Below are 113,210 nucleotides of genomic sequence, written 5' to 3' on the forward strand. Positions count from 1 at the left end.
ATCGCTTCTTTTACCGCTGCGGCGGATTCAAGATGTTCGACGCTGATACCAGCCGCACGTCGCCGACGCGAGACGATTGACCGCTAGACTCAAACAACTGCGTCCAGTGCTGCTGAAGCGGTGGGGTGAACTTTCTTCGCTTTACTTTTGCGATGCTGGCCTCTATACGAGGCATCGATCGACTCGACCACGATTGTTTAGGTCGTCCGCCGTGCCCTATCGATAGCAGACTTACCGCAATAGAACCGTCGCGGCGACATCCATCGCTTACACCACAAGTATTTCCTGCGAACCGCCGCGAACGGTGACGGCCTCAGCGATCCGCCTTGAAATGCTCGAGCATTGCGGGTCTATCGTGTCTGAGCTGGAGATTTTTGAAAGTGCGTTGCCCAGAAAAAAGAGGCAAGGCAATAGCGCCGCGTAAAATACTAAGGCACAGACAGAGGCAACAATGGCGAAGGAATGCATGTCCCGAGGGAGGACACGAATAAAGGCCACGCGTTTGGTCACGAGTGTAGCTCTCGTTATGCTATGCGAGCCGCCATCGCAGGCGCGATTACCCAGGGCCATCAAGGTATAGTGAAGACTTCGGCCATACTGCGGACGGCGGCAAACTCTTTTCGATCAACAATTACACGAGGCTATTTCTTGGCAAAAAGGCGCCGTCGAGGTCGGAACGGGCGGGATGATCAGCGACGTCAACAAACACAACGCGCTCGGTGACACAACCTTGATCCATCGTGGCGACGCTAAAGAACAGATTCAAGGCGGTCATGGCCTATAGGCCTCAACCCGCGTTGGACGTGACCGAGGTCGAAACCTTCGTCGATAAACCGACAAAGCCGTTCACATTGGAGTCAGGCACGCGCGTTATGGCAAGCCTATGTACCGCGATGTAAGCATCCCGCGACTGGATCACGCACATGGAGTGAGGTCACGAAGTGTAGAATGACGTTTCGATCTTCAGTAAAGTTTCCGACCGGACGTCCGTTAACATAGCATCATCTCATCAAGTTTCGCGCTTTCCGACGCGAGCTGGTCCATAACTAACAAAGAAAATGCTGGCTGATGGCTTCAATCGAATACAGTCTCTTTCGAGTCAAATTTATAGCAAGTCTTCAACCGGACCTGTTTAAAACAGAAATAGATCGCGCGGATTTGTTTGCAGAGGCTCTACAAGAAAAGCCGTCTGCGGAGTTGCGCAAGGGTTACGTTTGGCACATTGCAAATTTGCACGAATTCTCTAAGGGGAAAGGATACTTTGCGGTAGGACGAACAACGCGCTCTATGATTGAAAAGTTTGACGAGGTCCTTGGAAACTTCGTACATGAAGAACTCGAGGAAAGTCCGTTTACGCATTGCGTCTACGATGCGCTTTTGGGAATCGTCGCCATCGCAAAGAAGCCGAGTCTGGCTTCAGACGCGCGAGGAATCGCAGCTAGGGTCGAGGAACTGCTACAGAGCACTGGTGTAGTCCAAACGAGCGGAATGAGAGTGGAGATTCTACCGATTCCGGATCCTGCTGGGTTCCTCCGAATGCTCACGGATGCGCACAGGGTGATTCGGTTCAGTGCGACGTTTCATGGCCCAAATCCGTTTGACGCAGATGAGCACTTCCAACGTCCGCTATCGGTATTCCTGCAGTCGACTCGGGGAGCTGTGGGCAAAGCGCAAGTTCAAGGAGATGATCTCGATAGGGAGGTGCTGACGGAAGTTACGCGCAGCACCGCTGCCACCGGCAACGAAGCTTCAGCTCGAATAATCAAAAATCGCTCGGAGCGTCCAGTGACAATCAACTTAAAAGGTGATCCCGTCAAGCAGGTTTTCGCCGAGCAAAATCACGTGCCCCAAGCAATTCTTCAACGGTTCGTGGACATCTACAGGCGAGTGCGGTCAAATGCGAGAGATACGCGCTGAATCAACAATCGAACTGATTGAAATGATCAGTGACTATCCCAACAACTTCATTTATCGAGGTCAAGCGAATGCGTCGTGGAGACTGCGGTCATCGATAGAGCGAATCGTTGGTGATAGCTGGACACCAAAGGTGGCGCGCGAATTCGAAGACTATTCGCTCATCGAATTCAAATCTAAGTTTCACTTATACGACAAAGAGAATGTCCTACCTTCGTCAAAACTAGCATGGCTCGCAACGATGCAGCATTACGGTGTTCCAACGAGATTGCTGGATTTTACCGAGAGCCCATTTGTTGCGCTGTACTTCGCCCTGGAAGGCTATAGCCATCTTTCAGACAACGACTTGGCCATCTATGCGTTCGACTACAGCGAAATCATGAGGCGCTCGATTGAACATGTTGAAGAAAGGAACGAAACGTTTAAGGAGAACCGACGCTCTGCCTTCGAAAAGGCCGACGCAATCTTCGACGAGACAGTGGATCCTCATTCATACCCCATCGCATGGATTGCGGAGCCACGGCAGCTCAACGCGCGCTTGGATCGCCAAGCAGGAACTTTTTTGATCTGCGGAGACCGAGGTGCTCACATCGAAGATGTCCTCGCGAGTTCCGTCTACGCCGGAGTTAGAATGGACAAGATTAGTTTCCCCAAGTCAATTTACGCCTCTTGCTTTGCTGCGTTACGAAAAATGAACCTCACCAGCAAGAGTTTGTACGGGGACCTAGACGGGCTTGCGCGCTCGATTCGGATGTCCATGCAAGTCTACGCGTCACAAAAGGCTATTGACGAGCTTCCCGGGGCCTCATCTTCACAGTACCGGTGATAAGGGGTCCGAGGACTGAGTCGCGGCAGGCTTTGTAGGCCACGATGCGGGCGGGCCGTGGCATAGGTTGACAGGCTGCATATCGGCGCTCGACATGGTCGAGGTGACTTGTCTACGGATCATCCGAGCATGCTGCTCGTCGGGATGCACGACGAGTAACTGCTTACAGTCGCGGCCGCGTCGGCGCTACAATGCCTTTGAAAAACCTAGTTGATAAAAGAAATTTTCGTATGACTCATAGAATCTTTAATTGGCTCGATATTGAGAGAGACTTCTCTGAGACGTTACTGGTGGGAAACGGGGCGAGCGTGGCGGTACACGGCGAGTTCGGGTACACCGGACTTTATGAAGCTGCGCAAGTGCATCACTTTATTGACGCTTGTGTTCAAGAGGTGTTCACTAAATTCGAAACGAACGATTTCGAATTGGTTCTTCGCCGCCTCTGGCAGACTAAGCAGGTTAATACAGCTTTGGGTATCGCAGTCAAGGAGGTCGACGAGGCATATGCTGTGGTACGTAGTGCTCTAATCCAGACCGTCCAGAAGGTGCATGTGTCGTATGAAGACGCCAAGACGCACCTATCTCCCATCTACAAGTTCATGCGGCGATTTCGAACTGTTATATCGCTGAATTACGATCTCATCGTCTACTGGGCCGCACAGTTCGGAACCGATGACCTAGGTAGCAGATATCATTTCAAAGACGGGTTTAATAGAACCGTTTTCGCTGACGATTGGGCAATGTATCGGGAGGCTTATGGTGGCATCGAGAATCCGACCATCTTTTGCTATCCGCATGGCAACATCGCGCTTGGTCTAACGAAGTCTCTCGACGAGCAGAAGCTGGTGGCAGGCTCGCAGGATTTGTTAAATTCAATTATTGATGCCTGGAACTCCGGAAGTCGTGCGCCGATTTTTGTTTGCGACGGCACGTCCAAGCAAAAATTCGACGCGATCTCGAAGTCGAACTACCTGCGAAGCGTGTACAACGGTCCTTTAAGCGAAATCGGCAAGTCACTGGTCATTTATGGTTGGGGCCTCGCGAAACAAGAGGAGCATATTCTTAACCAGATAGGAGAAGTTGCCCCAGAACGAATCGCCGTTTCAGTCTATAACAGCATGCAGGCTTACTGTGACCGTGCATATGCAGCCCTCTCGGCTATCGGTGTCAAGGACATACGGTTTTTTCACTCCAATAGCGACGGAGCATGGAATAATCCGGTTAGCCCGACTGCCTCGCCATGACTTGGAATCGGCGTGCGCAGAGGTAGATCGGGACAGAGTGTAAGGAATAGAAGAGTCGGCATGGTCTCGACTGAGGCCTCACATTTCCACGACTTACAACCGCGCATAGCATCGTTGGTATATCCTCCTCACCCGCGTCGTTGACCGTCGTCGAACGCGCGTATCGAAAGCCCTGCCTTAGTCGGAAACAATATGGTATATCTCGATTGGTCCAATATTGCGTACACCACTCTGCCGTTCGTTATGCTATGGCTCGTCAAGTTGTTGCTCGACTTGCGCCTAGCTCCTTTATTGGTGAAGAACCTCTATTGGCTACCGGTCCGGAACTACTTTCGTGAAAAGCCAATCAGCCTTTCTGGCAACTGGGAACACCTTTGGGGGGATGGCGGAAGTGCAGCGTATGCGAAAGACGTCGATCGACACGGTCACTCGGCCCTTCGTCAGTTAGGCTCGTACTGCTATGCGGAATTCTACTCGCGCGGTGATAGATACGCTTTCTTCGGGCAGGTAAGGGACGGGTTTATCGTGGGAGATTGGTTTGACGTAAAGGACAGAGGCGGATATTTCGGCGTTTTCCAGTTAGAAATTGTTAACTCATCGCTTCTTCGTGGGCTTTGGCTTGGTCATTCTAAACAGGTGAGAGAAATCAGGAGCGACTTGACGGAGTGGCGGCGCGTTAATAAGTGAGCGCCGTTACGGCAGGCGTTATGGCGTTACTTCGAGAATGTATCTGACGGGGAATATGCTGAGAGGGCGACCGGCGCCGATGACGTGGTGAAGCCGGAAGGTGTCGAAAACTCTTACGAGCTATGCGCTCGCTGTGCCGAACCTCTCAGTGCCACGTAGTGTCCGGACAGGGCGACCGGGCTCGCTAAACAGCGGGCAGGCGACGCGTCAGACCTGCAGATTCCCGTTCCTAACCCCGCTTGCGATTTCCACAGTTACCGCAATAGGCTCGCTCACGTATCGGCCGGCTTATATCTCTCGCACTGCTTTAGGTGCAGCGGCGATGGGGGCAACGCGCGCAGTTCCGAGGAGCGCTTTGGCTGCTTGCAAGTCGGGACAGTAGTCGACAATAAAACGGACGGCAGACGCTTGCTTGTGCCCCGGCCGACGGACGAACTACGGTGCAACACATGCGTTACTATGTAGGAGTCGACGTTGGAATTGGCATTGCAAGGGACGCGACTGCCTGAACTCCATGCCATCGAATGGGGCCCAGTCAAAATGGCACATAACGATGAACTTTTGAGCATCAAGGGAGTTGCTCAGCGACTCGACGTGAGTCGGCCATACGTCTCCAGGCTCGTGGAGGCCGACCGTCTTGGAGTGGTCGTTTTACGGAACGACGTTCGATATGTTTACGCGTCTGCGGTCGCCGAGTACCTCGCAAACCGGATAAAGCACGAGGGCGCTTCATCTCCTCGTGAGGCTGGCATCGAAGCCGGCTTGTACGATTGGTCCGAAGGTCATTTTCCGGACCGCATCCAGGGCGAAAAGTGACTTCCGCCGAACGGGATGAATTTGGCGCTGAACACGAGTCGAGCAATGCTGACGAAAGCGCCAGACGTAATCACTTAAGGGGGTAGTTTGCCGCCGCCGGGCGTCCTTGACGATGGGGTCTGCAAGCGAAGCGCGCACTCAACCGGAAGCGTTTCGGCAACAGGGGGACGCTGCTTTCGCGCAAACCTTTGGGTGCTTTCAGCGGCGCATGGCGTCCCCATGAACCGCCGGTATATCACGCCGACCCGGAACGGGCTGGTTCAAGTAACGGCTGCACGTTTGCTTCTTAACGTCGCCGCGTCAAGGCGTCGCATGAGCCCAGCGGGCTGCTGCGGGTGCCCTTTGACATCGGCTTCGGCGGGAGCGAGGCAATGACTTCTGTCAAGGACTGGACAGCAATTGTCCCAGCGGCGCAATACCATGAGCGCTTCTTACCAGTACCTCGGGTCGTAAACGTCATGCGGAGTCGCGCGCTCATCACCGGATCAACTCAAAACGGTATCAAATCTTCCCATGGGCGCTTATTTTGGGGGAGCAGGCGCAGGCCCAGGACCCAACGGCATGGGGAGAATGTTATCAATCAAAACGGTGTCGGCGCGCCATGACGGCTCCCATGCCTCGTCCATCTCCGCATGAGCCTGAGCGAGGTGGCGACGACCAGATGCGATGGGGTTCCATTCATACTCGACAAGGACGATTTCGCCATCGAGCAAATAGACGACCGGAAGGAAACCTCGAAAGAGCAGCAGGCTGTGCTCATGTTGGATAAGCGGTATTGCAAGTCCCTGTCCCGACAATGATAGGCAGAGTTCGGTATGACCAGAAGAAGTTCTGAAACGGTCGACTGGCGGAACTTGCGATTTGCGAATGAGCGATTGCGCTGCGGTGCCGGGCGGCGGGTTGATGACAAGCGCATAGTTCTCGTTGGTGCGCCAGGCAAGCTTGGATGGGAAGTGCCGACGCTGAAGTAAGAACGCGACTCCCTTGGCTGCCTCCTTGACCTGAGCGACGTCGCACCATTCCCAACCTGTCGAGTCTAGACGGGAGTGCGAGCGATAGCCGTTGTTGTCATGCCATCGGAAGTCGCCGATACGAGAGAATCGATCAAAGAGTAAAGCAACCATACCTGGAAGATTCTCGCGACTTCGAATTTCGCCACACTGAACTTGCTCCAAAAGGCCCGGGAAGAACCGCTCCCATTCAAAGTGCCTGAATTCACCTTGGTCATAGTCAAGCGATTCACCGAGAAAGGCATTGGCAATGCAACCTGCGGCTGATAATCTGCGGCAATACGCATCAAGGTGGCGCGCAAACGCATCGTAGGAGTCTTGACCTGTCAGCCGTTCGACGAGTTCGGGGCAGTCTTCCGCCAACCAACTCTCGAGCACTGACGAGTCGAGATTGGCGTAGATGTGCGGGCCGCATTGGTGCAGGTCAATTAAATGCCCGACGTAGTCCATTGCCTGCTGCTCTAATGAGTCGTCCGACCCGTGCCAGCGGTTGTTTGGGAAATACCGAACGTCCACCTCTCCCAGTTTTCGGAAGAGGTGTTGATGTTGGGGCTTCTGCTCGAATTCCATGTCTTTGTGGCGCAGTTGTAATTGACAGTATGGGATCGTGTTTTATCTGGTGGAGATGAAAGTTCGAGTCCTTCTGAGCAACACGACCGGCCGTGATGCTTGACGCCGGCTACCTTCGTTCCTTGAGCAGAACGGTATGTCCGGCCTGCCCTAGCGCGACTGTCTTTCCCTGCGAAGAGCTCGCACTCAGAGCTCTCATTCTTTGTGGGCGCCAGAATGTGATGTTCCAAAGGCTCGCGAACGTGCGAGCATCGACGGGAGCAGGGACCCGCCAGCGTCGCACGGAGGTCTTTTCCGTTTAAGTATCGTTCCTTCACTGGTTTCGTCACCGTGACATTCGAGGTGATATTTTGGAAACGATAACGGAGCATCTGTGAAAAACTATTTGCGTATCAAATCGGGCATTGAGCAACTCGTGAACTCAATGACCGCAACGGGGAGAATTCAGAGCATCGGTTCCTGCAATGGTCAGTGGCACATTCTGGGCGGTTCACCTCCCTAAGTACATTTCAAAAGCTCGACGGAAGTAGCCTCACGCTTGGCGAAAGCACTTGCCGGCGATAGGCCCGGCACGAAATTGCTGCACTACGACTGGGACGTGGTAGGCTTTTTCCATGACGGACATGGTCTGTGTTTCCATCTGACGTTCACAAGACGATGGTTTAGTCGCTCAACGGTAGAGCGCGATATTGGCTTGTTGAACGACATGTGCACTCGGGCGGTCTGAAAACACTGTCCGAAGCTGCGCAGCTCACCTGCGTAAATCGGCGCAGCCCCGAATCGGCTTGAGACCGGCTGGCGGTAGAGCTGCCGCGCAAAACTTGCACGGGGCAGCGCCACGGCGAGCCTCGATTGATTTTCAGCGTGCATATTTTGTTTTCAAAGAAAATTCTCATATTTACGTCTAAATTCGACGCTATTTAGACCCAAGACGCGTATGCGTCGGATTTGATAACGAATAAAGATATGCCTAGGGCTCTTTTCAAATCACGAAACGAAAATATAACCTTGAGGGCGGGTTGTTATCAATTATCGAACGCGTTATTTAGTCGAATAAAGATTAAAGTTTTAATCCGATTTGCCGTGCGTTGCATTTTGATTTCGTGATCCATATACTTCGCCGCGTTCAAACCAAATTAAGCGCGACAGGTCGCGAACCGGACTATGAAGCATAACTTTCCAAGGAACGGGCATAATGTAACCGGCGTCCCCGTCGTTTTCGGGGCTCTGCAGCAGGCTGGCGATCTCGCCGGCGATTTTAACGAGGCGGAAAGGTTGAACGTCACCGCGCCGGTGTTCACATCTCCTCTCACGACCAAGCGCATCAGCAAGTTGAAAGGCCGGTCAGTCTTTCGAATCGGTGCCGCTCCATTCGATGATTGCCTCGTTATGACGGTCAGATATCAGAAGGGGACGACAATGGCGATATGGTTGGCCGATGCGTCGGATCCGGACCTCTGGTCGGCCATCGACAACCTGCGTGCGACCGGCGAGGCGGGGTTTTCATTTGTATCCGGAGATATGATGTGGTTCTCTCCCTACCGCACCTACGACATGGGAGCAAACCTGGATGTTTGCAGGCTGGCTCTGGGTCGCAGCCCAAACGGGTTCATGCCAAGAGTGGCTGCCCTCATGGCTTCAGGAGCGATAGCCTCATATACATCAAGTATGTTGCCAGGTGTAGACGTTACGTACGCACAGGCGTGCGTCCTCAGCACGCCCCAGGTGCGAGCTGCCGCCCAAGCAATGGGGGCAACAGTGCTAGAGCTCTAAATCCTAAGCAGCTTTGAGCGCAACTCTTAAGCATTCGGTGTCCAACACGAGTTGCGTCGCGTTGTATGGCCGGTGCTGTCTTGAACCGACCAGTGCGATACCGACTCCGTCGGGACGCTAGGGAAAGAGGGGCGGAGATTGCGGCTTGCGAACCTACCCAAGCGGCGAGGGTGCCGTGAACGCTCGAACGCAATGTTGCCCGCACCAGGAACGATTCCGAGGACGTTAATCACCGACAATCATTGGCGAGAACATTATCGGCAGTCTTCAACGGATTCGCTTTGACGTCAGCGCTTATTCGACATCGTGGCTCCACGAGTGGATAACTTTGGCTGCACACGGCATAGCGCTCTGTACAGCCGCTGAGGGCGAGGTCGCCGTATTGCGAGGTCGCCCGTCATCGGCTGGCTGCTCACGAACTTTCCCATCCGTCTCCATGGTTCCTCAACTGGTCCGAGAAGAGTTCCGTGAGGTGACTGTACCTATCTTGCTCAAACAGAACGGAGGCTTTCCAATAGTCTTCCATAGCCGGGTTATGGCGGTTGTGTCCCATCATATATGCTATTTGGGTCCAGCGATCCGAGCAATCGGAGCGCGCAAGGCTTGCAATCATCCATACGGCGAAAGTGCGGCGAAGATCAATGAACCTGAATAACGGCGCACCTTTGGCCTTACCTTTCTGAAACGTCGTTCGAACGTGCCCTGTTGTGATGCACGCCCGTTGCATTGCAGTTTCAAGCGCAAGCGCAGATACGGGTCGTCCTGCGAACTCGGCCCCAGCGTCCTTGAGGTTCAAGATGAGCATACCTTGTGAACGGTCTTCACCGAACTCGGCCGTAAGCTCCCTTCTTTCGCCGTTAGCGTAGTCGAGAACCTCATGTATAAAGAAGCCGGGAATAACGACCGGGCGCATCCTGGGCCAACCTAAGTGATTTACGACGTAGGTTGCGCATTTATCGATAGGCTTGTCTTGATACTCGAGGAAAGGCGCAACCTTCTGATTTGTGACCTCAGACTGTCTCAGACCACAGAAGAGCGCAAGTCCAGCCGCCAGCCTCATTCCGGAGGACCGTGAGCTCGATCTGTCGGTGACATGGGCTTGCTTGTCCGACGTAGATACAGCGTGCCTCCAAGGAACCGGGCCCAACGCGTTGAGGATCTGATGTGCCTGCGATCGTGTCATTGAGGAAAAAGGGTGCCTCGATGCTTTGATATTCATTTTGTGCTCTCCTTAGGCTGTCGGTAAACGAGGCGGCCAGATAATTCCGGCATATCGCCTCGCAAAAAATCTTCATTCTTTAGGCTGCGGACGCAATTGCTCATCGAGTGCATTGAGGTGTAACGTTAAGAATTCGACCCGGTGAAGATTTTCGACTTCTCGTGTGAGCGCGTCGGCTGGATGTACCATACCGGTGCTTGCCTTTTTGACTAGCCCTTCGTCATTGTCAACATTGGACCTTCGCGCACACTTCAAGAGGGCGAGTAGCGTTCGCCAAAATTCATCCGTGGAATGCTTCCGTTCGTAGTTTGTAACCCTTTGTTGCTTGCCATCGGAGTAGGTGCTCCTAAGCTCAATCACTTCGTTGGATCGGATGCCTGTCACCGCCATGATCCACATGGCACAGGCTACTTGCTGCGCGGAGGAAGGGGCTGATCGGGCTGATCGGGCTGCGTCGAAACAGGACCCGACGAAGCCACTACCACACTTTGATGTTTTTAAAAGAATGTCCATTTCCGCTCCTTGACGACCGGACAACTAACGAAATGACCGAATGTTGACGACGACCGTACAACGTCACGATCCGGCATGTTCGATACTGGTCCCTCAAGCGACAACAGTCCAATTGGATGATCGAAATGGATTTCCCGAACAATTGCTGTCTACGCTGTTAGCAGCTGTATCGGTTGTGGGTCAAATGGTTGGCACGAAATTTTGTTCATAAATCATACGAGTTCATGGATCTTTAAATTTGTTCTTTTATTTTAGAACGTCCTTGAGAAATTCTTTATGGATTGAATCGCTAGGAAACCTGGCGAGATTGGAGAAGTCTTCCGTCGGCAAAGGACGCCAGTAGATTTATTGAGCAAGATTACGCGTAGTAGAGTGATGATCTTCGAGAACGCCGACAGCATGCCGGGTTCGATATCTTCCATACTTGCAAGCGCTGTTTTAATGATGCTGGCGTCTTCGATTTCGGCTGGAGTGTCCGTGAGGGCCGACATGTAGAGTCTGGGTTGGCTCGAAAGTCGGCGATTAGTAATCTTTTGCGTCGACGACAAGCGTTCACAAACTTGTTAGCCAGCAATACGTCACTGCTTGAACTAGTTGGACTGCTTAGCTGCGGCTTGTCCTGCGCAGCGCGTTATCACCGCCGATGAAGCCACTGGGGCTTGTCTTCAGCAGCTCGCACACGACTGACTCTGGGCAGTAGCACCGATCGTGCTCGATAGACGATGACTTCAGATCCCTCTTTTTTCGGAAGTACGCTACGCACTTGGTGCATATCACCGTCCATCCGCAAGTCAGTCATTTGCACGCGCAGTCGCACCGACTCCATTTGTTGCGGGCTTACGGGCTTCCTACCTGCTCTGGCAGAGTGCCGTCCCGGTCGGCCTTCACTCTGTAACACATCGCTTGGTCAGCTACTCCCAGTGTCGCCACCACCGCCGCAATGCTTTGTCTAGTGATCAGCCGCGACGTCTCCAGCTTGAACTCGAGCTTGTAGTGCGCCCGGTTTCGGTTGCTTGTCTCCATCTTCGCATGCTTGTTTGTTCAAAGGCTCAACAAGGAATTCGCTTCTCGAGGTCAAGCCGAGCGGTCGTTTTTCGGGTTGCCTTCACAAAACCAATGCTGCGAGAGTGTGGCATGTAGAGCAGAAGGCGCGCCGATATCCTTCGGAGGGGACCTCCAGAAAGGCGACAGAGCGACTCAGAAGCGACAGGCTTGCTGGACTCCTGTGATGCATTCTGTCCTTGGACCGCAGGGACTCCCGGCGTGTTCGATGCAATCTCACTGGCGCATTCTGGAAGTCGGGAGACCGTTCCGGAACGATGGCGAATCCATCGCGGTTGACTCAACCAGCAGTAGTTGCCCCTCGGATTGGCGAGCGCGCTTTTGGAGTCTGGACTTGTAGGGAACGGAATTCCGCGAATGTCTAAGTCGAATTTGACGACGCGAGCGTCGACCAATTTATTTGACCTCCTATCGACTTCGAGCGTTCTGGAGGTTGGGTACGGACGCCGGCCGGCAGCGGGTTAGAGGTGTACCGTATTCAATGAGGGGTACTTGCTGCCGATCTTCGCCCTCCAGTTATGACGCATCGCCTCCGGAGTTCTGTGCTTGCGAAGCAACTTTGGCGGCTTCATCCGATCTCTGTATCATCTGGGATATCGATGGATTGTTATTCGCCGAATCGCTTCGCCATTGTCGTTTGTTTGAGGTCGGAATCTCCATCCCAGAGCAGGTCGGCAATAACGTTCTCGATAAGCAGCGTCGTGCCATTCCTTTCGCCCGCAATTCTTAGAATCAGCGCTGTGGCGCTTTCTGCGCGCACAGTGCGTTCATACGGCCGAGTGAGCGGCGGCTCGCTTGATTTCCTGATGCGCCTGCGCCACACCTCACTCCGGAGACGAAACATCGAAGCGTCGATTCCAGTTTGCCAAATATGCATTCGTGATGGAAACGTCTCCACGGATAAGGATTCCATTCTCCGCGTTTCGGTTTTGGGCAGCCTTAGTGAAATTGAACGAACCGGTAAAAACGGCCGAATCGTCGAAAATCATCACTTTATTGTGGGCAATCGCGGGTTTCCTATCAACGACCACAGAAATTCCAGCATTCCGAAGAAACGTTAGGACTGTATACTTCTGTGAAACTTGACTTTTGTCCAAAATCACTCTCACGTCGACGCCCCGATCTTTGGCGCGTTTGACAGCCGCTGCAATAGGCGCGCTTGTGAAGGAATACGCTTGGATCCGAAGTGAGTGCTTCGTTTTGTCCAGTTCTTGGATTAGCAACTGCTGGCAGCTCGCAGCATCGGGAACGAAGCAGAGCTTATAGCTTGCTCCTGGAGCGAAATTCGTGGAGCGGGCAGTGGAATCTCCGATCGCTGCTGAGAATCGTTCAAAGATCGGCTCCTTGGCGTTGGTGGTTTGATAGATCGTGAAACTGAGAAGCGTTAGAATGCTGGCAACTTTCGAAGATAAGTTCACTGTACTGATTTTTCTAAGAATATGAGCCGAGTCGGAGCGGGGCATTGTCGCCGTTGCTATCGGTGATGGCGACAATTCAGATTATACTGCCTGACGCATTGGGCGCGGTGCCGGCTCGTCACTCTAATTTTTGGTCAAAATGTGGCCTGCGCTTTCGCCCTGTCCCTGGTCTTAGTGGGACGACGGTATTCACGATGGGGCGTGAAGGTTCGCTCCCTACTACGTGTTCGAGCATTGCTGCGCTTGCGTTGGCCTCAGCTAGCCTCTTGCTTTCTTTAATCGTTCTGTTGCATTGCTTTTCGAGTTCTCCCATGCGCAAGATCATCGCAGCCACACGCGACATCGCGACCTTGATGTCCATAGTGAGTTGCCTGTTTTCAGTGCGCAGCTTGCGATTGATATCTTCAAAGGAAGTAGGTGGAATTGTCGGGACTTTTTTTAGTGACTCAATCTTATCTCTTACACGAGGGTAAGCGCATTCTTCAAAGCCGATGAGCGTTCGAGCCCTCCCGGCTTCTCGCGCGACGGTGCTGGGATTTATCCTTAATTTTCCGAGGCGAGCCTTTTTTCTGAGGTCGGCATTTTTCGGTTCGTTACGTTCCAGCCGTCCTATCGCTTCCATGAACTCCTTCTCGATTCCGGTGTACACCGGGTCAGGTCGTTTCTTGGGCATTGTTACTCCACGTCAGGTAGAGGAAGGCCGAAAATATTTAGTAGTGTGCTAGCGACTTCGGCTCGGTTTTGAATCACTCGGAACCCGGCAGAGAGGCCGCACTGTTTTGCGGCCAGGTAGGATCTTTGGTTCTCTATGTAGCGATTCACCCAGAAATCAATGTGGTCGTCGTCCACACCGAAGCATGCACATCCTGCGCAAAGATCAGGCTTGCGGGTCTCGTAGTTCGGCTCATTGTTGCTCCAATGAGCATTTCCAGCGACTTTCTGACACTCTGCTTCAACTGGGTTCAGCCGAATGAAGCATTTGCCGTGCGGTGCGCTGAAGACTCTGATTCCACGTTCGAAACACCACTCCTGAAGATTTCTGAATCCGTCAGGCCCGCTCTCGTGACCTATAATGTTCCGTATAATTGGAGAATATTCGTCGATGAGCTTCGCAACTCTTCCGGCTACTGGCTCTTTTCCTACAATCCTTCGATACATGAACGCTGCTGCCGCCCTCGACTGTTGGCCGTGAATGTCACGAATAAGTTTTGCAACGCGTCCGATGTACTTCTGTTCAGTTACTACCACGGACAGATGGTGGAAGTGAGCCGAGATTTCGGGGAGCATTCTTCGATCTGTTCGAATTGTAAACATCGCATATGTTTTCCTCCATTGACCGGTACGCAGGCACCGACCTTTAGATTTTCGAAATGTCACAAGGTCTTCGCCTAATGAGCTGCGATCTGGAAGATGTTGGAGGTCCACCTGCTTCTCGATGAAGGTACGTTGAACCGACAGTATCCTGTCGCGTTTGCTTCGGACCACGGCCGAAGCCTTGATTGGGAGCGACGGACCGCCTCTTTTGTTGACAAAGAGCCAATCGCTTACTTCGACGCGATTTGATAATTGGCGCCACGATGAAAGAAGTTTCTCTAGGATCTCGATCGCTCGAATCGGTCCCGGCTTAAACAAGGTGCCGGCTGGACGCGACCCGGCAAGCCAATGTTCTGGCTTAGGTACTCGCTTCCCCTTTTGCAAGAGTGAGTTTAGAAAAAAAAGCTCATTCAGTCCGGAAAGCGACGGTTCGATGGAGAATGCTTTGTAGTTGCCGTCTGCAAGGAAGCCGGCGGGCAACCAGCGAAGCTCACCCGATCGCATGCCAGTTTCGGCCTGCAGAACGATGACGCATGCGCCGAGTAAAGTGTCTACCAAATCGCGTGTTGCAAGCGCGGGAAGACTACGGATTGACTGACCCTCCTGAATCTTGGTCAAGATCCCCAATGGTTCGTGCCATGGAACCGACGCCTCGGGTTCTACGGAGAAAAAAAAGGGAGGAAATTGTTTTGCTGCCTTTTCGTTCATGCTGGCATTTTCCCTTCCAGACGCGGCGAGGCTACACATGACCCTATCGTGGAGCTTGATGATGTCGTCGGCGCGTACACCCAGCCATCGATGAGCTTCGTTCATAATCAGAAGGGCGACTTCATCGGGAAGGGGAGGGGTGTTTCTTACCACATAGGCGACGATCTCTTCCGTCACGCTAAGGGCTGATCGATGACGAAGAGGGTCGGCGTACATGGTGGGAACGGCAGCTACGGCCAAGACCGGACTCTGAAACCAAATTCGCTGCCACACAATTACTGCCCTATACAGAGCGGTGGGACTGATCTCTGGACCAGTTTGCTGCTCGTCATCATCCTCGTCATGTGTTTCGGAATCGAACGGGCGATCTCCGGAGTCGTCTTCGCTATCGTCTGACGCCATGTCGGAGTCTTCGAAATCGTCGACGCGAAGGGCAGCTTGAACCCAATCATCCAAAAACTCATCAAACTCGTCGGGGCCGAGCGTTTTGAAGCTTAGGTGATGCTTTGAGACCATCCATCCAAGTAATTGCCATAGCGAAGATATGATGGTCGGGCCGGTTGTAAGCTTGACGGGGGGCAGGCCTCGCGGGTCGACAAAAAGAGACCAAACGAATCGCCTCGCAAAGTCGAGCAACGATGCATGTACCGGATCCAGAAGGGTTGTCCCATCGGGAAACCTACAATCCCATCGCAGCACAACGTCGTCATCCAAATACCATCGAGCGTCCTTCCAGAGGGATCTCCTAGAGACGTGCATGTTGTTCGGGTCCGGAAGCAAATGCAACATCGTATCGGGATCGGCGATGATTTCTGCGGTAGGCCGAGCGATGGGGGGCGAATGGGGAAAGGTCATTCCGGTTGGGGCATGGAAGGGATGTGGAGCGCTTTCGCGCCTTCTACGGCTCGCGAAGCGAAGTTGGGAAGCCACTTGTTCATCAGCTTCCCTTTCACGGGCGCGTATCTCGCGAACCAAGCTGCAGGAACCATTGATGTCTGAGCGCGATCGATCGCGTGCAGCAGCGAGACGCTATATGCATAAGATAGCGGCGAATTAAGGTCGGTTGCGCCCAAAGGGCAGGCAGGGCATCGACCGTACCCGTCGCACAGCTTTCCTTTCATTGAGTAAGGGCTGTCGTACGGGTCAGCACAGCTCCAACCCGGCGTCGCGCAATTCCGATCGATCTCGGTGGGATGATCTCGGGGATCGATCACCCCTTCCGAGTGCCTCCAACGATCCCTCTGTTCCGACACAGAAGCTAGCCGCTCACTGCCACGCTGCTTCTCGGCACCGCTTTTATAGAATGCTTCCGTGGTATCAATGCTTGCATGGTTAGCTTGCAAAGCTATCTTTCGAATATCTCCGCCAAAAATCTGGCGCGCCGTATCCAAAGTTGTTGGCCGGATATTCTCCAGTGAGAAAACTTCAAGGCCATGCTCTTCTCGAAATTGTTTAAGTACACGTCCCCAGGTGGATGCACCCGTGTATCCCTGCAAACCGGAAAACGCGGACACGTCGAACCCGTCGCGAGCGGTACCAAATATGAACAGTCGGTCTTTCAAATCTGGATGACAGTGGCTCCGAAGATCATTTGTCCAAGCGACTATAAAGTTCAAGATTACTGACGGGTTGTCGATATAGTCGTCAACAGGAATATAAACTCGTTGCCTGTTGTTAGAGCGACCCTTGTAAGCGCTAAATTCAATTTCGCCGTTGATCCACTGACGTTCCCACTCGATTTCATCAAAATCAAGGGCGGCATCCTCGTAAAGCACTAGCCAATTGCCGAGGACGTTCGTGTATCGGAAATCCGTTGTCTTGATATTTCTCGCCACGTCAGCATTGTAAGAGCACGCAAGGGCAATTAATATCACGAATGGTACCAAGGATCGCGCCGTCGGATGAAATACTGATGCCGCCTCAGCTCTCGATATATGTTTTTTATTAAGAATTTCTTGCACTCCTGGGTGCAACGCTTCTTTCTTCGGGAGAACCCCGTTCCGGAGTTCCCGAGACACAAAGTACATTGCTAACTCATAGGTAATCAGTTTGTACAAGTATTCAGGAAAATCGGCCACGTCCAAATCGAGCGTTGGATTTCTTGTCAAGAAGCTACGTATATCGCTGACCTTCGACATCGTCTTGTCGATTTCACTGATGCACGATAAACGAATTCTCGTCATTAAGTCATCGTTGATGACCTTCTTATGCTCAACGCCGTCCGATTGATTTGTCCACGGGGAGTAAGGAAAGATTAGATCAGGAGGGATTTCGGGTTTCCAACGTGCATCGTCTCGCAAGGCGTCAATGCAAGACTTGAAGGCATTAAATAATCTAGCTCGTGACATTTCTCGCAATGGATGTCCAGAGCTTGTGCGGAAAGAATCGAGCCACCCACGAAAATCATTGAGGACACTGTTGTTGAACTGTGGGAGAGCGATCTGAAAAAGCTTCTTGCTTTCGAGATATCGGAGAATTCCGAGCCGGATATTCTTCTGAACGGATCGTGCAGTCCCAGGTTTAGGAGTCTCGCCAGAAAGTTCGAGAATCGCATCAGCAAAAAAATGTATTAGATTAGGAAATGCATAGAAGGAGGTTAAGTCCAGCGCGAAGGGTTTGTCACGAACCAGTACGCGCGGATAAACGAGTCTCAATGAAGGGTGCCCCTCATTTCCAGAGGCCTGTTCGACACGCGGCTTTCCCGTCGTCAAGGTGTGGATTGGAGATTCAGTGACGCTTCCCTTGTTTGGCCCATCGGGGGGGCTATTCCGAGGGAATCGCGTTTGCGACCGGCGCTTTTTGATTCCCACCGTATCTCCTCCTGTTGGCGGAAAATACCCGTGAATTGGTTACTCGCCTTTCTATATGAGTAAAGCGAAGATAGGTTCCTATGGTTGTCGAGAGAGATTTATGCCCGAGGTACGCCTGAATAAGTTTCCACGGTTCAGGGTTTCCAGCTGACGTCTCTGCCCAGTAGGTCCAAACTGCGAAGGTATGTCGGAGGGAGTGAAAGACAATGGCGGCTTCTTGGGTTTCATATTCTTCACGAGTCGTAGGATCGATCTTTTCAGCCCGTCGAACGATGCCGCTTCGAAGCGCTGCTTCGTGAAAGCGCGACGATAGGGTGTCAGCTGTAACTGGCTTACCCGCGTCCCTATGTGCGTCCACTCCATTTAAGAAAAGGATCTGACTCGATTTTTTACTCTTACGAAGCGAGTATTTTCTAGCTTCCGCGATGCAATCTTTTCGTTCGGTATCAATATACGCCTGCAATTCGCGAGCTAGATATACAGGCACGAATACGTCTCGCGGCTCCAAGCGTTTCGTTTTGGTCACACGCATTGGCAGTGTGAGGTCCTCAGCCATTGAGTCATCGACTCGAAGGTCGACTATTTGATATGTCGTCAGTTTGGCGACTTCGTCTACGCGAAGCCCCGTCTGAAGTGATAATTCTGCAGCTAATCGATCTCGACTCGGACGGGAGTTAGAAATGGAGCGTTCGCTGGGCTTTGGGCCCAACTCCGCCTGCAGAGTGATCCACTGCGTTTCATTCAAGATCTGTGCGGCCTCACTATTAAGGCCTCTACCTTTGAATGAAAGTGGTTGTTTCCCTGGTTTTCCGCCCGCCAATTTAGATCTGTACCAAGCGAAGTCAAAGTGCTGAATAGCGATCGGTAAGTTTTTTTCTTGTCGCCATTCGCTATAGTCGAGCGCTCTTTGAATTCGGCGAGTTATTGCTCCGTCACTTAACGGCTCATGGGTTTGGGGGCTAATGAAGTCGAGTAACGTACGTCCATAAACGAGAATGCATTCGTCATCGACGTCCTCCCACGTTTTATTTTGACCGCAGATCTCTCGATGGAAGTGAGCGAGATCGTAGGCGGCCGCCTCGCAGGTGTGATCGGAACGACCTCGTAGGCTCGACTTTCGTCGCAAGGTGTTCATTTGAATAGGGAAGCGCTCACCAAAGTAGAGGAGAGGCGCTTCGAGAACGGTTAGAGAGTCGTCGTCGACAAGCATCGGCCGGCCAGCAGGGAGGGCGAATGTGCTCTCTGGTACTTCGACGGGGATTCGAACAGTTCTGTAGACCTGGATGTTCATATGCGCCCCGAGCTCCCTCTAGTCACGTCGACAAGTTCTCGATCTAACAGGTTGAAGATAGGCGAAATTCCGAAAAAGTGAACATTTTTTTTGAACGTCAGATATGCTTATCCCGGCGCGGAACGAATGGTCTGATGTGACCGCTCAAGTTCTTCCGGTTTCCCGAGACATGGCGTCGCGTTTGGCTCCCGCCCAACTCAGATATCGGAAGCCGTAGCGTGCTTCGTGAACAGTTTTTGGTCTGTATAAGATGTTCGCCAGCGAGAACGAGTCGGCCATGCCCTCTTTGCTCGCGCGATCGCCCGCGGGGCTCATGTGGCCGCGGTCGTAACCGCTCTTTTTGTAGTCGGCGAGCTGCGCGCTCTCGCCGGGCGGCAGCCGCTTGTCGACGAAGAAGCGATTCGTGCGCGTGTTGTTCTTCGCCTGATCGACACTGTTCGCGGTCAGATGTTCCGCCGACCAGAGCGGACCGTGCGTGATGCCGGAATGAAGGAGCGCGAAGTCGGAGTAGCAGATTGCCTGCGTGGCCGTGCGCATCTTCGAATTGACGACGACCGGTTCGCGGCCGTTCGGGCTGAACTGCGGGCAGTCACTCGCCGCTGCGGCGGCACACACCAGGCTGAGGAGCGCGGCGGCGAATGCCTTGATGCGAAATTGCATGCGTGAAGTCCGGGCTGAATGCGATGCATGAGACTTGAACGCCGCGTTGCATCTTTGCGCGGCGTTCGGGGCCGCAAGTATAAGCGTTGACGACAGCGCGCGGAACACGCGAACGCCCGGGCGCGCGTGAAAGTCAGCCGCGCTAGAATGCGTCGGGCCGACGTCATCTCAAAATCGAAAATGAATCCAGTGCGCAGCAAGCCGTCCTTCGTTCGATCCCTGATGGTGAGTCTCGCGATGTCCTGCGCCTTTCACGCATACGCCGATGAACCCGCGCAGCCGGCGAGCAACGACGGTCCAGCCTACGGTCCTGAATTGCAGGGCTTCGACTATCCGTATCCGGTGGCGCGCTTTGCCGTTTCTTCGCAGCGGCAGGTGGTGAGCATGGCCTATATGGACGTGCATCCGCCGCATCCGAACGGCCGCACGGCGGTGCTTCTGCACGGCAAGAACTTCTGCTCGGCGACGTGGAAGCAGACCATCGAGACTCTCAGCGATGCGGGATATCGCGTGATCGCGCCGGATCAGATCGGCTTTTGCAAATCGACCAAGCCGGCGCGCTATCAGTACAGCTTCCAGCAGCTCGCGCGCAATACGCACGCATTGCTCTCGGCGCTCGGCGTGTCGCGCGCGACGCTCATCGCGCATTCGACGGGCGGCATGCTGGCCGTGCGCTATGCGCTCATGTATCCGCGCGAGACGGATCAGATCGTGCTCGTGAACCCGATCGGACTCGAGGACTGGAAGGCGAAGGGCGTGCCGTCGATTTCGATCGACGACTGGTACGCGCGCGAGCTGAAGACGAGCGCGGACGGCATTCGCCGCTATGAAACGAGCACGTATTACGCAGGCCAATGGCGCGCCGATTACGAGCCGTGGGTGCAGATGCTCGCGGGCATGTATCGCGGGCCGGGCAAGGACGTCGTCGCGTGGAACTCGGCGCTCATCTACGACATGATCTACACGCAGCCCGTCGTCTACGAGTTCGATGAGTTGCGAACGCCCACGTTGCTACTGATTGGCGACAAGGACACCACCGCGATCGGCAAGGATTTCGCGCCGCCGGAGATTCGTCCGAAGCTCGGGCGCTATCCCGATCTCGCGAAGCTGGCGGCAGAGCGGATCGAGGGCGCGAAGCTCGTCGAGTTTCCGGAGTTGGGGCATGCGCCGCAGATGCAGGATCCGGCGGCGTTTCACAAGGCGCTGTTGGACGGGCTGGCGGCGGAGCGGACGGGGCGATGAGCGCCCAAACGGCATTTTGTCCCGGCTCCGTACTCCTGGGGGTTCACTGCTAGGCGAAACTGCGAACGGCTGCTTTTGGTTTCTCGTGGTTCTCAGGGGAAACTGCTGATGGAGAGACTGTAGTCGGCCGCAAAGCCGTTGAGGCGAAGCACTTCGGTGCAGACGAAGGTATGCATAGAGTAGTATGCTGTCGCTGATTTTGCTGCGCTCTATGCATCGCGACACTCCCGATTCTAGGTGAACCGTGACTAAGATAGTCTCTCTCTACAACAACAAAGGTGGAGTTGCGAAAACTACTACCATCTTCAATCTCGCTGTCTTTCTATCGAGGAACAAAAAGGTTTTGCTGGTTGACTGTGATCCACAATGCAATTGCACTGAACTGTTTTTTTGTTCTGGCGATAACTTTGATGACCCGGATGTTCAACTTCCGGGCACGACGATCTATGAAGCATTGAAACCGCGCTTCGACGGCGACACGGCAAGAATTGACGCAAAAAAGGTGGAGCTTGCGCAGTCGACAATCTACAACCAGCTCTTCCTTCTTCGAGGGGACATAAATTTCTCGCGTGCAGAGCAAAATTTTTCTGTTGCGATAGCGCAAGCGGTTACCGAGGCTGTTCACGAAAAGAACACTTACGCTGTTTTGACTAGGCTGTTTCGGGATCTTGCGAGTTTGCACGGTTTTGACTACGTGCTTTGTGATGTTGGTCCGAGTGCCGGCTCTATAACCCGTATGGTCATACTCGCGTGTGATGGTGTCTTTATTCCTGCTACACCGGATCGTTTTTCGTTTCAAACGGTTCAAGGCATGGGGGCAATAATAAGCGACTGGCTTACTCGGCATGATGCTGTAGTTGCTTCATTTGAACCTTTTGGGTTGAATGCATTTTTTCCGAAAACAAAGTTTTACGGGGCAATCTTGAATAATTACAAGATTCATCGTGCAGGGAAGAAAAAGGCTTCATACCAGAAGTGGGAAGAACGAGTGAAGGACGCACTTTCCAACATGCTTCAGAACTCTGCACTTAAGCGCTTCGAGCCGGTTAATCCGCAGTTGCTCTCAGATCCTTTCGTGGCATCTATCCGAGATGTGGGCCCAATGGCCCCTGTTGCGCAGCTTGTCGGAAAGGCCATTTTCGATATTGATCAGAAGGATACGGAGCTTGCTTCGTCTGATGGGGACTACTATCGTGGCGCGGTATGGGCAGAATGGGTGAAGCGCAAGGATGAGTACCAAGCGGAGATCGCAAAACTAGCAGCCGTCATGGGCTAGAAGATTATGGCAAAACCGTATACCCTTGTTGCGTTATTGGATGTCTTGGCGTATCGAAATCATCTTAAAGCTGATCGCTCCTCCGGAAGCGAGGCATTCAAAACAAAACTTGAATCAGCGCTTTCGGTCCTCAGTTCGATCAATGAGACAGAGATTGCGTATCAAGCGATCAGTGACACAATTATTATTGCAGCGAATCCTTCGACTTCGATCTCGGACTTTATTTCCACCATCGCGGAGGTTCAACGAGCTTTTCTACAAAGCGGTCTCTTGATTCGAGGTGGAGTTGCCTTTGAGCAGCATTTTAAATCAGGAAATTTAACGTATAGCCATGCTTTAGCCGTGGCATACGAGCTTGAGCAGAAGCAGGCAATCTACCCGCGCGTCGTCATAGATAAGGGGGTGATTGAGATGTTGCGTTCAGGAAGCCGATTTGCCGAAGGCGATGTCCAGCGTTTGCAATATGAATGCATGATCTGTGTGCAGAATGGCGTTCATTTTATTAACTTTGCCGCAGGTCACATTGATTGGTGTTATGAGAAAGCCAAGGCGATATTTGATGGCGAGCATTCAGATCTAGAGGGTCGAGAGGCTGAGCTAGCAAAGCATCGCTGGTTGCAAGACTATTTAGTCATTGTTTCCGAACGACGTCTTTCGAGCTATATGGGCGAAATCTCAGTGCTCACTTTCCATACAGAGGACCCACTATCTCAAGCAGCTGAAACTGATGCATAGCTCCTGGTTGCACGTCTGTCACTGAATGGCGGCGTCTGTCACCCAAATAGATCCGTGAGCAACCATCTTATTGCTCTCGGTTCACCCGTACTTCGCTAAAAGCCTTATAGGGTAAGGGTTAGGGTAGCACCGGCGAAGGGTTTGTACCGTAGTATCCTACCCCCAGCCCGTCGTCTACGAGTTCGATGAGTTGCGAACGCCCACGTTGCTCCTGATCGGCGACAAGGACACCACCGCGATCGGCAAGGATTTCGCGCCGCCGGAGATTCGTCCGAAGCTCGGGCGCTATCCCGATCTCGCGAAGCTGGCGGCAGAGCGGATCGAGGGCGCGAAGCTCGTCGAGTTTCCGGAGTTGGGGCATGCGCCGCAGATGCAGGATCCGGCGGCGTTTCACAAGGCCCTCCTCGATGGCCGCGCCGCGCTGAAACCGCGCTCGCCGTGATTCAGCGCACGCCGGGCGCGCACGCCGCGCGCTCGATCGCGGGCACCTGAACCGCCAGCGTGATGCCGCGCGCCACCATGAAGAGGGTGAGCGCGAGCCACAGTCCGTGATTGCCGAGCGATCCGGCGAGCGCCCACGCGGCGAGCAGGAACACGGCGAGCGACACGGCCATCGCTTTCATCAGTTCATGCGTGCGGGTCGCGCCGATGAACACGCCGTCGAGCTGAAAGCCCGCGACAGACGCGAGCGGCAGAATAGCTGCCCACGGCAGATAGCGCACCGCCGCCGCATGCACGACGGCCTGATCCGTCAGCCTGCCAATGATCCATTCGCCGCTCACCCAGTAGACGATCGAAAACCCCGCCGCGCCGATCGCGGACCAGAGCATCGTGACTTTCACGGCTTGGCGGAACGCGTGACGGTCCCGCGCGCCGGCCGCCGCGCCCACGAGCGCTTCGGCCGCGTGCGCGAAGCCGTCGAGCCCGAAGGACATGAAGGTCTGGAAGTTCAGCAGAACGGCGTTGGCGGCGAGGATCGCATCGCCCTGGCGCGCGCCGAGATGCGCGAACCAGCCGTACGAGCCGAGCAGGCAGATCGTGCGGATGAAAATGTCGCGGTTGATCGCGACGAGCCGCCTGAGCGCGTGCGCATCGAAGAGCGAACGCGGCGCGAGCGGAGGAAGGCCGCGCGGACGCAGATGCCAGAGTATCGCGAGGCCGAGCCCGAAGCCGCAGAAATCCGCGAACGCCGTCGCCGCGCCGATGCCCGCGACGCCCCAGCCGAAGCGGTACACGAAGAGCAGCACCGCGACGATATTCACCAGATTGATGAAGATCTGCGTGACGAGCGCGAGCCGCACGCGCTGACAGCCGAGCAGATACCCCAGCACGACATAGTTGCCGAGCGCGAACGGCGCGGCCCAGATGCGCGCGTGACAATACGCGCCCGCGGTGTCCTGCACGGCGGCGCTGCCGCCCAGCGCGGCGAGCGCATAGCGGATGACCGGCACCTGCAGCGCCAGCACGGCCGCGCCGATCGCGAGCGCGAGCAGCATCGCGCGCAGCACGCTCGCGCGCAACGCGTCGTGATCATGAGCGCCGAACGCTTGCGCGACGAGTCCCGTCGTGCCCATGCGCAGAAAGCCGAAGCCCCAGAACACGAAGCTGAACACGAGCCCGCCGAGCGCGACGCCGCCGAGATACTGCGGCCCGTCGAGATGACCGGCAACAGCCGTATCGACCGCGCCGAGAATCGGCTGCGTGAGGTTCGCGAGGACGATCGGGAACGCGAGCATCAGCACGCGCTTGTGCCAGTGCGCGGGCAGCGCGGTGTCTTCGGTCGAGTCGTCTTGTGGAGAAGTCTGCAAGGTGTCCGGCTGGCGTTTCGTGGCAAGGGCGTCATTGTCCGGAGCGCGCGCGGACCGCGCAACTTCGCGCGAACCTCGATAATGCGCGTCATGAAAACATTCGCGCTCTATGTCGTCACGGCCATCGCCGAGATCGCCGGCTGCTATTTCCCTTATCGATGGCTCAAGGAGGGCGGCTCGCCGTGGCTGATCCTGCCCGGCGCGCTGTCGCTCGCGCTGTTCGCGTGGCTGCTCACGCTGCACGACACGGCGGCGGGGCGCATCTATGCAGCGTACGGCGGCGTGTATATCGGCGTGGCGATCGCGTGGCTATGGGCCGTCGACCGCATCCGGCCGACGGCGTGGGATCTCGCGGGCGCGGCGATCGCGCTCGTCGGGATGAGCGTCATCGCGTTTCAGCCGCGTGTCTGAGACCCATCACGCTTCGAGCGCGAGCAGCGCGAACGTCGCGAGCCAGTGCTCGCCCATGTAATCGCCCGCGACGTGCGCGATTCCCGACGCCAGATGCTCGTTCGCGGCCGCTTCCAGCACCGCGATGCGCGCATCGCCGGCCGGCAGCGCCCGCGCGATGCTGCGCTGGCACCACGCGCGGCTCAGGTTCAGGCCGTCGAGGTGCGCGAGCTTGCCGTCGCTGCGGTCGGTGACGGTCGCGGGCGTGAAGAGCGTCGCGGGCTCGCGTGCGGCAATGCGCGGCAGAAAGCGGTCGAACCAGCCGACGAAGCGCTCGCCCGGCAGCACATGGCGCATCAGCACCGCTTCCATCAGCGAAGGCGAGAGGAATTCGTCGCCGGCCGGCTCCCACGCCTGACAGCCTTCGTCCTGCTCGAACCAGCGCAATGCCGTCTCTTTCAGCAGGCGCTCGAAGCCCTCGTTTCGCGCGATGCGCGCATAGCCGATCGCGAGCGTCAGCGCGAAGGCCATGTTGAAGTGCGTGCCGACGCGAAGCGGATACGTCGACTTCGGCAGGAATTCCTCGAAGCGCGCGACGAACGCGTCCGCGAGCGGCTGGAGCGTGCGTGCCCAGCGCGCGCCGTCATCGGACTGCATCGAGCGCAACTGGCCCGCGAGCGCGAGCAGCCACGCCCAGCCATAGGGCCGCTCGAAGCCGCGCGCGGCGGGACGCTGCAGGTAAGCGACCTCGGCGGCGACGTTCGCCTCGGTGAAATGCTCGTCGATCGCCGCGCGGACCCGCGGCGCTTCCGGCAGCCCGGGAAAGCGCTCGTAAAGGCGCGCGATCAGCCAGTAGCCGTGCACGCAGGAATGCCAGTCGAAGCTGCCGTAGAAGATCGGATGCAGCGCGCGCGGGCTCTGTACATCGGCCTCGGCCGCCATCACGTGATCGAGCTTGTTCGGATATTCGCGCGTCAGGTGGCCGAGCGCGACTTGCGCGAACTTCGACGCGAGCGCGGCGTCCAGGGTGATCGGTTGATGCGGGTTCATGCGAGCCTCGTCGATGCCAGTCGTGATCCCGAGACTTTATCGATAAATAGTCGTCAAAATCTGCGATCAGGGTAATTACCTACTTCATGCGCGCGCGGTATCGCAGGCTCGATTTGAAAGCGCGGCATCGATCTTTTGCAAGGGCGGCGAATGCTTTCACGACAAGCCTCTACGGGCTCCGGACCCGACCGGCGCACCCGGCACGGCGGCGCCGTCACGCGATTTTCCTCGCCCCGATGGGCCGTCTTCCGCGCGCCACGATCGCGCGCCTTCGTCCGAACCCTCGTATAAACTGGCGCCCGAACGCCGCCAAGAGCGCTCGGACCGGGGACGAGAGCTCCGGCGAATACCATCCAGTCAGTGACCAAGAGCCCAGAAACAATATGACCGACCTGCACGCTTACACCCCAGAGGACACCCGGCGCCGCGTTTTCGCGATCGTCGGCGCCTCGTCGGGCAACCTCGTCGAGTGGTTCGACTTCTATATCTACTCGTTCCTCGCGCTGTACTTCTCGGCGGCGTTTTTCCCGGGCGGCAATCCGACCGTGCAGCTGCTCAACACCGCGGGCGTGTTCGCGGCGGGCTTCCTGATGCGTCCGATCGGCGGCTGGCTCTTCGGCCGCATCGCCGACAAGCACGGCCGCCGCAACGCGATGATGATCTCCGTGCTGATGATGTGCGGCGGCTCGCTCGTCATTACGTTTCTGCCGACTTACGCGTCGATCGGCGCGTGGGCGCCGTTCCTGCTCTTGATCGCGCGCCTGTTCCAGGGCTTGTCGGTGGGCGGCGAGTACGGCACGAGCGCGACCTACATGAGTGAAGTGGCGTTGCGCGGCCGGCGCGGCTTCTTCGCCTCGTTCCAGTATGTGACGCTGATCGGCGGGCAGCTCGCCGCGCTTCTCGTGCTCGTGGTCCTGCAACTGTTTCTGTCGACGGAAGAGCTGAAGGCGTGGGGCTGGCGCGTGCCGTTTTTCATCGGCGCGTGCGCGGCGCTGGTTTCGCTGTATCTGCGACGCTCGCTCGACGAAACCTCGACCGCCGAAACGCGCCATCGCAAGGAAGCAGGCACGCTCGCCGGCCTGATGCAGCACAAGGGCGCGTTCATGACCGTGGTCGGCTTCACGGCGGGCGGCTCGCTGATTTTCTACACGTTCACGACCTACATGCAGAAGTATCTGGTCAACACCGCCGGCATGAACGCAAAGACCGCCAGCAACGTGATGACCGCCGCGCTCTTCGTCTACATGCTGCTGCAGCCGCTGTTCGGCGCGCTGTCGGACCGTATCGGCCGCCGCGCATCGATGCTCTGGTTCGGCGCACTCGCGACGATCTGCACGGTGCCGCTCCTGCACGCGCTCTCCGGCGTGACGAGCCCGGTCATGGCCTTCGTGCTGGTCGTGGCCGCGCTCGCGATCGTGAGCTTCTATACGTCGATCAGCGGCCTCATCAAGGCGGAAATGTTCCCGCCGGAAGTGCGCGCCCTGGGCGTCGGCCTGTCGTACGCGGTCGCCAACGCGGTGTTCGGCGGCTCGGCGGAGTTCGTCGCCCTGAAGCTGAAGTCGCTGGGCAGCGAATCCGCGTTCTTCTGGTACGTCACCGTGATGTGCGCGATCTCGCTGATCGTTTCCTGGCGCATGCTCGACCCGAGCAAGGAAGGGTATCTGCGCAACGAGCCGTAAGCCTTATGACGCGCGCGCGGCGCGGCGGCCCGTCCGTTCCGCCGCGCGCCCGCCATCCGCGCGGACGCTGTTGTCCGCCAGGCTTGCCGATGAAGGTACTATGGTGTTTTATGCGGTATGAGTATGTAGATGGCGCACCGGTCACGGTGCGCGGCGGTAATCGGGAACCGGATATGCATGCGCGCGGCAGCGCCACGCGCAACGCCGATGCGCACATTCGGGCGCGCCGGTCTGCCTGGAGCCTGTTCATGGAAGATTTCGACGAAACGCTGTTCGTTGTCTGGCGGGCCAACCTGAACGTTCTGGTCGGCTCGCCCGGAGGCGCCGGACGCCTCGCGCGCATGATGAATTTCTCGCCGACGTTCATGAAGCTGATCGTCGCCGGTCAGCGCGACTTCAATGAGGAGTTCGTACGCGGCATCGAGCTCGTGACGGGCCTGCCGTCGCACTGGCTGGACGAGCGCCGCACCCTGGCCGAGGTCCCGCCCGAAGTCCTGCGCGCGATCGACGAGGAAACGCCGATGGCGGTGTTCCGCGGCACGGCGCATCCCGCGCCGAAGCGCTCGGTGCTGCGCGGCCCGGAGCCGCTGCTTTCCCAGACCGAGGCGACGCGCCGTGTCGCCGATCTCGCCCAGCAGCAGGCCGAAGCGAACCGCCGCGATCTGCTCTTTCGCAAGAATCGGGAACTGCTTTCACAGGATTTGCGCCGGCTGGAGCGTCAGCTCGGGCTGCTGCAGGTCGACGGGATGCAGCCGAAGGTCGATGAACTGATCGCCTCGGATCGCATGAGCGAGGCGGCGAAGGCCGACCTGACAGGGCGTCTCGAGCAGATCGACAAGCACGTAAAGCTTTTACATCAGCATGTCGAGAAGCTCGTGGCGCTCTTGTCGACCCCCGACGAGCCGGACGGAAGCGAGTAACGCCCGGTCACTTCTTCTTGCGGTCGTCCCGGGGTTCCGGCTCGGGATGCACGGCGATCGGATCGCTCGCGGGGAAGGTTTCCTCCAGCGCTTCATCGAGCAGATCCTCTTCGTTCTCCGCCTTCTGATTCTTCTTTTCCTTCGAACGATCATCTCGGCTGGCTTTGGTCATGGTGCGCTCCGTGATGCGAAGTCGTGATGGATTCAATATAGCAGCGTCGATGATTCGTCGCAGTCAGCCTTCCCGCCGATAGTCCGCCGGGCGCACGCCCGTCCACTTCCGGAATGCGCGCCTGAATGCGCTCGGTTCCGCGAAGCCGAGCGCGTCCGCGATCTGCGGAATCGTCTCCCGTGTGTGCGCGAGGCGCGCGATCGCGAGATCGCGTCTCAACGCATCTTTGATCGTCTGATAGGTCAGCCCTTCCTGCTTCAGGCGGCGCCTGAGCGTCGCCTCCGCCATGTTGAGCGCGGCCGCGATGCTTTCCGCCTCGGGCCAGTCGGTCGGCGCGGTCTGCTTGAGGCGCGCCCGGATGCGCGCCGCGAGCGAATCCGGATTGCGATACTTCACGATGAAATTGGCCGGCGCGTCGCGCAGAAAGCGCTTGAGCGTGGCGGGCGTCTGCACGACCGGCAGCGCCGCGCAGTCAGCCGATAAATCGACGAACGAGCGCGGCTCGCCGAAACGCATGTCGTCGCAGAACATGAGGCGGTATTCATCGCTCGCGTCGGGCTCGGCGCAGCGCAGATGCGCGGCGAGCACCGGAATGCGCCGCCCGACCAGCCAGCACAGCAGCCCGTACACGAGGATGAAACCCGTCGCGTAGGCGAACATGGTCTTCGGCGCGCCCTTGTCGTCGAGCCAGATGCGCACGCGTTGTCCGTCGATGTCGGGCTCGAACGTCAGCTCGTCGAGCACGAGCCGCATGAAACCCGCGATGCGCAAGAGCGCCTGCGCGCCGTCGCGCGACGAAAGCGCCGCCTGACACAGCAGCACGAAGCTGCCGCGCCGCATCGGATGCCGGTCCTGGCCGAAGAACTCGTCGTCGAGGGCATCGGCGGTGGCGTTCCAGAGCTTGCCGTACTGCACCGGCGAGACGCGCGCGCGCGGCGAATCGAGCGTGGCCGGCGCGATGCCCGCGGCGGCCAGCAGGGTCTCGCGCGCGACGCCGCGCGCCTCGGCGCAACGCAACGCCGCTTCGACGAGACTCACGGAAATCGAGTCGCGCTCGATCTTCTTCTTGGGACTTGGGGTTGTCACTAGGTGGCCAAAGCGCTCAGTTAGCGTGATCGTTTTGGGCATCGGCTAACGTCCGGCGATTGCCTAGACTCGTGCTCAGACGGCCCATCCGCCGCTCATCGAACCGGCTGGCGGCGGTCAGAAAGTTTAAACGATCGATGCCGCGCGGCTCGCCGCTCCAGCCCCATTCACCGAATCGAGAACATGATCGACGCATTCCTCACCGAAGAGCAGCGGATGATCCGCGACGCGGCTCGCCAGTTCGCCACCGAAGTCCTCGCGCCGAACGCGGGCCAGTGGGACAAGGACGCCGCGATTCCCGACGCCGTCGTGCGGCAACTGGGCGAACTCGGCCTGCTCGGCATGATCGTGCCCGCCGAGCTCGGCGGCACTTTCAGCGACTACACCGCCTACGCGCTCGCGATGGAAGAGATCGCCGCGGGCTGCGCGTCGTGCGCGACGATGATGAGCGTGCACAACTCCGTTGGCTGCGGGCCGATCCTCGCGTACGGCACCGATGCGCAAAAGGCCGAATGGCTGCCGAAGCTCGCGAGCGGCGAGATCATCGGCGCGTTCTGTCTGACGGAGCCGCAGGCCGGCTCGGAGGCGAACAACCTGCGCGTGCGCGCCGTCGAAAGGGACGGCAAGTGGGTCATCTCCGGCAGCAAGCAGTTCGTGACGAACGGCAGGCGCGCGGGCGTGGCTATCGTCTTCGCCGTCACCGATCCGGATCTCGGCAAGCGCGGCCTCTCCGCGTTCATCGTGCCGACGGACACGCCCGGCTTCAACGTCGGCGCGCCGGAGCACAAGCTCGGCATCCGCGCGTCGGATACGTGTCCGATCACCTTCGACGATTGCGCGATTCCCGCCGCGAATCTGCTCGGCAAGCGCGGCGAGGGCCTGAAGATCGCGCTGTCGAATCTGGAGGGCGGGCGCATCGGCATCGCGGCGCAGGCGCTCGGCATCGCGCGCGCGGCCTTCGATGCGGCGCGCGCCTATGCGAAGGAGCGCGTGCAGTTCGGCAAGCCGATCCAGGAGCATCAGTCGGTGGCGAACATGCTCGCCGACATGCAGACGCACATCAACGCGGCGCGCCTCCTGATCCATCACGCGGCGCGCATGCGCACGGAAGGCATTCCGTGCCTGTCGGAGGCGTCGCAGGCGAAGCTCTATGCCTCCGAGATGGCCGAGCGCGTGTGTTCCGATGCGATCCAGATCCACGGCGGCTATGGCTATCTGCAGGATTATCCGGTGGAGCGTCATTATCGCGATGCGCGCATCACGCAGATCTACGAAGGCACGAGCGAAGTGCAGCGGATGGTGATCGCGCGCAACGTGTGACCGGTGCATAAAAAATATACGGAGACGCAATGAACGACGCCAGAGGCTTCATCGCAGCGCGAGACTTTCTGTTTGCGCATCGCACCGATTACGACACCGCGTATCGCGAGTTCAAGTGGCCATCCCTCGACCGCTTCAACTGGGCGCTCGATTACTTCGACCCGATGGCGCGCGGCAACGATGCGCCCGCGCTGCATATCGTGAACGAGGGCGGCGGCGAGACGCGTCTTACTTTCGCGCAGATGAGCGAGCGCTCGGCGCGCGTCGCGAATCACTTGCGCGGCCTGAACGTGAGGCGCGGCGAGCGCATCCTGCTGATGCTGCCGAACCGCGTCGAACTATGGGAAACGATGCTCGCGGCGATGAAGCTCGGCGCGATCGTCCTGCCCGCGACGACGCAGCTCGCGAGCGCCGACCTGCGCGACCGCATCGCGCTCGGGCGCGTGCAGCACGTGATCGTCGACGCGGCGGAGACGCAGAAGTTCGATGGCATCGACGTGCCGGGATTGCGTATCGCGGTGGGCGGCGCAAAGAGTGACTGGCTCGCTTACGAAGCCGCGTATGACGCATCGCCCGAATTCGTCAAGGATGCCGAAACCAACGCGAACGATCCCTATCTGCTGTATTTCACGTCGGGCACGACCTCGAAGCCGAAGCTCGTCGCGCATACGCATCAGAGCTATCCGGTCGGCCATCTGTCGACGATGTACTGGATCGGCCTGCAACCCGGCGACGTGCACTGGAACATCAGCTCGCCCGGCTGGGCCAAGCACGCGTGGAGCTGCTTCTTCGCACCGTGGAACGCGCAGGCGTGCGTGTTCATCTACAACTTCAGCCGCTTCGATGCGGCGCGCGCGCTCGATGTGCTCGTGAAGCACGAAGTCACCACGCTCTGCGCACCGCCTACCGTGTGGCGCATGCTCGTGCAGGAGCCGCTCGCATCGTACGAGGTGAAGCTGCGCGAGATCGTCGGCGCGGGCGAGCCGCTCAATCCGGAGGTGGTCGAGCGCGTGCAGGCCGCGTGGGGCGTGCCGATCCGCGACGGCTACGGCCAGACCGAAACCACCGCGCAGATAGCCAACACGCCGGGCCAGCGGCTCGTGCCGGGCTCGATGGGCCGTCCGCTGCCGGGCTATCGCGTCGCATTGCTCGATCCCGACGGCAATCCGGCGGATGAAGGCGAAATCGCGCTCGCGCTCGATCCGCCGCCGCTCGGCCTCATGACCGGTTACGCCGACAACCCCAAGGCCACCGAGAGCGCGATGCGCGGCGGCTTCTATCGCACGTCGGATGTCGCGGCGCGCGGCGCCGATGGCTATTTCGTCTACGTCGGCCGCGCGGACGACGTGTTCAAGTCGTCGGATTACCGGCTGAGCCCGTTCGAGCTGGAGAGCGTGTTGATCGAGCACGAGGCGATCGCGGAAGCGGCTGTCGTGCCGAGCCCGGATCCCTTGCGTCTTTCGGTGCCCAAGGCGTTCGTCACGCTGCGTCATGGCTACTCCATCGGACCGGAGCTCGCGAAGAGCGTGTTCGCGTTCTCGCGCGAGCGGCTCGCGCCGTACAAGCGCATTCGCCGCCTCGAATTCGCGGAATTGCCGAAGACGATCTCCGGCAAGATCCGCCGCGTCGATCTGCGCCGTCAGGAAGCCGCGCGCACCGAAGGCGGCGCGCGCGGCGAGTTCGAGTTCTGGGAAGAGGATTTTCCGGAACTGCGCCAGACCAGCAAGGCTGACTAGAAAGGAATCCGCACGATGATCGAAGTCACGCGCGACGGCGCCACCGTCACGATTCGCCTGAACCGGCCGCCCGCGAATGCGTTCACCGCCGAGGGACTGGCCGCACTGAAGGAAACCATCGATGGCCTGAATCGCGATGCTCAGGTTCGCGCGATCGTCGTGACGGGCACGGGCCCGAAGTTCTTCAGCGCGGGCGCCGACCTCAACCAGTTCGCGGACGGCGACAAGGCGCACGCACGCGTGGCCGCGCAGCGCTTCGGCGCCGCGTTCGAGGCGTTGCAGAACGCGCGCGCGGTCACGATCGCCGCGATCAACGGCTACGCGATGGGCGGCGGCCTCGAATGCGCGCTCGCGTGCGATATGCGCATCGCCGAGGAGCATGCGCAGATGGCGCTGCCGGAAGCATCGGTCGGACTGCTGCCGTGCGGATGCGGCACGCAGACGCTGCCGTGGCTCGTCGGCGAGGGCTGGGCGAAGCGCATCATTCTGACCGGCGAGCGCGTGAATGCGCAGACCGCGTTGCGCATCGGGCTGGTCGAGGAAATGGTCGCGACCGGCGGCGCGTATGAAGCCGCATTGAAGATCGCGGAGCGCGTCGCGTCGGTGAGCCCGGATGCCGTCGCGTACTCGAAGCCGCTGATCCACGCCGCGCGCGAAGGCATGCCGCGACGCGCGGCTCTGGCGCTCGAGCGCGAACGCTTCGTCGATCTCTTCGACGGCGCGAATCAGCGCGAAGGCGTTGCCGCGTTTCTCGACAAGCGCAAGCCGCGATGGAGCGCGTCATGAGCACGCAAGAACTGCTGCGCGAGACACCGGAAGTCACCTTCGATGTCGTGAATCGCGTGGCGCTCGTCACGCTCGACCGGCCGCACGCATTGAATGCGTTGTCGCACGGCATGATCGCGCTGCTCGCCGATATCTTCGCGCAATGCGCCGACGACGATTCGATTGCCGCGGTAGTGCTGCGCGGCGCGGGCGACAAGGCGTTCTGCGCGGGTGGCGACATCCGCAAGCTCTATCACGCCGCGCGCAACGATCCGCATCACGAGACGCCGTGGCTGAAATTCTTCATCGACGAATATCGGCTCGATCACGCGATTCATCGTTTCAAAAAGCCGGTCGTTGCGCTGATGGACGGCATCGTGATGGGCGGCGGCATGGGGCTCGCGCAAGGCGCCGCGCTGCGCATCGCGACCGAGCGCACGCGCATGGCGATGCCCGAGACGCGCATCGGCCTGTTGCCCGATGTCGGCGCGACGCACTTCCTGCGCGTGCTGCCGCGCGATCTCGCGCTCTATGTCGGCCTGACGGGCGCGCGTCTGTCGGGCGCCGATGCGAAGCGCGTCGGGCTCGCGGACGAATGCGTGCCGTCGACGTGGCTGCGCGGCTTCGTCGAGCGCCTCGAAAGAATGCGCTGGGACGATGTGCAGAATGCAATGGCGCAGCTCAAGCGCGTGTTCGTGCCGAGCGCGAACATCGAGCGCCATGCGCCGCTCGACGATATCCGCGCGCAGATCAGGCGTCATTTCTCCGTGTGTCCGACGGGCGGCGTGGAGCGCATCGTCGCGTCGCTCGCAGCGGACGAATCGAACTGGGCGCGCGCGACGCTCGCCACGCTCGAAAGCCATTCGCCGACGATGCTCGAAGTGACGTATCACGCGTTGATGCGTGGCCGGCAGATGTCGCTTGCGGATTGCTTTCGCATGGAGCTGGGCGTCGTGTACCGCGCGATCGACGATGGCGATTTCGTCGAAGGCGTGCGCGCGCTCATCATCGACAAGGACGAACGGCCGCGTTTCGCCCCGACGACGCTCGCGCAGGTGCGCGCCGAGCGCGTGCAGCACTTTCTCTCATCTCCGTGGCGTAAAGAGATGCATCCGCTCGCGGACCTGTGCGCATAATCTCCTGACGGAATTCGCAAGCAAATGTTTCTGCGGCGAACCGTCGAAATGGCCGATGGTCGAATGGGGCTTAACCGATCGGACAATTCAAGAGGAGGAACCGACCATGCCGAACCGTAAGTCACGGATCGCGCTTCTGTCGGCCGGCATCGCATTCGTGCTGATCGCACCGGCGGCATCGTACGCACAACTCAACCTTCAGCAATTCGGCTTCGGCAGCGGCAAGTCGGAGCCGGCCGCCGGCGCGAACGGCGCGGCGCAGCCTTCGGCGCTGAGCTCGCTCGTGCAGACCTATCTCGGCGCGAACCAGCAGGTGCTCTCGGGACAGTCGAGCCTCGCCTCGGCAATGGGCATGTCGAGCGTCGCGAGCCAGGCGCAGTCGGCGGCGGGCCTGCTGTCGGGCGCATCGGGCGGCAGCGGTGTGCCGAGCACGAGTGTGCTGTCGCAACTCGGCGGCACGCAGCAGAGCGTGTCGCAATCGTTGATGAAGGCGTTCACGAGCGGCTCCACAACGCCGCCGACCGCCGCGAGCAAACAGACTTTCAGCGATGGCCTCGCATCGCTCGGGCAGGGCGTGAAGCAGTACGCCGGCCTGCAAAACGATCTCGGCGCGGTGTCGAATTCGATGAACATGTCCTCGCTGCTGCAGGCCGGCTCGAACCCGGCGACGGCGCAGGCGGCGACCTATATCGCGCAATCGGCGCCGGGACAATTGCAGTCGCTCGTGCAGACGCTCACCCAAGCGGTGCAGTACGCGAAGACCAACGGCATCTCGGTGCCGTCGATCGCGGCATCGGCGTTGAGCGGCGCGAAATGATGTGACGCGTCGATCACGCGCACAAAAGAAAAGCGGCGAGGCTCGGATGAGCTTCGCCGTTTTTCTGTGGCGGGACGTTCGCTTCAGTGACCGGCCGCCTGGCGCATCGCAAGACGCCTGAGCACCGGCAACGTCTGCGGGCGGCGCGACTCGGGTCTCAGCGGCGGGAGGTACGAGATATCGGCGACGTCGGCGAGGCGCGTGTACGGGTCCGCTTCGAGCACTTCGAGCGCGGGCGGCTCGACCGGCTCCGCCACGACATGCTCGGGTTTATCGACGGCGATGCCGAGCGAATGACGCACATCCACGCCGCGAATATGCACCTTGTAACCGGCACCTTCGATCATGCGTTCGCGCGATTTCCAGAACTCGAGCGCAGAGGGTGTCATCGGGTGCATCGACACATATTCAAGCACGATCTCATAGCCGCGAACCTTGGGGTAATTCAGCAGCAATTGACCTGAGCGGATATAACGGATGTACCGGTCGATCTTTTTCGTGAGCAAATCCTGATGAACGCCTGCATCGCGCCAGTCGAGATCATCGAAGAGCCCGACATATACACGTTTGAAGAGAATGTTCACTCCGATGTAATCGATGGCGTCCACGTCGCGCAGAGACATGGTCAATCCCCTACGCCCTCAACGGGCAAATAACAAAGGATTGCATTGTAACGGATAGAAATCGTCAATTAACCGTGAAACTTACCGTTAACCGGGCTGGAATCTCATTTTCGTAAGACTCCGAATTCTCGATTTAAGTGAAGTCCGATTGTCGAGAACAAATACAACAAAACTCAAAGATATTCATCATTCAGGTCTGTCTTCTCGATGCATCGGCGAGATCCCGTGTGGATGCGGCTTCCGCGACTTCTTCGTTACTCATCGCCTCGACTTGCGGCAGCGGCGGCTGCTCGTTGATCCACGCATTCAGGATCGTCGACGTCACCGCGAGAATGACGGGCCCGATGAATAATCCGACTATTCCGAACGCGAACATGCCGCCGAGCACGCCGGAAAGGATCAGGAGCATCGAGAGATTCACACCGCGTTTGATGAGAATCGGGCGCAGGAAGTTGTCGAGCATGGCGATCATGATCGACCACACCAGCAGGAGCGATCCGGCGACATGCGAGCCGTGCCAGAAGAGCCATGCGACGCCGCCGAGCAAGGGCAGCAGCGGCCCGATCTGCGCGAGGCAAAGCATCAGCATGACGGCGGTGATGATGCCCGCGGCGGGCACGCCCGCGAGCGCGAGCCCGATGCCGCCGAGCGCCGATTGCGTGACCGCCGTCACGACGATGCCGAGCGCCACCGCGCGGATCGCGAGGCCGGCGAGCTTGATGGCTTCCGCGCCGCGCTGCGCGGCGATGCGCGTCGCGAAGCGCACGATGAAGCGCCCGGCCGCCTCGCCGTTCATATACAGGATGCCGGAGATGATGACCGTGATGAGCATGTGCATCACGAACACGCCGACGACGGCCGCATGTGCGAGCATCCAGCGCGCCGCGATCGTCACGTAGGGCTCGATCTTCGCGAGCAGGCCGCCCGGGCCCGCGTCCGAGAGCGTCTGCCATTCCCTTGCAATGCGCTGGCCCGCGACCGGGACATCGTGCACCCAGTGCGGCGGCGGCGGCAACGCATAGCTCGGCAGGCTCTTGATGGCGGTCATGATCTCGCCGCCGTGCAGCGCGAGCGTCGAGATCGCTTCGTAGAGCGGCAGCACGATCACGATCAGCAGCATGAACAGCATCACGCTCGTTGCGATCCAGCGGCGGTTGCCGCAGCGGCGCTGCACGGCGCGCATGAGCGGCCAGGTCGCGACGACGATCGTCGTCGCCCAGATGAGGCCGGGCAGGAACGGACGCAGGACGTAGAGGCTGCCGACCGTCAGCGCGGTGAGAATCGTGATGACGAGCAGAATGCGGGCGATATCCACCGGCTGGCGTGGACTCGGATTCGGCTGCCCGTTGGATGGGATTGGCATGATGCGTCCGGATGAAAGTGAAGGGTTGCGCGGCGTCTGCCGACGGGCATGGCGCGCAACGAGCGATGAACAAGCGACAAACGAACGCCGGCGGTCCGGCAAGCCGCTCCCGAAGTGAGGGGCGCAATCATAACGGCACTCCGTTCCATGCTACTAAAAATCGCGCCGCGCCTGTCCCTGAAAATATCCTTCGTCCGATAGAAGAGGCATTCAGCGAAGCCTTTCCATAAATCTGGAAATGATTTCTTAAATTGCCTATCCTTTTTTGCGGACGCAGAAGAGGGCATGCACTGCTCCGCCGCGCGCCACGAGGACCAGACAAGAACGTTTGGGAGGCTGACATGGCCGGTTTTTCCCGTACCTCGCTCGTCCCGCTCATCATCATCGCCGCCGGTGCTTTCGGAATCGTGACATCGCCCGGAATCGAAGCCGCCGAGGAAATCCAGAACGCCAACACGACGCAAACCTCGCCGGTCCCGAGCGCGTTGCGGCCTGTCTCGCAGCAGCAGCTCGACGGCGCTGCGGGCGACAGCAGCCTCATGGCTGCACTCGAACGGCTCGTATGCCGAAACGCGCTATGCGCCCGCGACGCAGATCAACACGTCGAACGTGGCGAAGCTGAAACCAGCGTTCATCTCGACGCCGCCACTGGCCGCAAGCTCTGGGAGTTCCAGTGCGGCGCGGGCGTCAATGCGCCGGCGGTGTCGTACATGGTGAACGGCAAGCAGTACATCGCGGTCGCGGCGGGCGGCAATACGCAACTCGACTTCAAGCGCGGCAACAGCGTGCTCGTGTTCGCTCTGCCTTGAAATGGCGACGCGTTCGAAGCGGCTTCGTGTCTGGCTCGTGTACGCGCTGTGGATCGTCGTGTGCGTGCTGCTGTCGCTGCCGTCGCTTTCGCGCGCCGATGCGAAGGCCGGCGCCGCGAAGGCCGCCGTCTGCTCGACGTGTCATGGCCTCGCGGGCAACTCGATGACGGGCGACTATCCGTCGCTCGCGGGGCAGACTTCCCGCTATCTCTATCTGCAATTGCGCGATTTCAAGGCGGGCCGCCGCAGAGATTCGCGCATGTCGCCGATGGCCGCGAACCTCGCGCCCCATGACATGCGCGATCTCGCCGATTATTTCGCCGCGCAAAAGCACGTTCCGACCGATTTCAAGGCGGACCCGGTGAAGGTCGAGGCGGGCAGGAGGAAGTCCGAGGAGCTTCTCTGCACGATGTGCCACCTCGGCGGCTTCTCGGGCCAGAACGAGATTCCGCGCCTGGCCGGGCAGCAGTATCCGTACATCGTGAAGCAACTGCAGGACTTCCGCGACAGGAAGCGCACCAACGACGCGGGCAACATGACGAGCGTTTCCAAGAATCTCACGGACGCGGACATCGAGAATCTGGCGAACTACATCGCGAATCTGCAATGACGTTCAATGGAGGCGGCCATAACGATGACAAGAACGCTTCGCGTGCTGACATTCGCTCTGTCGATGACGTGCTCCTGCGCGATTGCCTACGCGCAGCAGGACGCCTACGCGCTCAACGAGCGCCTGCTTTCCGCCGTGCGCGAGGGCGATCAGGCCGCCGTCACGCGTTTGCTCGATGAAGGCGCGGCGATCGATTCGCGCAACCGTATCGGCGCCACGCCGCTCATCAGCGCATGCAAGAAAGGCCTGACGCCGATGGCGCGCATGCTGATCGCGCGCGGCGCGAACGTGAGCCAGGCGGACGTGCAGGGCATCACGCCGCTGATGGCCGCCGCCTTCGAAGGCAACGACGACATCGCGGCCTTGCTGCTGGCGCATCACGCCGATGCCGCCGCGACCGACCGTGTCGGCAAGACCGCGATGGAGTACGCGGCGGGACGCGGGCATACGGCCGTCGTGCAGCGCTTGCTCGACACGGGCGTCGATGTGAACGCCGCGTATCGCAACCACCTCACGGCGCTGATGTGGGCGGCGGGCTACGATCAGGCCGAGACGGCGTCGATGCTGCTCGCGCGCGGCGCGAAGCGCGATCTGCGCGACGATCGCGGCATGACCGCGAAGGACATCGCCGAGCAGACCGGTTCGACGCATGTCGCGGCGTTGCTGTCGAACGGCTGATGCCTCAGGATTTCAGGATTCGTTGTCCAAACCGTTGACCGCCGGCATCGGGAAACAGCGTCGCGCCCACACGCTGCGGATCGATGCCGAAGGTCTCGCCCGCCGCGCTCGCGATGACGGCATCGAGCCCGATCGTCGGCTTCAGATCGCGCGCCTGATACAGCGACGCATTCGCGAGTCCCGGCCAGTCCGCGAGCACGCGGGCGCCCGCCACCGCGCCGCCGACGATCATCGCCGCCGACGCCGTGCCGTGGTCCGTGCCGCCCGTGCCGTTCGCCGCCGCCGTGCGGCCGAACTCGGTCGCTACCAGCACCGTCGTGTTCGCCCAGTGCTCGCCGAGGCCGTCGCGCAGCGACGCGAGCAGCGTGTCGAGCGCCTTCAGTTGCGTGGCGAGGCGCGGGTTCTGCGCGCTGTGCGTGTCCCAGCCGCCGGTTTCGATCATCGCGATGCGCGGGCCATCGGGCTTGCCCAGAAAGCTGGCGGCGAGCTTGCCGAGGCTCGCCGGATCCTGGCGAGCGCCAGCGTCGGCGGCGAGGCCGCGCGCCTGCATCGCGGCATCCCAGAGCGGATGAAGCTGCGCATCGCCCGCATAGAGCTGCGAGACGCGCGTGAGGAGATCGTCGGGTGCCTGCGGCAATGACGAAGGCGCATACGACGTGACTTCCGCGCGGCCGCGCAGCGCGAGCGGCACGGTCGGCGCGAACGCGACGGCATCGGCGCGCGGTGCGGGCAGCATCGACAACAGGCGGTTCATCCAGCCGTCCTTCAACCGGTACGGCGCGGCGCCGCCGGTTTCGAGCACGTTCTGGCCGTCGAAGTGCGAGCGCTCGCGATAGGGCGACGCCACCGCATGCACGAACAGCGCCTCCTTGCCGGCGTACATCCGCGCGACCTGTTTCATCGACGGATGCAGCGCGAAGAGGCCGTCGAGCTTCGTTGCCGCCGATGCATCGATGGCGAGCGGGCCGCGCAGTGTCGCATACGCGGGATCGCCATATGGCACGACGATGTTCAGCCCGTCCGCCGCCCCGCGCTGGATCACGAAGACGAAGCGGCGGTCGGTTTCGGCGGAGGCGAACACGATCCGCGGCGCGACGAGCATCGCGCCGGCGCTCGCGCCCGCGCACCACAGGAACTGGCGACGCGTCAGCATGGGTTCATCTCCTCAGAAAATCGGGGGACACGAGCAGCAGCGCGAGCGCGGTCTGCGCGCTTTCGGCACGCGCGACGGCGCTGGCGGTCGGCTCGGACAACACGCCCGCGAGCAGTTGCGGGCCGAGCGCGCGGGCATCGAGCGTGTCGCCTGTGCGCGCGGCAAAGCGTTGCGCAAGCTCGACGCGGCGCACGAGCGCATCGGGCGCGGCCCAGCTCGCGGCGACATCGTCGTAACCGGCGGGCGAGCCGGGGCGCCAGACCTGCTGCCCCAGTTGCGTGAGGAGCGGCGCGGCGCGCGCGCCTTGCAAGCCGGTGCGGCCCAATCCGCGCAAGGACGAGATGGTCCAGTCCCACGGCGTCTTGAATTTGGCGGGCGCGCCCGGCCACGCTTCGGGCGCTTCGATCAGTGCGCGATACACCGAGGGCAGATCACCGCCGCTATCGCTGAACGCGCTCGCAAGCCGCTCGACGAGCGCGGGCGGCGGCGTGTCCGCGACGAAGTGGCGCGCGAGTTTCTCCGCGATGTGATGCGCCGTCGCGCGCGAATTGGCCAGATCGCGCAGGACGGCGAGCGGCTGCTCATCGCCGGCCTGCGCGTATTGCCTGCCCATCACCGTGCGCGCGCCCGGCTCGTGCAGGCGCGCACGGAACACGTACTGGCCGGGCGGCGCGGGATCGTCGGGGTTCTTGCCCGCGTTCGCGCCCATCGCCCCGAGGCTCCAGCCGGTGAGCGCGCGCGCGAACTCGGTCACGTCGGCTTGCGTGTAGCCGCTGCGCACGCCGAGCGTGTGCAGCTCCATGATCTCGCGCGCGAGGTTTTCGTTGAGGCCGCGCCTGTTGTTGGGATCGCGCATCGCCGCGCGCGCGGCGGCGGGGCTGTCCGGTCCGACGGAGCGCGCCTGATCGAGAAAGATCTGCATCGCCGGATGCCGTTCCGCCGCGACCAGCATGTCCTCGAAGCGGCCGAGCACATGCGGGCGAATCGCCTCGTTTTCGAACGATCCGGCGAGCATGGCGACGGGCGGCTTTTCGATCGACACCGCGAAGTGATTCGCCCAGAAATGCACGAGGCGTTCGATGAAAGGCGTGCTCGTCGTGAGCGCGCTCGTCACGCGGGCATCGACGGCATCGCGGTAGACCTCGCGGATCTGCTCGGCGTATTGCTTGCGCACGGCGGGTTTGTCGGCATCGCTCGCATCGCGCAGCGCGCGCTGGCGTTCGGCGAAGCGCGCGGCGAGCGCGGCGCTCGATGGTTGGCTGCCGAGCGCCGGCGGCATCGGCTGATAGCTGCTCGTGCGCGGATCGGCCTGTTCCGCGAGCCAGCCGCGCGGATCGGCGGGCAGCGGCTCGCCCGGCCGCGCGCCAAGGCCGAAGCGATTCACCGCGATGGCGGCGGGCGAGCGTTGCGGCGCGATTGCCATGACTTGCTCCAGACGCTTTCGATGTGGGTTAAACGTGCGAGCGCGGGAAATCCGTCGCGCGAGGTCACTGCCGCGGCCGTTCGCCAGGCGGGACGGCGCGCAGCGGGCCATAGCGCTCCATCGCGCCGACAAGCTTCAGCCGTTCCTCGGGCGTGAGCGTCGATGCGAAATCCGCGACCGTGCCTTCGATGCGCGCGCGCAGCGCGATGTCCGCGTCGCGCGTGCGGGTCAGCGCGTCATCGAGCGCATGGCGATCGAAGTCGCGTGCGGCGAGGATGTGCGCGATATCGATGCGTCCGTCGCGCGCATCGCGGATCAGCGGCAGACTTTCGCGGCGCGCATGGCGCAACGCGTCGCGTAGTTGTTGCTGGCGTTCGGCGGAGAGATCGGCGGCGGCGAAGCGGATGCCGCGTGGCTGCGCGGCTTCCCCGCGCTGATGCGCGAACAGCCGATAGGCGCCGCCCGCGATCGATCCGATCAGAAATACGTTCAGCACGAGCGACACCGCCGCGAGCGTCTTCAGCGTGCGTGGATTCATTGATCGCTCCAGTCGGAAGGGGCGCCGCCGAAGGCCGTGCCCGAATAGGATTGCTCGAACCAGCCGCCGTGCGCGCCGTCGTTCGGCGCGGGCGCGGGTGCGGGCGCGAGCAGCGAAACCAGCAGCGCGCCCGCCGCGACGCCCGCCGCACCCGCGCCGATGAAGCCCGCGCCCGAGAACCAGATGCGCGGACGCCGCCAGAACGTGCGCGCGGGCCGCGCCGGCGCGGAATCGACGATGCGCCGCGCGAGTTCCGGGCTGGGCGCGGCGACCGCGTGCGCGTCGAGCATGGCGTCGAGCGCGCGGGCTTCGGCGAGTGCGGCGAGTGTTTGCGCATCGCCGGCGGCGACGAGCGCGAGCGCCGCGTCGCGTTCGTGCGCGGGCCAGCGTTCCGGCGACGCGCCGTAAGCCTCGGTGATGTGGCGGAATCGTTCGGGTGTCATCGATGTTCCTTCGGAGCGTCGAGTGCGGCTCTGAGATTGCGGCGCGCGCGGGCGAGCAGGCTTTCGAGCGCTTCGACGCTCACGCCCATCAAGGCCGCCGCGTCCGCGTTCGGCAATTCCTGGTAGTACTGCAGCACGAGCGCCTCCCGCTGGCGCGCGGGCAGTCTCGCGAGCGCCTGCGCGATGCGCTCGTTCGCATGCGCCGTGTCGAGGCGTTCGTCGGGCAGTGGAGCGGGATCGGCCTGCTCGGGAAGCGCGTCGGACACGGTCGACTCCCGATGACGGCGCAAGCGGTCGTAACACAGATTGAGCGTCACGCGATGCAGCCACGTATCGAAGCGCGCGGTTCCGGTGCGCCACTTCGGCGCGATCTTCCAGATGCGCAGAAACGCTTCCTGAGCCACGTCGTCGGCCTCGTCACGATCGCCCAGCATGCGCGCCGCGAGCGCGACGATGCGCGGGAGCTTCCTCGCGACGATCTCGCGGACGGCTCCCGGTTCCCGATTGCCGACGCGGGCAATGAGCGCGGTGTCCGGATCTTCTTCTTCGTTCAATGTGATCTCGGGTCTCGTGGCGCATGTTGGACTGCATGCTCGCGGACGGGCGGAATGCCGTCGCCGTCCGCATCCTCAGTAAACGACGACCGGCCCGCGATAGTAGACAGGATGCGCCGGATAGACGACGCAACCCGCGAGCGTCAGCGCGACGAGCGCGGCGGCGAGCAGTGTTTTCAGCATGATGGGCCACCTCGTTTCGGTTGTGTCGGGACGCGCGACATCACGCCCAATGGCCTTCGACCCAGCGCCAGTTCGGCCCGTGCGCGACCCAGTGCCCCGGAATCCAGCGATAACCCGCGCGCACCGGCCGCCAGTGGCCCGGCGCCCAGACGTAGCCGCCATGCGTCCAGCGCCAGTGTCCCGGGTCCCACGCGTAGCCCGCGCGTGGCGGCGGAGGCGGTTCGGCGCGCATCGGCGGCGGCGCGGAAGGCGCGATGATGACCGCCTGCGCTTCGGCCGGGCCGCTGTGCAGGGCGGCAAAGGAAAGGGCGATCACGGGCGCAAGAACGGCTGCGGAAAGCGCCGCGCGCAGCGGCGTGCGTGTTTTTCTCATGATGGTTCTCGTCGATTCAGGGTTGCGACGAGAACTTGAACGGAGCGAGGCCGGCGATTTCGTCGCCGGATGCACGCGGAAGTTGTAACGATGTTTTACGCCGATAGGTCAGGCGAACGCGTCGACGCCATCGACGAGACGCTTCGCGAGACGCGGCTGACGCAACTGCTCGATCCACCATTTCAGCGCGCGGCCTTCGTGATCGCCGCGCCACGCGACGTAGAGCACGTTCGGCTCGCGCGGATCGGCGGTTTCCATTTCGACGAGCTCGCCGCGCGCGAGCAGCGTTTCCACGCGATGCCGCGGCACCCAGCCCGTGCCGAGCCCTTGCCGCTGGGCGAGGATTTTCGCGCGCATGGTCGGCACCGCGAACGCGGCCTGCCCGCCGAGCACGCCGTACGCGCGCCCCGCCGAGCGCGACGAATCCGCGACGACCACCGCGCGATGCGCCGCGATCTGCTCGCGCCGCAGCGGCCCGTCGGTCTTCGCGAGCGGATGGCGCGGCGACAGCGCGAAGGTCCATTGCATGACGCCGAGCTCGAACCAGCGCAGGCCGGGAATCGCGGGCGGCTCGTTGGTCGCGCCGACGATCAGGTCCGCGCGGCCATCGCGCAGCGCTTCCCAGGTGCCGCCCAGCACCTCGTGCGTGATGCGCAGCGCGACGCCGGATTCGAGCGCATCGAAGGCCTGCACGACGGGCAACAGCGTCTCGAATTCGAGGATTTCGTCGCAGACGATCCACAAGCGGTCTTCCCAGCCGCTCGCGATCTGCTTCACGCGCTGCGCGAGCCGCGCCACGTCGAGCATCAGACGCGACGCTTCATCGGCGAGCAGATGGCCGGCGGGCGTGAGTTGCAGGCGATAGCGGCGGCGGTCGAAGAGCAGCGCGTCGAAGCGCGTTTCCAGTTGCCGCGCGGCATGCGACACGGTCGACGGCGCCTTGCCGAGCCGCGCCGCCGCGCGCGACAAGCTGCCGGTTTCGCGGATCGCGTCGAGCAGCGAGAGTTCTTCCTCTGACAACATGTTCGACTCCATCGAACGAGTGCATCGTCCGGATCGTACGGCAAAAGCGGCGCGCGGGGTCAACATGGGAACCATCGGACAAACCGAATCTTCGATGGAGCTGAACGATGAAAACCTTCCTGCACACGATGCGCCGCGCCGCCGGCGCGCTTCTCGCAGCCGCCGCGCTGCAACCGGCCGCGCACGCCGCCAGCGCGCCGCGCGCACCGCAGGCCGCCGCCGCGAGCGCGATCGAATCACGCACGATCGACGCGAATGGCGTCGAGCTGCACTACCTGCAAGCGGGGCGAGGCGACGCGACGCCCGTCATCCTGCTGCACGGCTACACGGAAACGAGCCGCATGTGGCAACCGCTGATGACGCGTCTCGCGGGCGAGCGCGTCGTGCTGGCGCCCGATCTGCCGGGCGCGGGCGGCTCGGCGATGCCGGCCTCCGGCTACGACAAGAAAACGCTCGCGCAAGACATTCACGCGATGGTGCGCGCGCTGGGCTATCGCAAGGTGAAGCTCGTCGGGCATGACATCGGGCTGATGGTCGCGTACGCGTACGCCGCGCAGTATCCCGACGAAGTCGAAAGCATCGTGCTGATGGACGCCTTTTTGCCCGGCGTCGGCGACTGGCAGAAAGTCTGGCTGCTGCGCGACAAGTGGCATTTCAACTTCTACGGCGACACGCCTGAACAACTGGTGCGCGGCCGCGAGCGTGTCTATTTCGAGCACTTCTGGAACGATTTCGCCGCCGATCCCGCGCATTCGGTGAGCGAAGCCGATCGCCGCTATTATTCGGCGCAATACGGGCGCAGCGGCCGCATGCGCGCGGGGTTCGAGTATTTCCACGCGTTTTCGCAAGACGCGGACGATTTCGCCGCTTTCGCGAAAACGCCGCTCACGATGCCGATGCTCGTCCTCACCGGCGAGCGCGCGTCGGGCACGTTCCTGATCGATCAGGCGAAGCTCGTCGCAACCAACGTGCAGGGCGTCGTGATGCCGGGCGCCGGACACTGGCTGATGGAGGAAGCGCCGGATGCGACGATGGCGCAACTGGTGCGTTTCATCGACGCGCCTTCAACGAACTGATCATGCCGGTGCCATGGCGCATGTGTTGCGCCGTGGCCATCAAGGAGGAAATGGAAATGGGACTTCTCGTCGACGGGAAATGGCAGGACCAGTGGTACGACACGGCGTCCACCGGCGGGCGCTTCATGCGCAAGGACGCCGCATATCGCAACTGGGTGACGGCGGATGGCGCGCCGGGCCCGGGCGGAGAGGGCGGCTTCGAGGCCGAGGCGGGGCGCTATCACCTGTATGTGAGCCTCGCTTGCCCGTGGGCGCACCGCACGCTCATCATGCGCGCGCTGAAGGGGCTGGAAGCGATGATCGACGTATCCGTCGTGAACTGGCTGATGCTGGAAAACGGCTGGACCTTCGACCGGGCGCCGGGCGTCGTGCCCGACAAGATCAATGGCGCGCACTTCCTGCATCAGGTCTACACTTCCGCCGATCCGCATTACACCGGCCGCGTCACCGTGCCGGTTCTATGGGACAAGGCGCGCGGGACGATCGTCAACAACGAGTCGTCGGAGATCATTCGCATGCTGAATACGGCGTTCGACGGCATAGGCGCGAAGCCCGGCGACTACTATCCGCGCGAGCTGCGCGAAGAGATCGACGCGCTCAACGCCCGCATCTACGACACGCTCAACAACGGCGTCTACAAGGCGGGCTTCGCGACCACGCAAGCCGCGTACGAGGAAGCGGTGATGCCGCTCTTCGAGACGCTCGACTTTCTCGAAGAGCGCCTGAGCGCGCGCCGATACCTGACGGGCGAGCGCTTCACCGAAGCCGACATCCGCCTCTTCACGACGCTCGTGCGCTTCGACGCCGTGTATGTGGGCCACTTCAAGTGCAATCTGCGGCGCATCGCGGATTATCCGAATCTCTCGCGGTTCGCGCGCGAGATCTACCGCATGCCGGGCATCGCCGCGACGGTGAATTTTGAGCACATCAAGCGGCACTACTACGAAAGCCATAGGACGATCAATCCGACGGGCATCGTGCCCGCCGGACCGGTGCTCGACTTCGACGCGCCTTAGTCGTACTTGTAGACGCCGTGCTTCGTCTTGCGACCGAGACGTCCCGCCGCGACCAGCTCGCGCATCAACGGGCACGCGCGGTACTTCGAATCGCCGAAGTCCTTGAGGAACACGTCCATCACCGAGAGGCACACGTCGAGGCCGATCAGGTCCGCGAGCGCGAGCGGGCCGATCGGATGGTTCGCGCCGAGCTTCATGCCCGCGTCGATTTCCTCGGCGCTCGCCACACCTTCATAGAGCACGTAGAACGCTTCGTTGATCATCGGCACGAGAATGCGGTTGACGACGAAGCCCGGCGAATTGCGCACGCCGATCGGCGACTTGTCGAGCTTCTCCGTGAGCGCGCGCACCGCGGTGGCGGTTTCATCGCTCGTCTGCACGCCGCGAATCACTTCGACGAGCTGCAGCAGCGGCACCGGATTGAAGAAGTGCATGCCGATGAAGCGCGCAGGCGTCGCGAGCTGCGCGGCGAGCGCGGTGATCGAGATCGACGACGTATTCGACGCAATGATGGCATCGGGACGCGCGGCTTCCTCGATCTGCTTCAGGATGCGGGTCTTGAGCTCGGCGTTTTCCGTGGCGGCCTCGATCACGATGTCGGCCGCGGCGAGACGCGCGTAATCGGTCGAGGTTTCGATGCGCGTGAGCGCCGCGTCGCGCGCGGACGCCGCGAGCTTGTCCTTCGATACGAGGCGCTCCAGGCTGCCGGTCAGCGTTTTGATGCCCTTCGCGAGCGCGGCGTCGGTGACGTCGATCAGCACGACCTTGAAGCCCGCGACGGCCGCGACCTGCGCGATGCCGTTGCCCATGGTTCCCGCACCGACGATGCCGACGGTCTGAATATTCATGCTCTGCTCCTCCTTGATCTGCGCCGGCGCGAGCGGCCGGCAAACCGGAAATGGTCGAAAGCGCGCGAGGCGCGTTCAGGCATCGATTCTAACCAGCGGCGAAGGCAGTCAGATCTTTTGGCACGATGCCGTTTGCATGACAAAACGCAACATATCGGTCCAGGCCGCTCTTCCAGTTCTCGGCGGCGAGCACCTGCCCGCTGTCGTTCACGAACAGCAGTTCGCCCTGGATGATGTTGAGCGTGACGATGTCCGCGCCGTCGGCATCCGATGGCAGCGCCTCGGGCGTGTGGCTCGATCCGGCCGTCTCGTACACGATGCTCCCCGGCTCTGCGATCCACTCGTGCTCGCGATACTTCCAGCGCCCCTCGACCGTATACACGATCACCGTGCCCGTATGACGATGCCGCGGCATCTGACCTTTGGCCGGCGCTTTCATCAGCGCGATGACCTCGCCGCGAATCGGATCGAGCTTGAAGTACTTGACGAGCACGCGCTCGCTGTACGGCGTGAACGGCACCCACGGCAGGTCCGCGTCGTTGAGGCAGGTGGTGTGGATCTGTTCGAACAGCATGATGTCGGCTCCTTGTATTTCCGCAGTCCATTGTAGGCAGCGCGGCGGCCGTCGAACATCGGCCGAATGGACGACCCCATCGTTCAAGCCGGATCGCGTCGTATCTGCTATCGTCCGTGCCATGCCAACCATCATCACCGTTTCCAATCTGTCCAAGACCTACGGGTCGGGCTTCCGCGCGCTCCGGAACGTGAATCTGGAGATCCGTCGCGGCGAGATTTTCGCGCTGCTCGGCCCGAACGGGGCGGGCAAGACGACGCTCATCAGCACCGTCTGCGGCATCGTGAATCCGAGCGAGGGCAAGGTCACCGTCGCCGGTCACGACATCGTCACGGACTATCGCGCCGCGCGCGCGATGATCGGCCTCGTGCCGCAGGAACTCACCACCGACGCTTTCGAGACCGTGTGGGCGACCGTGTCGTTCAGCCGCGGGCTGTTCGGACGGCCGAAGAATCCGGCGCACATCGAGAAGGTGCTCAAGTCGCTTTCGCTCTGGAGCAAGAAGGACAACAAGATCATGACGCTCTCGGGCGGCATGAAGCGCCGCGTGCTGATCGCGAAGGCGCTCGCGCACGAGCCCGAGATCCTCTTTCTCGATGAGCCCACCGCGGGCGTCGATGTCGAATTGCGCCGCGACATGTGGGGCCTCGTGCGCGAGCTGCAGTCGAAGGGCGTGACCATCATCCTCACGACGCACTATATCGAGGAAGCGGAGGAGATGGCGGACCGCATCGGCGTCATCAATCGCGGGGAAATCGTGCTCGTCGAGGAAAAGCGCGAGCTCATGCGCAAGCTCGGTCAGAAGAAGCTCACGCTGCAGCTCGAGCATCCGCTCGCCGAAGTGCCCGCGCCGCTGTTGGCCTACGGCCTCGCGCGCTCCACCGACGGCAGCGAACTCACGTACACCTATGACGCGCACGACGAGCCGGGCCGCATCATCGCGCTGCTGCGTCACGTCGACGAAGCCGGCGTGCGCTTCAAGGATCTGCAAACGACGCAAAGCTCGCTCGAAGACATCTTCGTGAGCCTCGTCAGGGAAGCCAAATGAATCTATACGCCGTTCGCGCGATCTACCGTTTCGAGATGGCGCGCGCCGGGCGCACGCTGATGCAGAGCATCGTGTCGCCCGTCATTTCCACGTCGCTTTACTTCGTCGTGTTCGGCGCGGCCATCGGCTCGCGCATTCCGGAAGTCGACGGCATCAGCTACGGCGCGTTCATCGTGCCGGGCCTCGTGATGCTGTCGCTCCTGACGCAAAGCATCGCCAATGCGTCCTTCGGCATCTATTTTCCGAAGTTCACCGGCACGATCTACGAACTGCTGTCCGCGCCCGTGTCGTACTTCGAGCTCGTCGTGAGTTATGTGGGCGCGGCCGCGACCAAGTCGGTCATCCTCGGTCTGATCATTCTTCTGACCGCGCGGCTGTTCGTGCCGCTCAGAATCGATCATCCGGTCTGGATGATCCTCTTTTTGCTGCTCACATCGGTGACGTTCAGCCTGCTCGGGTTCATCATCGGCATCTGGGCGGACGGTTTCGAGAAGCTGCAGATCATTCCGCTCCTGATCGTCACGCCGCTCACGTTTCTCGGCGGCAGCTTCTATTCGATCAACATCCTGCCGCCGTTCTGGAAGACCGTCGCGCTGTTCAATCCGGTCGTCTATCTGATCAGCGGCTTTCGCTGGAGCTTTTACGGACTCGCCGATGTCCAAGTCGGCGTGAGTCTCGGCATGACGCTGGTCTTTCTCGCGGTATTCATCGCGATCGTCGCGTGGATCTTCAAAACGGGATACCGGCTCAAATCGTAGCGCGGCGCGCCGGCCGGGCGCCGGCTGGGCGGATGAGAGCATGAGGGCGTACATCGGATGAAAATCATGAGACGCACGAAGCGCAATTTTCTCGGTGTGATGGCCGCCGCGTTCGCGGGCGGCGCGCGCCCTTCCGCGCCCGCCAGATCGTATGAAATCGACCACAGCAGCGCGGACTGGCGCCGCCGCCTGTCTTCCGAACAGTTTCGCGTCCTCCGGCGCGGCGGCACCGAGCCGCCGTTCGCAAGCCCGCTGCTCAGGGAGCACCGGGACGGCACCTATGCGTGCGCGGGGTGCGGGCTCCCGTTGTTTTCGTCGGCGGCGAAATTCGACAGCGGCACCGGCTGGCCGAGCTTCTGGAAGCCGCTCGACGGCTCGGTCGCGATGCACGCGGACGCGACCGGCCACATGCGCAACGAGGTGCACTGTCGGCGCTGCGGCGGGCATCTCGGCCACGTCTTCGACGATGGCCCGAAGCCCACCGGCTTGCGCTACTGCATGAACGGCGCTGCGCTCGAATTCCTGCACGACGAAGCCTGACATCGCGCACTCATCCCTCTTTCTGGCGACTTTCTCATGAACGCACTCGAACTCAAGCTCGATTCGGCGAAGACAGCGCTCGTGCTGATCGATTTGCAGGCGGGCATCGCCGCCTTGCCAGTGCAGCCTCACGACGCCGCGAGCGTGCTCGCGAACGCCCGTGCGCTCGCCGACCGATTTCGCGGGCTGGGCGCGCCGGTCGTGCTCGTCAAGGTGGCGTTTCCGAACGCGCCCGGCGGCCTGCGTCCGATCACCGACGCTGGACAGCCGCAGGAAGCGCCGGAGCCCGCGGGCTGGAGCGAGTTGTGCGCCGAGCTTGGCGTGCAGGCGTCGGATATCGTGGTCACCAAGCGGCAGTGGGGCGCGTTCTACGGCACGGACCTCGATTCCCACTTGCGCCGGCGCGGCATCGAGACGATCGTGCTGGGCGGCATCGCGACGGCCATCGGCGTGGATTCGACCGCGCGCGGCGCGCACGAGCGCGGCTATCAGCAGATTTTCGTCGAGGACGCAATGAGCGACTTGCACGCCGACACGCACGAATCGACCTGCCGCTACATCTTTCCGCGCATTGGCCGCATTCGTTCGACGGAACAGGTGTTGGCGGCACTGGCATAGCGGCGCGCGTCGCCTATCCTGTAGCGTACGTCCGATATCGACGGGCGCGACGAGGTGCGGTGATGGCGGCCATTCCGAAAGTAGCGATCGCGTGTCAGGGCGGCGGAAGCCATGCGGCGTTCGCGGCGGGCGTGCTCGAACGGCTCCTGAGCGACGAGTGCTTCGACCGGTTCGAGCTGGTCGCGCTGTCTGGAACGTCCGGCGGCGCGATGTGCAGCGCGCTCGCCTGGGCGGGCTTGCTGCTCGGTGGCCCCGCGGACGCCAGGCAGCGCCTCGCGGCTTTCTGGAAGGATCTGGAGGCGCGCGAGGGGCCGGATATCGTCGCCAACGCGGTCGGGACGTGGTACGCGCGCCTGCCCATCAATGCGGAAATCAGTCCGTATCTGTATCCGCCGGTCGCCGAGGAGCGGCTGCGCGAGCTGCTCGACAAGCATCTGCCGTTCGCATCGCTGCCGACGGAACCCGACCGGCGCGCGAAGCCGACGCTTCTGATCGGCGCGACCGACGTGCGCACCGGCGACCGCGTGATCTTTCCCGGCGACAAGCTGAATCAGGATGAGCTGGTGGCATCGGCCGCGGTGCCGCCGCTGTATCGCGCGGTCGCCGCAGACGGGCGCATGTGCTGGGACGGCCTCTTCAGCAGCAACCCGCCGGTGCGCGAATTCACGGACTTCGCCATCGACATGCGGCCCGACGAAATCTGGGTCGTGCAGATCAATCCGCAGCATCGCCGCGAGCTGCCCGAATCGATGAACGAGATCATCGACCGGCGCAACGAGCTCGCCGGCAATCTCGCGCTCGGGCAGGAGCTTTATTTCACGACGCGCGTGAACGATCTGTTGAAGGCCAACGATTCGCTTGCGAAGCGCTACAAGCCGATCAAGGTCCGCGTCGTGCAGATGCACCTCGACGCGAAGGATTATCCCGGTCCGCTCGACTATGCATCGAAGCTCGATCGCAATCCCGCACTCATTCACGCGCTGATCCGCAAGGGACGCGAGCGCGCCGAATGGTTCTTCGATGCTCGCTCCGACTGGCCGAGAGAAGGCACGGCGCCGCACAGGAGCGTCTACGCGACGACACCGGCGGCGGTGTCGAAGAAGGCATAGCGCCGCGCGCCCGCGTTTCGCGCGGCGAAGCGTTCGAGCACAAAATTTCGCAGTCCAATGTATCGTGCGTTGCGGATTAGCGGGCACAATCGTTCGCGGGATTTGCGCAGGGCGGATGCAACGCGGACGATTTCGCGGGCGGCGCCGGACAATTGCCCGTGACAAGGATAATGCTATGAAAATCAAAACGCTTGGAATGATCGCCGTGGCCTCGTCGATCGCACTGGGCAGCGTAAGCGCGAAGGCCGACCGCGCCGCGCGGCACGTAGAAGGACAAATGGTCGTTCAGATCATCGGCACGGTGAAGGGCGTCGACACTGCCGCGCATCGCGTCACCGTGGTGAATGCGCAAGGCGTCGAGACGCGCCTGAACGTGAGCCCGGAGATGCACGATCTCGACAAGCTGCCGCTCGGCACACGCATCAGGAGTTCGGCGCTGCAGCCGGTCGTGCTGACGCCGGTCGGGCATGCGAGGCCTCAGGCGTTCATCCCCGGCGACAAGCGCTTCGTGGCGCAGGTGACGAGCGTCGATCCTGCTACGGGCGTCGTCATGCTCGCGGATGCCGATAATCTGCCGATCGAGGTGCGCACGCGCGATGTGCGTCAGGCGGCTACGCTTGCAAACGGGACGGCCGTCAGGGTGGACGCGATGAACACGGGCTCGAACCCATCGCCCTCGAAACATTGAATCGCGCGGAAATCTTTAAGAAAAATCTGGTGGTTTCGATTTTTCTGTTCCCTTATTTTTGACTCACTCGCTGGCGGGGCCCCGCCTGCCAGTACGAGAGCGTTCTTTCATTCCCCGTGTCTGGACGCAGCGCTTTTCCCCGAGCGCAGGACGCGCGGCGTTCCCCCCGCCACGCGTCCTTTTTTTTCGAGCCGTCACGGCGTCGTCATGCTGGCGTCGAAGCAACCAGACGAACCAGCGTAATCTCCGACGGTGCGCCCAGCCGTTTCGGCGGTCCCCAATAGCCGGTGCCCCGGCTCGTATAGACCCAAAGCCCGTTGAATTTCACGAGTCCCGCGACGAACGGCTGCTGCAGGCGCACGAAGAAATTCCACGGCAGGAACTGGCCGCCGTGCGTGTGTCCCGAAAGTTGCAGTGTGAAGCCCGCCTCGGCCGCCGCCGTCGCGCTGCGCGGCTGATGGGCGAGCAGCACGCGCACGGCGGCGTTGTCGGGTGCGCCGCTGAGCGCCTTCGCGGGATCGCTGCGATGCGCGGGATCGAAGCTGCCGGCGCTGAAATCCGTGACGCCCGCGACCACGGCTTGCACGCCATCGTGATTCAGCACGACATGCTGATTGAGCAGCACGGTCAGCCCGAGGCGGCGGAACTCGGCGATCCACTTGTCCGCGCCCGAGTAGTACTCGTGATTGCCGGTGACGAGAAACGCGCCATGCCGCGCGGTGAGGCCGGCGAGCGGGCGCGTGTGATCGGCGAGATTCGGCACGGTGCCGTCGACGACATCGCCCGTCACCGCGATCAGATCCGGCTCGAGCTCGTTCACCGCCGCGACGATGCGCTCGACATAGTGACGCTTGATCGTCGGACCGACGTGAATATCGCTGATCTGCGCGATCGTGAAGCCGTCGAGCGCGGCGGGAAGATTGTCGATGGGCACATCCACGCTCACGACCGGCGCGCGCCGCCGCGCGTTATAGAAGCCGATCGCGGAGAACAGCACGGCGAGGAGCGGCACCGCGAGCGCGCTGTACGCGACCAGCACCGGCGACCCGACAGGCATGCCGCGCAGCCAGTCAGCGAGATGCACGAAGAACAGCATCACGTCGCGCGCGAAGGTCAGAAGAAGCAGCGAGGAGAAAAAGCCGAGCGCGGTCAGCCCGAGCCAGGCGAGGCGATCGGCGAGCGACTGCGGTTCGATCTGGCGCGCCGCCATGCCGAGCGGAATGACGATGACCGACGCGGCGAGCAAGACCGCCGCCAGCACCTTGAGCGGCAGGCCGACGGGCGCGTCCGGAATGAGCCGCACGCCGACATAGAGGTGAAACAGAACGCCGATGCCGATGAAACGGATAAAAAAAGCCGAGCGTCGCATAGCGCCCCTGAGAGTCGAAGAAGCGGCAAGGAGACGGGCGGTGTGCGCCCGCGCCGGATATGGAGCGGATTCTACCGTTTCGACGCCAGCATGGCCTTTGGCGGTCGATCGTGGCCGAAGAAGGTGATTCCGCAAATATGGTATGAGGTTTTGACTTCGGACCGGCTGCCGCGGTATAAATCAGTCGACTTCGGTCGCTGCTGCGGTGTTCGAGCATCAAAAAAATTGAATGATCGGCACTGCGAATTCAGATAACCTGAATATGGGAGCAGTATCATGAATTTGAGGCTGTGTGCAGTTTCAGCACTTTTCGTGTCGGCGATGGCTGTGTCGACAGGCGTCGCCGTGGCCCAGAACGATCCGCTTGCAAAGGCGGCGGACAAGGTCGTCGGTCTTGCTGATCCAATTCACGTTCAGGCAACGATCGTGGGTATCGACGCCCCCAACCGCACGCTGATTGTCCGCGGCCCTCACGGTGACGCAACCGTGCTCGTAAACAAGGAAGTCACGAACTTCGACAAGCTGCACATTGGCGACAAGGTCGACGTGCTCTACAAGAACGCGTTGCTCGTGAGCGCCGAAAAGGTGAAGGGCAAAGGCGAGCGCGAACGTATCGATACGGCCGCCTATCAGCCGACGTCGGGCAAGAACGGTGTGACGGGCTTCGACGCCACTCGGCAAGTCGAGGTCCTTGCGACGGTCGAAAACGTCAACAACAAGAAGCGCACGATCACGCTGCGCGGCCCGTGGCGCACCGAGACGTTCGATCTCACGCCGGATTTCGCGGCGGAGAAGCTGAAGAAGGGCGACACGATCCACGCTGTGTTCGTGTCCGCGACGGCGGTGCAGGTGACGCCGGCCGCCTCGACGAACTAACTCGGCGAGACATCGTAAAAAGCCTCGGCACCGAAGTGTCGAGGCTTTTTGCGTTCAGGAGCGTGCAACGCGCGATCAGACCGCCATGCAGAGATACTTGATGACGACGTAATCGTCGATGCCGTAATGCGAGCCCTCGCGCCCGAGGCCCGATTGCTTGACGCCGCCGAAGGGCGCGACTTCATTCGAGATCAGCCCGGTGTTGATACCCACCATGCCGTATTCGAGCGCTTCGGCCACACGCCAGATACGGCCGATGTCGCGGCTGTAGAAGTACGCGGCGAGACCGAATTCGGTGTCGTTGGCGAGGCGCACGACTTCGTCGTCGGACGAGAAACTGAAGATCGGCGCGAGCGGGCCGAAGGTTTCTTCCTTCGCCACTTTCATGTCGGGCGTGACGCCGGTCAGCACGGTCGGCTCGAAAAAGCCGTGACCGAGCGTGTGACGCTTGCCGCCCGAAGCGAGCGCGGCGCCTTTCGCGAGCGCGTCCGCGATATGCGATTCGACCTTCTTCACGGCTGCTTCGTTGATGAGCGGCCCGAGCGCCACGCCGCTTTCGGTGCCGCGCCCGACTTTCAGCTTGGCGACGGCCGCCGCCATTTTCTGCGCGAACGCATCGTAGACGCGCTCGTGCACGTAGAAGCGGTTCGTGCACACGCAGGTCTGTCCGCTGTTGCGATATTTCGATGCGATCGCGCCTTCCACTGCGGCGTCGAGATCGGCGTCGTCGAACACGATGAACGGCGCGTTGCCGCCGAGCTCCAGCGTTACTTTCTTGACCGTCGGCGCGCTTTGCGCCATCAGCAAACGGCCCACGGCGGTCGATCCGGTGAACGACAGCTTGCGCACGATCGGATTGCCGGTCATCTCTTCGCCGATGGCTTTCGGATCGCCCGTGAGGATGCTCAGCACGCCTTTCGGGATGCCCGCGCGTTCGGCGAGCACGGCGAGCGCGAACGCGGAGAAGGGCGTCGCTTCGGCGGGCTTCACGACGATGGGACAGCCGGCCGCGAGCGCCGGGCCGACCTTGCGCGTGATCATCGCGGCGGGGAAGTTCCACGGCGTGATCGCGGCGCAGACGCCGATCGGCTCTTTGGTCACGACGATGCGCTTGTCGGCGGCGGGCGTCGCGAGCGTATCGCCGGCAACGCGCTTGCCTTCCTCGGCGAACCATTCGATGAACGAAGCGGCGTACGTGATTTCGCCCTTTGCTTCGGCGAGCGGCTTGCCTTGCTCGGTTGTGAGGATGAGCGCGAGATCGTCGGCGTTGGCCATCATCAGGTCGAACCAGCGGCGTAGGATGATCGCGCGTTCCTTGGCGGTTTTTTTGCGCCACGCGGGCCAGGCGGCGTTGGCAGCATCGATGGCGCGGCGCGTTTCGTTCGCGCCCATGTGCGGGACTGTGCCGAGGGATTCGCCGTTCGACGGGTCGATGACTTCGAATGTCTTTCCATCGTCGGATTGTTGCCATTCGCCGTTGATGTAGGCTGCGTGGCGCAGCAGCGTCGGGTCTTTCAGGTCGTCTTGCAGGCTCATGGTTTTGGCATTCCTCGTGGGGTTGTAGCGTGTGGTGTTTATCGCCGGATCCCGATTTCGTGTCGGTCTATTTGCTCTGCCCCTGTGCGGGGCGGCAGTCACTTTCTTTGCTGCTGCAAAGAAAGTAACCAAAGAAACAGCTTGTCCCATCCAAAGTGCTTCAGGCCGGCCGCGGCACAGAACTGCGCAAGTGGTCCGGCAGTAGCGAGTGCCCTCACAGGCCTAACCGGGCTTGGATCGCGCACGGTCTGTCACATCGCGCCACTTAACTGATTGGTAAGGCGCCAACTAGCTCCGGCCCGCTGCGCGGCCGACCGGTCAATCGGGTCGGCGCACACTTCCTTGCTAACGCTTCCATCTCACTGCATTCGCCCACCGTTGGTTTCCCTTGTAGACCCCGCGGCAGCGCGTAGCGCTGTGCCGGAGCTATTTCGTGCTGAACCAGCGCGCTCAAACTTTTAGCGTGTCAGACCGTGCGCGGTCCAGGCCCGATTAGACCTGTGAGGGCACTCGCTACTGCCGGCCCACATACCATCTTCTGTGCCGGGGCCGGCCTGAAGCACTTTGGATGGGGATAGCTGTTTCTTTGGTTACTTTCTTTGCAGCAGCAAAGAAAGTGACTGCCGCCCCGCATAGGGGCAACGCTAATAGACCAAAGACACAGCGGGATCCGGCGACAACGCCGGCATCAAGCATCAAGCATCAAGCATCAAACAGTAGCGCCGACAACCTCAGTCAACACATCCTCAAGAATCCCCAAAGCCTCATCAAAAACCGCATCCTGAATGGTGAGCGGAAACAGGAACCGAACGACGTTCGAATAGACCCCGCACACGAGCAGCAACAACCCGCGCTCCAGCGCGCGCGTCTGTACCTGCTTGGCGAACGTGGCATCGGCCTCACGCGAGCCGGTCTTGCAGAACTCCACCGCGACCATCGCGCCGGGCCCGCGCACATCGGCAATCTGCGGCACGTCGCCCCGAAGCGAGTCGAGCTTCGCCTTGAGCTTGTCGCCGAGCACAGTCGCGCGCTCGCAGAGATTTTCACCTTCGATAATGTCGAGCACCGCATGCGCCGCCGCCAGCGCGAGCGGGTTGCCCGCATACGTGCCGCCGAGCCCGCCGGGCGCGGGCGCGTCCATGATCTCCGCGCGCCCCACCACGCCCGACAGCGGCATGCCGCCCGCCAGCGACTTCGCAATCGTCATCAGATCGGGCGCGACGTCGTAATGCTCCATCGCGAAGAGCTTGCCAGTGCGCGCGAAGCCGGTCTGGACTTCATCGGCGATCAACAGAATGCCGTGCGCATCGCAGATCTCGCGCAGACCGTGCACGAATTCCGCCGGCGCCGGGTTGAAGCCGCCTTCGCCCTGCACCGGCTCGAAGATGATCGCCGCGACGCGCGTCGGCTCGATATCCGCCTTGAAGATATGCCCGATCGCGCGCAGCGAATCCTGCACCGACACGCCGTGCAGCGGATTCGGGAACGGCGCGTGATAGACGTCCGACGGGAACGGCCCGAAGCCGATCTTGTACGGCGCGACCTTGCCGGTGAGCGCCATGCCCATCAGCGTGCGGCCGTGGAAGCCGCCCGTGAACGCGATCACGCCCGGCCGGCCCGTCGCCGCGCGCGCGATCTTGATCGCGTTCTCGACGGCTTCCGCGCCCGTCGTGAAGAACGCGGTCTTGTTCGGATACGTGCTCGGCGCGCGGGCGCTGATCTTCTCCGCCAGCGACACGTACGACTCGTACGGCACGATCTGATACGCGGTGTGCGTGAAGCAGTCGAGCTGCGCGCGGATCGCCTCCACGATCTTCGGATGACGATGCCCCGTGTTGCACACCGCGATGCCCGCCGCGAAGTCGATAAAGCGGCGGCCCTCGACATCCCACAGTTCCGCGTTCTCGGCGCGCGCCGCGTAGAAATCGCACATCACGCCGACGCCGCGCGGGGTCGCGGCATTCTTGCGGGCTTGCAGGTCGGCGTTTTTGAGGGTGGTGCTCACAGGAAATCTCCTTCGCGCGAGGCGCATGTCGAGGGTGGCCGCATCGGCCGGCTGAACTTAAAGACGACTATAGTAAGATTTGGTCCTCAAGTTCAGAGCCATTTCAATAAATCTATAGGAGCCAATTCGATGTCCACACGCGCAAGCGTGCTCTCCGACTGGCTCGCTCAGCGCATCGACCGCTCGAACGGCCAGCCGATCTACCGGCAATTGCACCGGCTCCTTCAACAGGCGATCCTCACGCGCGAACTTTCGGCGGGCGCGAAAGTGCCGTCGTCGCGGCTGCTCGCGGCGGAGCTCGGCGTCGGGCGCAACACGGTGACGCAGGTGTACGAGCAGCTCACGCTCGAAGGCTATGTGTCGTCGGCGACGGGGCGCGGCACCTTCGTCGCCGACAGCGCGCCCGACGAAATCCTCTTCGACGACGCGCCCAGGGAGGCCGCCGCGCCATCCGGCATTCAATCCACGCTTTCCGCGCGCGGCGCGCGGCTGATCGTGGGCGCGGGCGTGTCGAAGCGTCAGGGCGGCGCGTTCATGCCGGGCGTGCCGGACGTGTCGCGCTTTCCGTCGCGCGTGTGGAACCGGCTGCACGCGAAATACTGGCGCAAGCCGCTGCCCGATCTGCTGACCTACGCGCCCGGCGGCGGCCACGCGGGATTGCGGCACGCGCTCGCGCACTATCTGCGCACATCGCGCTCGGTGCGCTGCACGCCGGAGCAGATCGTCGTGACGACGGGCATCCATCAATCGATCGATCTCGCCGCGCGCCTGCTCGCGGATTCCGGCGACACGATCTGGACCGAGGATCCGTGCTACTGGGGCGTGCGCAGCGTGCTGCAGGTGTCGGGGCTCGATCTGAAGGCGATTCCCGTCGATGCCGAGGGCATCGCGCCAACGCCCGCCGATCTCGCGTCGCCGCCGAAGCTCATGCTCGTCACGCCGTCGCATCAATATCCGCTCGGCATGGTGATGAGCCTCGCGCGCCGCCGCATGCTGCTCGAATACGCGCGTCAGCATCGCTGCTGGATCGTCGAGGACGATTACGACAGCGAGTTCCGCTACGGCAGCCGCCCGCTCGCGTCGCTGCAGGGCATGGACTCGGGCGGGCAGGTGATTTACGTCGGCAGCTTCGGCAAGACGCTGTTCCCGGGGCTGCGCATCGGCTATATCGTCGTGCCGGAGGCGCTCGCGCAGAGCTTCGCGACGGCGAGCGCCGAGCTTTATCGCGAAGGGCAGCTACTGCAGCAGGCGGTGCTCGCCGAGTTCATCGAGCAGGGACATTTCACGTCGCACATCCGGCGCATGCGCGCACTCTACGGCCAGCGCCGCGACACGATGCTCGCGACGATCGCCGCGCGCTACGGCGAAACGCTCGCGATCGCCGGCGGCGACGCCGGGCTGCATCTCGTGCTCAGACTGCCGAAAAATGTCGACGATCGCGCGCTCGCCGCCGCCGCGCTCGCGGAGGACATCGTCGTGCGGCCGCTGTCGGGCTATTACGCGCATCGGCCGGACGCGGAATCCGGCTTGCTGATCGGTTACGCATGCGTGCCGGACGACGAAATCGCGCCGGCTTTCGACAAGCTCGCGGGCGTGATCGACCGTTTTCTGCGCTGAACCGGTCGAAACTTCACGTTTTCGTGCCCGCGCAGCGAAAAAAATCGCGCGCGGAACTGGAAAGCGCGGCGCATGTGGAGGATCATGTGCGCCGTTTTCCGATTAACCGCATCGCCGACTCACTCAGCAAAGGTTTCTCCATGACGACTTCGTCCGATCCACGCTTCACCGTCATCGCCGATCTTTCCGACGACGCCCCGTCGCTGCGCGAGATTCGCCACGACATCCACCGTCATCCGGAGCTCTCCTACGAGGAGACGCGCACCGCGGCGCTCGTCGCCGAGCGGCTGGAAGAGTGGGGCTGGCAGGTGACGCGCGGCGTCGGCGGCACGGGCGTCGTCGGCACCCTGAAAGCGGGCGACGGCGCGAAGAGCATCGGCCTGCGCGCCGACATGGACGCGCTGCCGATCATCGAGCAGACCGGCAAGCCGTACGCCAGCGAGACGCACGGCAAGATGCACGCCTGCGGCCACGACGGCCACACGACGATGCTGCTCGGCGCCGCGCGTCATCTCGCGCGCACGCGGCGTTTCAACGGCACCGTGCATCTGTACTTTCAGCCGGCGGAAGAGCACGGCGTGCCGAGCGGCGCGCAGAAGATGATCGAGGAAGGCCTCTTCGAGCGCTTTCACTGCGACGCCGTGTTCGGCGTGCACAACCATCCCGGCGCGCAGCCCGGCACGTTCCTGTTCCGCAAGGGGCCGTTCATGGCGGCGGGCGATCAGGTGTCGATCGTCATCGAGGGCGTCGGCGGGCACGCGGCGCGTCCGCATCTTTCCGTCGATCCGGTCGTCGTGACGGCGAGCATCGTGATGGCGCTGCAGACGATCGTCGCGCGCAACGTCGATCCGGCGCAGCCGGCCGTGGTCACCGTCGGCTCGATGCACGCGGGCACGGTCAACAACGTGATTCCGAATCGCGCGACGCTGGAGCTTTCCGTGCGTTCGTTCGACCGCCAAGTGCGCGAGCTGCTCAAGCGCCGCATCAAGGAACTGGTCGAATCGCAGGCCGCGAGCTACGGCGCGAAAGCGGCGGTGAAGTATCTGGAAGGCTATCCGGTCGTCGTGAATTCGGACGCGGAAACGGACTTCGCGATTCAGGTCGCGCGCGAGCTGGTCGGCGAGCAGAACGTCGTCGCGCATGCGGATCTGCTGATGGGCAGCGAGGACTTCGCCTTCATGCTGCAGAAACGGCCGGGCTCGTTCCTGCGCATCGGCAACGGCGCGGGCGAGGACGGCTGCATGGTCCACAACCCGCATTACGACTTCAACGACAAGAATCTGCCGGTCGGCGCGGCGTACTGGGCGCGTCTGGTCGAGCGCTTCCTGGCGCAATAAGGCAAAACGGCGCGTGATGCTCTCACGCGCCGTTCGATCATCAGGCCGGCAGCCTGAAACTGCCGATCGCGTCGCGCAGCATATCCGCCTGATCCTTCAGCGAATGCGCGGCGGCGGCGGCTTCCTCGACAAGCGCGGCGTTCTGCTGCGTCACCTGATCCATCTCGACGACCGCGCGGTTCACCTGCTCGATGCCCGCGCTCTGCTCGCGCGACGCGTGGCTGATCTCGTCGAGAATCTCGTTCACGCGGCGCACCGATTGCACGATTTCCGTCATCGTCGCGCCCGCGTTCGTCACGAGCGACGCGCCTTGCTGCACCGTCTGCGTCGACGTCTCGATGAGCGCCTTGATCTCCTTCGCCGCCGTGGCGGAGCGCTGCGCGAGGCTGCGCACTTCGGCCGCGACAACCGCGAAGCCGCGTCCCTGTTCGCCCGCGCGCGCCGCTTCCACCGCCGCGTTGAGCGCGAGGATATTCGTCTGGAACGCGATGCCGTCGATCACGCCGATGATGTCGCCGATCTGCTGCGAGCTTGCGGTGATGCGCGTCATCGTGTCGATCACGTCATCGACGACGCCGCTGCCGCGCGTCGCCACGTCCGCCGCCTGCTCCGCGAGACGCGCCGCCTGCGCCGCGCTCTCGGCGTTGTTCTTCACGTTGGCGGTCATCTGGTCCATGCTCGACGCGGTCTGCACGAGCGCCGCCGCCTGCTCTTCGGTGCGCTGCGAGAGATCCGTATTGCCCGCCGCGATTTCCGACGCGCCCACGTTGATATTCTCGGTGCCGTTGCGCACGCGCGAAACGGTCTCGACAAGGCCGCGCTGCATCACGCCGAGCGCGTGCAGGAGACTCGTCGTGTCGTTCGGACGAACGTCGACGGTGCTCGTCAGATCGCCGCGCGCGATGCGATGCGCCGCGCCGACCGCGAGCTCCAGCTCGCCGCCGAGATTGCGCCGAATGCTGGAGAGGACGATCAGCATCGCCGCCGTCGCGATGCCGCCGAGCAGCGCGGTGATCGCGAGCCAGCGCAGCGCGCTCGCATAGAACGCGTTCTGCACGTCGTCCATGTACATGCCGGTGACGAGATACCAGTCCCACTGCGCGAAGCGCTGCGAGTACGAAAGCTTCGGAACCGGCTTGTCGCCGCCCGGCTTCGACCACAGATAGCTGATGAAGCCGCCGCCCGGCTGATCGCCGGCCTTCACGATATCGACGAACAGGCGATTGCCGGCCGGATCGGTGTATGTCGACAGATCCTGCCCGATCATCGCGGGCTTGATCGGGTGCATCACCATCCTCGGATGCGAGTCGTTGATCGAGAGATAGCCGTCCGTGCCGTAACGGATCGCGCCGACCACTTCCAGCGCGCGCTTCTTCGCTTCCTCTTCGGTGAGGGTCTTGTTCGCGGCGAGCGCCGCGTAGTGCGCGGTGATTGCGTGCGCCTCGTTGACGAGGGTCTTCAACTGCTCCTTGCGGTCGTCGATCATCGACGACCGGTTCTGCCACGCCCCGATGATCCCGATCGCGATCAAGCCGATCCACAGCACGGCGATCAGCGAGCCGAGCTTCCTGTTCAACGTCATTCTGTTCATGTTGCGCCCGTCGCCTCTTTGCGTTGTCTGTCATTGAGCGGCGGTGCATGCCGCCGCTTGCCCGCTTTACGGCAGGCGCTGCGGCGGAATGTAGGGCGGGGAATACCCGTAGGGTATTCGTCTGATTGAAGCGCGAATGAAGCTCAGAGCCGCCGGATCGGATCCTTGTCGGGCGGCGCGTCGGGATGCTGCGGCTCGTCCGGGCGATGCCCCGGCGAAGGCGGCGTGAGCGGATCGGCTTCCGGATCGCGGTTCGGGTCCGCGACGGGATCCGGAACGGGACTGGTCTGCATGTCGAATTTCATGATGTCCCCTGAAAGGTGGATCGTCGTCTATGCCGATTCGTGCGCCGCCGGCATGTGCAGCGTGAACGGCTCGCCCGGATGCGCGTCGCCGGTTTTCGAGAGCGCGGCGCGGGCGCGCGCGGCGATGGCGTTGCTGCCGGTGTCGCGCGGATGCTCTTCGAGCACGATATGCGGCGTGCCGAGCGCGCGGGCAGCGGCGACGGGCGATGACGCGGCGGCATCGTCGGAGACCAGCAGGCGCGCGTTCGCGATCAGGCGCGGCAGCGTGGCCGGCGCGACGGCGCCCGCGAGAAAGAGCGCGGCCGTCTGCATCGCGCCGAGCACGCCGGCGGTGCGCTCGGGATCGGGCGCGTCGCCGACGATGGCGATCTGCCAGCCGTCGGCGGCGAGCTGGTCGGCGACATCGGCGTAACGCTCGGCGGGCCAGGCGGGCGCCGCGCGATGGCTGCCCGGATGGATCAGCACGAGGCGCTCGCGCTCGATGCCGTGGAACGCGGCGAGCTCGTCATACTCGGCATCGGACGGCGTGGCCGGCGTGGCGCTCGGCGCCTCGGGGACGAGCGCGGTCGCGAGGTCGTCGCTCAGCGTGGAAAGGGGATTGGCTCGCATCCTGGCTCCTGCAATTGGCGTGGCCTCGTTTCGATGTTCCGCGTGGCAAGCACCCGCCGTGCCCGGAGCGATGTCGGGCCCGTCTTGCGGGAAAGCGCGTGCGCCGCCGAGACAGATTGCATCCGGAACCGTGACAGTTTGAGCGGCGGTTGCGGTATCTGTCACGTATTGAAGGAGGCGCGACGGCGCTCGTCAAGGCGCGGCGTTTTCATCGCCGATGTAAAAAAGCCGCCGCCTCGCGATGGCGAGGCGGCGGCTCGATCGTGCGATTTACGCGACGCGGGCGGCGCTCAGGTCTCGCCGTTGCCGTCGCCGGCGGGCAGCGTCTTCGGCGTGAACGCCTCGGCCCGGCGGCGGATGCCGTCGACTTCGCCGGTCACGAAGGTGCGCTTGTCGGCGGCGAGCGCTTCCTGGTACGACGCGCCTTCCGGCACGCGATGCAGCAGCGCGCGCAATTCGCCTTGCGTGGTCTGCTCGACCGGTTCGTAGTCGTAGAGACCGAGCTCGAGTTCGGCGCGTTCGTGCAGGATGAACAGGCACGACGCGAACACCGCGACCGCGAGCACTTCCTGCACGCCGAAGCGGAATTCGTGCGGCACCGGCGAGAACGGCAGCCACGCGATTACCGCCGCGCCGGCGAGCGCCAGCGCGATCGTTGCGTTGAGCAGGCGTTGCAGGCGCGCGATGATGCGCTCGCGCTCGGTCTTCAGCTGCCCCGCCGATTTCGGCACGAGCGCAACGAGGGATTGTTGACGGCGGAGTTCTTCGAGCGGGAGAGCGGCCATGGAGAAGTGGTCGGGACCATCGGTGAGCGCCAAAGCGGCGCGACACCGGTATAACGCGCGGCTTACAGGAACGTTGACGGCGCTTTCGTCTTGTTGCGTCCTGTTTCTTCCTGTTGCATCTGGCCGTGCGCTCAGCGCGTGCGGTCCTTCACCGGCGTGCGGATGGTCGCGACGCCGTCGGCGATCTGCTGCGCGAAGACGAGCGCCTCGACGATCGTTCCGAACACTTCGACGCGGAGTTTGTCATCGGCCAGTCGCATCAGATACGACGGGTGATAGGTCGGCACGATGATGTGCCCCTTGTGCTCGATGGTCTTGCCGAGATACTCGGACAGCGCCGTGCGATGCCCCGTGAGCGCCTTCAGCGCCGTTGCCCCGAGCGCGACGACGACTTTCGGCGCGATCCGCTTCAGTTCTTCCTCGAGCCAGTAGCGGCAGGCCTCGCGCTCGCGCTGCGCGGGCGCGAGATGCGCGCGTTCGTCGCCGTGCGCTTCCCACTTGAAGTGCTTTACCGCGTTGGTCAGATAAAGCGATTCGCGCGCGATCGCCGCCTCGGCGAGCGCTTCGTCGAGCAGCTTGCCCGCCGGGCCGACGAACGGCTTGCCCTCGCGGTCTTCCTGATCACCCGGCTGCTCGCCGACGAGCATCACGCGCGCATTGGCGGGACCGACGCCCGCCACGGCCTGCGTCGCGTTGCGCCAGAGCGCGCAGCGCTTGCATGCGTCGAGCGACGGCGGCTCGGTGAGCATCGTGCCCTTGATCGGCTCCAGCTCCGTGTTGATGGCGACTTCCATCTCGGGCGGCACGTTGCGCGCATCGCGGTCGCGCCGCGAGTAAGGGTCGGCGCGGGAAATCAGCGCGGGGTCGGTGCGCGCGTTCTCCGGGCTTTTCCAGTAGCGCACCGGCATGTGCGACGCCATTTCGGCGGCGTTTTCCTGCGCCGGCGCGAAGGTGCTCTCGTAGTACGCGAGCCAGAGCGCCTCGATGGCGTCGCCGCTCACGGCTTCGCCGCTCATCGCGGTGTCGCCGAAATCCATCGGCTTTTCTTCCGGCTCGCTCGTGCGGTCCACGCGCAAGAGGGCGCCGTCCCAGAAGGCGGCGCCGTGCGGCGTGGCGATCATCCACGTGGCGCTGCCCATGCGCGTGGCGAAATGCATCGCCGCGTGCTCCAGCAGGTCGTGCACCGGCTCGAACCAGCTGATGAACTCGGGCGGCCCGAGCGACGAATCGCGATGCCGGAAGCGCAGCACCTTGCGCATCTCGCGCTCCTCGGCCTCGACCACTTCGATCATCCGGCGCAGCCGATAGCCGTCCGCGTCATCCGCCGACGCGATCGCGCGGTCGCCCTGCGTCCAGCGCCACAGCGCCTTGTAGAGGAACTGCCAGCGGTCCGGGGCGCGATAGCACGCCGCCGTTTCGAGCATGGAGAGAAACTCGCGCGCGATCCTGACCGGCTTCTTCGCGTTCGGATCCGCCGAGCCGGGCGGAAGTGGAGAGATGGAGCCGAACACGGTCGCCGATGCATCGGTTTCGCGCCATAGCACGTCTTCCGGGCGCGCACCCTCCATGAGGAGATTGCGCGCTTCGGTGCGCCAGGCGGCAAACGACGGATCGAGCATGACGCTTTTCATCGGCGAACGAAATCAGAAAAGTACTGTATATCCATACAGTAATTCTAGCGATCCGCGCTGCTTTTGGGCAACTATTTAGGGACGTTCGTGCCCTTTTACGAGATGCGTTCAGATGATGAAACATGGGAACAGTCATTGCTGAAATCGATCCATCGCGGTCATCGATTGCCTTTGTCGCCTGCTGGGGATGGCCGCCGGACAACATCGATTTACGGAGCCGACATGCTTGCCATTGTCATCCCTGCCCACAACGAAGCCGCGCATATCGGCGCGTGCGTGGTGGCCGCGCGCCGCGCTGCGGCACATCACCAGTTGCGCGGCGAGGCGGTGCGCGTGATCGTCGTGCTCGACAGTTGCACCGATGACACCGGCGAAATCGCGCGGGCGCTGGGCGCGGACGTGATGCGCATCGACGCGCGCAATGTCGGCATGGCGCGCGCGTGCGGCGCAGAGCGGGCGCTCGCGCTGGGCGCGCGCTGGCTCGCGTTCACGGATGCCGATACCACCGTCGCCGAAGACTGGCTCGTGCGCCAGCTCGACTGCCGCGCGGATGCCGTGTGCGGCGTGATCGGCGTGCATGACTGGTCGCCGCATATCGGCGCGGTGCGCGAGCACTTCGGGCGCACTTATACCGACGCGGACGGGCATCGGCATATTCATGGCGCGAACCTGGGTGTGTCGGCAAACGCGTATCTGCGGGCGGGCGGGTTTCCGCCGCTGGAATCGAGCGAGGACGTGGCGCTCGTCGAGGCGCTGCTGGCGACCGGCGCGCGGATCGAGTGGAGCGCTTCGCCGCGCGTGGTGACGAGTGTGCGAACGGATTTTCGCGCGAGGAAGGGGTTCGGCGCGACTCTGCTGGAAGTCAGCAGGCGCTATCTGCCGATCAGCACCGACGCCGCAGATTCAGCCGATACGGCGGCGATCGCGGCTTGAGACCGGTCAATTGTCGAGCGCTTCCTTGATTCCGACGTAGCCCTTAGCGATTTCGTGCACGTTGCCCGTAACCTTCGATGGCGCCGTGCAGGCCCGACGTGGTTCGCTCCCAAGCGCGATCCATCATTTCCTCAGCGGACCTGCGCGGATAGGCCGACCGATAGTCGGTAGGCGGACAAATCGAAAACGCGCCTGCCAGCGCGCCCGCAACGCGCCGCATTTCGCTCCAGATCTTCATGTGATGCTCTCGTGGAAGGATGGTCCGCTGCGCAACCGCACGGTCGCGAGTGAAATTCATCCTACCATTTACTTAATGATCCGAAGCAATTAGGCCGAGCGGCCAGGCGCTTTTCAGACATTCCAGCAGCGCGCGGGCAGGCCGCTTTCAATCGTGCTGGAGATCGCCCGGCACATCGATATCACGCAGCACATTTGGATCGCCGACTTCGACGATGAACGGCGTCTGCGTCGAAAAGATGCCGCGCGCGCCCGCATCGCCTTCGAGCGCGGCGAGTGCGTCCCGATGCGCGATGCCGAACCCGACCGGATGCCCGCGCTTGCCGCGATAAAACGGCGCGACGAGCGCCGCGCCTTCGTCGAGCGGCCGGGCGACCGCTTCGTAGGTCGCCGGTTCGATCCACGGCATGTCGCCCAGCGCCACGAGCCAGCCATCGGCTTCGGAGGTCGCGCGCACGGCGGCGGCGAGCGTCGCGCCCATGCCGCGTTCGGCGTCGGCGCTGAAAATCACATTGCAGCCGGCTTCGTTGAGGACATCGGCGAGCTTTTCGGCGCCCGGACGCACGACCGCGATGACTTCGGCGGCGACCGCCAGCAGCCTGCGCGCCGACTGAAACACGACGGGCGCGCCGCCCGGCAAGGCGGCAAGCAGCTTGTTGTGGAGGCCGGACGGGTCGAAGCGGGTGCCGAGACCCGCCGCCAGCAGGATGCCGGTCGCGTTCGACGAATAGCTCATCGCGGCTCTTCGTGTGGGGATCGAACCCGAATTGTGCGGCGCATCGAAGATCGTCGCAAGCACAAAAAAGCCCGCGGCGGGCACGGCGGCCGCCGCGGGCTTCGTTGCGCATCACGCCATCGTCGGCGGCAAGACCTTGTCGAGCGTGATCGGCAGATCGCGCACGCGCACGCCCGTCGCGTGATACACCGCATTGCCGAGCGCGCCCGCGACGCCCGTGATGCCGATCTCGCCGATGCCCCGCGCGCCGTGCGGATTGATATACGGGTCGGGCTGATCGACGAAGGAGATATCCAGCATGCCGATGTCCGCATTCACCGGCACGTGATACTCCGCGAGATTCGCGTTGGTGTAGCGCCCGTAGCGCGCATCCATCTCGCTCTTCTCGAAGAGCGCCGAGCCCACGCCCCACACGATGCCGCCCATCAACTGGCTGTGCGCCGTTTTCTCGTTGAGCAGCGTGCCGACGTCGTACACGGCGACGATGCGCGGCACGCGAACGATGCCGAGGTCCGCATCGATATGCACTTCCGCGAACACCGCGCCGAACGAGTGGAACGCGTACTGCTTTTTCTCGTCGCCGGGACGCGCGGTGGCGACGGCTTCGATCGCGCGGCCGCCGTTGCGCGCGATGATCGCCGCGGCCGGATCGCGCCTGTCCGGATTCGACACGCTCACGACCCAGCCGTTGTTCACGATCACGTCCTCGCGCGCGAGCCCCGCGACGGGCGAGCCGCGATCCGCGAGCGCCATCGCGATGAGCTGGTCGCGTGCCTGCATCGACGCCGCCCGCACCGCCGGCGACACGCTCGCCGCCGATTGCGAGCCGCCCGACACCGGCGCCTTCGGCAAGGACGAATCGCCGAGCGCGAAGCGCACGTAATCGAGCGGAAAGCCGAGCGCGTCGGCGGCGACCTGCGTCATGATCGTGTAGGTGCCGGTGCCGAGATCCTGCGTGCCGGAGGCGACCATCGCGGTGCCGTCGGGCAGGATGCGCGCGATCGCCGATGCCTCGCTGCGGTTCGCCGGATAGGTCGCCGTGCCCACGCCCCAGCCGACGAGCGTATTGCCCTCGCGCATCGAGCGCGGCGCCGCGCTGCGCTTCGGCCAGCCGAACTTCTCCGCGCCGCGTCGATAGCATTCGAGCAGCGACTTCTCCGACCATGGCTTCTTCTCTTGCGGCTCCATGTTCGCGTGGTTCTTGATGCGGAACGCGAGCGGGTCCATCTTCAACTGATACGCCATTTCGTCCATCGCCGTTTCGAGCGCGAACGAGCCGCTCGTCTCGCCGGGCGCGCGCATGAAAGTGGGCGTGCCGATGTCGAGCTTCACGAGCTTGTGCGAGGTCGACTGGTTCGGCACCGCGTAGAGCATGCGCGAGACGATGGCCGAGCTTTCGGTCCAGTCCTCGAAGGTCGAGGTCGTCGAAATCACGTCGTGGCGCATGCCGGTCATAATGCCGTCGTCGCGCGCGCTCACCTGGATGCGCTGCTCGGTGCACGGCCGGTTGCCGATCATGCCGAACATCTGCGGGCGCTCCAGCACGAGCTTGACGGGCCGGCCGGTCTGCCTGGAAGCCATCGCCGCCAGCACGACGTGCGACCACACCGAGCCCTTACAGCCGAAGCCGCCGCCGACGAACGGGCAGATCACGCGCACGTTGTCCTCGGCGATGCCGAAGAACTTCGCCACCGCGCTTCTCGCGCCGGAGACGCCTTGCGTCGCGTCGTAGAGCGTGAGATTCGGGCCGTCCCAGCGGGCGAGCGTCGCGTGCGGCTCCATCGGATTGTGATGCTCGTAGGGCGTGGTGTAGACGGCGTTCAGGCGCGTCGGGCCTTGCTTCAAACCGGCGTCGACGTCGCCGCGCTTCGTCGTGATCGCGCGGCCCATCATCCTTTCCGGCTGATACGCGGAAGCCTTCGCGCGCTCGAAATCGGCATTCGGCATCGCGGCTTCGTAGCGCACGTCGACGTAACGTGCCGCGCCTTGCGCATGTTCCAGCGAATCCGCGACGACCACCGCCACCGGCTCGTTGCTGTAGCGCACCTCGGCGGTCTGAAGCAGCGTGAGCTTGCGCACGGCGGGCGGCTGCGCGTCGGGCACGCCGTTGTTCGGCAGGCGCATCGCGTTCTGATGCGTCATCACGAGCAGCACGCCGGGCATCGATTGCGCGCGGCTCGTGTCGATCGACGCGATGCGGCCCTTCGCCACCGTGCTCGTGACGAGCACCGCGTGCGCGAGTTTCGCGTCGGTGGCGTCGCCCGAATAGCGCGCCTGGCCCGTGACCTTGAGCACGCCGTCGGTGCGGTCGAGCGGTTTTCCGATGACACTCATGCGACACCTCCGGCCTGTTGAACCGCGCGCACGATCGCGCGCTGCGCGAGCGCGACCTTGAACGCGTTGTCGCGTTGCGGTTGCGCGCCTTGCACCGCGAGCGCGGCGGCGGTCTGCAGCGCCGGCTTGTCGAGCGTCTTGCCGATGAGCGCGCGCTCGGTCGCGTTCGCGCGCCACGGCTTGTGCGCAACGCCGCCCAACGCGATACGCGCGCTCTTCACCGTGTTGCCGTCCATCTGCAACGCGGCCGCGACGGACACGAGCGCGAACGCATAGCTCGCGCGGTCGCGCACCTTCAGATACTTCGAATGCGCGGCGAAGAGCGGCGGCGGCAGATCGACCGATGTGATCAGCTCGCCCGCCTGCAAGGTCGTGTCGAGATCGGGCCTGTCGCCCGGCAGCCGATGAAATTCCGCGAACGGAATCGTCCGCTCGCCGTTCGGGCCGGTGACGCGCACGACCGCATCGAGGGCCGCGAGCGCGACGCTCATGTCGGACGGATTCGTCGCGATGCATAGCCGGCTCGCGCCGAGAATCGCGTGCATGCGCGTGTTGCCGTCGATGGCCGCGCAGCCGCTGCCCGGCGCGCGCTTGTTGCATTGAGGAAAGGCGGTGTCGTAGAAGTACGGGCAGCGCGTGCGCTGCATCAGATTGCCGCCGACCGTCGCCATGTTGCGCAGCTGCGCCGATGCGCCCGCGAGCAGCGCCTGCGACAAGAGCGGATAACGCTCGCGCACCCACGCGTGATTCGCGCAATCGCTGTTGCGCACGAGGGCGCCCAAGCGCAGGCCGCCGTCGGGCAGCGCGGTGATGCCGTTCAGCGCATCGATGTGCGTGATGTCGACGAGCTTCATCGGCCGCATCACGCCGCCTTTCATCAGATCGAGCAGGTTGGTGCCGCCGCCAACGAACATCGCGCCGGGCTGGCTCGCCGCCGAAAGCGCGGAACCGATGTCGGCGGCGCGCTGATAGGAGATCGCGTCCATGTGCGTCTCCTTCAGGCGTTGCCGGACGCGACGGCTTTCACCGCCGCGACGATGTTCGGATACGCGCCGCAGCGGCAGATGTTGCCGCTCATGCGCTCGCGGATTTCATCGTCGGAGAGTTGCGCGGGGCGAAAGCGCACGTCGGCCGTGACGGCGCTCGCGTCGCCCGCCCGGTATTCGGCGATGAGCGCGGTGGCCGAGCACAACTGCCCGGGCGTGCAGTAGCCGCACTGAAAGGCGTCCTTTTCGATGAACGCGCGCTGGATCGGCGCGAGCGTGTCGCCGTCGGGCGCGAGGCCTTCGACGGTCGTGACCGATTCGCCGTCGTGCATCACCGCGAGCGTCAGGCACGAGTTGATGCGCCGCCCCGAGACGATCACCGTGCACGCGCCGCACTGGCCGCGGTCGCAGCCTTTCTTCGTGCCGGTGAGCCCGGCGTATTCGCGCAAGGCGTCGAGCAGCGTCGTGCGCGCCTCGACCTGCAGTTCGTACGGATGGCCGTTGATGGCGAGCTTCACGGGCATCGTCGGGGCGGCGGCGGGCGGCGGCGCCACGGCCGGTGTCGCGGCGGCCTGTTGTTGCGCATGCGCGAGCGGCGCGGCGGTGACGGCCGCGGCGGCTGCGGCCGACTGGAGAAAGCGCCGGCGCGACGGCTTCTGAGCCGCGTCGTTCGCGTCTGCGACGTGCTGATTGACTGGGGACATGGCGATCGGTTGCTCCTCGCTCGTTCGAAAGGGCGCCGCCCGAGACTCGAATCTCCGTGGGCTCCGGCTCGCGACCGACTGCGACCTCGGTGTGCGAGCGCCGATGCTCAAGTCCTTCGGATGGGGCGTGAAGACGCGCATGATGCGCAGGACGCGGATATGTCCAGTCGGCCAACCGTAAGCCGACCGAACGTTCGACCACCCGCGACGGGTAGAGGCGAGCAAGTACGGTGCCATGCGGCGAAGCCGTTCGCATGGCGGCATGTCTTTGCAGTTCACGCGCGGCCATGCAAGTAAATGCTGCATGCGCGCGTAAATCCGGGCGCGACGCCTGCAAGCTGCGCGCAAGTATTGCGATTGTTTCGCGGCGCGCGTGCCGCTTCAGCGCACTTTGTGACCATTCAGCCGGGCGCGACGCTTCAAAATGGCGCGTCTGGCTGTCGAGTAAATCCAGTATGGCGTCCCATTCGAGCCTTTATCACGTCGCGCTTTCTCACTATTCGCAGGGACGTTACGCAGATGCGTCGAGCGCGCTCGCGCCGCTCCTTCAAACCGATGGCGCCGATGCCGACGCGCTCAATCTCGCCGCTGTCTGCGCGTATCGCATGCAGTTGCATGAGGAAGCCGAAGCATGCTGGCGCCGGGCAATCACCGCGCGTCCTCTGGACGCCGGTCTGCGCGCCAATCTGGGCAATTTTCTGAGAGAGAGGCGGCGCTTCACGGACGCGGAAAGCCTGTACCGCGACGCGCTCGCGATTCGCCCGGATTTTCCCGAAGCGCACTTCAATCTCGCCGCGATGCATACGCGGGCCGGGCGTTGGCCGGAAGCGGAGGCGGCTTACCGGCAGGCGCTGGCTGCGCGTCCGGATTATGCGGAAGCGCACAACGACTTCGGCAATCTGCTGCACAGGATCGGGCGTCTGAACGAAGCCCGGACGCATCTCGAACGCGCGCTCGCGGCCCATCCCGACTGGGCCGACGCGCATTACAACCTCGGCAATGTGCTGAAGGCGTCCGGCCGCCTGCCCGAAGCGGAGCGCGCGTATCGCAAGGCTGTTTCGCTGCGTCCGGATCTCGCGGGCGCGCACGGCAATCTGGGCGGTGTGCTGGAGGCGCTTGGCCGCCGGCAGGAAGCCGAGGCGGCGTATCGAAGCGCGCTCGGGTGCCGCCCGGACATGAGCGAGTCCTGCTTCAACCTCGGCAACGCGATCTACGAGCAATGCGCGTCCGGCCGCTGGGATCGCTTGCGCGAAGCCGAGGCCGCGTACCGTCGAGCGCTGTCCATTCGGCCGGATTTTCCCGCCGCGCTCGGCAACCTGGGGATTCTGCTCAAGGAACACCGGGGCCGCCTGAGCGAAGCCGAGGCGCTGTTTCGGCACGCATCGCACATCGACCCGAACTCCGACGACGCCCGTCTCAATCTCGCGACGACGCTCCTGCGCGCCGGCGATTACGAACGAGGCTGGCCGCTCTTCGAAACGCGCCATGGCGAACGTGGGTCGCAGTCACGCATCCGGCCGCCCGATCTGGCTTGTCCCCGATGGCGTGGCGAGCCGGTCGCGGGCAAAACGCTCGTCGTGATGGCGGAGCAGGGCTTCGGCGACACGCTCCAGTTCTGCCGCTATCTGCCGCTCGTGAAGGCGCAGGGCGTCGCGAGACTGATGGTCGTGTGTCCGCCGCCGCTCGTCGCCCTGATCCGGTCGATGGACGCCGTGGACGTCTGCATCGCCCAGGCCGATCTGCACGCGCTGCCGCCCGCTGATTACTGGTGCTTCATGATGAGCCTGCCGATGCTGATGGGCACCACGCTCGATACCATTCCCGCGCCGGTGCCGTATCTGCGGCAGTCGCGGGAGCGCGTCGCGTTCTGGCGTGAGCGTCTGCCGGAGGGCGCGCCGAAGATCGGGCTCGTCTGGGCCGGTGAGCCGCGTCCGCACTTGCCCGACCGCTTCGGGACATTCAGCCGGCGCTGGCTCGACGCGCGTTTGCTGGCGCCGCTCGCCGCGTTGCCTGGTTTCGCATTCGTCAGCCTGCAGAAAGGTCCGGACGCGCGCGCTCAGATCGACGCGCTGCCATTGTCGAGCCGCCCGCTCGACCTGATGGACGGCGTCAAGGACTTCAACGACACGGCGGCGCTCATCGCCTCGCTGGATCTCGTCATCACGGTGGATACGGCCGTCGCGCATCTGGCGGGCGCGCTCGGCAAGCCCACCTGGGTTTTGCTGTGCTCGAACGCGTGCTGGCGCTGGCTGGAAGATCGCGATGACTCGCCGTGGTATCCGTCGGCGCGGCTCTTCAGGCAGACGCAGCCGGGCAACTGGGAAGAAGTGATCGGGCGCGTCGCGGCGGAGCTGTCCCGATTCGATGTCGGCAACTAACCGTCTGTCGATGCCGAAGCCGCCGCGGCGATCCGATCATTTGACGAGCGCGAGCACGTCCCTGAAGCGCGGATGCCGGCAACTGCCGAGCCAGCCGAAAATCGTGGTTTCGACGCTCGTGAGACGCGCGCCCTCCTGTTGCGCCCGCGCGAGTGCGACGGCGCGATCGTCGGCGCGGCGCGATGCGGCCGCATCCGCCACATACTCCACGCGATAGCCGAGCCGCAGCAGGCCGAGCACCGTCAGCAGCACGCATACATGCGCTTCCGCGCCGGCCACCCAGAGCGTAGCGGGCGCGGGCGGCAGCGCGGCGACGAAAGCGGGTGCGAGCGTCGCATCGAAGGTGTGCTTCTCGATCACGGTCGCGGTGCGGATGTCGTCGAGCAGGACATTCACGGTTGCGCCGAGCCCCCGCGGATTCTGCTCCGTGACGAGCACCGGCACATCGAGCAGATGCGCCGCGCGAAGCAGCGCGGCGACGCGCCCGGCGAGGCGTTCGCCGCCGTCGAGATGCGGCAGCAGCCGCGCCTGCATGTCGACGATGACGAGCACCGCGTTATGCCTCGCTTTCCATGATCCGGTCGATGAGCCGCGCGTTCTCGCCCGCCGAGCCGATGCCCGCGTGCTTGGCCATCGGCACGAAGAAGTGCGTGGCGATCGGCAGCTTCGAGCGTTCGAGCCAGTTCGTCAGATGCGCGGTGAGGCGCTTCGCCGGCGTTTTCAGCTCGTCGCGCAGCACGCCGGGCAATTTCTCGAAGTGACGCATGTCCGTCTGATACGGCTCGGGCGCGACGCAGAGCGCGTTCGGCCGGCCATCGACATCCACGGGAAGGCGCTCCAGCGCCTGATGCAGCAGTGCGACGCCCAGCCCCTCGCCGCGCCACGGCTTGCGCACTTCCCACAGGCTGATGTAGATCACGCGATGCGCGTTGAACACCTCGCACAGCCTTTCCGGGCCGAGCGCCTCGGTGGCCGCGAGCGCGAGCGAGAGCATCTCGCCGGAGTAGGTGTCGAGCGTGTAGACGAGATCGGCGCTGCTCGTGAGCGGCGGCACCTTGACGAGCTGGAGCCTGACCGCCGCCGCGACAATGTCGCTGCCCGCCTCGTGGAACACGGCGAACGCGGTGCCGAGGCGCTCGTCGTCGACCTGCGGGTACTCGTGACGATAGGTCATCGTGAAGAGAAACGGTCCGATCTTCTCCCGATACGCGAGCGGACGGTCGACGTCGTAATCGTCGGCGCCGTCGAGGCCGTAGGGATCGTAGTCGCGTTTCTCGCGGCGCTCGCCGTTCGATGCCGCGAGCGCCGCGAGCGGCCGACGCGATTCGGGCACCAGATCTTCCGGCAAGCCTTCCCATGTGAGGCGCAAAAACTCCCGTCCGCCCCGATAGTGCGTCTCGAAGAGCGAGACCACCGGCTCGCCCGCGACCGGATCGAGGATGCGCTGCGCGCATTCATAGGCGCGGTCGAGAAGCTGATCGGCTTCGGCGGGATCGGGCGAGAGGTGCGGCTCGCTGCCCTGCGGCACGGCGGGCAAGCCTTTTGCGAGGCGTTGCTTGTGCGCGAGCTCGAGCCATTCGTCGGCGGCGCGTTCGGCGATGAACCCCGCCGCGATGCGATAGCCCGTCAGCACGATCGACTGGCCGGTGCGCCCGAGCGGGAAGGTGTACTCGTCGGACATGGCGTCGTCGACGGTGACGCCGCGGAAGGTCTCGCGCGGCAGGTTCGCGCTTGCCGCCGGATCGAAGCGGTCATGCGAGAGCACGTGGGCGACGAGGTCCGACGCGGCAGGGCCGAACTCCGATCCGGCGCCGGGCAGCAGCTTCAGGAGCGACAAGGTGCTGGTGGTGTTTTGTGTGTTTGTGGTGCCGGCCGTGCTCGATGTGCTCATGAGTGCCATCTCCGATCGTGAAGGGTTATCGTAACAAACCGCGAGGCGGGCGGGCCCGCGTGGCGGCGCATTTACGGGAGAGATCGATGAACGTTCAAAGGGACGATGAGCTGACGACAGCGGTTCATGAAGGAGGCTGCGCATGCGGCGCGTTCCGCTTTCGCGCGACGGGAAAACCAGCGCGCGTCGGCATGTGCCATTGCATGACGTGCCGGCAAGTGCACGGCTCCGCTTTTGGAGCTTATGCGATTTACGCGCGCGGCGACGTGACGATGAGCGGCGGCCTGTCGACCTGGCGCAGCTCGGACGACGGCCGGCGGCACTTCTGCCCGGTATGCGGCTCGGTCGCCTATATGGAGTTCACGACGCGCGATGAAGTCGATCTGCCCATCGGCGCGTTCGACGAAACCGGTCTCTTCGAGCCGGACTACGAACTGTGGTGCAGGCATCGCGAGCCGTGGCTGCCGCGGGGCGTGCGTCCGGAATACGACAAGGAGCGCCCGCATTAGGCGGCGCGATGCCGGGACGCATCCGCATCGGCATATCGGGCTGGCGCTACGCCGGCTGGCGCGGCGTGTTCTATCCGAAGAAGCTCGCGCAGGCCCGCGAGCTCGATTTCGCGTCACGCGCGGTCCAGACCGTCGAGATCAACGGATCGCATTATTCGCTGCAGAGCGTGGCGAGCTATCGCGCGTGGCATGACGCGACGCCTGCCGGGTTCGTTTTCAGCGTGAAGGGGCCGCGCTATCTGACCCACATGCTGCGCTTTCGCAACGAGACGGCCCTTCCGGCGATCGCCAATTTCTTCGCGTCCGGCGTGCTTGCGCTCGGCAGCAAGCTCGGACCGTTTCTCTGGCAGTTTCCGCCAAACTTTTCGTTTCGCCCGGACGCCTTCGAGCGCTTTCTCGAACTGCTGCCGAAGGACACCGTAGCCGCCGCGCGTCTCGCTCAGGGCCACGATACGCGCGTGAAGGAGCCGTGGTTCGAGCCGGGCAGGAAGCGCGCGTTGCGGCACGCGGTCGAGATCCGCAATCCGAGCTTCTGCACCGATGAATTCGTCCGCCTGCTGCGCAAGCACGGCGTGGGGCTCGTCGTCTCCGATTCGGTCGCCGGATGGCCCTACGCCGAAGACCTCACCTCCGATTTCACTTATCTGCGGCTGCATGGCAGCGAAACCTTGTATGGCGGCAGTTATAAGGACGAGGCGCTCGATGAATGGGCGCGGCGCATCGAGCGCTGGGCGGCGGGCGGACAGATCGACGACGCGCGCCTGATCTCATCGGCGAAACCGCGCCCGCGCGCCGCCCGCGATGTCTTCTGCTACTTCGACAACGACCAGAAAGTGCGGGCCCCTTTCGACGCGCGCCGCCTGATGGAGCGCCTCGGACTCGTGGCCGGGCATCAGATCGGGACAAGCCGTTGAAGTCCGGGACACCATTTGTCCCGCCGGAACTGCATCCTCTTATCAACGGTCCGAGCAATTGCATTCGCGCCCGGAAAATAAGACGATAAGTGGCGTGCGCTGCGGAAGCCGAAACACGCGCGCCGGGATGCACGAGAGCGGCAGGATCGAGAACCTTTGAACTTCAAGGCCAACGAGGAGCATCGATACCATGACGAAGCAACCGGTCAGCGGCAGCGACAAGATTCATCCCGAAGGTGCGAAATGCATCGGCGACTGCGATCCCGCCGAGCAGATCGAAGTAATCGTGATGCTGCGGCGCAAGGACGAAGCGGGCTTCAAACAGATGATGGCGCGCATCGACGAAGGCGAGGCGCCCGCGCAAGCGGTCTCACGCGAAGAGTTCGACAAGCGTTTCACCGCTTCGGACGAAGACATCGAAAAGGTCAAGGCCTTCGCCAAACAATACGGCCTGACAGTCGTGCGCGCCGAAACCGAAACGCGCAGCGTGGTGCTGAAGGGCAGCATCGATCAGTTCGAGAAAGCTTTCGACGTGAAGCTCGAGCGCTTTCAACATCACAACATCGGTGAGTATCGCGGCCGCACCGGGCCGGTCAACGTGCCCGACGAAATGCACGACGCCGTCACCGCCGTGCTCGGCCTCGACAGCAAGCCGCAGGCGCGTCCGCACTTCCGCTTCCGCCCGCCGTTCAGGCCCGCGCGGGGCGCGACGCCCGCGTCGTTCACGCCGGTCGATCTCGCGCGCCTCTACGACTTCCCCGATAGCGACGGCGCCGGCCAGTGCATCGCGATCATCGAGCTGGGCGGCGGCTATCGGGACAGCGATCTCTCCGCATATTTCTCGAAGCTCGGCGTGAAGGCGCCGAACGTGGTGGCGATCGGCGTGGACAACGCGAAGAACGCGCCGACGGGCAATCCGAACGGTCCGGACGGCGAAGTGACGCTCGACATCGAGATCGCGGGCGCCATTGCGCCGGGCGCGCGCATTGCCGTGTACTTCGCGCCGAACAGCGACGCCGGTTTCGTCGATGCCGTCAATCGCGCGCTGCACGATGCCACCAACGAGCCGTCCGTGATATCGATCAGCTGGGGCGGGCCGGAGTCGATGTGGTCGTCGCAATCGATGGGCGCCTTCAACGACGTGCTGCAAAGCGCGGCCGCGCTCGGCGTGACGGTCTGCGCGGCATCGGGCGACAGCGGCTCGTCCGATGGCGTCGGCGACGGCGCGGATCACGTCGACTTTCCCGCATCGAGCCCGTACGTGCTCGGCTGCGGCGGCACGAGCCTCGCGGCGTCGGCAACCGGCATCACCAAGGAAGTCGTGTGGAACGACGGCGATCAGGGCGGCTCGGGCGGCGGCGGGGTGTCCGGCGCGTTCGCGCTGCCGGTGTGGCAGAAGGGGCTCTCGGTCACGCGCAACGGCAAGCCCACGGCGCTCGCCAAACGCGGCGTGCCCGATGTGGCGGGCGACGCATCGCCGCAAACCGGCTACGAAGTGCTGATCGACGGCGACGACACGGTCGTCGGCGGCACGAGCGCGGTCGCGCCGCTGTGGGCCGCGCTTATCGCCCGCATCAACGCGATCAACAAGTCGCCGGCGGGCTTCGTCAATCCGAAGCTCTACAAGGCGAAGACGGTGTTCCGCGACATCACGGAAGGCAGCAACGGCAGCTTCTCGGCGGCGGCCGGCTGGGACGCATGCACCGGCATGGGCAGCCCCGACGGCGGAAAGATCGCGGCGCTGCTCAGGCCCGCGAAGAGCTGAAGCAGGATGCAGCAAGGCGTAAGACAGTGAACAACAACCACGACGACGATTCTGGAGCGACGACGATGAACTCCGATCCACTGGCAGCGAGCGACAAACCCGCGAGCGCGGAAGAACCGGCAATGGCGGCCGCGGCGAAGAAAGCGCCGAAGAAGACCACGACGGCGAAGAAAGACCAGCCGTACTTCGATCCGGTCGCGTACGGCAACGGCCCCGACGACGCGGTCGCCGCGACCGAGGCCGACGAGAACGCGGCGATCACGCATCACAGCGTGACGATAGGCGGCGCGAAGATTGCCTATACGGCGACGGTCGGCCATCTCGTGACCGTCGATCCGAGCAGTTCGAAGCCGGACGCGAAGATGTTCTATGTCGCGTTCACGAAGGACGGCGCGAAGGAGGAAACGCGGCCGCTCACGTTCTTCTATAACGGCGGGCCGGGTTCGTCGTCGGTGTTCGTGCTGCTCGGCTCGTTCGCGCCGCGCCGCATCAAGACGGCGATGCCGAGCTTCACGCCGCCCGCGCCGTATCAGATGGAGGACAACCCGGACAGCCTGCTCGACCGCAGCGACCTGATCTTCATCAATCCGGTCGGCACGGGCTATTCCGCCGCGATCGCGCCGAACAAGAACCGCGATTTCTGGGGTGTCGATCAGGACGCGGGCTCGATCGCGCAGTTCATCAAGCGCTATCTGACGAAGAACAATCGGTGGAATTCGCCCAAGTTCCTGTTCGGCGAGTCGTACGGCACGGCGCGCAGTTGTGTGCTCGCGTACAAGCTGCACGAGGATGGCATCGACCTGAACGGCGTGACGCTGCAATCGTCCATTCTGGATTACCGTCAGGCGGGCAATCCTGTCGGCGCGCTGCCGACCGCCGCCGCAGACGCGTGGTATCACAAGAAGCTCGGCGTGCATCCGACGCCGACCAGCCTGCTGAACTTTGCCGAGGAAGTCGCGGAATTTTCCCGTACGGACTATCTGAACGCGCTGCGCAAGTTTCCGCAGACCGACGATGAAGTCGTCGAGAAGCTTTCCGAATACACGGGCATCGACAAGGCGACATTGCTCGCGTGGAGTCTCGATATCGCGGCTTACGACAGCCGGGGCAACTCGCTTTTCCTGACGACGCTGCTGAAGTCGAAGGGCGAATCGCTCGGCGCCTACGATGGCCGCGTGACGGCGATCTCGACGGGCATCGCGGGGAAGATCGACCCGAACTCGGGCGGCAACGATCCGACGATGACCGCGGTGAGCGGCGTCTACACGACGATGTGGAACAGCTATCTGAACGAGCAGTTGAAGTTCACGTCGACTTCTTCGTTCACGGATCTGAACGATCAGGCGTTCCTCAACTGGGACTTCAAGCATACGGACCCGACGGGCGCGCAGAAAGGCGTCGATTCGAAGGGCAACATCATTCTTTACACGGCGGGAGACCTCGCCGCGGTGATGGCGTTGAACGTGGATCTGAAGGTGCTCGCCGCGAACGGGATGTATGACTTCGTGACGCCGTTCTATCAGACGATCATCGATTTGCAGCAGATGCCGCTGATCGACAAGACCGTGAGGCAGAATCTGTCGGCGACGTTCTATCCGTCGGGGCATATGGTGTATCTCGACGGCGGGTCGAGGACGCAGCTCAAGGCCGATCTCGCGAAGATGTACGACGAGGCAACGTCGAATCATGCGGCTATGAGCCGGATCATTACTTTGCAGAGGACTACGGCGGTGAAGTTGGGGGCTTTATCGCCGGTGGATGGCGCCTGACGGCGTTTGGTCTTTTTTGGGGTTTTTTCTGGCGCAGGCGCGGGTGTTTGTTCGCTCGCGCGTTTTTTTTTTCGCCGGATCCCGTTGTGTCTTTGGTTTATTAGCGTTGCCCCTATGCGGGGCGGCAGTCACTTTCTTTGCTGCTGCAAAGAAAGTAACCAAAGAAACAGCTTGTCCCATCCAAAGTGCTTCAGGCCGGCCCCGGCACAGAAGATCGGCTGTGGTCCGGCAGTAGCGAGTGCCCTCATAGGCCATACCGGGCTTGGATCGCGCACGGTCTGCCACATCGCACCGCACAACTAAGTGGTAAGGCGCGAAATAGCTCCGGCCCGCTTCGCGGCCGACCGGTAAATCGGGTCCGCGCGCGCCTATTTGCTAACGCTTCTATCTCTTGGCATTCGCCCCACCGTTGGTTTCCCTTGCAAACCCAACGGCAGCGCGTAGCGCTGTGCCGGAGCTATTTGGTGCTGAACCAGCGCCCTTACACTCCTAACTAGTCAGACCGTGCGCGATCCAAGCCCGATTAGGCCTTTGAGGGCACTCGCTACTGCCGGACCACATACCATCTTCTGTGCCGGGGCCGGCATGAAGCACTTTGGATGGGGATAGCTGTTTCTTTGGTTACTTTCTTTGCAGCAGCAAAGAAAGTGACTGCCGCCCCGCATAGGGGCAGAGCCAATAGACCGACGCGAAAACAGGATTTCGCGAAAGCGCGAGCGCCCGGGAAGACCTAACTCAAGGACAACACCAATAGACCAACACGAACACGGGATCCGGCGAAAAAACCGAAAAGCGCAAGCACCCCAACAGTGGGAACATCAATTGCGGCAGTGAGCGCAAAACCTCACCCCAACCGGAGTTCCCCTCAAAATGGCGACAAAAAAGCAGCAACCCGCGAACGGCGTCGCGCGCACCCCCTCGCAGAGCAATACCAACAAGAAAACCGAAGCTCTCGAAACCTTCCGCACCGACGCCACCAATCAGGCCCTCACGACGAATCAGGGCGTCAAGATCGCCGATAACCAGAACACCCTGCGCGCCGGCGAGCGCGGCCCGTCGCTGCTCGAAGACTTCATCATGCGTGAAAAAATCACGCACTTCGACCACGAGCGCATTCCCGAACGCATCGTCCACGCGCGCGGCTCGGCGGCGCACGGCGTCTTCAAGGTCTACGAATCGCAAGCCGATCTGACCAAGGCCGCGTTCCTGCAAGAGCCGTCGAAGGAAACACCCGTCTACGTGCGCTTCTCGACCGTGCAAGGCTCGCGCGGCTCCGCCGATACCGTGCGCGACGTGCGCGGCTTCGCCGTCAAGTTCTACACCGAGGAAGGCAACTTCGATCTCGTCGGCAACAACATGCCCGTGTTCTTCATCCAGGATGCGATCAAGTTCCCCGACTTCGTCCACGCCGTGAAGCCCGAGCCGCACAACGAAATGCCGCAAGGCGGCTCCGCGCACGATACCTTCTGGGACTTCGTCTCGCTCGTGCCGGAATCCGCGCACATGGTGCTCTGGACCATGTCCGACCGCGCTATTCCCCGAAGCCTGCGCACGATGGAAGGTTTCGGCATCCATACCTTCCGCTTCATCAATGCAGAGGGCAAAGGCCGCTTCGTCAAGTTCCACTGGCGGCCGACGATCGGTTCGGCGTCGCTGCTGTGGGACGAAGCACAGAAACTCGCGGGCAAGGACCCGGACTTCCATCGCCGGGATTTGTGGGAAGCGATAGACAACGGCGACTATCCCGAGTGGGAACTCGGCGTGCAGATGGTCGAGGAAGAGGATGAGCACAAGTTCGACTTCGATCTGCTCGACCCCACCAAGATCATTCCCGAAGAACTCGTGCCGCTCAAGATGATCGGCAAGCTGACGTTGAATCGCAATCCCGACAACTTCTTCGCGGAGACGGAGCAGGTCGCGTTCTGTCCAGGGCATATCGTGCCGGGCATCGACTTCACCAACGATCCGCTCCTGCAAGGGCGTCTTTTCTCCTACACCGATACGCAGATCAGCCGTCTCGGCGGCCCGAATTTCCACGAAATCCCGATCAACCGTCCGCTCGCGCCGCTGCACAACGGCCAGCGCGACGCGATGCATCGCCAGACCATCGACAAGGGGCAGGCGTCCTACGAGCCGAATTCCATCGACGGCGGCTGGCCGAAGGAAACCGGTCCGGCCGCGTCGGGCGGTGGCTTCGAAAGCTACACGCAGCGCGTCGAAGGCTCGAAGATCCGCGTGCGCAGCCCGTCGTTCCAGGACCACTACTCGCAGGCGACGCTCTTCTGGAACAGCATGACCGATCCGGAAAAGGATCACATCGTCGGCGCGTATTCGTTCGAGTTGAGCAAGGTGGAACGCAAGAATATCCGCGAGCGCCAACTCGGCATCCTCGCCAATATCGACGAAACCCTCGCCGCGCGCGTCGCCGCGAATCTCGGCCTGCCCGCGCCGAAGCAGAGCGCGGGCGCGGACGAGCTCGGCAAGTCGTCGGTGCGGGAATCGCCAGCGTTGTCGATCGTCGCGAAGACGAAGCCTTCGATCAAGACGCGCAAGGTCGCGATCCTCGCCGCGCAGGGCGCCGATGCCGCGAGCATCAAGGCCGTGCAGGACGCGCTCAAGGCCGAAGGCGCGCACGCGAAGGTGATCTCCCCGGTGCTCGGCTCGCCCGCGCAAGGCATCGAGGCCGATGCGACCATTCTCGGCATGCCGTCGGTCATGTTCGACGGCGTGATCGTCGCGGGCGGCAAGGACAGCGCGAAGTTGCTGTCCGAATCCGGCGACGCGCGCCACTTCGTGCTCGAAGCGTTCAAGCACCTGAAGGCGATCGGCGCGATCGGCGATGGCGAGGACGTGCTCGCGGCCGCGCATCTGCCGAACGGCGAGGAAGGCATCGCGGTGGGCAGCGACGTCAAGCAGGTGCTGAAGGCGTTCATCGAAGCGATGAGCAAGCATCGCGTGTGGTCGCGCGCGCAAAAGGCGGAGTCGGTGCCGGCCTGATTTAGAGGACGGCGCGCGGCGTTTCACGTGTTGTAACGATACGCAGCCACGGCACGCGCGGCCATATATACGCACTCTGGCCTTTTTGAGACACTAGCCGCACGTTTTAGAGGAGTGCGGCTTGTTCAATCGTGCGAGACATCGTGGCGACACCGTGCCGTTCGGGCTCGCGCGATGGCGCGCGTGCGCGGCGCGCGTGGCCTTTATCCTGATAGGCGTGCTGTGCGCGACGGCGGCGCACGCGCAAGGGCGCATCGTGATCGGCGCGGTGCCGGGCATGACGCCGCCGCTCGACATGGCCCATGAACGCGGTCAGCGCCTGCCGGAACCGCGCGGCATATCGGTCGACTATGCGCAGGCTGTCGCCGGCGCGCTCGATGCCGAAGCGCACTGGCGCCTTTATCCGAGCCGCGCCGCGCTCGTCGCGGCGCTCATCCGCGGCGAAATCGACATGGCCACGGGCGCGACCGGCGAGGACGGCGGCGCCGCGCTCGACTACAGCCGTCCGTATCTGCCCATCAAGCAGGTCTTCGTCGAGCCGCTCGAAAAGCGCGCACCGACGCATCGGCTTGCCTATGTCGATGCGCAAACCTCGCCGGCGCGTTTGAAGTCCGCGTATCCGTCGATGCAGCCGGCCGCCCATGCCGATCTGATCGGCGCGTTGCTCGCCGTATCGCTCGGCGATGCCGATGCCTTCGTCGGCGACATGACCGCCGCCGCCTACACGATCACGCATTTCGATCTGCCGAATCTGACCATCACCGGCGTCGCGGCCTTCGACGAAGACGGCTACCGCTTCGCGTTCGCGGCGAACCGGCCGGACGCGCGCGCGCTGCGCAAACGGGTGGACGATGCGCTCGCCGCGCTGCCGCCGGCATTCATTCTCGTCGAGCGTGCGCGCTGGAATCCGGGCGCGTCCGTGGTCACGCTGGAGAAGCAGATCGAGCTGACCGCCGAAGAGCGCGCATGGGTCCGCGCGCATCCCGTGGTGCGCTATTCGATGCTCGCGCAGGGCGCGCCGCTGACGTTCCGCGATTCGCGCGGCCGGCCGGCAGGCGCCGCGGTCGATTTTCTCGATGCGATCGCGCGCGTCACGGGTTTGCGCTTCGAGGCCCGCGTGCGCGATACCACGGAGCAGTTGAAAGCCGACCTGCAAAGCGGCGCGTCGGCGATTCTGCCGTACGGCGTGGGCGATGCGTCGGCCATGCCCGGCGGCGTCGCCACCGTGCCGACCGGGGAAGGCATTCTTGGGATCGTGACCGCGGCCGGTCAGCCGCCGCTGCGCGATGCCGCCGCGCTCGCGGGCAAGCGGATCGCGCTGCCGAACGCTTCGCTGCTGCACGATCTCCTGACGAAGCATGCGCCGGGGGCGCGGTTCGTCCCCACGCGTGCCTTCGAAGGACAGTTCCGCGCCGTGGCCAAAGGCGAGGCCGATGCCACCATCGTGGATCTGGCCCTCGCGAACTACGCGGTGGGCAATCCGTATCGCGGCAAGCTCGTGCTGAGCGGCGTGCTGTCGACGCAGCCGGTGCCGTACGGTCTCATCGTCGCGGCCAATGAGCCGGTGCTGCGCGGCATCGTCGATCGCGCGATCGCGAGTCTGCCGCCGCCGGAACTGGAGGCGATCCGCGCGCGCTGGCAGCTCTCCGAACATCCCGAGATGCTGTGGGAGCGCCGCCGCCCGCAGGTCGAGCTCGGCGCGTTGCTCGGCGCCGCGTTCCTGTTCGTGCTCGCGGGCTGGGCGCTGACGCTGCGCGTGCAGATCGCGCGCCGGATCGCGGCCGAAAACGCGATGCGCGCCGCGAAGGAAGAGGCCGAAACGGCGAACCGCGCGAAATCGACCTTCCTCGCGACGATGAGCCACGAAATCCGCACGCCGATGAACGCCGTGCTCGGTCTGCTCGAAATGGAATTGCGCGCGCCCGGAGAACGCGCCGCGACCGAGCGCGCCCTCTCGACCGCGCACCGCGCCGCGCTCGATCTGCTCGGCATGATCGACGACCTGCTCGATGTCGCGAAGATCGAGGCCGAGCGGCTCGTGCTCGCGCCGGCGCCGCTCGAGATCGATGCGTGGATTGCGGGCGTCGCGGCCATCTACGAGCCCGCCGCGCGCGCGAAGGGCGTCGGGCTCGTCGTGAAGCGTCTGTCCGATGGCGCTCCGGCCTGGATCCTCGCCGATGGCCAGCGCTTGCGGCAGGTCGTCGGCAATCTGCTGTCGAACGCGATCAAGTTCACCGAGATCGGCGCGGTCACGCTCGAGTATGGCGTCGCGCCGCCGCGCGAGGGCAGGCGCGCGGTGACGCTCGCGGTATCGGACACGGGCATCGGCATCGCGCCGGAAAAGCAGGCCATGCTCTTCACGCCTTTCGTGCAGGCGCACGAAGGCCGCGCGCGCCACTACGGCGGCACCGGACTCGGACTCACCATCAGCAAGCGGCTCGTCACGATGATGGGCGGCGCAATCGATTTGTCGAGCGAACCGGGGCGCGGCACGCGCTTCACGGTGCGGATCGATTTTTCCGTCGCGGATGCCGTCGCGCCGCCCGCCGATGCGCGGCCCGCGGCGGCGAGCGCGGCCGCCGGGTCGCTCGCGGGCCTGTCCGTGCTCGTCGTAGACGATCATCCGGCCAACCGTATCGTGCTCGACGGGCAGATCAGGCTGCTCGGCGGCACCGCGCAACTGGCCGTCGACGGCAAGAGCGCGCTCGCGCGCTGGCGCGCCGGGCCGCGTGCGTTCGACGTCATTCTCACCGACTGCTCGATGCCCGAAATGAGCGGCGAGGAGCTGGCGCGGGCGATCCGCGACGAAGAAGCACGGGACGCGTCGGACGATCCGGCGAAGCGCGCCGTGCCGATCGTCGGCCTGACCGCGAACGCGCAACCCGAGGCGGCGGCGCGGGCGATCGCGTCGGGCATGACCGCGTGTCTCGTGAAGCCGCTCGGTCTCGACGATTTGCGCGACGCGTTGTTCGCCGCCACGCTCGACCGGGACGTGTCCGCCGGTGCGCCGCCGCCGCGCACGCAGTCGCCCGAAGCCGAAGCCGAAGCCGAAGCCGAAGCCGAAGCCGAAGCCGAAGCCGAAGCCGAAGCCGAAGCCGAAGCCGAAGCCGAAGCCGAAACGCCACTGTTCGACCGCGCGTTGCTTGCGGGCTTCGGCGAGCAGGCCGGCGCGCTCGTCGACACGTTGAAGGCTGCCAACGCGCAAGATCTCGCCGACGCGCACGCCGCATTCGGCGACTGCGATCACGCGCGCCTGCGCGACATCGCGCATCGCATGAAGGGCGCTGCGGCGGTGATCGGGGCGGCGCCGTTCGTGCGCGCGTGCGTCGCGTTGCAGCGCGACTGCGAGCACGCAATCGACGAGGACCGCAACGGCGAGGACGACGCGCGCATCGCGGCATCGTTCGCGGCATTCGCCGCGGCGGAACAAGCGCTCGATGCCGCGCTCGACGCGGCGCTCGCGGGCCGTGTCGCGTAACGCTCCTTACCATCCGATGCGTCGTCCCGACGCGCTTCGACACGCGCGATCGACGCTTCGCGTGCAACGCGCGATTCGTGTGTTTTAATTGAACCTCCGATCATCTCGAAAACATGCGGCGATCGCGGCCGCGATGGATGGCGCATAGAGGAATGAGTCGAAGGGACAACGGGTTCATCGAGGAACCGAAGCCAGGCGCGGGCCGCACCGGCCGGACCGCGCGCGCGGTGCTGGCGTGCTGCTGCGCGGTGTTCGCGTTCATGCCGGGCACGTCGTGCGCGCAACGCGCCGAATGGCTCGATGCGCGCGTCACGCAGACAACCATCATCGATACGATCTGCGTGCCGGGCTACGTGGATCGCGTGCTGCCGTCCTTCGAAATCCAGATGCGCCAGAAAGAGCGGCTCTTGAAGCAGCGCAGCATCGACGCATCGTTCGCGGCGGAATACGCGCTCGATCACCGCATGCCGGTGCTGCTCGGCGGCTCGCCCAACTCGCCCGCGAATCTCGATCTGCGCCGCTGGGAAGGCCGCGCGGGCCAGCGCCGCAAGGAGCGGCTCGCGGTCTATCTGAAGCGCTGCGTCTGCACCGGCGATATCACCCTCAAAGACGCGCAGACCGCGATGGCGGGCGACTGGCCCAATCGGTATCCGAATCTTTCCAGCATGACGTGCAGCGGCTTCTGACGATTGGTTCCCCGCATCCGTCCGATTTAGAACATCTATTGAAAAAGGCGGAATGTCGCGGCACGCGCGCGGTCTACGGGATTAGTATGGAGCTATCTCGAAATTGGCCGTGGAGTTGCGATGATGTTCGTTTATGTGTCCCTGTTCGTTGTCGGTACGCTCGCGGCGCGCATGATGGCCGGGCCGCGCCGTGCGCCCGTGCGCGTGCGCGCAAGAAGGTGGCGGCGATGAACCTGCTCGTCTGGAATCTTCCCCAGCGCTGCGCCGCGCGCGACGTGCGGCGTTTTCTCGAACACGAGCTCGGCGGCTATGCGAGCGACATCGAGGTCCACGGCGCGGGCACCGCCGAGGCCTATGCGACCGCGAAGCTCGCGACCGACGTGCCCTACATCGGTGAGGCGATCGCGCAACGGCTCTGCCATCAGCGGTTTCGCGACTTGCCCTTGCGCGCCCGCGCCTCGGCTTCCGGCGACGCGTCCACCCGCCTGCATTGACGAATCTCCGGCGCGAGCCTCGTCGCGCGCGCCCGGAATGAACTTTGCTGAGCCTCCCCTGACGAACGTTATGTAGCGGCGAAGCCGGTGTCTCGTGCGCACCGGCTTTTTTGTCGATGCGCGCCGCGGCTTCGCGCATGCGCCGCTCGAACCGGTCGATCCAGTGGATCGTCCGCGGGCCGAAGGCAAAGGGGATCATTCGAATCGATGCAGCAGGCAGGCAAGAACAAGACGCCGTTCGGCGCGAGGTTTTTCGTGAGCGCAGCGGCTGGCGCGCTTCTTTCGATTGCGACGGCGGCGCACGCGCAGCAGGCGGCGTCGGGGGCATCGGGAACGTCGGCGCAGGGCCATGTGACGGCGCGGCCCGTCGCGCCTCTGGCGCCCCGCACGCCCGTTCCGCCGATGCCGCAGAGCGCCGGCATTGCGCAGGGCGCGAGCGTACCCGCGCGCGCGCTTCCCGCCATGCCCGTGCCGATGCCCGCGCCAGCGGCGTCGGGGGCTGCGGGCGCGTCGGCGGCTTCCGAGGCTTCCGCCGCCTCGGCGGCAAGTGCGGCATCGGCCGCGAGTGCCGCGAGTGCCGCGAGTGCCGCGTCGGAAGCGCAGGCGCCCGAAGTGCCCTTGCCGCAGGAGCCACCGGAGCCGAATTTCGCGCAGCGCACCGGCATGCCGCCGACGGGCGCATTCGCAATGCGGCAGACGTACGCGAAGGAAGTGGACAGGCGGCTGACGGTGCCTGTCGCGGACCAGCAGGCCTATGGCCGCCTGTTGCAACACGTGCTCGATGAAGACGGCCGCGGCGATCTCGCCAACGAGTTCGTCGTGATGGTCGATCGCAGCGCGAACGTGCAGGCGATCTTCGTCTACTTCCGCGCGAAGGCGGGCGATGCATGGTCGATGATCGGCGCGTCGCCGGTCTCGACGGGGCGTCCCGGCACTTTCGATCATTTCGTCACGCCGCTCGGCGTGTTCCAGCACGTGCCGGGCAACATGGACTTCCGCGCCGAGGGCACGTTGAACGAGTTCAACATCCGTGGCTATGGCGCGCGCGACATGCGCATCTACGATTTCGGCTGGGCCGACGGCGAGCGCGGCTGGGGCAAGGGCGGCAAATCGCCGATGCGTTTCCAGATGCATGCCACCGATCCCGAGAAGCTCGAGCCCCTGCTCGGCATGCGGCATTCGAAGGGCTGCGTGCGCATCCCGTCGACGCTGAATACGTTCTTCGATCACCACGGCATCATCGATGCGCAATACGAGGCGCGCGTCGCTGAAGGCCAGTCGATGTGGGTCCTGAAGGCCACGCGCAAGACGACGCCGTGGGCGGGGCATTACGTCGTCGTCGTCGATACGGGCAGGAAGACGCGGCCGGCGTGGTCGCCGGGTCCTGGCAAGGCGGTGCGCGAGCACATTCCGGCGGGCGCGGAGACGGCCGACTGAGTTTCCGTCGACGTGCTGCTTCTCGCGTTTTCTATTTCGCGCGCGCGAGCAGCACGCCTGCGAGCGCGACCGCAAAGCCCGCCAGCTGCACCGCGTCGAGCGTTTCGCCGAACGCGACATAGCTTTCGAGCGCGGCGAGCGGCGGCGCGAGAAACAGCAGGGCGGTGGCGCGCGATGCGTCGCCACGGCGGACCATCCACACGAGCAGCGTCGTCGCGACGCCCGACAGCATCAGGATGCCCCATGCGAGCGCGAGCCACGTCGTCGTCGATGCAATGAAGCGATGTTCGTCGAGCGCGAGTACGAGTATCAGCGCGACGATCGCCGCGCCGGCGTTCTGCAGCGCGCTGGCGCTGCGGATATCGGCGTGCGCGAGCGAGGTCTTCTGATAGAGCGTGCCCGCCGTGATCGCGACGACGGCGAGCACCGCGATCGTCACGACGAGCCATTGCGGCGCGTGTCCGTTCGGCGCGTGACCGATATGCGCGCCGCTCGCGGCGATCTTCGGCGCGAGCACGAGCGCCACGCCGACGAGGCCGAGCACGAGCCCGCTCCATGCGCGCGGCGAGAGCCGTTCACCGAAGAGCCGCGCGGCCACGGCGGCGGTAAGAAGCGGCTGGAGCGCGCCGAGCAGCGCCATGATGCCCGCGCCGAGCCCTTGAGCGACGGCCCAGTAGCCCGCGCCGAGATAGACGCCTTGAAGGAGCGCGCCGGCGAACAAATGCCGGCCGATGTCGCGGCCCCTGGGCCACGGCGTGCGCGTGATGGCGGCGATCGCGAAAAACAGCAGCGTCGTGCCGGCAAAGCGCGCGAGCAGATACAGATTCGGGTCGACGTAGGGCGTGATCGCCCGCGCGACGATGAACCCTGTCGACCAGAGGAACACGAAGACGGGCGCGGCGAGAATCGAAACCATGTGAGGCATGTGGCGAGAGGAGATGCCGCAGTATCGGTCCGATGACGCGGGTTCGTCTTGTCTAACCGTGCACTCGCCGGTCGGGACGCCTCATTCGATCGTGAAGGTGTCGAGCGGCTGGTTCGCGCGGGCATCGCTCGCGAAGCGCCGCGATAGCTGCGCATGCAAGCGCTTTGCTTCGTCGAGTGTGAGATCGATCCAGTAAGGATCGCCCGCTGCGTCGTTCAAACGTTCGGGGGGAAACTGAATTTCGATCACCACGCCTTTCTTGTACATCGGATGCCTTTTTCGAAGCTCGAGCGGAGCGAAAGAGTCTAGCGGACGCGCGCTCTTCGATTGCGCACGCGGCGGAAAGAATGCGTTGCGCGATATGGCTTGACGCGTTGCGCTTGCCAAGGAAATGCCACATAAGGCCGCTAAACTCCACACGCCGCCTTGCTTCCATTTTCCTTGATCGACCGATGCTCGCCGAACAACGTCACCAGTACATCCTTTCCGAGCTGGACAAGCATGGCGCGCTCGCGGTGGCCGATCTCGTGCGCGCGCTGTCCGTGTCGCGCGAGACCGTGCGGCGCGATCTGAACACGCTTGCTGAACGCGGCCTCGTGACGACGACGCATGGCGGCGCGCTGTCGGTCGATCGTCGTGAGCCGCATGTCGATGTGCGCGAAGGGGAGAACGCGGCGGCGAAGCATGCTATCGGTGTGCGCGCGGCGGCGTTCGTGCCGGATGGGGCTTCGCTCATCATCGATTCGGGGAGCACGACGCAGGCGGTGGCGCGTGCGCTAGCACAGCGGCATCGGCTGACGGTCTATACCAATGACTGGCGTATTGCGATGCTGCTTGCACGGCGCAATGGCAATCGCGTTACGTTGCTTGGCGGTGAGATCGCGGACCTCGAAGACGCGACGTTCGGGCTGGATACGATCCAGCAGCTTTCGCAGTATCACGCGGATTTTGCTTTCATTGGGGCGGGGGGGATTACTGTCGATGGGCATCTAACGGATTATTCGCGGCTCGCCGCCGAAGTGCGCGGGGGGATGATTGCTTCCGCGGGTTGTGCTGTCGTTGTTGCTGATCGGTCGAAGTTTGGTTTGGTTACGCCGGTGAGGATTCGAGGGTTCGAGTTGGTGCGGTATCTTGTTACCGAGGCTGCGCCTGATAAGGGTATTCGGCGGGTTATTGCTTCTCGGGGGCCGGAGTTGCTTGTGGCTTAGTTGTTTGCTTGTTTGCTTGCTTGGACTTCTATGAAATCCTGTTTTCGCGTTGGTCTATTTGCTCTGCCCCTGTGCGGGGCGGCAGTCACTTTCTTTGCTGCTGCAAAGAAAGTAACCAAAGAAACAGCTTGTCCCATCCAAAGTGCTTCAGGCCGGCCCCGGCACAGAAGATGGTATGTGGTCCGGCAGTAGCGAGTGCCCTCAAAGGCCTAACCGGGCTTGGATCGCGCACGGTCTGCCACATCGCACCGTTTAACTGACTGGTAAGGCGCGATTTAGCTCCAGCCCGCTTCGCGGCCGACCGGTCAATCGGGGCGCCGCACACTTCCTTGCTAATGCTTCTATCTCTCCGCATTCGCCCACCGCTGGTTTCCCTTGCAAACCCATCGGCAGCGCGTAGCGCTGTGCCGGAGCTATTTGGTGCTGAACCAGTTGGTTAAGCGGCGCGATGTGTCAGACCGTGCGCGATCCAAGCCCGGAGAGTTTTGTGAGGGCACTGGCTACTGCCGGACCACATACGATCTTCTGTGCCGGGGCCGGTGTGAAGTACTTTGGATGGGGATAGCTGTTTCTTTGGTTACTTTCTTTGCAGCAGCAAAGAAAGTGACTGCCGCCCCGCACAGGGGCAGAGCAAATAGACCGACACGAAACCAGGATTTCATAGAAGCCCAAGCAAGCAAAACAAAAGCAAGCAAAACAAAAGCAAGCAAAACAAAAGCAAGCAAAACAAAAGCAAGCAAAACAAAAGCAAGCAAAACAAAAGCCCTCCCATTTGGCGAAATGTGCAGATACGTGGCGCACTGTGGCGCCTTCACGTCGATGTCACAGATCTCTGCAATCCTTCGGGTCGGAAGGTCGCGCCCGACCATCCACCATCCCCAAAAAACGAGAGTTCACCATGACCCGCGATTTCCGCCTCGCGCGCAACGTGCTGCCGGCGTTCGCCGCCGCTTTCACGATCCTTGCCGCGATGCCCGTGCACGCCGCCGACGCCGTCGTCCTCTACACCGCCGACGGCCTCGAGAATCTCTACAAGGACGTGCTTCCCGCATTCGAAAAGAAAGAAGGGGTGAAGGTCAACATCGTCACCGCGGGCAGCGGCGAAGTCGTGAACCGCGCGACCGTCGAAAAGGATTCGCCCAAAGCGGATGTGCTCGTCACGTTGCCGCCGTTCATTCAGCAAGCGCAGCAAGGCGGCCTCCTGCAGCCGTATCAGAGCGTGAACTACAAGAACGTGCCCGCGATCGCGAAAGCGCAAGACGGCGCATGGGCCACGTTCGTGAACAACTACTTCTCGTTCGCGATCAATCCGGAAGTCACGAAGACAGCGCCGAAAACGTTCGCCGATCTGCTGCATCCGAACTACTCGGGCAAGATCGCGTATTCGAATCCGGCAACGGCCGGCGACGGCATGGCCGTCATCATCCTCACCTCCGCGCTGATGGGCGAGGACAAAGCCTTCGAATATCTCAAGTCGCTCGAGCAAAGCGCGAAGTTCCACACCAAGGGCACGGGCTATCTCGACGTGCTGCTCTCGCGTAACGAGATCGCCTTCGCAAACGGCGACCTGCAAATGGACCTCGACGATGCCGCGAACGGCGGCCTCTCGATCAAGCCGCTCTTCCTTTCGCACAAGGCCGGCGAAGCGCCGACCACGTTCCAGCTGCCCTACGCTATCGGCCTCATCAAGGGCGGGCCGAATCAGGCGGCGGGCAAGAAGCTGATCGACTATCTGATGTCGTCGGATGTGCAGGCGAAGGTGCCCGATATCTACGGCATCCCGGGCCGCACCGATGTGCCGCTCGCCGGCAAGAACGGCGATGCGGTGAAGCAGGCGATCTCGGGCGTGAAGCTGATTCCGGTCGACTGGAACGTCGTCATGCAGAAGAAGGCAGGCTGGACCGAGCGCTGGAAGACCGAAGTGATCGGCAACTCGGGCAAGCAGACCGAAGTCGTCAAGCCGAAGTCGTAACGTGAGCGCCGTTCCTCAAGAAGCGCCCGGCGCTCACTGCACGCCGGGCGTGCACATCGATCGTCTCTCGGTGCGCTTCGGCGCGCGCACCGTGCTCGACGATATTTCGTTGCACATCGATCGCGGCGAGTTCCTGACGGTGCTCGGCCGAAGCGGCTGCGGCAAGACCACGCTGCTGCGCTTCATCGCGGGATTCGTCAAGGCCGATGCGCTCGCGGGCACGCTCTCCATCGCGGGCCGCGATCTCACGCACGTGCCGCCGCATCAACGCAATCTCGGGCTGCTGTTCCAGAGCTATGCGCTCTTTCCGCATCTCTCCGTATTCGATAACGTCGCGTTCGGCCTGCGCGCGCGCAAGCTGAAGACGAGCGAAATAGCAAGACGCGTCGCCGATGCGCTCAAGCTCGTGCAGCTCGCCGATGCCGGTCACGTCATGCCTGCGCAGTTATCCGGCGGCATGCAGCAGCGCGTCGCACTGGCGCGCGCGCTCGTCATCGAACCGGATGTGCTGCTGCTCGATGAACCGCTGTCCGCGCTCGATGCGAACCTGCGCGCGTCGGTGCGCAGCGAACTGAAGGCGCTGCATGAGCGCTTGCCGAACCTGACGATCGTCTGCGTGACGCACGATCAGGATGACGCGCTCGTGCTTTCCGATCGCACGCTCCTGATGCGCGATGGCCGCATCGCGCAACTCGGCGCGCCGCGCGAACTCTACGACGCGCCCAACGATGCGTTCGTCGCGCGCTATCTTGGCGCGGCGAATCTCCTGCCGCCGCGCGTGGTGTATCCCGTCGGCGATGCGCGGCACGACGACCGCGAGCGTCTCGCGTGCATTCGTCCCGAGCGCTTCATGATCGTGCCGCTCGGCGAAGGTCCGCTGCATGGCACGATCGCGTCCGTCGAATGGTATGGCGCGGCGCTTTCGATTTCCGTCGCGCTCGATGCGTTGCCCGGCGAGCCCGTGCTCGTGACGACGCAGCGCGGCCATTCACGCATGCCCGACAAAGGCACGCGCGTTTCACTTCGCTTCGAGGCTGACGATGTCGTCCTTGTTCGTTCCTGACAGCGTCGCGCGCAACGAAGGCGGCATCAGCGATGCGGATCTCTCCGCGCAGTTCGCCGCGCATGCGCAAGAGGCGAAGCGCCGCGAGCGCAAGGGGCAGTGGCATCTGCTCTTCATTCTCGTGTGCGTTCTCGGGCCGCTCGTCGTGTATCCGCTCGCGCGGCTCGTGATGTTGAGCGTGACCGGGCCGCACGGCTTCACGCTGCACGCGTACACCGCGTTCTTCGGCAATCCGGAAACGCGCGGCATGATCGGCACGACGCTCGGCATCCTCTTCGCGAGCGCGGGCATCGCGTCGCTGCTCGGCGTCGCGCTCGCGTCGATGTTGTTCTTCAGGCCGTTCGCGGGCGCGCGTCTGCTCACGCGCTTCCTGGAGTTGTTCGTCGCGTTTCCGTCGTTTCTGGTGGCGTTCACGCTGATCTTTCTCTATGGCTCGCAAGGCTCGGTGAGCATCGGCCTGCAGCGGCTCTTTTCGCTCGATGCGGCGCCGCTCGATTTCCTCTTCGGCATCGGCGGCGTGATTCTCGCGGAAGTCGTGTTCTATGCGCCGTTCGTCGTACGCCCGACGCTCGCGTCGTACGCGACCCTCGACATGCGCCTCGTCGAAGCGGCGAAGAGCCTCGGCGCCGACGGCTGGATGGTCGCCATGAAGGTCGTCTTGCCGCTCGCGTGGCCAGGCATCGCGGCGGGCACGATCCTGTGCTTCCTGCTTACGCTGAACGAATTCGGCATTCTGCTCGTGCTCGGCAGCGCGCATCTGATCACCTTGCCGATCGCGATCTACAGCGCCGCGACCGTAGATCTCGATCTGCCCACTGCGGCGGCGGGATCGGTCGTGATGCTGCTGATGTCGCTGTCGCTCTACGCGCTGTATCGGCGTGTCGACCGCCGCTCGGGAGGGCGCTGACATGCAGCTTTCGGCTTCATCGCGCTTCACGCCCGGCGCATTGCTTCGCATCGCGTTCACCGGCTTCGTCGCGCTGCTCTGCTTCTGGCTTTTCGTATTGCCGGTGGCCGTCGTTGCGCTGTCGAGCGTCGCGTCGCACTGGTCGGGAACGATCTTTCCCGATGGCGTCAGCCTGCGCTGGTTCGCGCGGCTTTCATCGAGCGATCTCGATGCGGTCACGACGAGTCTCGAAGTCGGCCTCGGCGTCGCGATGCTCGGCACGGCCCTCGGCCTGTGGCTCGCGCTCGCGCTGGAAGGTCACGACCGGCGCGGACTCGGCGCGCTCGTCGATGCCGTCGCGATGATGGGCAGCGGCGTGCCGAGCGTCGTGCTCGGTCTCGCGGTGTTGATCGCGTATCACAAGCGTCCGCTCGATCTGTCGGGATCGGCCGCGATTGTCGTGCTCGTGCAGCTCGCGCTCGTGCTGCCGTTCTGCTATCGGTGCGCGGCGGCCGCGTTACGTCCCGAGCTGACGACGCTGCGCGAAGCGGCCGCCAGTCTCGGCGCGCCGCCGCGCATGGTGCTTGCGCGCGTGGTGTTGCCGCAACTCGTGCCCGCGATCCGCGCGAGCCTGGCGCTCGGCTTCGCGCTGTCGCTCGGCGAACTGGGCGCGACGCTGACCGTCTATCCGCCGGGCTTCGCGACGGTGCCGATCGTCGTCGTGGGGCAGGTCAATCGCGGCTACTATCTGCCCGCGTCGGCGCTAGCGCTGATTCTGCTCGCTGTCTCGCTTGCCGCGCTTGTGCTGATCGCCGCGCGTGCGCCGCGCCGTTGACTCGCGCGTTAAACATCAGGATGACGAATCAAATCGGCGCGGTTCGCGGCTTTGGCGCAGGCGCAACTTAGCAATTCGCGGGCCTCGCCCCTTTCGGCCTTGTCATACCAAAAAAAATAAAACTGGCGTAACCTGCACGTTCAGGCACGGCCGCACCCGCCGACCGGAGCGAGGCGCCATTTTGGGGCGTCCGATTTGAACTCCCGTCGTGCTTTCGTGGTCGTTGCATATGTCGCAAAAACCGGAGGTTCCGATGACATCCGTCGACCTGGAATTCGACCAGCTCAACAGCACCGTCGATGCGCTCAGGCGCTCCATCTCGAACCGCCTGATGTACGGCGTCGGCAAGGATTCGGTCACCGCGCAGCCGCGCGACTGGCTCCATGCCGCTGAACTCGCAGTGCGCGACCGCCTCGTCGCACGCTGGATGCGCACCACGCGGCTGCAATATGAACAAGACGTGAAACGCGTCTACTACCTGTCGATGGAGTTTCTCATCGGCAGGACCTTCAGCAATGCGCTGCTCGCGCTAGGCATCTACGACGAAGTGCGCGATGCGCTCGCGGGGCTCGGCGTGGATCTCGCGGCGCTCGAAGAGCTGGAGCCGGACGCCGCGCTCGGCAACGGCGGCCTTGGCCGTCTCGCGGCCTGTTTCCTCGATTCGATGGCGACCGTGGGCGTGCCGGGCTTCGGCTACGGCATCCGTTACGACTACGGGATGTTCCGGCAGACGATCGTCGACGGCAATCAGGTCGAAATGCCCGATTACTGGCTGCGCGCGGGCAATCCGTGGGAGTTTCCGCGGCCCGAGGTGGTCTATACGGTGCATTTCGGCGGCCGCACCGTGCAGCATGAGGACCGCACCGACTGGATCGACACCGAGCACGTCAACGCGATGGCGTACGACACGGTCATCCCCGGCTTCGCCACGACCGCGACGAACACGCTGCGCCTGTGGTCCGCGCGCGCAACCGACGAGTTCGATCTGTCCGCGTTCAACCAGGGCGACTATCGCCGCGCGGTGGAGGCGAAGAACACGTCCGAGCACGTTTCGCGTCTGCTGTATCCCGACGATTCGACGCAGGCCGGCCGCGAATTGCGTCTGCGCCAGGAGTACTTCTTCGTCTCCGCGACGATGCAGGATCTGATCCGCCGCTATCAGCGCACGCACACGCATTTCGGCCGGCTCGCGGAGAAGGTCGCGGTGCATCTGAACGATACGCACCCCGTGCTCGCGATTCCCGAGCTGATGCGTCTGCTCGTCGACCGGCACCATCTTCCGTGGGACAAGGCGTGGAAGCTCGTGCAGCAGATGTTCTCCTACACGAACCACACGCTGATGCCCGAAGCGCTCGAAACGTGGGACGTCGAGATGCTCGCGCGTCTGTTGCCGCGGCATCTGGAGATCATCTTCGAGATCAACGCGCAGTTCCTCAAGCAGGTCACGGAGAAGTTCGGCCGCGATGTCGATCTGATTCGCCGCATCTCGCTCGTCGATGAATACGGCCAGCGCCGCGTGCGCATGGCGCATCTCGCGATCGTCGCGAGCCACAAGGTGAACGGCGTGTCGAAGCTGCACTCGCAACTGATGGTGCAGAACATCTTCTCCGACTTCGCGCGCATGTATCCGGAGCGCTTCACCAATGTGACGAACGGCATCACGCCGCGCCGCTGGCTCGCGCAGGCGAGCCCGTCGCTGTCCGCGCTGATCGACAAGCGGCTCGGGCCGCGCTGGCGCACCGATCTCTTCGAGCTCGGCCGTCTGCGCGAATGGCGCGACGATCCCGAGTTCTGCAAGGCTTTTCACGACGCGAAGTTCGCCAACAAGCTTCGACTGGTGGAACGCGCGAAGCGCGAGGCCAACGCGATCATCAATCCTGATGCGCTGTTCGATCTTCAGGTGAAGCGCATCCACGAATACAAGCGGCAACTGCTCAACATCCTGTACGTGATCGTGCGCTACAACCGCATTCGCGAGAATCCGGAGAAGGACTGGACGCCGCGCGTCGTGATGTTCGCGGGCAAGGCGGCTTCGGCCTACAAGATGGCGAAGAACATCATCAAGCTCATCAACGATGTCGCGAAGAAGGTGAACGCAGACCCGCTCGTGGGCGACCGGCTGAAGGTGGGTTTCATTCCGAATTACGGCGTCTCGGTGGCCGAGCTCATCATTCCGGCAGCGGATCTGTCGGAGCAGATTTCAATGGCCGGCACCGAGGCATCGGGCACCGGCAACATGAAGCTCGCGCTGAACGGCGCGCTGACCATCGGCACGCTCGATGGCGCGAACATCGAAATCTGCGATGCCGTGGGGCGCGAGAATATCTTCATCTTCGGCAATACGACCGATGAGATCGAATCGCTGCGCGCGGCGGGTTATCGGCCGCGGCAGATCTACGAGGAGAACCTGGAGCTGAAGATCGCGCTCGATCAGATCCGCCTCGGGCATTTCTCGCCGGAGGAGCCGCATCGCTTTTACGACATCTTCCATACGCTCGTGGACTGGGGCGATCACTACATGGTGCTCGCCGATTTCGACAGCTTCGACAAGACGCAAACCGAAGTCGATCTCAAGTTCCGCGACAAGGACGCGTGGACCCGGAGCGCGATCGAGAATGTCGCGGGCATGGGCATCTTTTCGTCGGATCGAACGATCGCGGAGTATGCGCGCGAAATCTGGCACGTCGAGACCTTGCAGGTGACGTGAGGCGGTCGAGCGCTCAACGCCGCGTGATGCGAATCACCCGGCCGAGCGTTGCGTTGGGAAACCACGCGGTGATTTTGCCGATCACCGCGTTCACGTCCGCGCTGTCCGTTTCCACGTAGAGTGTCGTGCAGTCTCGGCGGCGGTTCGTCGCGACGACGTGTGCGCGCACGTGCGCGCCGAAAGCGTGCGCGAGCAGTTCGCGCGCGGGCGCGGAGTTCAGGCCGGGCACGGTCAGATCGAACGCGAGGCAGTGGTGCGTTTCGCGGCGGCGGGGCGAGCCGCCGTTGAGTGCATGGGGAAGGACAGAAAGGTCGGATGTGCGGTACATCGATGATAGCCGCCCGATGGCGGCCCGAAGTGGCAACGTGTCCACTTTATCGCCGCGCACCTAAACGCGGCGATAAAGTCGCGCGCCGCGATATCAACGCCGTATAAAGATCACGCTTGCGGTTTGGCCGCCGCGCCTGCCGCATGCTTCACGACCGCTTCGCCGACGAGCTCGGCCACTTTGTCCGCGAACGCCTGATCCTTCGTGATGAGCACTTCGCGCTCGCCGTCGGGCGTCGAGACCATCAACTGATAGATCACGTCCTGCGTGATCCACGTCAGGTATCCCACCACGACGATCATCACGCCGAGCACGAGCGCCGCGCCCGAGCCGCTGACGATGCCCGCGCCGAGCACGACGAGCCCGATCAGCGCAATGATGATGGGCAGCGGCTTCTGGCGCGGAATCATCACGACGCGCGCGGCGCGCAGATCGCGCAGCGGAATCATCTGCCCCGATGCCGAGAGGCCGGCGCGCGAGAGCGTCACGCCGCGTTCGTTGAAAGGAGTATCCATAAAGGTTTCGTTGTTTCTTTTGCGGCTGATGAAACCGCGCAGATTACCAGACAGCGCGGCGCGGCGGCATGTCGCGGGTTGACGCATTCGCTGCCGGGCTTGCATATCGGAAATCTCCGATATATACTTCGCAACAAGACGATTCGGAAAGCTTCCACGTTCCGTCCGTCAGACGCACGAGCAACGAAATGGACATCGACGCAATTCACAAGGCCCTCGCCAACCCCCTTCGCCGCGAGATTCTCGAATGGCTGAAGGAGCCGGAACGGCATTTCCCTAACCAGGAACTGCCGTTGTCGCATGGTGTTTGCGCGGGTCAGATCGATGGGCGCTGCGGCATGTCGCAGTCCACCGTTTCGGCGCATCTCGCGACCTTGCACAAAGCCGGGCTCGTCACCACGAAGCGCGTTGGACAGTGGGTGTTTTTCAGGCGCGACGAAGCGGTCATTCAGGCATTCCGCGATTCCATCGGGAATCTTTGAGCCTGCTTGCCGTAGGGTGAAAGTCTGCTTTCAACTTCATTAGGACACCAATTCATGTCGACTCTCTTCGATCCGCTCAAGGTTGGCGCACTCACGCTCAAGAACCGCATCATCATGGCACCGCTCACCCGTCAGCGCGCGGGCGTCGAGCGCGTGCCCAATGAGCTGATGGCGCAGTATTACGCGGACCGCGCATCGGCCGGTCTCATTCTCAGCGAGGCGACCTCGGTGACGCCGCAAGGCGTCGGCTATGCCGATACCCCGGGCATCTGGTCCGACGAGCAAGTCGAAGGCTGGAAGCTCGTGACGAAGGCCGTGCACGAGGCGGGCGGCAAGATCTTCCTGCAACTGTGGCACGTGGGCCGCGTCTCGGACCCGGTCTTCCTGAATGGCGATCTGCCGGTCGCGCCGAGCGCGATCGCCCCGGACGGGCACGTGAGCCTCGTGCGTCCGCAACGCCCGTACGTGACGCCTCGCGCGCTCGAGCTCGATGAAATCGCGGGTGTCGTCGCTGCGTTCCGCAAGGGCGCGGAGAACGCGAAGCGCGCGGGTTTCGACGGCGTGGAAGTGCACGGCGCGAACGGCTATCTGCTCGACCAGTTCCTGCAGGACAGCACCAACCAGCGTAGTGACGCTTACGGCGGTTCGATCGAAAACCGCGCGCGTCTGCTGCTCGAAATCGTCGATCAGTGCATCGACGTGTGGGGCGCGGATCGTGTCGGCGTGCATCTCGCGCCGCGCGCGGATTCGCACACGATGGGCGACAGCGATCGCGCCGCGACCTTCGGCCATGTGGCGCGGGAGCTCGGCCGCCGCGGGATCGCGTTCATCGCGGCGCGCGAGCATGAAGCCGCGGACAGCCTCGGGCCGCAACTGAAGAAGGCGTTCGGCGGCGTGTACATCGTCAACGAAGGCTTCTCGAAGGCGAGCGCCGAAGCGATCATCGCGCGCGGCGATGCGGACGCGGTTGCGTGGGGCAAGCCGTTCATCGCGAACGCGGACCTCGTGCGGCGCTTCGAGGTCGATGCGGGCCTCAACGACTGGGACACATCGACGTTCTATGCGCCGGGCGCGAAGGGCTACACGGACTATCCGTTGCTCGAAACGGCGGAATAAGGCGCGGTGTGCGCCAGATCCGAAAACAGCGGTTTCGGCCGCTGTTTTTGTTCGCGCGCGGACGAATCGGCAAGACCTCGCGAAGGCATCGCGAAGGCATCGCACGAAGCAAAAAAATCGGGCCGCTCGACGCGGCCCGATTGCATTTCAGCTCAGCAGCCGATGCTTAGAACTTGTGGCGGATGCCGACGCGGAACGCGAGCTGGTCGTTCTCGCCCAGGCCCGAGGTGCCGAAGTAGCTCGACGACGAGGAGCCGATCGATGCCTGGTTCTCCACGCCGCGGTTCGAGCCCGAAGCCTTCTGGTAGATACCGAGCGCGTACACGTCGGTGCGCTTCGACAGCGCGTAGTCGACGCTCGCGTCGATCTGGTTCCAGTGGCCGGTCTGGTTGCCCGTCATGTTCAGGTACGAGTAGCCGAGTCCAGCCGACAGCGCCGACGTGAACGCGTACTTGCCGCCGATATCGAACGCGTTGAGCTTGGAGCTCGCGCCGTTGATCGGTTCGAACAGCGTGTTGGTCCAGAGGCCGAACACGGTCGCGGCACCGAACGCGTAGTTCGCGCCGATGCCGAACGTGCGCAGATCCTTGCCGGCGTTGGCCGTGCCCATCGTCTGGATGTTCGCCACGGCCGTGCTGAATGCGGGCGATGCCGCTGCCGGGTAGCGGATGTCCGTGTACGCCGCGCCGATGCCGAACGGACCTGCCTTGTAGTTCAGGCCGAAGCTGTATGCACGCGACGAACCTGCCGTCGTGGTCGTGCCGACGGTCGTGTTCGGCGTGCCGGCGAACGCGCCTGCCTGGTTCGAGAAGCCATACATCGCGCCGAACGTCACGCCGTAGAAGCTCGCGCTGCTGAACTTGACCGCGTTGTTGATGCGGCTCGACGTCAGCTGGTCGACGTCGTTCATGTGGTACGCGTAGTTGCCCGCGAGCGTCTGGCCGCCGATCGAGTAGTTGCTGCCGAGGTAATCGGTCGAGAACGAGTACTGACGACCGAAGGTCAGCGAGCCGACGTCGTTCTTCGCGAGACCGACATATGCCTGACGGCCGAACAACGCGCCGCCCTGGCCGAGCGTGCCGGTGCCGCTGTTGAAGCCGTTCTCCAACGTGAAGATCGCCTTCAGGCCGCCGCCGAGGTCTTCCGAACCCTTCAGGCCCCAACGGCTGCCTTGCGCGACGCCGTCGTCGTACTTGACGAGTGAATCGCCAGCGCGCGTCGCCGTTTGCGTGCTGTTGTTGACGTAGCTGATACCCGCGTCGATGATGCCGTACAGCGTGACGCTGCTTTGCGCTTGAGCGGAGGTGGCGGCGAGGGCGGCAAATGCGGCGAGCGCGGCGGTCGCCAAGAGATTCTTCTTCAAAACAAGCTCCGTGAGTTGATACGCGGTGTGGTTGTCGACGGTGTCTGGTGCGTCGCGCTCTGACGGCGCGTGGCTGCGACGGGCGCAAATGTAGCGAGCGCTGAAGAAAGAAATGTGACAGTGCTTTCAAGCGGCTTGCGGTGTGTCGTGCGTGCAACAGGGCTGGCGAAATGCCGGCGCTTGTGCATGCAGCCCGTCCGATGCGATGCTCACGGTTCTCTCACCGCGAGGAAAATCATGGACGAAGCAGGAATCCGCGAACTGGAAGAGCGCCTGAAGAAGGCGATGGTGGCATCGGACGTGGACGCGCTCGACGCGCTATTGGCCGATGACCTGAGCTTCGTGGATGCGACGGGCAAGGTCTGGACCAAGGCCGACGATCTGAACGGGCATCGCTACGGCATGCAGCGCATCGAGAAGCTGGATGTGGAGGATCAGACCGTGCGGATGTATGGCGGCTTTGCCGTCGTGGTCACGCGCGTCGCGATTTCCGGGACCTTCGCGGGCGCGCCGTTCGCGGGCAGCTTGCGCTACACGCGAACGTGGGGAGACATTGGAGGAACGTGGCGCGTCGTGGCCGCGCAATGCGGCCTCGCGCCATTCTGACAAACGCGCTTACGCCGACAGCAACGACCCCGTGCGGTAAGCCTTCGCGCCCGCGATGCGCGCCACTTCCAGCCCGGCGGTCGCGAAGCGCGTGATATGCCGCGCGTACATCACGCCCGACGTCGTGCACTTGAGCGTGGTGACGGTGTCGGCGATCGGATCGATCACATCCGCGATCGGCGCGCCCGCCTCGATGAACGCGCCCACTTGCGCGCGGAACACGAGCACGCCCGACACCGGAGCGACGATCGGCTCGGCACCCGCGAGCGGCGTAGCCGGATACTGGAGCGGCGGTTGTTCCGGCACGGCGGCATCGATCACGCCGCGGTGGATCAGATAGTTGACGATCGCCTGCGCGTCCTTCTCGGCGAGCTCGTAGGACACGTCGTGCTGGCTGCGCAGTTCGACCGTCACCGAGATGCCGCCGTTCGGGATCGGAAAACGCTCGCCGTAACGCTGACGCAGATCCGACCAGCAGAAGCTGTGAATCTCGTCGAACGGATTGCCGACGGAATTCAGCGCGAGCAGCGACGCCTTCGCGTCGAGATAGCGCGCGAGCGGCTCGACTTCGTCCCAGATCTCCGGATTGGTGTAGAGATGCAGCGCGGCGTCGAGATCGCAGTGCAGGTCGAGCACGACATCGGCGTCATAGGAAAGCTTCTGCAGCGCGAGGCGCAGCGATTCGAGCTCGGTGTGCGGCGTCTGCTCGTCGAGCGCTTCTTTCATCGCGGCACGCACGGCGAGTTGGTTCGCGTCGCTTTCGGCGCCGAGGCGCGCTTCGATGCGCGGCGCGATCAGCCCGGCGAGATCATAGAAATTGCGGTTGAAGTTGACGCCGCTGTTGGTTTCGAAGCGCCCCAGCAGATTGCCGTGAAGATTCTGGTTCAGGCCGATCGGATTGGGCACCGGCACGATCACCACTTCGCCGCGCAGCTTGCCCGCCGTTTCGAATTCGGCGAGATGACGGCGCAGCCGCCACGCGACGAGCATGCCGGGCAGTTCGTCCGCGTGCAGCGAGGACTGGATATAGATTTTCTGGCCGCCGCCGGAGCCGTAATGAAAGCTCGTGATGGTGCGGGAAGTGCCGAGCGTCGGCGAGATCAGGGGATGAGTTCTGGTTTGCATGTTGGTCGCGCGCACTCGAATGCGCGGGTCGTGCCTCTCTGGAAATTGCCGGGCGCCGCGGCGTCTCCTTCCGTCGGCGTCCTACCGGACGTTCGATCTTAGCCGAAATCGGCGCGGCGGGAGGCCGAAGGCCCGCGTGCAGCCGGTGTCCGAAAAGGAAACGGGCTCCGCGCCCTTGAGCGCGGAGCCCGTTTCGTCAGGCCGTCAGGCCTGGGCGTGCGTTAGCCGCCGTACACGTCGAAGTCGAAATACTTCTTCTCGATCTTCTTGTACGTGCCGTCCTTGATCATGTCGGCAATCGCCTTGTCGATCTTCGCCTTCAGCTCGGTGTCTTCCTTGCGCAGGCCGATGCCCGCGCCGTTGCCGAGCGTCTTCGGATCGTCGAGGTTCTGGCCGGCGAAGTCGAAGCCCGCGCCGCGCGGCGTCTTCAGGAAGCCGAGTTCGGCCTGCACGGCGTCTTGCAGCGCGGCGTCGAGACGGCCCGAGATCAGGTCGGCATAGACCTGGTCCTGGTTCTGGTACGGCGTGACCGTCACGCCCTTCGCGGCCCAGTAGGTCTTCGCGTAGGTTTCCTGGATCGTGCCCTGTTCGACGCCGACGTTCTTGCCCTTCAGGCTCTCGGGGGTCGGCAGGATATTGCTGCCCTTCTTCGCGACGAGGCGCGTCGGCGTGTTGAAAAGCTTGCTCGAGAAGGCGATCTGCTCGGCGCGTTGCGGGGTCATCGACATCGACGAGAGGACGCCGTCGAATTTCTTCGCCTTGAGCGCCGGGATCATGCCGTCGAAGTCGTTTTCGATCCACACGCACTTCGCCTTCAGGCGCGCGCAGATCTCGTTGCCGAGATCGATGTCGAAACCGACCAGCTTGCCGTCGGAGCCCTTCGATTCGAACGGCGGATAGCTTGCGTCGACGCCGAAACGGATCGTCGAATAGTCCTTCGCAAGCGCCGGCGTGACGGCGGTGAGCGACGTGGCGGCGAGGAGGGACATCGTGAGTGCCGCGAGCAGTTTCTTCACTGTTTTAACTCCAGAAGGTGGTCAGTTCAGCCCGGAAGGTCTCATATCCGGTGGTCCGGCGCGTCGTTGGGCGCCGGCGCATGGCATTCCGCGGATCGTGTCCGAGCAGAATCGGCAGAAGGTTACCAAGACAAAATGTTTCGGGTGCTAGTAAAAGCCCCGATAGCAGGGGCTTTAGAGCCTTTCCTCGCGTTCAGCGCTTCTTCAGCGGATGGTCTTTCAGGAACCACGACAGCGCGAACGCGATGAAGGCGAGGCACGCGGCGACGAGGTAGACCGTGTGCATCGAGCCCGCGAATGCGTGCAGATAGTCGTCGTGGAGCGCGGGCGGCAGGTGCGCGACCGCCTGCGGCCCGAGCGTCTGCGGCAGCTCGGTGCCGGGTGGAATGAGCGCTTCGAGACGCGAGCGCAGGCTGTTTGAAAAGATCGCGCCGAACGCCGCCACGCCGACCGAGCCGCCGATCGAGCGGAAGAGCGTCGCGCTGGACGTTGCCACGCCCATCAGCCGGAATTCGACGACGTTCTGCACCGCGAGCACGAGCACCTGCATCACCATGCCGAGCCCGAGGCCGAGCAGCGCCATGTAGACGTTCATGACCGCGAGCGGGGTGTCGAGGCTGAGCGTGGAGAGCAGCAGCATCGCGACCGTGACGAGCGCCGTGCCCGCGATCGGGAAGAAGCGATACTTGCCGATCCTGCTGATGACGCGCCCGCTCACGATCGACGAGAGCAGCACGCCGCCCATCATCGGCGTGATCTGCAGGCCGGCGCCGGAAGGCGTCGAGCCTTTCACCACCTGCAGATAGAGCGGCAGAAACGTGACGGCGCCGAACAGCGCGCAGCCGACGATGAAGCCGATCAGCCCGGCGAGCACGAAGGTGCGTTCCCTGAAGAGCGAGAGCGGCATGATGGGCTCGGCGGCGAGCCGTTCCTCGTAGACGAAGCCGCCGATGCACACGAGCCCGAGCAAGAGCGTGCACCAGAGCTGCGGCGAGGTCCACGGCAGGAGCGTGCCGCCTTCGCTCGTGAAAAGGATGATGCAAGTGAGCGCGGCCGCGAGAAAGCCCGCGCCCATGTAGTCCACGCGATGATCGACGTGCGCGGTATGCGGCTTGAACACGAGCTGGATCACGGCGAGCGCGATCACGCCGAGCGGCAGGTTGATGTAGAAGATCCAGCGCCACGACAAGTGCTCGACGAGAAAGCCGCCGAGCAGGGGACCTACGACCGTCGCGAGGCCGTACACGCCGCCGAAGAGGCCCTGGAAGCGGCCGCGCTCGGCGGGCGGGATGACGTCGGCGATGGCGGCCATCGTGATGACCATGAGCCCGCCGCCGCCGAGGCCTTGCAGCGCCCGCAGCGCGATCAGCTGCGTCATGTCCTGCGCGACGCCGCAGAGGATCGAGCCGGCCAGAAAGATCAGGATCGACGCCTGAAGCACGACCTTGCGGCCGAACTGGTCGCCGAACTTGCCGTAGAGCGGCACGACGATGGTCGAGCTGAGCAGGTAGGACGTGACGACCCACGAGAGATTTTCGAGCCCGCCGAGATCGCCGACGATGGTCGGCAGCGCGGTCGACACGATGGTCTGATCGAGCGCGCCGAGCAGCATCACGAGCAGCAGCGCCGTGAAGAGCAGCCCGACGGGCGGTTTCGATGCGACGCCGGTTTCGTCGGACGCTTTCGCGCCCGCGATGGCGGTTTGATGCAAAGATGTCATTTCGGCTGAGACGGCGTGGGCGACGCCGCGAGCAAAAGTTCGGATTCAGGACCGGCGGATGGGCCGCGAATCACGTGGATTGAATTTAATTAACACGAAAGTTAATATAGACGACACACGAAGTCTAGTCAAATTCCGATATGGCAAACGATGTGTTGAACACGGGTGCGGGCGCCTCCGAGGACCCCGCGCCGCGCAAGAAGCCGGGCCGGCGGCCCGGACGGCCGAGCGGGGCGCACGGCGAGCAGGCGCGGGCGCAATTGCTGGATATCGCGCTGGAGCTGTTTGCGCGGCAGGGCATCGGCGAGACGACGCTCGGCGCGATCGCGCGAGAGGCGGGCGTGACTCCGGCGATGGTCCATTACTACTTCAAGACGCGCGATCAGCTGCTCGACATGCTGATCGACGAGCGGTTCGTGCCGTTGCGCGTCGAGCTTGCGCGCGTGTTCAACGATCCGGATTCGGAACCCGTCGATACCTTGCGCTCGTTCGTGGAGACGCTCGTCGCGACGGTCGAGAAATATCCGTGGTTCGCGGCGCTATGGGTGCGCGAGATGATCAGTGATGGCGGTTTGCTGCGGCAGCGCATGGCCGAGCGCTTCGGCGACGAGCACAAGGAGCGCGCGATCGAGCGCATCGCCGGCTGGCAGAAGGAGGGCAAGCTGAATCCGGCGCTGGAGCCGTCGCTCGTGTTCGCGTCGCTGTTCGGGCTGACGGTGTTTCCGCTCGCGACATCGCGCTGGCGCGCGGTCGGGGATCGGGCGGTGACTTCGGAGCAGCTCGCCCGGCACGTCGTGGCGTTGCTGATGAACGGGATTCAGCCGTATTGAGGGCGGTCGGGATCGTCGCAATTACCCAACCGTTTAAAATCCGTCCCTCGCCCCGCGTCCCGCGCCGTCCGAAGCGGCGCCGCGCACCGCCCAAAGAGGAGACAATCCGATGGCCACACCCCACGCGGCGCATGCACACGCGCTTCCCGTCACCGCCGGCAGCATTTCCGCCCGGCTCGACCGGCTGCCGGCCACGCGCTCCGTATGGACGCTCATCGTGCTCCTGAGTCTCGGATTCTTCTTCGAGCTCTACGACCTGCTGTATTCCGGTTACGTCGCGCCGGGTCTCGTCAAAAGCGGCATCCTGACATCGACCACCACGGGTTTGTTCGGCATGACGGGCGTCGCGAGCTTCATCGCGTCGCTGTTCGCGGGCCTGTTCATCGGCACGATCGCCTGCGGGTTTCTCGCCGACCGCTTCGGCCGCCGCGCGATCTTCACGTATTCGCTGCTGTGGTACACGGCCGCGAACCTCATCATGGCGTTCCAGCACACGGCGACCGGCCTGAACCTCTGGCGCTTCGTCGCCGGCGTGGGCATCGGCGTGGAACTGGTGACGATCGGCACCTATATCTCCGAGCTTGCGCCCAGGCACATTCGCGGGCGCGCGTTCGCGTGCGAGCAGGCGGTCGGATTCATGGCCGTCCCGGTGGTCGCTTTTCTCGCGTATCTGCTGGTGCCGCGCGCGCCGTTCGGCATCGACGGCTGGCGCTGGGTCGTGATCATCGGGGCTCATGGCGCGCTTTTCGTCTGGTGGATCCGCCGCACGCTGCCGGAAAGCCCGCGCTGGCTCGCGCAGAAGGGGCGCCTCGCCGAAGCCGACCGCGTGATGACCGCGCTCGAAGAAAAAGTGGCGCGCGAATACGGAAAACCGCTGCCCGCGCCCGAGGCCGCCGTGGAAACCGCGCACAGCCGCGGCTCCTTCGCCGACATGTGGAAGCCGCCGTACGGCAAGCGCGCGCTGATGATGATCATCTTCAACGTGTTCCAGACAGTCGGCTTCTACGGTTTCGCGAACTGGGTGCCGACGCTGCTCGTCAAGCAGGGCATCACCGTGACATCGAGCCTCATGTATTCGAGCATCATCGCGATCGCCGCGCCCATCGGGCCGATCATCGGGCTCGCCATCGCGGACCGGATCGAGCGCAAGACGGCCATCGTCGCGATGGCGGCGGTCAATATCGTGTGCGGGCTCGCCTTCAGCCAGTCGGGCGATGCGGCCTTTCTGATCGCGATGGGCGTTGGCCTCACGCTGTCGGCGAACATCATGTCGTACAGCTACCACGCTTACCAGACCGAGCTTTTTCCGACGAGCATCCGGGCGCGGGCGGTCGGTTTCGTGTATTCGTGGAGCCGTTTCTCGGCGATTTTCACGTCGTTCATCATCGCGGGCGTGCTGAAGGGCTTCGGCACGACGGGCGTGTTCGTCTTCATCGCGTCGGCGATGTTGATCGTGATGGCCGCGATCGGCTCGATGGGTCCGAGAACGCGGGATCTCGCGCTGGAGAAGATTTCGCACTAGCGAAAAAAAGCGCGCGATGATGCGAGTCAGCGTTCCGTATGCCAGAATCCGCAGGACGCACACAATCGGCGGCCGATATTCGAATATGTCCGAGACGCTCAACACAGTCGAAGCAGATCATGCGATGCGCAACTGGACGTACCGGTCGACGGGGAAGATTCCGATCGGTTCGGACCTGCACAAGCGCATGTTCTGCGAGATGCTGCTGACGACGCACGACCCGTACAAGCCCGCCGTCATCGACTGGCCGAAGCTGGATCCGGCCGCATTGAAACGCGTGACCTCCCTGCCGATCTGGGATATCGCCGTGCAGACGGAAGGCCGCGCGTCGATTCGCGTGGCGACCTATGCGGGCACCGTCGCCGATCCGCAACTGCGCGAAGCGCTGCGCATGAACGGCGGCGAGGAGGCGCGGCACAAGCTGGTGTTGTCGAAACTGGTCGAGGCTTACGGCATCGCGCTCGCGCCGGAACCGCCGTATCCCGCGCCAGCCGATCCGCTGCGCGCGTGGATGCTCACGGGCTACAGCGAGTGCATCGACAGTTTCTTCGCGTTCGGTCTTTTCGAGGCGGCGCGGCAGTCGGGATATTTTCCCGAAGAACTCGTCGAAACCTTCGAGCCGGTGATTCAGGAAGAGGCGCGCCACATTCTGTTTTTCGCGAACTGGGTCGCGTGGTACCGGCGCAGCCTGCCTTGGTATAGCAAGCCGTGGTTTCTGGCGAAGAGCGCGAGCGTCTGGTTCTCGCTGATCCGCGACCGCATCTCGCTCGCGCGCGGCTTCGACAACAGCGGCGCCGCGCAGGACGCGAATTTCCCGGCGAATGTGGGCGACTCGGTGGCGGGCGACGTATCGGTGCGCTCGTTGATCGAACTGTGCCTCACCGAAAACGATCGCCGCATGGGCGGCTATGACGCGCGTCTGCTGCGTCCGACCACCGTGCCGAAACTCGCGCGTCTCGCGCTGCGCTTCGTCAAGAAGTAAGGCTGCTTCACTCCGCCGGTTTCGATGCCGCGTCGAAACGGCGCCCGGCTTCCTCGACGTCCTGGCGAAACTGCGCGAGCGCCGC

General features: G+C 63.1%; 102 protein-coding genes and 3 pseudogenes (1 of these 105 cut by a window edge). 55 read left to right on the plus strand and 50 right to left on the minus strand.

What is annotated here, in order from left to right; translation table 11 throughout:
- Window positions 1-267: 267 nt before the first annotated feature.
- Both AC1Z32_RS27335 and AC1Z32_RS27340 read right to left on the minus strand, forming a co-directional pair.
- On the minus strand, window positions 268-510 hold the full coding sequence (locus AC1Z32_RS27335; protein WP_483481972.1) for a hypothetical protein: 243 nt from the start codon (window positions 508-510) through the stop codon (window positions 268-270).
- Window positions 511-631: 121 nt separating this feature from the next.
- The gene (locus AC1Z32_RS27340) at window positions 632-775 is read right to left on the minus strand and encodes a hypothetical protein (protein ID WP_483481973.1); all 144 of its coding nucleotides are present in this window, start codon (window positions 773-775) and stop codon (window positions 632-634) included.
- 293 nt (window positions 776-1,068) lie between these two features.
- Here AC1Z32_RS27340 and AC1Z32_RS27345 point away from each other — a divergent pair, with 293 nt between their 5' ends.
- The 5 genes from AC1Z32_RS27345 (at window position 1,069) to AC1Z32_RS27365 (ending at window position 5,487) form a co-directional block, all read left to right on the plus strand.
- Window positions 1,069-1,917 carry a hypothetical protein gene (locus AC1Z32_RS27345; protein ID WP_483481974.1) on the plus strand — a complete coding sequence of 283 codons (849 nt, stop codon included), beginning with the start codon at window positions 1,069-1,071 and terminating at the stop codon, window positions 1,915-1,917.
- A complete protein-coding gene (locus AC1Z32_RS27350) occupies window positions 1,898-2,740 on the plus strand; it encodes an FRG domain-containing protein (RefSeq protein ID WP_483481975.1) in 843 nt (280 codons plus the stop codon). Before AC1Z32_RS27345 ends, AC1Z32_RS27350 begins: the two co-directional genes overlap by 20 nt.
- 230 nt (window positions 2,741-2,970) lie before the next feature.
- Window positions 2,971-3,984, plus strand: a complete 1,014-nt coding sequence (locus AC1Z32_RS27355) for a DUF4917 family protein (RefSeq protein ID WP_483481976.1) — start codon at window positions 2,971-2,973, stop codon at window positions 3,982-3,984.
- Window positions 3,985-4,176: 192 nt separating this feature from the next.
- Window positions 4,177-4,671, plus strand: coding sequence for a hypothetical protein (locus AC1Z32_RS27360; protein ID WP_483481977.1), 495 nt, complete (start codon window positions 4,177-4,179; stop codon window positions 4,669-4,671).
- Window positions 4,672-5,145: 474 nt separating this feature from the next.
- Complete coding sequence (locus AC1Z32_RS27365) at window positions 5,146-5,487, plus strand: hypothetical protein (RefSeq protein ID WP_483481978.1); 342 nt, start codon at window positions 5,146-5,148, stop codon at window positions 5,485-5,487.
- Window positions 5,488-6,008: 521 nt separating this feature from the next.
- Here AC1Z32_RS27365 and AC1Z32_RS27370 read toward each other — a convergent pair.
- Window positions 6,009-7,067 (minus strand): hypothetical protein, encoded by a 1,059-nt coding sequence (locus AC1Z32_RS27370; RefSeq protein WP_483481979.1) that lies wholly within the window; start codon window positions 7,065-7,067, stop codon window positions 6,009-6,011.
- 1,164 nt (window positions 7,068-8,231) lie between these two features.
- Between AC1Z32_RS27370 and AC1Z32_RS27375 the strand changes: the two genes are divergently transcribed.
- On the plus strand, window positions 8,232-8,840 hold the full coding sequence (locus tag AC1Z32_RS27375) for a hypothetical protein (RefSeq protein WP_483481980.1): 609 nt from the start codon (window positions 8,232-8,234) through the stop codon (window positions 8,838-8,840).
- Window positions 8,841-9,252: 412 nt separating this feature from the next.
- On the opposite strand, the gene AC1Z32_RS27380 is transcribed toward AC1Z32_RS27375, so the two are convergent.
- The 8 genes and pseudogenes from AC1Z32_RS27380 to AC1Z32_RS27415 all read right to left on the minus strand — a co-directional run.
- Window positions 9,253-10,059, minus strand: a complete 807-nt coding sequence (locus AC1Z32_RS27380; protein ID WP_483481981.1) for a site-specific integrase — start codon at window positions 10,057-10,059, stop codon at window positions 9,253-9,255.
- Window positions 10,060-10,131: 72 nt separating this feature from the next.
- On the minus strand, window positions 10,132-10,572 hold the full coding sequence (locus AC1Z32_RS27385; RefSeq protein WP_483481982.1) for a hypothetical protein: 441 nt from the start codon (window positions 10,570-10,572) through the stop codon (window positions 10,132-10,134).
- 1,886 nt (window positions 10,573-12,458) lie between these two features.
- Window positions 12,459-13,097 (minus strand): phospholipase D family nuclease, encoded by a 639-nt coding sequence (locus AC1Z32_RS27390; protein WP_483481983.1) that lies wholly within the window; start codon window positions 13,095-13,097, stop codon window positions 12,459-12,461.
- Window positions 13,098-13,170: 73 nt separating this feature from the next.
- A complete protein-coding gene (locus AC1Z32_RS27395) occupies window positions 13,171-13,725 on the minus strand; it encodes a hypothetical protein (protein ID WP_483481984.1) in 555 nt (184 codons plus the stop codon).
- A gap of 2 nt (window positions 13,726-13,727) precedes the next feature.
- Complete coding sequence (locus AC1Z32_RS27400; RefSeq protein ID WP_483481985.1) at window positions 13,728-15,590, minus strand: hypothetical protein; 1,863 nt, start codon at window positions 15,588-15,590, stop codon at window positions 13,728-13,730.
- Window positions 15,591-15,925: 335 nt separating this feature from the next.
- The gene (locus tag AC1Z32_RS27405; protein ID WP_483481986.1) at window positions 15,926-17,884 is read right to left on the minus strand and encodes a hypothetical protein; all 1,959 of its coding nucleotides are present in this window, start codon (window positions 17,882-17,884) and stop codon (window positions 15,926-15,928) included.
- A complete protein-coding gene (locus tag AC1Z32_RS27410; RefSeq protein WP_483481987.1) occupies window positions 17,838-19,175 on the minus strand; it encodes a tyrosine-type recombinase/integrase in 1,338 nt (445 codons plus the stop codon). The genes AC1Z32_RS27405 and AC1Z32_RS27410 overlap by 47 nt, the downstream gene beginning before the upstream one ends.
- A gap of 246 nt (window positions 19,176-19,421) precedes the next feature.
- Window positions 19,422-19,835, minus strand: a pseudogene (locus AC1Z32_RS27415) (DNA/RNA non-specific endonuclease); the annotation flags it as partial.
- 180 nt (window positions 19,836-20,015) lie between these two features.
- Here AC1Z32_RS27415 and AC1Z32_RS27420 point away from each other — a divergent pair.
- The 4 genes and pseudogenes from AC1Z32_RS27420 to AC1Z32_RS27435 all read left to right on the plus strand — a co-directional run.
- Window positions 20,016-21,077: an alpha/beta fold hydrolase gene (locus AC1Z32_RS27420; protein ID WP_483481988.1), complete on the plus strand. Its 1,062-nt coding sequence runs from the start codon at window positions 20,016-20,018 to the stop codon at window positions 21,075-21,077.
- Window positions 21,078-21,321: 244 nt separating this feature from the next.
- Entirely contained in the window at window positions 21,322-22,353 is a 1,032-nt protein-coding gene (locus AC1Z32_RS27425) for a ParA family protein (protein ID WP_483481989.1), read from the plus strand.
- Window positions 22,354-22,359: 6 nt separating this feature from the next.
- A complete protein-coding gene (locus AC1Z32_RS27430; RefSeq protein ID WP_483481990.1) occupies window positions 22,360-23,088 on the plus strand; it encodes a hypothetical protein in 729 nt (242 codons plus the stop codon).
- A gap of 157 nt (window positions 23,089-23,245) precedes the next feature.
- Window positions 23,246-23,530, plus strand: a pseudogene (locus AC1Z32_RS27435) (alpha/beta fold hydrolase); the annotation flags it as partial.
- Between the two features lies 1 nt (window position 23,531).
- Here the strand turns inward: AC1Z32_RS27435 and AC1Z32_RS27440 are convergent.
- A complete protein-coding gene (locus AC1Z32_RS27440) occupies window positions 23,532-24,824 on the minus strand; it encodes an MATE family efflux transporter (RefSeq protein ID WP_483483326.1) in 1,293 nt (430 codons plus the stop codon).
- A gap of 162 nt (window positions 24,825-24,986) precedes the next feature.
- Here AC1Z32_RS27440 and AC1Z32_RS27445 point away from each other — a divergent pair, with 162 nt between their 5' ends.
- Window positions 24,987-25,307, plus strand: a complete 321-nt coding sequence (locus AC1Z32_RS27445) for a YnfA family protein (RefSeq protein WP_483481991.1) — start codon at window positions 24,987-24,989, stop codon at window positions 25,305-25,307.
- A 6-nt stretch (window positions 25,308-25,313) separates the two neighbouring features.
- Here AC1Z32_RS27445 and AC1Z32_RS27450 read toward each other — a convergent pair whose 3' ends face one another.
- On the minus strand, window positions 25,314-26,336 hold the full coding sequence (locus tag AC1Z32_RS27450) for a DUF2891 domain-containing protein (protein WP_483481992.1): 1,023 nt from the start codon (window positions 26,334-26,336) through the stop codon (window positions 25,314-25,316).
- A gap of 383 nt (window positions 26,337-26,719) precedes the next feature.
- On the opposite strand from AC1Z32_RS27450, the gene AC1Z32_RS27455 reads away from it, so the two are divergent.
- Window positions 26,720-28,015 carry an MFS family transporter gene (locus AC1Z32_RS27455; protein ID WP_483481993.1) on the plus strand — a complete coding sequence of 432 codons (1,296 nt, stop codon included), beginning with the start codon at window positions 26,720-26,722 and terminating at the stop codon, window positions 28,013-28,015.
- Between the two features lie 5 nt (window positions 28,016-28,020).
- A complete protein-coding gene (locus AC1Z32_RS27460; RefSeq protein ID WP_483481995.1) occupies window positions 28,021-28,935 on the plus strand; it encodes a hypothetical protein in 915 nt (304 codons plus the stop codon).
- A gap of 7 nt (window positions 28,936-28,942) precedes the next feature.
- Here AC1Z32_RS27460 and AC1Z32_RS27465 read toward each other — a convergent pair whose 3' ends face one another.
- Together AC1Z32_RS27465 and AC1Z32_RS27470 are read right to left on the minus strand one after the other, a co-directional pair.
- Window positions 28,943-29,107, minus strand: coding sequence for a hypothetical protein (locus AC1Z32_RS27465; RefSeq protein ID WP_483481996.1), 165 nt, complete (start codon window positions 29,105-29,107; stop codon window positions 28,943-28,945).
- 63 nt (window positions 29,108-29,170) lie between these two features.
- Window positions 29,171-30,193 carry an AraC family transcriptional regulator gene (locus AC1Z32_RS27470; RefSeq protein ID WP_483481997.1) on the minus strand — a complete coding sequence of 341 codons (1,023 nt, stop codon included), beginning with the start codon at window positions 30,191-30,193 and terminating at the stop codon, window positions 29,171-29,173.
- 186 nt (window positions 30,194-30,379) lie between these two features.
- Here AC1Z32_RS27470 and AC1Z32_RS27475 point away from each other — a divergent pair, with 186 nt between their 5' ends.
- The 5 genes from AC1Z32_RS27475 (at window position 30,380) to AC1Z32_RS27495 (ending at window position 35,967) form a co-directional block, all read left to right on the plus strand.
- A complete protein-coding gene (locus AC1Z32_RS27475; protein ID WP_483483327.1) occupies window positions 30,380-31,513 on the plus strand; it encodes an acyl-CoA dehydrogenase family protein in 1,134 nt (377 codons plus the stop codon).
- A gap of 29 nt (window positions 31,514-31,542) precedes the next feature.
- On the plus strand, window positions 31,543-33,249 hold the full coding sequence (locus tag AC1Z32_RS27480; protein ID WP_483481998.1) for an AMP-binding protein: 1,707 nt from the start codon (window positions 31,543-31,545) through the stop codon (window positions 33,247-33,249).
- Between the two features lie 15 nt (window positions 33,250-33,264).
- Window positions 33,265-34,035, plus strand: coding sequence for an enoyl-CoA hydratase (locus tag AC1Z32_RS27485; RefSeq protein ID WP_483481999.1), 771 nt, complete (start codon window positions 33,265-33,267; stop codon window positions 34,033-34,035).
- Window positions 34,032-35,150 (plus strand): enoyl-CoA hydratase/isomerase family protein, encoded by a 1,119-nt coding sequence (locus tag AC1Z32_RS27490; RefSeq protein WP_483482000.1) that lies wholly within the window; start codon window positions 34,032-34,034, stop codon window positions 35,148-35,150. The genes AC1Z32_RS27485 and AC1Z32_RS27490 overlap by 4 nt, the downstream gene beginning before the upstream one ends.
- Before the next feature lie 106 nt (window positions 35,151-35,256).
- Entirely contained in the window at window positions 35,257-35,967 is a 711-nt protein-coding gene (locus AC1Z32_RS27495) for a hypothetical protein (RefSeq protein WP_483482001.1), read from the plus strand.
- An 83-nt stretch (window positions 35,968-36,050) separates the two neighbouring features.
- On the opposite strand, the gene AC1Z32_RS27500 is transcribed toward AC1Z32_RS27495, so the two are convergent.
- Together AC1Z32_RS27500 and ydiK are read right to left on the minus strand one after the other, a co-directional pair.
- Window positions 36,051-36,590 carry a DUF6572 domain-containing protein gene (locus tag AC1Z32_RS27500; protein WP_483482002.1) on the minus strand — a complete coding sequence of 180 codons (540 nt, stop codon included), beginning with the start codon at window positions 36,588-36,590 and terminating at the stop codon, window positions 36,051-36,053.
- A 190-nt stretch (window positions 36,591-36,780) separates the two neighbouring features.
- Window positions 36,781-37,953 (minus strand): AI-2E family transporter YdiK, encoded by a 1,173-nt coding sequence (gene ydiK / locus AC1Z32_RS27505; protein WP_483482003.1) that lies wholly within the window; start codon window positions 37,951-37,953, stop codon window positions 36,781-36,783.
- Window positions 37,954-38,591: 638 nt separating this feature from the next.
- Between ydiK and AC1Z32_RS27510 the strand changes: the two are divergent.
- From AC1Z32_RS27510 to AC1Z32_RS27520, 3 genes and pseudogenes are all read left to right on the plus strand, one after another.
- A pseudogene (locus AC1Z32_RS27510) lies at window positions 38,592-38,762 on the plus strand (PQQ-binding-like beta-propeller repeat protein); the annotation flags it as partial.
- A gap of 1 nt (window position 38,763) precedes the next feature.
- Window positions 38,764-39,372, plus strand: a complete 609-nt coding sequence (locus AC1Z32_RS27515) for a c-type cytochrome (protein WP_483482004.1) — start codon at window positions 38,764-38,766, stop codon at window positions 39,370-39,372.
- 24 nt (window positions 39,373-39,396) lie between these two features.
- Window positions 39,397-40,050 carry an ankyrin repeat domain-containing protein gene (locus AC1Z32_RS27520; protein WP_483482005.1) on the plus strand — a complete coding sequence of 218 codons (654 nt, stop codon included), beginning with the start codon at window positions 39,397-39,399 and terminating at the stop codon, window positions 40,048-40,050.
- A gap of 4 nt (window positions 40,051-40,054) precedes the next feature.
- On the opposite strand, the gene AC1Z32_RS27525 is transcribed toward AC1Z32_RS27520, so the two are convergent.
- The 7 genes from AC1Z32_RS27525 to AC1Z32_RS27555 form a co-directional block, all read right to left on the minus strand.
- Window positions 40,055-41,203: a DUF1501 domain-containing protein gene (locus AC1Z32_RS27525; RefSeq protein ID WP_483482006.1), complete on the minus strand. Its 1,149-nt coding sequence runs from the start codon at window positions 41,201-41,203 to the stop codon at window positions 40,055-40,057.
- Between the two features lie 4 nt (window positions 41,204-41,207).
- A complete protein-coding gene (locus AC1Z32_RS27530; RefSeq protein WP_483482007.1) occupies window positions 41,208-42,626 on the minus strand; it encodes a DUF1800 domain-containing protein in 1,419 nt (472 codons plus the stop codon).
- 64 nt (window positions 42,627-42,690) lie between these two features.
- Window positions 42,691-43,164, minus strand: a complete 474-nt coding sequence (locus AC1Z32_RS27535) for a periplasmic heavy metal sensor (protein ID WP_483482008.1) — start codon at window positions 43,162-43,164, stop codon at window positions 42,691-42,693.
- A complete protein-coding gene (locus tag AC1Z32_RS27540) occupies window positions 43,161-43,607 on the minus strand; it encodes a hypothetical protein (RefSeq protein ID WP_483482009.1) in 447 nt (148 codons plus the stop codon). The genes AC1Z32_RS27535 and AC1Z32_RS27540 overlap by 4 nt, the downstream gene beginning before the upstream one ends.
- The gene (locus AC1Z32_RS27545; protein ID WP_483483328.1) at window positions 43,604-44,167 is read right to left on the minus strand and encodes an RNA polymerase sigma factor; all 564 of its coding nucleotides are present in this window, start codon (window positions 44,165-44,167) and stop codon (window positions 43,604-43,606) included. Before AC1Z32_RS27545 ends, AC1Z32_RS27540 begins: the two co-directional genes overlap by 4 nt.
- A gap of 217 nt (window positions 44,168-44,384) precedes the next feature.
- The gene (locus AC1Z32_RS27550; RefSeq protein WP_483482010.1) at window positions 44,385-44,717 is read right to left on the minus strand and encodes a YXWGXW repeat-containing protein; all 333 of its coding nucleotides are present in this window, start codon (window positions 44,715-44,717) and stop codon (window positions 44,385-44,387) included.
- Between the two features lie 108 nt (window positions 44,718-44,825).
- Window positions 44,826-45,740: a LysR family transcriptional regulator gene (locus tag AC1Z32_RS27555; protein ID WP_483482011.1), complete on the minus strand. Its 915-nt coding sequence runs from the start codon at window positions 45,738-45,740 to the stop codon at window positions 44,826-44,828.
- Between the two features lie 107 nt (window positions 45,741-45,847).
- On the opposite strand from AC1Z32_RS27555, the gene AC1Z32_RS27560 reads away from it, so the two are divergent.
- Both AC1Z32_RS27560 and AC1Z32_RS27565 read left to right on the plus strand, forming a co-directional pair.
- Window positions 45,848-46,816 (plus strand): alpha/beta fold hydrolase, encoded by a 969-nt coding sequence (locus AC1Z32_RS27560; RefSeq protein WP_483482012.1) that lies wholly within the window; start codon window positions 45,848-45,850, stop codon window positions 46,814-46,816.
- 56 nt (window positions 46,817-46,872) lie between these two features.
- The gene (locus tag AC1Z32_RS27565) at window positions 46,873-47,832 is read left to right on the plus strand and encodes a glutathione S-transferase family protein (protein WP_483482013.1); all 960 of its coding nucleotides are present in this window, start codon (window positions 46,873-46,875) and stop codon (window positions 47,830-47,832) included.
- Here the strand turns inward: AC1Z32_RS27565 and AC1Z32_RS27570 are convergent.
- The gene (locus AC1Z32_RS27570) at window positions 47,829-48,680 is read right to left on the minus strand and encodes a 3-hydroxybutyryl-CoA dehydrogenase (RefSeq protein ID WP_483482014.1); all 852 of its coding nucleotides are present in this window, start codon (window positions 48,678-48,680) and stop codon (window positions 47,829-47,831) included. The genes AC1Z32_RS27565 and AC1Z32_RS27570 overlap by 4 nt on opposite strands.
- A gap of 88 nt (window positions 48,681-48,768) precedes the next feature.
- A complete protein-coding gene (locus AC1Z32_RS27575) occupies window positions 48,769-49,254 on the minus strand; it encodes a 2,4'-dihydroxyacetophenone dioxygenase family protein (RefSeq protein WP_483482015.1) in 486 nt (161 codons plus the stop codon).
- A 121-nt stretch (window positions 49,255-49,375) separates the two neighbouring features.
- Here AC1Z32_RS27575 and AC1Z32_RS27580 point away from each other — a divergent pair, with 121 nt between their 5' ends.
- The 6 genes from AC1Z32_RS27580 (at window position 49,376) to AC1Z32_RS27605 (ending at window position 54,015) form a co-directional block, all read left to right on the plus strand.
- Window positions 49,376-50,302, plus strand: coding sequence for an ABC transporter ATP-binding protein (locus AC1Z32_RS27580; RefSeq protein WP_483482016.1), 927 nt, complete (start codon window positions 49,376-49,378; stop codon window positions 50,300-50,302).
- Window positions 50,299-51,060, plus strand: coding sequence for an ABC transporter permease (locus AC1Z32_RS27585; RefSeq protein WP_062603712.1), 762 nt, complete (start codon window positions 50,299-50,301; stop codon window positions 51,058-51,060). The genes AC1Z32_RS27580 and AC1Z32_RS27585 overlap by 4 nt, the downstream gene beginning before the upstream one ends.
- 57 nt (window positions 51,061-51,117) lie before the next feature.
- Entirely contained in the window at window positions 51,118-51,600 is a 483-nt protein-coding gene (gene msrB / locus AC1Z32_RS27590; RefSeq protein ID WP_483482018.1) for a peptide-methionine (R)-S-oxide reductase MsrB, read from the plus strand.
- A gap of 36 nt (window positions 51,601-51,636) precedes the next feature.
- Complete coding sequence (locus AC1Z32_RS27595) at window positions 51,637-52,218, plus strand: hydrolase (protein WP_483482019.1); 582 nt, start codon at window positions 51,637-51,639, stop codon at window positions 52,216-52,218.
- Window positions 52,219-52,280: 62 nt separating this feature from the next.
- Window positions 52,281-53,327 carry a patatin-like phospholipase family protein gene (locus AC1Z32_RS27600; protein WP_483482020.1) on the plus strand — a complete coding sequence of 349 codons (1,047 nt, stop codon included), beginning with the start codon at window positions 52,281-52,283 and terminating at the stop codon, window positions 53,325-53,327.
- 175 nt (window positions 53,328-53,502) lie between these two features.
- A complete protein-coding gene (locus tag AC1Z32_RS27605; protein ID WP_483482021.1) occupies window positions 53,503-54,015 on the plus strand; it encodes a hypothetical protein in 513 nt (170 codons plus the stop codon).
- Between the two features lie 205 nt (window positions 54,016-54,220).
- Here AC1Z32_RS27605 and AC1Z32_RS27610 read toward each other — a convergent pair whose 3' ends face one another.
- Window positions 54,221-55,384, minus strand: a complete 1,164-nt coding sequence (locus AC1Z32_RS27610) for a metallophosphoesterase (protein ID WP_483482022.1) — start codon at window positions 55,382-55,384, stop codon at window positions 54,221-54,223.
- 321 nt (window positions 55,385-55,705) lie between these two features.
- On the opposite strand from AC1Z32_RS27610, the gene AC1Z32_RS27615 reads away from it, so the two are divergent.
- Window positions 55,706-56,260: a hypothetical protein gene (locus AC1Z32_RS27615; RefSeq protein WP_483482023.1), complete on the plus strand. Its 555-nt coding sequence runs from the start codon at window positions 55,706-55,708 to the stop codon at window positions 56,258-56,260.
- 75 nt (window positions 56,261-56,335) lie between these two features.
- Here the strand turns inward: AC1Z32_RS27615 and AC1Z32_RS27620 are convergent, their stop codons facing one another.
- A complete protein-coding gene (locus AC1Z32_RS27620) occupies window positions 56,336-57,796 on the minus strand; it encodes an NAD-dependent succinate-semialdehyde dehydrogenase (protein ID WP_483482024.1) in 1,461 nt (486 codons plus the stop codon).
- A 709-nt stretch (window positions 57,797-58,505) separates the two neighbouring features.
- Entirely contained in the window at window positions 58,506-59,801 is a 1,296-nt protein-coding gene (gene gabT / locus AC1Z32_RS27625) for a 4-aminobutyrate--2-oxoglutarate transaminase (protein ID WP_483482025.1), read from the minus strand.
- Between the two features lie 129 nt (window positions 59,802-59,930).
- Between gabT and pdxR the strand changes: the two genes are divergently transcribed.
- Window positions 59,931-61,418 (plus strand): MocR-like pyridoxine biosynthesis transcription factor PdxR, encoded by a 1,488-nt coding sequence (gene pdxR / locus AC1Z32_RS27630; RefSeq protein ID WP_483482026.1) that lies wholly within the window; start codon window positions 59,931-59,933, stop codon window positions 61,416-61,418.
- Window positions 61,419-61,558: 140 nt separating this feature from the next.
- The gene (locus AC1Z32_RS27635) at window positions 61,559-62,755 is read left to right on the plus strand and encodes a M20 aminoacylase family protein (RefSeq protein WP_483482027.1); all 1,197 of its coding nucleotides are present in this window, start codon (window positions 61,559-61,561) and stop codon (window positions 62,753-62,755) included.
- Window positions 62,756-62,795: 40 nt separating this feature from the next.
- Here AC1Z32_RS27635 and AC1Z32_RS27640 read toward each other — a convergent pair whose 3' ends face one another.
- From AC1Z32_RS27640 to AC1Z32_RS27660, 5 genes are all read right to left on the minus strand, one after another.
- Window positions 62,796-64,337, minus strand: coding sequence for a methyl-accepting chemotaxis protein (locus tag AC1Z32_RS27640; RefSeq protein WP_483483329.1), 1,542 nt, complete (start codon window positions 64,335-64,337; stop codon window positions 62,796-62,798).
- Window positions 64,338-64,489: 152 nt separating this feature from the next.
- The gene (locus AC1Z32_RS27645; RefSeq protein WP_483482028.1) at window positions 64,490-64,651 is read right to left on the minus strand and encodes a hypothetical protein; all 162 of its coding nucleotides are present in this window, start codon (window positions 64,649-64,651) and stop codon (window positions 64,490-64,492) included.
- A gap of 27 nt (window positions 64,652-64,678) precedes the next feature.
- Window positions 64,679-65,260, minus strand: coding sequence for a glycosyltransferase family 9 protein (locus AC1Z32_RS27650; protein WP_483482029.1), 582 nt, complete (start codon window positions 65,258-65,260; stop codon window positions 64,679-64,681).
- 290 nt (window positions 65,261-65,550) lie between these two features.
- Window positions 65,551-66,045, minus strand: a complete 495-nt coding sequence (locus tag AC1Z32_RS27655; RefSeq protein ID WP_483482030.1) for a hypothetical protein — start codon at window positions 66,043-66,045, stop codon at window positions 65,551-65,553.
- A 131-nt stretch (window positions 66,046-66,176) separates the two neighbouring features.
- Window positions 66,177-67,664: a UdgX family uracil-DNA binding protein gene (locus AC1Z32_RS27660; RefSeq protein ID WP_483482031.1), complete on the minus strand. Its 1,488-nt coding sequence runs from the start codon at window positions 67,662-67,664 to the stop codon at window positions 66,177-66,179.
- 234 nt (window positions 67,665-67,898) lie between these two features.
- Here AC1Z32_RS27660 and AC1Z32_RS27665 point away from each other — a divergent pair, with 234 nt between their 5' ends.
- Window positions 67,899-68,609: a glycosyltransferase family 2 protein gene (locus AC1Z32_RS27665; protein WP_483482032.1), complete on the plus strand. Its 711-nt coding sequence runs from the start codon at window positions 67,899-67,901 to the stop codon at window positions 68,607-68,609.
- 385 nt (window positions 68,610-68,994) lie between these two features.
- Here AC1Z32_RS27665 and AC1Z32_RS27670 read toward each other — a convergent pair whose 3' ends face one another.
- The 4 genes from AC1Z32_RS27670 to AC1Z32_RS27685 all read right to left on the minus strand — a co-directional run bounded on the left by AC1Z32_RS27670 (window position 68,995) and on the right by AC1Z32_RS27685 (window position 73,606).
- Window positions 68,995-69,582 carry a nucleotidyltransferase family protein gene (locus AC1Z32_RS27670; protein ID WP_483482033.1) on the minus strand — a complete coding sequence of 196 codons (588 nt, stop codon included), beginning with the start codon at window positions 69,580-69,582 and terminating at the stop codon, window positions 68,995-68,997.
- Window positions 69,583-69,693: 111 nt separating this feature from the next.
- Window positions 69,694-71,916 carry a xanthine dehydrogenase family protein molybdopterin-binding subunit gene (locus AC1Z32_RS27675; RefSeq protein ID WP_483482034.1) on the minus strand — a complete coding sequence of 741 codons (2,223 nt, stop codon included), beginning with the start codon at window positions 71,914-71,916 and terminating at the stop codon, window positions 69,694-69,696.
- Window positions 71,913-72,902 (minus strand): FAD binding domain-containing protein, encoded by a 990-nt coding sequence (locus tag AC1Z32_RS27680; RefSeq protein ID WP_483482035.1) that lies wholly within the window; start codon window positions 72,900-72,902, stop codon window positions 71,913-71,915. Before AC1Z32_RS27680 ends, AC1Z32_RS27675 begins: the two co-directional genes overlap by 4 nt.
- Window positions 72,903-72,913: 11 nt before the next feature.
- On the minus strand, window positions 72,914-73,606 hold the full coding sequence (locus tag AC1Z32_RS27685) for a (2Fe-2S)-binding protein (RefSeq protein ID WP_483482036.1): 693 nt from the start codon (window positions 73,604-73,606) through the stop codon (window positions 72,914-72,916).
- A gap of 455 nt (window positions 73,607-74,061) precedes the next feature.
- Between AC1Z32_RS27685 and AC1Z32_RS27690 the strand changes: the two genes are divergently transcribed.
- Entirely contained in the window at window positions 74,062-75,984 is a 1,923-nt protein-coding gene (locus tag AC1Z32_RS27690) for a tetratricopeptide repeat protein (protein ID WP_483482037.1), read from the plus strand.
- A 36-nt stretch (window positions 75,985-76,020) separates the two neighbouring features.
- On the opposite strand, the gene AC1Z32_RS27695 is transcribed toward AC1Z32_RS27690, so the two are convergent.
- Window positions 76,021-76,536: an isochorismatase family protein gene (locus tag AC1Z32_RS27695; RefSeq protein ID WP_483482038.1), complete on the minus strand. Its 516-nt coding sequence runs from the start codon at window positions 76,534-76,536 to the stop codon at window positions 76,021-76,023.
- Between the two features lie 4 nt (window positions 76,537-76,540).
- On the minus strand, window positions 76,541-77,875 hold the full coding sequence (locus AC1Z32_RS27700; protein WP_483482039.1) for an inositol monophosphatase: 1,335 nt from the start codon (window positions 77,873-77,875) through the stop codon (window positions 76,541-76,543).
- An 86-nt stretch (window positions 77,876-77,961) separates the two neighbouring features.
- Here AC1Z32_RS27700 and AC1Z32_RS27705 point away from each other — a divergent pair, with 86 nt between their 5' ends.
- The 9 genes from AC1Z32_RS27705 to AC1Z32_RS27745 all read left to right on the plus strand — a co-directional run bounded on the left by AC1Z32_RS27705 (window position 77,962) and on the right by AC1Z32_RS27745 (window position 91,924).
- Window positions 77,962-78,384, plus strand: a complete 423-nt coding sequence (locus tag AC1Z32_RS27705; protein WP_483482040.1) for a GFA family protein — start codon at window positions 77,962-77,964, stop codon at window positions 78,382-78,384.
- A gap of 8 nt (window positions 78,385-78,392) precedes the next feature.
- A complete protein-coding gene (locus tag AC1Z32_RS27710; RefSeq protein WP_483482041.1) occupies window positions 78,393-79,298 on the plus strand; it encodes a DUF72 domain-containing protein in 906 nt (301 codons plus the stop codon).
- A gap of 190 nt (window positions 79,299-79,488) precedes the next feature.
- Entirely contained in the window at window positions 79,489-81,063 is a 1,575-nt protein-coding gene (locus AC1Z32_RS27715) for a S53 family peptidase (RefSeq protein WP_483482042.1), read from the plus strand.
- A gap of 122 nt (window positions 81,064-81,185) precedes the next feature.
- On the plus strand, window positions 81,186-82,832 hold the full coding sequence (locus AC1Z32_RS27720) for a S10 family peptidase (RefSeq protein WP_483483330.1): 1,647 nt from the start codon (window positions 81,186-81,188) through the stop codon (window positions 82,830-82,832).
- Window positions 82,833-83,702: 870 nt separating this feature from the next.
- Window positions 83,703-85,829, plus strand: a complete 2,127-nt coding sequence (gene katE / locus AC1Z32_RS27725; RefSeq protein ID WP_483482043.1) for a catalase HPII — start codon at window positions 83,703-83,705, stop codon at window positions 85,827-85,829.
- Between the two features lie 121 nt (window positions 85,830-85,950).
- Window positions 85,951-89,307 carry an ATP-binding protein gene (locus AC1Z32_RS27730; RefSeq protein WP_483482044.1) on the plus strand — a complete coding sequence of 1,119 codons (3,357 nt, stop codon included), beginning with the start codon at window positions 85,951-85,953 and terminating at the stop codon, window positions 89,305-89,307.
- Between the two features lie 152 nt (window positions 89,308-89,459).
- Window positions 89,460-89,993, plus strand: coding sequence for a hypothetical protein (locus AC1Z32_RS27735; protein WP_483482045.1), 534 nt, complete (start codon window positions 89,460-89,462; stop codon window positions 89,991-89,993).
- Between the two features lie 227 nt (window positions 89,994-90,220).
- On the plus strand, window positions 90,221-90,487 hold the full coding sequence (locus tag AC1Z32_RS27740) for an RNA-binding protein (protein WP_483482046.1): 267 nt from the start codon (window positions 90,221-90,223) through the stop codon (window positions 90,485-90,487).
- A 207-nt stretch (window positions 90,488-90,694) separates the two neighbouring features.
- The gene (locus AC1Z32_RS27745; RefSeq protein WP_483482047.1) at window positions 90,695-91,924 is read left to right on the plus strand and encodes a L,D-transpeptidase; all 1,230 of its coding nucleotides are present in this window, start codon (window positions 90,695-90,697) and stop codon (window positions 91,922-91,924) included.
- 31 nt (window positions 91,925-91,955) lie between these two features.
- Here the strand turns inward: AC1Z32_RS27745 and AC1Z32_RS27750 are convergent, their stop codons facing one another.
- Window positions 91,956-92,840 carry a DMT family transporter gene (locus AC1Z32_RS27750; protein ID WP_483482048.1) on the minus strand — a complete coding sequence of 295 codons (885 nt, stop codon included), beginning with the start codon at window positions 92,838-92,840 and terminating at the stop codon, window positions 91,956-91,958.
- A gap of 90 nt (window positions 92,841-92,930) precedes the next feature.
- Entirely contained in the window at window positions 92,931-93,116 is a 186-nt protein-coding gene (locus tag AC1Z32_RS27755) for a hypothetical protein (RefSeq protein WP_062603768.1), read from the minus strand.
- 185 nt (window positions 93,117-93,301) lie between these two features.
- Here AC1Z32_RS27755 and AC1Z32_RS27760 point away from each other — a divergent pair, with 185 nt between their 5' ends.
- Window positions 93,302-94,057: a DeoR/GlpR family DNA-binding transcription regulator gene (locus AC1Z32_RS27760; RefSeq protein ID WP_483482049.1), complete on the plus strand. Its 756-nt coding sequence runs from the start codon at window positions 93,302-93,304 to the stop codon at window positions 94,055-94,057.
- A gap of 500 nt (window positions 94,058-94,557) precedes the next feature.
- On the opposite strand, the gene AC1Z32_RS27765 is transcribed toward AC1Z32_RS27760, so the two are convergent.
- Window positions 94,558-94,926 carry a hypothetical protein gene (locus AC1Z32_RS27765; RefSeq protein ID WP_483482050.1) on the minus strand — a complete coding sequence of 123 codons (369 nt, stop codon included), beginning with the start codon at window positions 94,924-94,926 and terminating at the stop codon, window positions 94,558-94,560.
- Between the two features lie 29 nt (window positions 94,927-94,955).
- Between AC1Z32_RS27765 and phnS the strand changes: the two genes are divergently transcribed.
- The 5 genes from phnS (at window position 94,956) to AC1Z32_RS27790 (ending at window position 101,520) form a co-directional block, all read left to right on the plus strand.
- Window positions 94,956-96,029: a 2-aminoethylphosphonate ABC transporter substrate-binding protein gene (phnS, locus tag AC1Z32_RS27770; protein WP_483482051.1), complete on the plus strand. Its 1,074-nt coding sequence runs from the start codon at window positions 94,956-94,958 to the stop codon at window positions 96,027-96,029.
- A gap of 1 nt (window position 96,030) precedes the next feature.
- A complete protein-coding gene (gene phnT / locus AC1Z32_RS27775; RefSeq protein ID WP_483482052.1) occupies window positions 96,031-97,092 on the plus strand; it encodes a 2-aminoethylphosphonate ABC transport system ATP-binding subunit PhnT in 1,062 nt (353 codons plus the stop codon).
- Complete coding sequence (phnU, locus tag AC1Z32_RS27780; protein WP_483482053.1) at window positions 97,070-97,999, plus strand: 2-aminoethylphosphonate ABC transporter permease subunit; 930 nt, start codon at window positions 97,070-97,072, stop codon at window positions 97,997-97,999. Before phnT ends, phnU begins: the two co-directional genes overlap by 23 nt.
- Before the next feature lies 1 nt (window position 98,000).
- A complete protein-coding gene (gene phnV / locus AC1Z32_RS27785; protein ID WP_483482054.1) occupies window positions 98,001-98,813 on the plus strand; it encodes a 2-aminoethylphosphonate ABC transport system, membrane component PhnV in 813 nt (270 codons plus the stop codon).
- Window positions 98,814-99,066: 253 nt separating this feature from the next.
- Window positions 99,067-101,520: a glycogen/starch/alpha-glucan phosphorylase gene (locus AC1Z32_RS27790; protein ID WP_483482055.1), complete on the plus strand. Its 2,454-nt coding sequence runs from the start codon at window positions 99,067-99,069 to the stop codon at window positions 101,518-101,520.
- A 13-nt stretch (window positions 101,521-101,533) separates the two neighbouring features.
- Here the strand turns inward: AC1Z32_RS27790 and AC1Z32_RS27795 are convergent, their stop codons facing one another.
- Both AC1Z32_RS27795 and AC1Z32_RS27800 read right to left on the minus strand, forming a co-directional pair.
- A complete protein-coding gene (locus AC1Z32_RS27795) occupies window positions 101,534-101,848 on the minus strand; it encodes a hypothetical protein (protein ID WP_483482056.1) in 315 nt (104 codons plus the stop codon).
- A gap of 110 nt (window positions 101,849-101,958) precedes the next feature.
- On the minus strand, window positions 101,959-102,363 hold the full coding sequence (locus AC1Z32_RS27800; RefSeq protein WP_483482057.1) for a DUF6232 family protein: 405 nt from the start codon (window positions 102,361-102,363) through the stop codon (window positions 101,959-101,961).
- Between the two features lie 188 nt (window positions 102,364-102,551).
- Between AC1Z32_RS27800 and AC1Z32_RS27805 the strand changes: the two genes are divergently transcribed.
- Together AC1Z32_RS27805 and AC1Z32_RS27810 are read left to right on the plus strand one after the other, a co-directional pair.
- Entirely contained in the window at window positions 102,552-102,845 is a 294-nt protein-coding gene (locus AC1Z32_RS27805) for an ArsR/SmtB family transcription factor (protein ID WP_483482058.1), read from the plus strand.
- A 54-nt stretch (window positions 102,846-102,899) separates the two neighbouring features.
- Window positions 102,900-103,961 (plus strand): alkene reductase, encoded by a 1,062-nt coding sequence (locus AC1Z32_RS27810; protein ID WP_483482059.1) that lies wholly within the window; start codon window positions 102,900-102,902, stop codon window positions 103,959-103,961.
- 166 nt (window positions 103,962-104,127) lie between these two features.
- Here AC1Z32_RS27810 and AC1Z32_RS27815 read toward each other — a convergent pair whose 3' ends face one another.
- On the minus strand, window positions 104,128-105,324 hold the full coding sequence (locus AC1Z32_RS27815) for a porin (RefSeq protein WP_483482060.1): 1,197 nt from the start codon (window positions 105,322-105,324) through the stop codon (window positions 104,128-104,130).
- A 237-nt stretch (window positions 105,325-105,561) separates the two neighbouring features.
- On the opposite strand from AC1Z32_RS27815, the gene AC1Z32_RS27820 reads away from it, so the two are divergent.
- Window positions 105,562-105,930 carry a nuclear transport factor 2 family protein gene (locus tag AC1Z32_RS27820; RefSeq protein ID WP_483482061.1) on the plus strand — a complete coding sequence of 123 codons (369 nt, stop codon included), beginning with the start codon at window positions 105,562-105,564 and terminating at the stop codon, window positions 105,928-105,930.
- 9 nt (window positions 105,931-105,939) lie between these two features.
- Here the strand turns inward: AC1Z32_RS27820 and AC1Z32_RS27825 are convergent, their stop codons facing one another.
- The 3 genes from AC1Z32_RS27825 to AC1Z32_RS27835 form a co-directional block, all read right to left on the minus strand.
- Window positions 105,940-107,055: a succinylglutamate desuccinylase/aspartoacylase family protein gene (locus AC1Z32_RS27825; protein WP_483482062.1), complete on the minus strand. Its 1,116-nt coding sequence runs from the start codon at window positions 107,053-107,055 to the stop codon at window positions 105,940-105,942.
- A 221-nt stretch (window positions 107,056-107,276) separates the two neighbouring features.
- Complete coding sequence (locus AC1Z32_RS27830) at window positions 107,277-108,071, minus strand: ABC transporter substrate-binding protein (protein ID WP_483482063.1); 795 nt, start codon at window positions 108,069-108,071, stop codon at window positions 107,277-107,279.
- A gap of 193 nt (window positions 108,072-108,264) precedes the next feature.
- Window positions 108,265-109,791 (minus strand): MDR family MFS transporter, encoded by a 1,527-nt coding sequence (locus AC1Z32_RS27835; RefSeq protein ID WP_483482064.1) that lies wholly within the window; start codon window positions 109,789-109,791, stop codon window positions 108,265-108,267.
- A 140-nt stretch (window positions 109,792-109,931) separates the two neighbouring features.
- On the opposite strand from AC1Z32_RS27835, the gene AC1Z32_RS27840 reads away from it, so the two are divergent.
- From AC1Z32_RS27840 to AC1Z32_RS27850, 3 genes are all read left to right on the plus strand, one after another.
- Window positions 109,932-110,621, plus strand: coding sequence for a TetR/AcrR family transcriptional regulator (locus AC1Z32_RS27840; RefSeq protein WP_483482065.1), 690 nt, complete (start codon window positions 109,932-109,934; stop codon window positions 110,619-110,621).
- Window positions 110,622-110,730: 109 nt separating this feature from the next.
- Window positions 110,731-112,143, plus strand: coding sequence for an MFS transporter (locus tag AC1Z32_RS27845; protein WP_483482066.1), 1,413 nt, complete (start codon window positions 110,731-110,733; stop codon window positions 112,141-112,143).
- 85 nt (window positions 112,144-112,228) lie between these two features.
- On the plus strand, window positions 112,229-113,125 hold the full coding sequence (locus AC1Z32_RS27850; protein ID WP_483482067.1) for a ferritin-like domain-containing protein: 897 nt from the start codon (window positions 112,229-112,231) through the stop codon (window positions 113,123-113,125).
- A 7-nt stretch (window positions 113,126-113,132) separates the two neighbouring features.
- On the opposite strand, the gene AC1Z32_RS27855 is transcribed toward AC1Z32_RS27850, so the two are convergent.
- Window positions 113,133-113,210: the 3' end of a TetR/AcrR family transcriptional regulator gene (locus AC1Z32_RS27855; RefSeq protein WP_483482068.1), read on the minus strand. Its footprint extends 648 nt past the window's final position; 78 of the gene's 726 nt are visible here — the last part of the coding sequence; its start codon lies off the right edge, out of view; the stop codon is at window positions 113,133-113,135.

It is taken from the genome of Caballeronia sp. 11_S32 (assembly GCF_056930355.1).

Excerpts from the sequence above, each read along its gene's own strand:
- AC1Z32_RS27340 (WP_483481973.1), bottom strand. The coding sequence starts at position 775 with ATGACCGCCTTGAATCTGTTCTTTAGCGTCGCCACGATGGATCAAGGT.
- AC1Z32_RS27345 (WP_483481974.1), top strand. The coding sequence starts at position 1,069 with ATGGCTTCAATCGAATACAGTCTCTTTCGAGTCAAATTTATAGCAAGT.
- AC1Z32_RS27350 (WP_483481975.1), top strand. The coding sequence starts at position 1,898 with ATGCGAGAGATACGCGCTGAATCAACAATCGAACTGATTGAAATGATC.
- AC1Z32_RS27355 (WP_483481976.1), top strand. The coding sequence starts at position 2,971 with ATGACTCATAGAATCTTTAATTGGCTCGATATTGAGAGAGACTTCTCT.
- AC1Z32_RS27360 (WP_483481977.1), top strand. The coding sequence starts at position 4,177 with ATGGTATATCTCGATTGGTCCAATATTGCGTACACCACTCTGCCGTTC.
- AC1Z32_RS27370 (WP_483481979.1), bottom strand. The coding sequence starts at position 7,067 with ATGGAATTCGAGCAGAAGCCCCAACATCAACACCTCTTCCGAAAACTG.
- AC1Z32_RS27375 (WP_483481980.1), top strand. The coding sequence starts at position 8,232 with ATGAAGCATAACTTTCCAAGGAACGGGCATAATGTAACCGGCGTCCCC.
- AC1Z32_RS27380 (WP_483481981.1), bottom strand. The coding sequence starts at position 10,059 with ATGAATATCAAAGCATCGAGGCACCCTTTTTCCTCAATGACACGATCG.
- AC1Z32_RS27385 (WP_483481982.1), bottom strand. The coding sequence starts at position 10,572 with ATGGACATTCTTTTAAAAACATCAAAGTGTGGTAGTGGCTTCGTCGGG.
- AC1Z32_RS27390 (WP_483481983.1), bottom strand. The coding sequence starts at position 13,097 with ATGCCCCGCTCCGACTCGGCTCATATTCTTAGAAAAATCAGTACAGTG.
- AC1Z32_RS27395 (WP_483481984.1), bottom strand. The coding sequence starts at position 13,725 with ATGCCCAAGAAACGACCTGACCCGGTGTACACCGGAATCGAGAAGGAG.
- AC1Z32_RS27400 (WP_483481985.1), bottom strand. The coding sequence starts at position 15,590 with ATGGTCTCAAAGCATCACCTAAGCTTCAAAACGCTCGGCCCCGACGAG.
- AC1Z32_RS27410 (WP_483481987.1), bottom strand. The coding sequence starts at position 19,175 with ATGAACATCCAGGTCTACAGAACTGTTCGAATCCCCGTCGAAGTACCA.
- AC1Z32_RS27420 (WP_483481988.1), top strand. The coding sequence starts at position 20,016 with ATGAATCCAGTGCGCAGCAAGCCGTCCTTCGTTCGATCCCTGATGGTG.
- AC1Z32_RS27430 (WP_483481990.1), top strand. The coding sequence starts at position 22,360 with ATGGCAAAACCGTATACCCTTGTTGCGTTATTGGATGTCTTGGCGTAT.
- AC1Z32_RS27440 (WP_483483326.1), bottom strand. The coding sequence starts at position 24,824 with ATGCTCGCGTTCCCGATCGTCCTCGCGAACCTCACGCAGCCGATTCTC.
- AC1Z32_RS27445 (WP_483481991.1), top strand. The coding sequence starts at position 24,987 with ATGAAAACATTCGCGCTCTATGTCGTCACGGCCATCGCCGAGATCGCC.
- AC1Z32_RS27450 (WP_483481992.1), bottom strand. The coding sequence starts at position 26,336 with ATGAACCCGCATCAACCGATCACCCTGGACGCCGCGCTCGCGTCGAAG.
- AC1Z32_RS27455 (WP_483481993.1), top strand. The coding sequence starts at position 26,720 with ATGACCGACCTGCACGCTTACACCCCAGAGGACACCCGGCGCCGCGTT.
- AC1Z32_RS27460 (WP_483481995.1), top strand. The coding sequence starts at position 28,021 with ATGACGCGCGCGCGGCGCGGCGGCCCGTCCGTTCCGCCGCGCGCCCGC.
- AC1Z32_RS27465 (WP_483481996.1), bottom strand. The coding sequence starts at position 29,107 with ATGACCAAAGCCAGCCGAGATGATCGTTCGAAGGAAAAGAAGAATCAG.
- AC1Z32_RS27480 (WP_483481998.1), top strand. The coding sequence starts at position 31,543 with ATGAACGACGCCAGAGGCTTCATCGCAGCGCGAGACTTTCTGTTTGCG.
- AC1Z32_RS27485 (WP_483481999.1), top strand. The coding sequence starts at position 33,265 with ATGATCGAAGTCACGCGCGACGGCGCCACCGTCACGATTCGCCTGAAC.
- AC1Z32_RS27490 (WP_483482000.1), top strand. The coding sequence starts at position 34,032 with ATGAGCACGCAAGAACTGCTGCGCGAGACACCGGAAGTCACCTTCGAT.
- AC1Z32_RS27495 (WP_483482001.1), top strand. The coding sequence starts at position 35,257 with ATGCCGAACCGTAAGTCACGGATCGCGCTTCTGTCGGCCGGCATCGCA.
- AC1Z32_RS27500 (WP_483482002.1), bottom strand. The coding sequence starts at position 36,590 with ATGTCTCTGCGCGACGTGGACGCCATCGATTACATCGGAGTGAACATT.
- ydiK (WP_483482003.1), bottom strand. The coding sequence starts at position 37,953 with ATGCCAATCCCATCCAACGGGCAGCCGAATCCGAGTCCACGCCAGCCG.
- AC1Z32_RS27515 (WP_483482004.1), top strand. The coding sequence starts at position 38,764 with ATGGCGACGCGTTCGAAGCGGCTTCGTGTCTGGCTCGTGTACGCGCTG.
- AC1Z32_RS27520 (WP_483482005.1), top strand. The coding sequence starts at position 39,397 with ATGACAAGAACGCTTCGCGTGCTGACATTCGCTCTGTCGATGACGTGC.
- AC1Z32_RS27525 (WP_483482006.1), bottom strand. The coding sequence starts at position 41,203 with ATGCTGACGCGTCGCCAGTTCCTGTGGTGCGCGGGCGCGAGCGCCGGC.
- AC1Z32_RS27530 (WP_483482007.1), bottom strand. The coding sequence starts at position 42,626 with ATGGCAATCGCGCCGCAACGCTCGCCCGCCGCCATCGCGGTGAATCGC.
- AC1Z32_RS27535 (WP_483482008.1), bottom strand. The coding sequence starts at position 43,164 with ATGAATCCACGCACGCTGAAGACGCTCGCGGCGGTGTCGCTCGTGCTG.
- AC1Z32_RS27540 (WP_483482009.1), bottom strand. The coding sequence starts at position 43,607 with ATGACACCCGAACGATTCCGCCACATCACCGAGGCTTACGGCGCGTCG.
- AC1Z32_RS27550 (WP_483482010.1), bottom strand. The coding sequence starts at position 44,717 with ATGAGAAAAACACGCACGCCGCTGCGCGCGGCGCTTTCCGCAGCCGTT.
- AC1Z32_RS27555 (WP_483482011.1), bottom strand. The coding sequence starts at position 45,740 with ATGTTGTCAGAGGAAGAACTCTCGCTGCTCGACGCGATCCGCGAAACC.
- AC1Z32_RS27560 (WP_483482012.1), top strand. The coding sequence starts at position 45,848 with ATGAAAACCTTCCTGCACACGATGCGCCGCGCCGCCGGCGCGCTTCTC.
- AC1Z32_RS27565 (WP_483482013.1), top strand. The coding sequence starts at position 46,873 with ATGGGACTTCTCGTCGACGGGAAATGGCAGGACCAGTGGTACGACACG.
- AC1Z32_RS27570 (WP_483482014.1), bottom strand. The coding sequence starts at position 48,680 with ATGAATATTCAGACCGTCGGCATCGTCGGTGCGGGAACCATGGGCAAC.
- AC1Z32_RS27575 (WP_483482015.1), bottom strand. The coding sequence starts at position 49,254 with ATGCTGTTCGAACAGATCCACACCACCTGCCTCAACGACGCGGACCTG.
- AC1Z32_RS27580 (WP_483482016.1), top strand. The coding sequence starts at position 49,376 with ATGCCAACCATCATCACCGTTTCCAATCTGTCCAAGACCTACGGGTCG.
- AC1Z32_RS27585 (WP_062603712.1), top strand. The coding sequence starts at position 50,299 with ATGAATCTATACGCCGTTCGCGCGATCTACCGTTTCGAGATGGCGCGC.
- msrB (WP_483482018.1), top strand. The coding sequence starts at position 51,118 with ATGAAAATCATGAGACGCACGAAGCGCAATTTTCTCGGTGTGATGGCC.
- AC1Z32_RS27595 (WP_483482019.1), top strand. The coding sequence starts at position 51,637 with ATGAACGCACTCGAACTCAAGCTCGATTCGGCGAAGACAGCGCTCGTG.
- AC1Z32_RS27600 (WP_483482020.1), top strand. The coding sequence starts at position 52,281 with ATGGCGGCCATTCCGAAAGTAGCGATCGCGTGTCAGGGCGGCGGAAGC.
- AC1Z32_RS27605 (WP_483482021.1), top strand. The coding sequence starts at position 53,503 with ATGAAAATCAAAACGCTTGGAATGATCGCCGTGGCCTCGTCGATCGCA.
- AC1Z32_RS27610 (WP_483482022.1), bottom strand. The coding sequence starts at position 55,384 with ATGCGACGCTCGGCTTTTTTTATCCGTTTCATCGGCATCGGCGTTCTG.
- AC1Z32_RS27615 (WP_483482023.1), top strand. The coding sequence starts at position 55,706 with ATGGCTGTGTCGACAGGCGTCGCCGTGGCCCAGAACGATCCGCTTGCA.
- AC1Z32_RS27620 (WP_483482024.1), bottom strand. The coding sequence starts at position 57,796 with ATGAGCCTGCAAGACGACCTGAAAGACCCGACGCTGCTGCGCCACGCA.
- pdxR (WP_483482026.1), top strand. The coding sequence starts at position 59,931 with ATGTCCACACGCGCAAGCGTGCTCTCCGACTGGCTCGCTCAGCGCATC.
- AC1Z32_RS27635 (WP_483482027.1), top strand. The coding sequence starts at position 61,559 with ATGACGACTTCGTCCGATCCACGCTTCACCGTCATCGCCGATCTTTCC.
- AC1Z32_RS27640 (WP_483483329.1), bottom strand. The coding sequence starts at position 64,337 with ATGACGTTGAACAGGAAGCTCGGCTCGCTGATCGCCGTGCTGTGGATC.
- AC1Z32_RS27645 (WP_483482028.1), bottom strand. The coding sequence starts at position 64,651 with ATGAAATTCGACATGCAGACCAGTCCCGTTCCGGATCCCGTCGCGGAC.
- AC1Z32_RS27650 (WP_483482029.1), bottom strand. The coding sequence starts at position 65,260 with ATGCGAGCCAATCCCCTTTCCACGCTGAGCGACGACCTCGCGACCGCG.
- AC1Z32_RS27655 (WP_483482030.1), bottom strand. The coding sequence starts at position 66,045 with ATGGCCGCTCTCCCGCTCGAAGAACTCCGCCGTCAACAATCCCTCGTT.
- AC1Z32_RS27660 (WP_483482031.1), bottom strand. The coding sequence starts at position 67,664 with ATGCTCGATCCGTCGTTTGCCGCCTGGCGCACCGAAGCGCGCAATCTC.
- AC1Z32_RS27665 (WP_483482032.1), top strand. The coding sequence starts at position 67,899 with ATGCTTGCCATTGTCATCCCTGCCCACAACGAAGCCGCGCATATCGGC.
- AC1Z32_RS27670 (WP_483482033.1), bottom strand. The coding sequence starts at position 69,582 with ATGAGCTATTCGTCGAACGCGACCGGCATCCTGCTGGCGGCGGGTCTC.
- AC1Z32_RS27675 (WP_483482034.1), bottom strand. The coding sequence starts at position 71,916 with ATGAGTGTCATCGGAAAACCGCTCGACCGCACCGACGGCGTGCTCAAG.
- AC1Z32_RS27680 (WP_483482035.1), bottom strand. The coding sequence starts at position 72,902 with ATGGACGCGATCTCCTATCAGCGCGCCGCCGACATCGGTTCCGCGCTT.
- AC1Z32_RS27685 (WP_483482036.1), bottom strand. The coding sequence starts at position 73,606 with ATGTCCCCAGTCAATCAGCACGTCGCAGACGCGAACGACGCGGCTCAG.
- AC1Z32_RS27690 (WP_483482037.1), top strand. The coding sequence starts at position 74,062 with ATGGCGTCCCATTCGAGCCTTTATCACGTCGCGCTTTCTCACTATTCG.
- AC1Z32_RS27700 (WP_483482039.1), bottom strand. The coding sequence starts at position 77,875 with ATGAGCACATCGAGCACGGCCGGCACCACAAACACACAAAACACCACC.
- AC1Z32_RS27705 (WP_483482040.1), top strand. The coding sequence starts at position 77,962 with ATGAACGTTCAAAGGGACGATGAGCTGACGACAGCGGTTCATGAAGGA.
- AC1Z32_RS27710 (WP_483482041.1), top strand. The coding sequence starts at position 78,393 with ATGCCGGGACGCATCCGCATCGGCATATCGGGCTGGCGCTACGCCGGC.
- AC1Z32_RS27715 (WP_483482042.1), top strand. The coding sequence starts at position 79,489 with ATGACGAAGCAACCGGTCAGCGGCAGCGACAAGATTCATCCCGAAGGT.
- AC1Z32_RS27720 (WP_483483330.1), top strand. The coding sequence starts at position 81,186 with ATGGCGGCCGCGGCGAAGAAAGCGCCGAAGAAGACCACGACGGCGAAG.
- katE (WP_483482043.1), top strand. The coding sequence starts at position 83,703 with ATGGCGACAAAAAAGCAGCAACCCGCGAACGGCGTCGCGCGCACCCCC.
- AC1Z32_RS27735 (WP_483482045.1), top strand. The coding sequence starts at position 89,460 with ATGAGTCGAAGGGACAACGGGTTCATCGAGGAACCGAAGCCAGGCGCG.
- AC1Z32_RS27740 (WP_483482046.1), top strand. The coding sequence starts at position 90,221 with ATGAACCTGCTCGTCTGGAATCTTCCCCAGCGCTGCGCCGCGCGCGAC.
- AC1Z32_RS27745 (WP_483482047.1), top strand. The coding sequence starts at position 90,695 with ATGCAGCAGGCAGGCAAGAACAAGACGCCGTTCGGCGCGAGGTTTTTC.
- AC1Z32_RS27750 (WP_483482048.1), bottom strand. The coding sequence starts at position 92,840 with ATGGTTTCGATTCTCGCCGCGCCCGTCTTCGTGTTCCTCTGGTCGACA.
- AC1Z32_RS27755 (WP_062603768.1), bottom strand. The coding sequence starts at position 93,116 with ATGTACAAGAAAGGCGTGGTGATCGAAATTCAGTTTCCCCCCGAACGT.
- AC1Z32_RS27760 (WP_483482049.1), top strand. The coding sequence starts at position 93,302 with ATGCTCGCCGAACAACGTCACCAGTACATCCTTTCCGAGCTGGACAAG.
- AC1Z32_RS27765 (WP_483482050.1), bottom strand. The coding sequence starts at position 94,926 with ATGGTCGGGCGCGACCTTCCGACCCGAAGGATTGCAGAGATCTGTGAC.
- phnS (WP_483482051.1), top strand. The coding sequence starts at position 94,956 with ATGACCCGCGATTTCCGCCTCGCGCGCAACGTGCTGCCGGCGTTCGCC.
- phnU (WP_483482053.1), top strand. The coding sequence starts at position 97,070 with ATGTCGTCCTTGTTCGTTCCTGACAGCGTCGCGCGCAACGAAGGCGGC.
- phnV (WP_483482054.1), top strand. The coding sequence starts at position 98,001 with ATGCAGCTTTCGGCTTCATCGCGCTTCACGCCCGGCGCATTGCTTCGC.
- AC1Z32_RS27790 (WP_483482055.1), top strand. The coding sequence starts at position 99,067 with ATGACATCCGTCGACCTGGAATTCGACCAGCTCAACAGCACCGTCGAT.
- AC1Z32_RS27795 (WP_483482056.1), bottom strand. The coding sequence starts at position 101,848 with ATGTACCGCACATCCGACCTTTCTGTCCTTCCCCATGCACTCAACGGC.
- AC1Z32_RS27800 (WP_483482057.1), bottom strand. The coding sequence starts at position 102,363 with ATGGATACTCCTTTCAACGAACGCGGCGTGACGCTCTCGCGCGCCGGC.
- AC1Z32_RS27805 (WP_483482058.1), top strand. The coding sequence starts at position 102,552 with ATGGACATCGACGCAATTCACAAGGCCCTCGCCAACCCCCTTCGCCGC.
- AC1Z32_RS27810 (WP_483482059.1), top strand. The coding sequence starts at position 102,900 with ATGTCGACTCTCTTCGATCCGCTCAAGGTTGGCGCACTCACGCTCAAG.
- AC1Z32_RS27820 (WP_483482061.1), top strand. The coding sequence starts at position 105,562 with ATGGACGAAGCAGGAATCCGCGAACTGGAAGAGCGCCTGAAGAAGGCG.
- AC1Z32_RS27825 (WP_483482062.1), bottom strand. The coding sequence starts at position 107,055 with ATGCAAACCAGAACTCATCCCCTGATCTCGCCGACGCTCGGCACTTCC.
- AC1Z32_RS27835 (WP_483482064.1), bottom strand. The coding sequence starts at position 109,791 with ATGACATCTTTGCATCAAACCGCCATCGCGGGCGCGAAAGCGTCCGAC.
- AC1Z32_RS27840 (WP_483482065.1), top strand. The coding sequence starts at position 109,932 with ATGGCAAACGATGTGTTGAACACGGGTGCGGGCGCCTCCGAGGACCCC.
- AC1Z32_RS27845 (WP_483482066.1), top strand. The coding sequence starts at position 110,731 with ATGGCCACACCCCACGCGGCGCATGCACACGCGCTTCCCGTCACCGCC.
- AC1Z32_RS27850 (WP_483482067.1), top strand. The coding sequence starts at position 112,229 with ATGTCCGAGACGCTCAACACAGTCGAAGCAGATCATGCGATGCGCAAC.